Source organism: Pseudomonas migulae, from assembly GCF_024169315.1.
Taxonomy (GTDB): domain Bacteria; phylum Pseudomonadota; class Gammaproteobacteria; order Pseudomonadales; family Pseudomonadaceae; genus Aquipseudomonas; species Aquipseudomonas migulae_B.
Genome location: NZ_JALJWR010000001.1, coordinates 3704128 through 3816272, shown reverse-complemented (window position 1 = coordinate 3816272; position 112145 = coordinate 3704128). Strand labels below are relative to the sequence as shown.

Sequence of the window (112145 nt, the reverse complement as noted above, 5' to 3'; positions counted from 1 at the left end):
CGCATGGGTTTGGGCCTCGTTACCGACGACCGCTCACGCGAAGAGGGGCGGCACTATACCGATGAGTGTGCCGTCCGTCTGCACGGTTGTGGTGCATTCGGGGAAACGAAGCTTTGAAACACCCGGCGTTACCGGCGCCGGGCTTATGCGGGGTCTGCTTTTCTGTGGGAGCGGGCTTGCTCGCGAAGGGGGTGTGTCAGTCACCATAAATAGTGGATGTCAGACCGTATTCGCGAGCAAGCCCGCTCCCACATATCTCAGCTCCCAGACATTCTGATTGGCTGCCAAATCGTTAAAAAAAAGGGCTTGGGGAATAAATCCCCAAGCCCTCAAAAGGTGAGAGGTGTCTAGTCCCTCGACCTGGTGAGCGGTGCTATCAATAACGCGTCGGGTCAGGCTTTAAGCGGAACCAGACGTGGAGCAATCATGTTTTCCGGGCGCAGGATGTCGGCGAGCATTTCTTCGTCGAGCAAGCCTTCTTCGCGCACCAGTTCCAGCACGCCGCGGCCGCTTTCGAGGGCGATACGGGCGATGCGGGTGGCGTTTTCATAGCCGATGTACGGGTTCAGCGCGGTCACCAGGCCGATCGAGTGCTCGACCAGTTCGCGGCAGCGGGCTTCGTTGGCGGTGATGCCGGTGATGCAGTGCTCGCGCAGCATGTCCATGGCGCGTTGCAGCAGACGGATCGAGTCGAAGATCTTGAAGGCGATCAGCGGCTCCATCACGTTCAGTTGCAGCTGGCCGCCTTCGGCCGCGATGGTCAGGGCCAGGTCGTTGCCGATGATCTGGAACGCCACTTGGTTTACTGCTTCCGGGATTACCGGGTTGACCTTGCCTGGCATGATCGAGCTGCCTGGCTGACGCGCTGGCAGGTTGATTTCGTTGATGCCGGTACGTGGGCCGCTGGACAGCAGGCGCAGGTCGTTGCAGATCTTCGACAGCTTGACCGCGGTGCGCTTGAGCATGCCGGAGAACAGCACGAAGGCGCCCATGTCGGAGGTGGCCTCGATCAGGTCGGCCGCCGGAACCAGCGGTTGACCGCTGATCAGTGCCAGACGCTGAACAGCCAGGGCCTGGTAGCGCGGGTCGGCGTTGATGCCGGTGCCGATTGCAGTACCGCCCAGGTTCACTTCGGTCAGCAGTTCCGGTGCCAGTGTTTTCAGGCGTGCCAGGTCTTCGCTCAACGTGGTGGCGAAGGCGCGGAATTCCTGGCCGAGGGTCATCGGCACGGCGTCTTGCAGCTGGGTACGGCCCATCTTCAGGACGTGGCTGAATTCTTCACCTTTGGCGGCGAACGACTGGATCAGGCTGTCGAGGCTGGCCAGCAATGCGTCGTGACCCAGCAGCAGACCCAGGCGGATCGCGGTCGGGTAGGCGTCGTTGGTCGACTGCGCCATGTTCACGTCGTTGTTCGGGTGCAGGTATTGGTATTCGCCCTTCTGGTGACCCATGGCCTCCAGCGCGATGTTGGCGATGACTTCGTTGGCATTCATGTTGGTCGAAGTGCCAGCGCCGCCTTGAATCATGTCCACCACGAACTCTTCGTGGAAGTCGCCGCGGATCAATCGTGCACAGGCTTCGCTGATGGCAGCGTGCTTGGCTTCGCTCAGGTGACCCAACTCGCGGTTGGCGTCAGCGGCGGCCTGTTTGACCATGGCCAGGCCGACAACCAGCTTCGGGTAATGCGAAATCGGAACGCCGGAGAGACGGAAGTTGTTCACCGCTCGCAGGGTCTGGATGCCGTAATACGCTTGAGCCGGTACTTCGAGTACGCCAAGCAGGTCTTTTTCTGTGCGGAAAGATGCAGCGGAGGACATGATGGAAATCATCTCGATATGGACCCGGTCTGTGCCGGAACACTGCAAATGCTAGGCTTGTAGAGAATTTTCGGCCAATGCTGTTAAACACTGGCCTATGCACATTCGGCATAATGCCCATGTGACGCCGCATCTGTGGCGAGCGTGTGACCTAAATTGGTGCGTGTCCGGGAGGACGTGATGAATCTGGAAAGTAAATGGCTCGAGGACTTCAGTGCTCTGGCCGCCACCCGCAGCTTCTCCCAGGCTGCGGAACGCCGTTTCGTGACCCAGCCGGCATTCAGTCGACGGATCCGCAGCCTCGAAGCCGCGTTGGGGCTGCAACTGGTCAACCGTTCGCGCACGCCCGTCGAGCTGACGGCGGCGGGGCAGTTGTTCCTGGTCACCGCGCGGACGGTGGTCGAACAGCTTGGCGAGGTGCTGCGCCATCTTCATCACCTGGAAGGCGGGCAGGGCGAGGTGATGCAAGTCGCTGCCGCTCACTCCCTGGCCTTGGGCTTCTTTCCACGCTGGATCGCGCAGTTGCGCAATGAAGGTTTGAACATCGCGACGCGGTTGGTGGCCACCAACGTGGGCGACGCGGTGCATGCATTACGCGAAGGCGGGTGCGATCTGATGCTGGCGTTCTATGACCCTGACGCCGCCATGCAGATGGACCCGGAGATCTTTCCGTCGCTGCACCTGGGGCATACGGAAATGCTCCCGGTGTGCGCGGCGGATGCCAATGGCCAGCCGCTGTTCGATCTGGAAGGCGAGGCCAGCGTGCCGTTGCTGGCCTACAGCGCCGGAGCGTTTCTCGGGCGTTCGGTAAACGGCTTGCTGCGCCAGCGTGCGCTGCGGTTTACCACGGTGTATGAAACCGCCATGGCCGACAGCCTGAAAAGCATGGCGCTGGAAGGGCTGGGGATTGCCTGGGTGCCGCAGCTCAGCGTGCGTGCCGAACTGGCGCGCGGTGAACTGGTGGTTTGCGGTGGCCCGCAATGGCATGTGCCGCTGGAGATTCGCCTGTATCGCTGCGCGCTGGTGCGCAAGGCGAATGTGCGGTTGCTGTGGCGCAAGCTTGAAGGCGGCGCCGCCCAAGGCACGACGGGTATCTGAGACCAATGAAGATCCAATGTGGGAGCGGCGGTGCGACGATTCGACTTGCTCGCGAATGCGGTGTGTCAGTCGAGATCAATGTTGCCTGACCCAGCGCATTCGCGAGCAAGCCCGCCCCCACAGGGGGATTTGTGTTGATCTTTCGCTGACCTCGGAGTCAATAAAACCGGCACTTTGCGCCGTATGACAGATGGTCGCATCGGGGGCTGTTTATCTGCTTCATTGAGGTATACTGCGCGGCCTTCGGCCGGTTCGTCCGGCCATTTTTCGTACAATCAAGCCACGCATTTTGCGTGGCTTGTTGTTTTTTGACGCGCCTGCGGGCGCCCAGAGAGAAGAGGCACGACGATGAGTGCACTGGTTGGCGTGATCATGGGCTCCAAGTCCGATTGGTCCACCCTTAGCCACACCGCCGATATGCTGGAAAAGCTCGGCATCCCTTACGAGGTGAAAGTGGTCTCTGCCCACCGCACCCCGGACCTGCTGTTCCAGTACGCCGAAGAGGCCGAGGCGCGTGGCATCGAGGTGATCATCGCCGGTGCCGGTGGCGCCGCTCACCTGCCTGGCATGTGTGCGGCCAAGACCCACCTGCCGGTACTGGGCGTGCCGGTGCAGTCGGCGATGCTGTCGGGCGTCGACTCGCTGCTCTCTATCGTGCAGATGCCTGCGGGCATTCCGGTCGCCACCCTGGCCATCGGCAAAGCTGGCGCCATCAACGCAGCGCTGCTGTCGGCGAGTATCCTTGGCGCCAAGCACCCGCAGTTCCACGCGGTGCTGAAAACCTTCCGTGCTGAGCAGACAGACAGCGTCCTGGAAAATCCAGACCCACGCATCGCCTGAGGTTGTTGACGATGAAGATCGGTGTAATCGGTGGCGGCCAGTTGGGTCGCATGTTGGCGCTGGCGGGCACTCCGCTGGGCATGAACTTCGCTTTCCTGGACCCCGCGCCGGATGCTTGCGCAGCCGCGTTGGGCGAACATCTGCGGGCCGATTACGGCGATCAGGATCACCTGCGTCAGTTGGCCGATGAAGTCGATCTGGTGACCTTCGAGTTCGAAAGCGTCCCGGCCGAAACCGTGGCCTTCCTGTCGCAGTTCGTCCCGGTCTACCCGAGCGCCGAAGCCCTGCGCATCGCCCGCGATCGCTGGTTCGAGAAGAGCATGTTCAAGGACCTGGGGATTCCCACCCCCGCGTTCGCCGACATCCAGTCGCAAGCCGATCTGGACGCCGCCGTGGCCTCCATCGGTCTGCCGGCCGTGTTGAAAACCCGCACCCTGGGTTACGACGGCAAGGGCCAGAAAGTCCTGCGCACGGCTGAAGACGTGGTCGGCACCTTTGCCGAACTGGGCAGCGTTGCCTGCCTGCTGGAAGGCTTCGTGCCGTTCACAGGCGAAGTGTCGCTGATCGCCGTGCGTGCCCGCGATGGCGAAACGAAGTTTTACCCGCTGGTTCACAACACCCACGACAGCGGCATTCTCAAACTGTCCGTGGCCAGCACCGACCACCCGTTGCAAGCCTTGGCCGAAGACTACTCCAGCCGCGTGCTCAAGCAGTTGAATTACGTTGGCGTGATGGCGTTCGAGTTCTTTGAAGTCGACGGTGGCCTGAAGGCCAACGAGATTGCCCCGCGTGTGCACAACTCCGGGCACTGGACCACTGAAGGCGCCGAATGCAGCCAGTTCGAAAACCACCTGCGGGCCGTTGCCGGTCTGCCGCTGGGGTCGACGGCCAAAGTGGGCGAGAGCGCGATGCTCAACTTCATCGGTAAAGTGCCGGAGACCGAAAAAGTCCTGGCCATCGCCGATTGCCATCTGCATCACTATGGCAAGGCGTTCAAGGTCGGCCGCAAGGTCGGTCACGCCAACCTGCGTTGTGCAGACCGCGAGACGCTGGCAGCACAGATCCTCAAGGTCGAAGCGCTGATCGCCGAATAGTTTCATGTGGCAGCGGCGGAACCATTCAGGGGCCGCCGTTCTCTCATGGCAGGATGCGAAAGTCTGACTAGGCTTTCGCAAGGTGTCCTGTCTCACCAATACTGTTCCTTTTTGACGGCGTCTGTTGCCGTCATGCTGCGTTGCCGCTCCTCGCCATAGCGCGCTATGACTCTTTGCGGCGCCTTGCCTGACGACAACAGTCACTCGTCAAAAGAGGAACATTATTGGTGAGACAGGACACAGCCATTCACTCAGAGGGAAATGCCATGGGAATTATCGGAACCATCTTTATCGGCTTGATCGTCGGCCTGCTGGCACGGTTCCTGAAACCGGGCGATGACAGCATGGGCTGGATCATGACCATCCTGCTCGGTATCGGCGGTTCGCTGGCGGCCACTTACGGCGGTCAGGCCCTGGGCTTCTATCAGGCCGGCCAAGGCGCAGGCTTCCTGGGTGCACTGGTTGGCGCCGTGATATTGCTGGTGATCTACGGCTTGATCAAAAAGAACTGATCCAGGCGACAAAGCCCTCTCTGCCAAACGTGCGGGGAGGGCTAGAATGCTCGGCGTTGCACAGTCCTCTCCTTTGCCGAGCACCTTCATGCGCCGTCTTCTGTTGACTCTTCTTCTACTGGGTTCGGGCCTTGCCCATGCCGGCGACTTGCCGGAAACCGACTGGCTCGAACTGATGCCCAAGTCGGACCAGAAAGCCCTCGAGGCCATGCCCGAAATCGACCATGACTCCCCCGAAGCCACTGGCACCTTTACCGAAAAGGGTGGCATGAAGCAGAGCAAGGGCTTGCCGGCGGTGATGTATTCCACCAAAACCGTGCCGTCGATGAACGACAAGAACATCCGTCTCGGCGGTTATCCGGTGCCGCTGGAATCCGACGCCAAGGGCCGCAGCACGCTGTTCTTCCTCGTGCCGTACCCGGGCGCCTGCATCCACGTGCCGCCCCCGCCGCCTAACCAGTTGGTGCTGGTGCGCTATCCGAAAGGGTTGAAGCTGGATGATATCTACACGCCGCTGTGGGTAACGGGCACGTTGAAGGTCGAGAAGGTCAGTAATGATTTGGCTGATGCGGCGTATGCGCTGGATGCGGCGAAGGTGCGGGTGGTGCAGGAGTCGGATTTGTAGCGCGTCAGTCAGCCTGGCACAGATCGAATGTGGGAGCGGGCTTGCTCGCGATGAGACCATAACATTCAGCATCTATGTTGACTGTTATACCGCCATCGCGAGCAAGCCCGCTCCCACATTGGTTTTGTGGTGTTAGAGAGATTTGCTGCCGATGCTGACGCCAAGCGTATGGCTCGCACCCGGCGCCAACGTCACCACGTCATCCATCACGTTCGCCGTTTCAATGCACAGCATCCGCTGCCAGCCATCGTCTGCCATATCACTGAACGCCGCCGCGCGATCAATCCACGGGTTCCAGATCACCGCCGAACGCGAACCGCTGCTGGTCAGCTCGATGCGCCGTTCCCACGCCGGATCGACAATGCTCAGCGTCGCCGGGGTGTTCAGGTAGATGCGATCAGTCTCGCCGGTAAAACGCAGGTCGCCGGTCTGGGTCTTGGTTTTCCAGTCTTCCAGCGTCTCGATGTAATTCAAGCCATCCAGTCCATCAACATGCACATTGCGCACATCGCTGACCGCGAAATAGCTGTGCAGCGCCTGGCTGATGGTGACGGGATCGGTGCCCTGGTTGTGGCTGGTCAGGCTGATGTGCAGCTGTTCATCCAGTCGAATGCTCAACTTCAAATCCACCTGATGCGGCCAGCCGGGGAACCCACCTTCAGGGTACGGCAGGATGAATTCCACCTTCAGGCTTTCACCTTCGGTTTCGATACCACCCAGTTCCCAATCCATCGCCCGTACAAAACCGTGGGCGGTTGGCGGTTCGTTGCTGACGCGCATCGCCTGAACGCTCTGCGGATTGCGCGAAAAATTGCCGAACCACGGCCAGCACACCGGCACACCGGCGCGGATGCTCTTGCCGGTCTTGAACACAGCCTCGTCGTTGAGCCAGATCAGCGGCGGTTGCCCGGCCAGTTGATAACTGAGGATGTGCGCGCCTTGCTGGGCCACCAGCAATTCGGCCTGACCGTGGCGGATGCGCCAGCAGTTCAGGTCATCCAGTTTCACGGCTTCAACGTTGGGCGTGCTCATGGGGCAACTCTCGATCGGTAACAGGACTGCAATGGACCGCAAAACGGTCGCCGTGTTTAACGCGCGCGCGGCGGAACCGAACGGGTGCGACCGCTGCCATCGATGGCGACGAACACAAACACGGCTTCAGTCACTTTACGCCACTCGCTCGACAATGGATCGTCGCTCCAGACCTCGACCATCATCTGGATCGAGCTGCGACCGATTTCCAGGGCCTGGGTATAGAAGGAGAGCTGAGCGCCCACCGCGACCGGAACCAGGAACGCCATGCGATCGATCGCCACGGTAGCCACCCGGCCGCCAGCGACTTTGCTGGCCATTGCGGTGCCGGCCAAATCCATCTGCGCCACCAGCCAGCCACCGAAAATATCGCCGAAACCGTTGGTTTCACGGGGAAGCGCAGTGATTTGCAGGGCCAGGTCGCCTTGCGGGATTGGATCTTCTTGTTCGAGCTCTATCATGCCGGGGGTGCCTCTGACCCGTGACTCTTCATTGGTACTTCAGGTGAATAGCCGTCTCAAGGAAAACGATTCAGCCCCGAACATACTACGTTCGTCACGTTTTTCGTAAGGCGCCTAAAGGGAAACTCTGCGAAATCGACTGGCAGGCCAGCAGCGTCTTCGCACAGCAACCCTTTCAAACTGTTGCAAGATCGCGAGTATATCGGTCGGTAGACTCCGAGACGACCGTCCGGTTCTCATTTTGACCGTCAAATACGCACCTCTATGTGCTTTTTCGAACAATTTGCTATCGTGCCGGTCCTGCCCAAGCCTCCGCCAGCGTTGTTGGGGTTGCAGATCCGCCTATAAGAGAAGCCCTTGCCATGACCACAGCGCCCTCGAGCATCGCGCAGCCGAACCAGCCCGCACGTCCGTTGACCCGCAATGACTACAAGACTTTGTCGCTGTCGGCCCTTGGCGGCGCGCTGGAGTTCTACGACTTCATCATTTTCGTGTTCTTCGCCACGGTGGTGGGCAAGCTGTTCTTCCCGGCCGACATGCCCGAGTGGCTGCGGCTGATGCAGACCTTCGGCATCTTCGCTGCCGGCTACCTGGCGCGTCCGCTGGGCGGCATTGTGATGGCGCACTTCGGCGACCTGCTGGGTCGCAAGAAGATGTTCACCTTGAGCATTTTCATGATGGCGGTGCCGACCTTGATCATGGGCCTGCTGCCGACATACGCGCAGATCGGCATGTGGGCACCGATCCTGTTGCTGCTGATGCGCGTGATTCAAGGCGCGGCGATTGGCGGTGAAGTGCCCGGCGCCTGGGTCTTCGTTTCCGAACACGTGCCGCAGCGGCACATCGGCTACGCCTGCGGCACCCTGACCAGCGGTCTGACGGCGGGCATCCTCCTCGGTTCGTTGGTTGCCACGGCGATCAACAGCTTCTACACCCCGGTGGAGGTGGCGGATTACGCCTGGCGAATCCCGTTCCTGCTCGGTGGCGTGTTCGGCCTGTTCTCGGTGTATCTGCGCCGTTGGTTGCACGAAACCCCTGTTTTCGCTGAGCTGCAACTGCGCAAGGCCCTGGCTGAAGAAGTGCCGTTGCGTGCTGTATTGCGCGACCATCGCGGGGCGATTCTGATTTCCATGTTGCTGACCTGGTTGCTGTCTGCCGCTATCGTGGTGTTGATTTTGATGACCCCGACCGTGTTGCAGACGGTCCACCACTTCTCGCCGACCACCGCCCTGCAGTCCAACAGCGTGGCGATCGTGTTCCTGAGCGTTGGCTGCATCATTGCCGGCGCCCTCGCGGATCGCTTCGGCGCGGGCCGAGTGTTCGTGTTCGGCTGTGCCGCGTTGCTGGCCAGTTCCTGGACCTTCTACCACAGCCTGGCCGAGCATCCGGACTGGCTGTTCCCGATGTACGCCCTGACTGGCCTGCTGGTGGGCACCATCGGCGCAGTTCCATACGTCATGGTCAAGGCATTCCCGCCGGTGGTGCGCTTCAGCGGCCTGTCGTTCTCCTACAACGTCGCCTATGCCATTTTCGGTGGCCTGACGCCAATGATCGTCAGCCTGCTGCTCAAGGAAAGCCCGATGGGGCCGGCGTACTACGTGGCGGTTCTGTGTGGGGTCGGGATTCTGGTGGGGGCGTATCTCTGGAAAAAAGGGCGCTAACCCGACTGACGCCTTCGCGGACAAGCCTCGCTCCTACAGGTCGTGCACCCATTTCAACATGGCACATATCCTGTAGGCGCGAGGCTTGCCCGCGAAGAACGATAACGCGGAATCACTTCGAAACACTGAATACTGGCCTTTCATCCAATTGTCATATTTCAGCCATAGAGTGTTCACACGGCCTGCTGATACTTGGCCCCGAATAACACACCCTATCTGCTAGGAGTAAGGCATGAAACTGAAGCGTTTGATGGCGGCAATGACTTTTGTCGCTGCTGGCGTTGCGACTGCCAACGCGGTTGCCGCTGTTGACCCTGCTATCCCGAGCTACACCAAGACCACTGGTGTGTCGGGCAACCTGTCCAGCGTCGGCTCCGATACCCTGGCCAACCTCATGACCCTGTGGGCTGAGAACTACAAAAAAGAATACCCGAACGTAAACATCCAGATTCAGGCCGCTGGCTCCGCCACTGCGCCACCTGCGCTGACTGAAGGCACCTCCAACCTGGGCCCGATGAGCCGCAAGATGAAGGACACCGAACTGGCTGCCTTCGAGCAGAAGTACGGCTACAAGCCAACCGCTATCCCGGTTGCCGTGGACGCCCTGGCTGTTTTCGTACACAAAGACAACCCGATCCAGCACCTGACCATGGAACAAGTCGACGCGATCTTCTCGTCCACTCGTCTGTGCGGCGCTAAAGCCGACGTGAAAACCTGGGGCGACCTGGGTGTGACCGGCGACCTGGCCAACAAGCCGGTTCAGCTGTTCGGTCGTAACTCGGTATCCGGCACCTACGGCTACTTCAAAGAAGAAGCCCTGTGCAAAGGCGACTACAAGCCAAACGTCAACGAACAACCAGGCTCGGCTTCGGTCGTGCAGTCGATCAGCTCCTCGCTGAACGGCATCGGTTACTCGGGCATCGGCTACAAAACCGCTAGCGTGAAGACGGTTGCACTGGCCAAGAAAGGCAGCACTGACTTCATCGAAGACAGCGAAGAAAACGCCCTGAACGGCAAGTATCCGCTGTCGCGCTTCCTCTACGTTTACGTCAACAAAGCCCCGAACAAGCCTCTGGCCCCGCTGGAAGCCGAGTTCGTGAAACTGATTCTGTCCAAACAGGGCCAGGAAGTTGTAGTGAAAGACGGCTACATCCCACTGCCGGCCAAGGTTGCTGCAAAAGCACTGGCTGACCTGGGTCTGCAGGAAGGCGGCGCTGAAGTCGCAAAAAAGTAAAACCCTAGGTCCGAGGTAAACCCGGACCTGTTGTAGGAGCGAGGCTTGCCCGCGAAAGCGGTGGTTCAATCAACATTGATGTTAAATGTGATGACGCCTTCGCGAGCAAGCTTCGCTCCTACAAATGCCGGTACGCCGGCCCCCAAATTTTCCGATCCACTGCCAGTTCCCGCTGGCGGCGGATTTGCTGCGTCACTGCATTGTCATCTTTCTGTCATACAGGATCGCTAGGGTGTGCGCATGAATGATCTGGCCAATTCCACCATGACTACAAATCCCCCCAAGCGAATTGATTTCAATACGCCTGAGTTGCAACGCAAGCGCCGCATCCGCGCGCTCAAGGATCGTCTGACCCGCTGGTACGTCCTCGTGGGCGGCCTCGCCGTTCTCGGCGCGATCACGTTGATCTTCTTCTTCCTCGCCTACGTCGTCTTCCCCCTGTTCCAGGGTGCCGACCTGACCGCCAAGGACTCCATCACGCCCGCCTGGATGCAAGACGCTGGCAAGCCGCTGATGATCTCCCTGGAAGAGCAGAACCAGGTCGCCATGCGGGTTTCCGACAAAGGGCAGGCATTGTTCTTTGATATCGACAGTGGCGCTGAACTCAAGCGCGTCGATCTGCCGGTTCCGGCCGGGGCCAGCGTCACGTCCATCGGCGAAGACCAGCCCGGTCATCCGCTGGTCGCGGTTGGCTTCTCCAACGGTCAGGCCCTGGTGTTCCGTCACACCTATAAAGTCAGCTACCCGAATGGCAAGAAGACCATCTCGCCGGCGATCGAATACCCGTACGGCGAAACTCCGATCGCGCTGAACGAAGCGGGTGGTGCCCTGGAGCACGTCAGCCTCAACGCCACCGATTCGACCCTGATGCTGGTCGGTTCCACCGGTTCGCAACTCAATGTGCTCTCGCTGACCAGCGAAGAAAACATGATGACCGGCGAAATCACCAGCGAACAGAAACGCATCGAGCTGCCGCAAATGACCGAACCGGTGAAGAACATCTTCGTCGACCCGCGTCAGCAGTGGCTGTATGTGATTAACGGTCGTGCTCAGGCCGACGTGTTCAGCCTCCGCGACAAGAGCCTCAACGGTCGCTACAAATTGCTCGAAAACGGCGACGCCGAAATTACCGCCAGCACCCAACTGGTGGGCGGTATCTCGCTGATCCTCGGCGATTCCAAAGGTGGTCTGGCCCAATGGTTCATGGCCCGCGACCCGGATGGTGAGCTGCGCCTGAAGCAGATCCGCACCTTCCAGATGGGCACCACGCCGATCGTTGAAATCACCGCCGAAGAACGTCGCAAAGGGTTCATCGCCCTCGACGCCTCCGGCAAGCTCGGCGTGTTCCACAGCACCGCGCACCGTACCCTGCTGGTGGATCAGGTCGTCGAAGGCCAGGGCATCTTCGGCCTGTCGCCACGGGCCAACCGCGTGATCGTCGAAGCCGGTGGCAAGATTCAACCGCTGCTGCTCGACAACCCGCACCCGGAAGTGTCCTGGAGCGCGCTGTGGAGCAAGGTCTGGTACGAGAACTACGACGAGCCTAAATACGTCTGGCAATCGACCGCCGCCAACACCGATTTCGAACCGAAGCTGAGCTTGTCTCCGCTGACCTTCGGCACCCTGAAAGCCGCGTTCTACGCCATGCTGCTGGCCGCTCCACTGGCCGTTGCCGCGGCGATCTACACCGCGTACTTCATGGCCCCGGGCATGCGCCGCAAGGTCAAGCCGGTGATCGAGCTGATGGAAGCGATGCCGACGGTGATCCTCGGTTTCTTCGCCGGTCTGTTCCTCGCGCCGTATGTAGAAGGGCATTTGCCGGGCATCTTCAGCCTGCTGATGCTCTTGCCGATCGGCATCCTGGTAGCCGGTTTCGTTTTCAGTCGCCTGCCTGAGTCCATCCGCCTGAAAGTGCCGGACGGCTGGGAAAGCGCGATCCTGATTCCGGTGATCCTGTTCGTGGGCTGGCTCTCGCTGTACATGAGCCCGTTCATGGAGAACTGGTTCTTCGGCGGCGACATGCGCATGTGGATCTCCCACGATCTGGGCATCACCTACGACCAGCGCAACGCACTGGTGGTCGGTCTGGCCATGGGCTTCGCGGTGATCCCGAACATCTACTCCATCGCCGAAGACGCCGTGTTCAGCGTGCCGCGTGGCCTGACCCTCGGTTCCCTGGCCCTCGGTGCCACGCCATGGCAGACCATGACGCGGGTGGTGATCCTCACCGCCAGCCCGGGCATCTTCTCGGCGCTGATGATCGGCATGGGCCGCGCGGTCGGTGAAACGATGATCGTGCTGATGGCCACCGGCAACACCCCGGTCATGGAAATGAACCTGTTCGAAGGTCTGCGAACGCTGGCCGCCAACGTCGCGGTGGAAATGCCCGAATCGGAAGTCGGCGGCAGCCACTACCGCGTGCTGTTCCTCTCGGCGCTGGTGCTGCTGTTGTTCACCTTCGTCATGAACACCCTCGCGGAACTGATTCGTCAGCGTCTGCGCAAGAAATACTCGTCGCTTTAAGAAAGGTAGAAGTCTGTGAAACAGAACTCCCTGAATGGATGGTTCAAGAGCGGCGCCCCCGGCGTCTGGATCAGCGGTGGCGCGGTGTCCATCGCGGTCATCATGACCATTGGCCTGCTGGCGGTGATTGCCGTGCGCGGTCTGGGTCACTTCTGGCCGGCGGACTTGATTCACGCCAGCTACGACGTGCCGGGCCAGGCCAATCACCTGGTCATCGGCGAAGTGGTGCAGAAAGAAGAAGTGCCGCGCGCGCGCCTGAAAAGCGCCGGGCTGCCGGTGCCTGACGAAGGCCCGGAGTTCATGACCCGCGAGCTGATCAAGGTCGGCAACCGTGACTTGAACGGCAACGACTTCACCTGGATCGTCGGCGAGTGGCTGACCAACCAGAAAACCCCGCCTGAGCTGATGGCCATCGAGCGTCGCGAGTGGGGCAACTTCTACGGCTACCTGGTCAACGTCAAACAGGACGGCAAAGTCATCGCCGAAGGCGAGGCGGCGTGGCCTGAGTTGCAGGCCCGTGTTGCCCGCGTCAACCAGCTTGCTGCGCAGCTTAAGACTCTGGAAAAAGTCGACATCGGCGCGATCAACGCCGGTCTCGAACGCATCCGTCTGCACGGTCGCAAACTGGAACTGGCCGGCAAGCTCGATGCCACCGCGCAAGCGGACATGGAGTCCGAGCGCGCCGAGCTGAACGCACGTTATCAGGACATCGAAGCCCGTCTTGCCGACCTGCACGCCCAGTTCAACCGCGACAGCCTGACGGCCCGCGATGCCAACGGCAAAGAGATCGTGATCGACATCGGCAAGGTGGTTCACGCCTATCAGCCGAACGCCATGGGCACGATGACCAAGATCGGTTTCTACTTCAGCAAGGTCTGGGAATTCCTCAGCGACGACCCGCGTGAAGCGAACACCGAAGGCGGGATCTTCCCGGCCATCTTCGGCACAGTGATGATGACCCTGATCATGGCGATGATCGTGACCCCGTTCGGCGTGCTGGCAGCGGTTTACCTGCGTGAATACGCCAAGCAGAACGCGCTGACCCGGATCATCCGTATCGCCGTGAACAACCTGGCGGGCGTTCCGGCCATCGTTTACGGCGTGTTCGGTCTGGGCTTCTTCGTTTATGTGCTGGGCGGCTCGGTCGACCGGTTGTTCTTCCCTGAAGCGCTGCCGGCACCGACCTTCGGTACGCCGGGTCTGCTCTGGGCGTCGCTGACCCTGGCGCTGCTGGCGGTGCCGGTGGTGATCGTGGCCACCGAAGAAGGTCTGGCGCGGATTCCTCGCACCGTGCGTGAAGGCTCGTTGGCCCTCGGCGCAACCAAGGCGGAAACCTTGTGGAAGATCGTGCTGCCGATGGCCAGCCCGGCGATGATGACCGGCATGATTCTCGCCGTGGCTCGCGCCGCTGGCGAAGTGGCGCCGCTGATGCTGGTGGGTGTGGTGAAACTGGCGCCATCGCTGCCGCTGGATGGCAACTACCCGTACCTTCACCTTGATCAGAAGATCATGCACCTGGGCTTCCATATTTATGACGTCGGCTTCCAGAGCCCGAACGTCGAAGCCGCACGACCGCTGGTGTACGCCACGGCGCTGTTGCTGGTACTGGTGATCGCGACATTGAACCTGTCGGCCGTTTATATCCGGAACCATCTGCGCGAGAAATACAAAGCGCTGGATAGCTAATCACTGCCGACCCTGTAGGAGCCAGGCTTGCCGGCGAAGGCGATTTCAAGGACGCCTTCGCCGGCAAGCCTGGCTCCTACAGAAGGCAACACCGCTGGCCCATTTCTGTGAGGCCAGCGGTCAACCGAACCGAATTTGTCAGCACAGGGAGCCTCCCATGCAGCACGAAGCACATACCCACGGCATCAACATGTCTGCCCTGGGCCGCGACAAACAGAGCCTGAGCCTGGCGCAGGAAACCGTGGCCATCGAAGTGCCGGGCCTGAGCCTGTTCTACGGCGACAAACAAGCGCTGTTCGACGTCAGCATGAACATCCCGAAACAGCGCGTGACCGCCTTCATCGGTCCGTCCGGCTGCGGCAAGTCCACGCTGCTGCGTACCTTCAACCGCATGAACGACCTGGTCGACGGTTGCCGCGTGGAAGGTGAAATCAACCTCTACGGCAACAACATCTACCGCAAGGGCGAAGACGTGGCCGAGCTGCGCCGTCGCGTCGGCATGGTGTTCCAGAAGCCGAACCCGTTCCCGAAAACCATCTACGAGAACGTGGTTTACGGTCTGCGTATCCAGGGCATCAACAAGAAGCGCATCCTCGACGAAGCCGTCGAGTGGGCGTTGAAAGGCGCGGCGCTGTGGGACGAAGTGAAGGATCGTCTGCACGAGTCGGCACTCGGCCTGTCCGGTGGTCAGCAACAACGTCTGGTGATCGCGCGCACTATCGCCGTGGAACCGGAAGTGCTGCTGCTCGACGAACCGTGCTCGGCACTCGACCCGATCTCGACGTTGAAAGTCGAAGAGCTGATCTACGAACTGAAATCGAAGTTCACCATCGTCATCGTGACCCACAACATGCAACAGGCCGCGCGGGTTTCCGACTACACGGCGTTCATGTACATGGGCAAACTGGTGGAATTCGGCGACACCGATACCCTGTTCACCAATCCGGCGAAGAAGCAGACCGAAGACTACATCACTGGTCGCTACGGCTAGGAAGCTGTTGTTGCTCACTGAACTGACGCTGCGGTCCACCGCACCTTACCGGACGCTCCAAGGACGCCAACATGATTAGTAAAGAAGGCCTTACCCATCACATCTCCGCGCAGTTCAACGCTGAGCTCGAGGAAGTGCGCAGCCACCTCCTGGCCATGGGCGGGCTGGTCGAGAAGCAGGTCAACGACGCGGTGACCGCGCTGATCGAGGCCGACTCCGGCCTGGCTCAGCAGGTTCGCGAGATCGATGACCAGATCAACCAGATGGAACGCAACATCGACGAAGAATGCCTGCGCATTCTGGCCCGTCGTCAGCCAGCAGCGTCCGACTTGCGTCTGATCATCAGCATCTCCAAGTCGGTGATCGACCTTGAGCGCATCGGCGACGAATCGACCAAGATCGCCCGTCGCGCCATCCAGTTGTGCGAGGAAGGCGAAGCGCCGCGCGGTTACGTCGAGGTTCGCCACATCGGTGACCAGGTGCGCAACATGGTGCGTGACGCCCTGGACGCGTTTGCCCGCTTCGACGCCGACCTGGCGTTGTCGGTGGCGCAGTACGACAAGATCATCGACCGCGAATACAAGACGGCCCTGCGTGAACTCGCCACCTACATGATGGAAGACCCGCGCTCTATCTCGCGGGTTCTGAGCATTATCTGGGTGCTGCGTTCGCTGGAGCGCATCGGCGACCACGCGCGCAATATCTCCGAGCTGGTGATTTACCTGGTGCGCGGCACCGATGTGCGTCACCTGGGCCTCAAGCGCATGAAGGAAGAAGTTGAAGGCACAAGTGGTGAAACCGCTAATGTTCCGGGCGAAGTTGACGATAAGTAAGATTGCCCAAGTAAAGCGCCCGGCCTTTTGGCCGGGCGTTTTTGTTTAGGGGTTTACGAATTCGAAGCAGCACCCGCGAACGAAAAGTCCCGGCGTGACTGAAGGTTTTTGGCAATGTGCCATCAGCAAAGCGGTATGCTTGCCGGGATTTTTTAAAGGGGTGATGGATGAGTAAGGTCAGTGTGTTGGTCGTGGACGATGCGTCGTTCATTCGTGACCTGGTGAAGAAGTGCCTGCGCAACTACTTCCCGGGCATCCGGATCGAAGACGCGGTCAACGGCAAGAAGGCTCAGGCCTTGCTGGCCCGGGAAGCGTTCGACCTGGTCCTGTGCGACTGGGAGATGCCGGAAATGTCCGGCCTGGAATTGCTGACCTGGTGCCGCGAGCAGGACAACCTCAAGACCATGCCCTTCGTCATGGTGACCAGCCGTGGCGACAAAGAGAACGTCGTCCAGGCGATCCAGGCCGGTGTTTCCGGCTACGTCAGCAAGCCGTTCACCAACGAGCAACTGCTGACCAAGGTCAAGCAGGCGCTGAACAAGGTCGGCAAGCTCGACACCTTGATGAACAGCGCGCCGACCAAAATGAACTCGGCCTTTGGTAACGATTCGTTGAGCGCATTGACCGGCGGCAAGGCTCCGGTGGTCGCGCCTGCGGCGGCACCGGCAGCGGTCAACCCGTTTGCCAAACCTGTCGCCGCCGCACCGGCTCCGGCTGCTGCGCCGTCCCGTGGCTTGCTCAACAGCCCACCGGTGAAGGCGCCGGCTGCCTCTGCCGCGCCAACCGGCGGCCGTGGCCAGGGCCAATTGCGCCTGCCGAACGGCATTCAGCAATGCGTCATCAAAGCCTTGAGCCTCAAGGAAGCGCTGCTGGTGGTCAAACGCACCGAAGCCCTGCCGCAAGTGCTCGACAGCGCCGTGCTCGATCTGGAGCAGGGCGACAACGCTGAAGTCGCTCGCCTGAACGGTTACCTGCACGCCATCGTCGCCCACGAGCAGAAACCCGACAGCGAATGGCTGCAACTGACGTTCCGCTTTGTCGACCAGGACGCGCAGAAACTGGATTACATCTCCCGGTTGATCGCACGCGGTACAGCGCAGAAGCATTTCGTTCCAGGCGCGTAATCTTCGTCGCCTGACCGTCCGCCATCGCGGGCAAGCCTCGCTCCCACAGGATTTGGGTTGTCGTCGATGATATGACCGACACGAAACCTGTGGGAGCGGGCTTGCCCGCGAAGGGGCCATCAGATTCACCACACATCCGCTGACCTGCCCATTTTGAAACATCTGCCGACTACCCGGGTCCATTGCAGCTGCTAGGCTCAATCCCAGGCCTTACTCGACAGAATCCTGCCCATGCTCGCGCGCCTGCTGTTTTTCTGTGGTCTGTTCATGGCGTCCACCTTGGCCATGGCCATGACCATCTACAAATCCACCGATGCCAATGGCGTGGTCTCCTACAGCGACCGCCCCACGAAGGGATCCCGGGTGTTCACTTTTCGCGATCGCATGGTCGAGCACCTTGAGCGTCAGGTGTACCTCGTCATCACGAAGAAGCAGGGCGTGGACAGCGTCTACGTGCGCAATGACCTGTATGCGCCTGTTGAGATCGAGTTGAGTTTCGCCGGGCTGCAGAACGTCAGCGGTGCGCCGAGCCGGCCGATCCGTCGGGTCATGCCGGCCCGCAGCAGCATTCGTCTGGCGCTGCTCACGGCCACGAAAGCGGAGATGCCGCTCGCGTATACCCCCAAGTTTGAATACTCCCTGGGTGACCCCTCAGGGGCTGCCATGGCCTATCGATACCCGTTCCCCTGGGGTGGCGGACCGTTTCGGCTCAGTCAGGGCGCCAATGGACAGTACAGCCACTTCGGCCCAAGGAATCGCTACGCCATGGACATCGCCATGCCCGTCGGCACGCCGATCATCGCGGCGCGAGGCGGGGTGGTGGTGAAAACCGAGAATGCCCAGACCGGGCGCGGCAACGATCCGTCGGGCAATTTCGTGCGCGTGCTGCACGATGACGGGACGATGGGCGTGTACCTGCACCTCAAGCAAGGCTCAGTCAGCGTTCGCGAAGGGCAACGGGTGTCAGTGGGGAGTCCGCTGGCGCTGTCGGGCAATACCGGCAACAGCAGCGGGCCGCACCTGCATTTCGTGGTGCAGCGCAATACAGGGTTGGGGCTGGTGTCGATTCCGTACCAGTTCAATCAACCGGTGGGAGCGTTGCCCAACTTTGCGTTGGGCAAGCAATAATGGGTTGCCTGACCTGACGCAATCGCGGGCAAGCCCGCTCCCACAGGTCCCGCGCTAGTCCTTGTGGGAGCGGGCTTGCCCGCGATGGGATCGACTCGGTTCCGGATCTGCCTATTTAGTCGAGCATCAACACCTTGGCCAGAATGATCTTCGGCCCTTTCATCTTTTTGATGATGATCCGCAGGCCTTCGACTTCCAGCACTTCTTCCTCTTCCGGCACCCGTTTCAGGGTTTCGTAGACCAGCCCGGCGAGGGTTTCGGCTTCGATGTGGTCAAGGTCAATGCCCAGCAGGCGTTCAACCTTGAACAGCGGCGTATCACCGCGAACGAGCAGCTTGCCCGGTTGATACGCGAGAATCCCGCGCTCGGCCTTGCGGTGTTCGTCCTGAATGTCGCCGACCAGCACTTCCAGCACGTCTTCCATGGTCAGGTAGCCGATGATGTTGCCGTCGGCTTCTTCAACCACGGCGAAGTGCGAGCCGCCCTTGCGGAACTGCTCCAGCAACTGCGACAGCGGCATGTGCCGCGACACGCGCTCCAGCGGCCGGGTCAGTTCGGCCAGGTTGAACGACTCGGGGATGTGGTCCAGCGCCGCCAGTTCCAGCAACAGGTCCTTGATGTGCAGCAGGCCGACGAACTCCTGGCGATCACTGTCGTACACCGGATAACGGCTGAACTTGTGGCGACGGAACATCGCCAGGATTTCCTTGAGCGGCGCGTTGAACTCCAGCGTCACCAGGTCTTCGCGGGAGTTGGCCCAGTCGACCACTTCCAGCTCGCCCATCTCCACGGCCGAGGCGAGTACGCGCATGCCTTGGTCGCTCGGGTCCTGGCCACGGCTGGAGTGCAGGATCAGTTTCAGTTCTTCACGGCTGTAATGGTGCTCGTGATGGGGGCCGGGCTCACCCTGGCCGGCGATCCGCAGAATCGTGTTGGCACTGGCGTTGAGCAAATAAATCGCCGGGTACATCGCCCAATAGAACAGGTACAACGGCACGGCGGTCCACAGCGACAGCAGCTCGGGTTTGCGGATGGCCCAGGATTTCGGGGCCAGCTCGCCGACCACGATGTGCAGGTACGAAATCACGAAGAACGCAGCGAAGAACGATACGCCTTTGATCACTTCGGCCGACTGCACGCCGACGGCCTCCAGCAGCGGTTCGAGGATGTGCGCGAACGCCGGTTCACCGACCCAGCCGAGGCCGAGGGAGGCGAGGGTGATACCCAGTTGGCACGCCGACAGGTAGGCATCGAGCTGACTGTGAACGGTGCGCAGGATGTGTCCGCGCCAGCCGTTTTTCTCAGCGATGGCCTCGACCCGGGTCGAGCGCAATTTGACCATGGCAAATTCCGCCGCAACGAAAAAGCCGTTGAGCAAAACCAGGATCAGAGCAAAAAGAATCATGCCGAAATCGGCGAAGAGTGTCGCGAGGGTCAAGCCAGGGGAAGGGTCCATGATGGAGTTTTGCGGGTTCCGTGTATTCGAAAGGAAAGAAAAAAGTGCACCTGAAAGGCAGGCACAAGTCAGCCAATGTAGCGGCTGACTTGTCGATTGCCTAGTGGCGAGTGCTGGCCGGTATCAATCCGCGGTGCTGATAACCCGGGTTTTCGTCACCTGAGCCGGCGCGAAATGGCAGGTAAACGTACTGCCGTGGCCCGGCACGCTGCTGATTTCCATCCGTGCGCGGTGGCGCAGCAACACATGTTTGACGATCGCCAACCCGAGCCCGGTGCCACCGGTGTTGGAGTTGCGGCTGGAGTCGACGCGATAGAAACGTTCGGTCAGGCGCGGCAGGTGTTTGCTGTCGATGCCGATGCCGGAGTCCTGCACGCTCAGGTGCGCGCCTTGCTCGTCGCCCCACCAGCGGATGCGGATATTGCCTTCGGCCGGGGTGTACTTCACCGCGTTGAACACCAGGTTGGAAAACGCGCTGCGCAGTTCCGCTTCGCTACCCTTGAGCTGAATCGTCGGGTCGGCTTCGAGGGTGATGCGCTGGTTTTTCTGCCCGGACAGTTGCTGGGCGTCGCCCTTGATCGATTGCAACAAGCCGTCGATGGGCACGGGCTGGTTGTCCGACGGGTAATCGGTGGCTTCCAGTTTGGCCAGCAGCAGCAAGTCGTTGAGCAGCGTCTGCATGCGCCCGCCTTGTTGCTGCATTTGCTGCAAGGCGCGGCTCCAGCGCGGGTTCACGTCCTCGACATTGTCGAGCAAGGTTTCCAGGTAGCCGCAGATCACCGTCAGCGGCGTGCGAAGTTCGTGGGAGACGTTGGCGATAAAGTCTTTGCGCATCTGCTCCAGCTGATGGATGCGCGTCACGTCGCGCACCAGCATCAAGTGTTCGTTGTTGCCGTAGCGGGTGATGTACAGCTGAATGCGCAGGCGATCGTTGATCGGCGAAGGGATTTCCAGCGGCTCGGCGTAGCTGTCCTGCTCGAAGTATTCCTTGAAGCGCGGATGGCGCACCAGGTTGGTCACTGGCTGGCCGCTGTCCTGCGGCGTCTTGAGACCGAGCAGGGTTTCCGCCGCGCGGTTCCACCATTCGAGGTTGCCGTCGGTGTCGAGCATGATCACCGCGTCTTTCAGCGCGGCGGTGGATTCCTGGACCCGGTCGATCACCGCTTGCAGGCGCCCGCGCACGCGTTGGTCGCGGCGTTGCAGGTGGTAGATGCTGTCGAACACTTCGCCCCACAGGCCATAGCCATCGGGCGGTGCTTCATCGGGTTTGTGCAGGCGCAGCCACTCGTGCAGACGCAGCAATTGCTTGAGGGTCCAGGCCAGGTAGAGGCCCAGGCCCGCGGCGAGGCTCCAGCCGTAGTAGCCGGTGATCAGGCCGATCACCAGGCAGGCGGTGACCAGTAGCAGCATGTGGCGAATCAGGGTGCCATGCCAGTTTTGGTTCACTTGAACGCGCGTCCTTGTCAGCTTGTCGGGCGGGAAAGGTCCGGATCAGGCTTTGGTAGAAAAGCGGTAGCCGGTGCCGCGCACGGTTTGTACCAGATTTTCGTAGGCATCGCCGAGGGCTTTGCGCAGACGACGGATGTGCACATCGACGGTGCGTTCTTCGACATACACGTTGCCGCCCCAGACCTGATCCAGCAACTGGCCACGGGTGTAGGCGCGTTCCTGGTGGGTCATGAAGAATTGCAGCAAGCGGTATTCGGTCGGGCCCATCTCGGCCGGTTTGCCGTCGATGGTCACGCGGTGGCTGATCGGGTCCAGCAGCAGGCCGCCGACTTCGATCGGTGCCTCGCCATCGGTCGGGCCGGCACGGCGCAGCACAGCCTTCAGGCGCGCCACCAGTTCGCGTGGGGAAAAGGGTTTGGTGATGTAGTCGTCGGCGCCGACTTCCAGGCCCTGGATCTTGTTGTCCTCTTCGCCCTTGGCGGTGAGCATGATGATCGGGATGTCCCCGGTCAGCTCATCGCGCTTCAAGCGGCGGGCCAATTCGATGCCGGAGGTGCCGGGCAGCATCCAGTCGAGCAGGATCAGGTCCGGTTTGCGGTCGACAATGATGGCGTGGGCCTGCTGCGAGTTCTCGGCCTCCAGGCAGTCATAGCCGGCCATTTCCAACGCAACGGCGATCATTTCGCGAATGGGCGCTTCGTCGTCGACGATCAGAATGCTCCTGCCAACCATGCCATTAATCCTCTTGTCATTTAACTGTCTTGCGCCGCATTAGATAACGGAATTATTGCAGTCGTGTGACAGTATTTTAGTCGCCCGGCGATTGTCATGATCCTGAACTAAGCTCTAAGTCCGAATCCTGACAACCGCAAAAGGAAGGTTTCCATGAAGCACATCGCTCAATCCTGGAAGGCGCTGCTGGTCACTGCTGCGCTAACGCTGCCGACAATGGCCTTCGCCGCAGATCCGGGCATGGTGAAAGACGGCATGTTGGTCGACCACAAGGGCATGACGTTGTACACCTTTGACAACGACACGGGCGGCAAGTCGGCGTGCACCGGCAAGTGCGCAGAAAACTGGCCGCCGCTCAAAGCCACCGCGGCCGATAAGGATGAAGGCAAGTGGACCGTCATCAAGCGTGACGATGGCACGATGCAGTGGGCGTTCGATGGCAAGCCGCTGTACTACTTCGTTCAAGACAAGAAGCCAGGAGACATGACAGGCGACAAGAAAATGGACAAGTGGCACATCCTCCAAGGGCCGAAGATGTAACGAGTTCAATCTCCGCAGCCTCGCTCTCCCCTTGTAGGAGCGAGGCTTGCCCGCGAAGATGTCAGCCGCCTCAACGCAATCCGTAATCCAGCACGATCCCGACAAAAATTGCCAACCCCGCCCAGTGGTTGTGCAAAAACGCCTTGAAGCAACGCATCCGGTCCTTGCCGCGTGTGTACCAGAACTCCCACGCAAAACAGCCCGCCGCCGCCAGCAAGCCCAAGTGGAACCAGCCACCGAGCTCGAATTTCGACCCGGCCAGCAACAGGCAACCCAGTGCCAACCCTTGCAGGGTCAGAATGATCACTCGGTCCGCCTCGCCAAACAGAATCGCCGTGGATTTCACACCGATCTTCAAGTCGTCGTCGCGATCCGTCATCGCGTAATACGTGTCGTAGCCCACCGTCCACATCAGATTAGCGATCCACAGCAACCACGCCGCCGCCGGCAGTTCACCGGTTTCGGCGGTGAACGCCATCGGCATCCCCCAGGAAAACGCCGCGCCCAGCACCACTTGCGGGTAATAGGTGTAGCGCTTCATGAACGGGTAAGTGAAGGCCAGCGCCAAGCCGCCGAACGACAGCCAGACTGTCGCCGCGTTGGTGCACAACACCAGCAGGAAGCTCACGCCCATCAGCAATGCAAAGAACACCAGAGCTTCTTTGGAGCTGATCTTGCCGCTCGGCAGCGGGCGCTGTTCGGTACGCTTCACATGGCCATCGACCTTGCGGTCCGCCCAGTCGTTGATCACGCAGCCGCCGGCGCGGGTGAGCACCACGCCCAGGACAAAAATCACCACGTTGGCCAGCGACGGCGAACCTTTACCGGCAATCCATAGCGCCCACAGCGTCGGCCACAGCAGCAGGTAAATGCCGATCGGCTTGTCCATGCGCGTCAACTGAATGAAATCCCAGGCCCGAGGGTTCAAGCGGTTCAGGGACTTGAGCAGGCTCTGGTACATCAGCAGTTCTCCGGGTGGGCGCGAGTGGCGAGCCACAAGGTCGGCAGGAAGATCTCGGCCACCAGCACGCTCAAGGCGTCACGGTCGAAGCGCGAGCGACGGCCCCACAGTTCGGGTGCCCGGCACTCCATCGGCAGCCATTCCTGAGGATAGTGACAAACCTCGATGGCGCGACGCTGAAATGCCTGATCGCAAAACAGCAACTCGCCCAGCGAGCGGCTACCCAGTTCGTCCATGTGCAACCCGTCGCCCTGCAACGCGCTACGCGCCGCCACACTGCGGGCAAACACCCAAGCTTCGCCGTGGCCGCGCAAATACACCTCGCGCACCCAGCCTTCGCTGCCTTCGGCCAGATCCAGCGCCGCACATTCGTCGGCGCGCAGCGGTTGCCAGCCTTCGAACAATGGCGTGACGCTGAAACCGTCATTCGACAGACGGATCAGCCGGCGGGTCAGCGAGCCTTCGTCGAACAGCCAGTCGAGGGTAGTAGCGTCGGGGAGGGGCGCGAGTCGGCTTTGGGGAAGCCAGAAGGGAGGTTTTGAGTGCGGCACAGTGAGTCATTATTGGCAGCAAATGAGGCGGCGAGCTTACCATGTCACTCGGCGATTTTGATTGAGCCGGCGCGCCATTGCGCCGAACAGGCTTGCATCTGCCGGGCCCGATCAGTACAAAACGCCCTGAGCCGGACGGCAACGCTGCAACCATCGACCGTTCGCGCCGGCAATAAGCCTGAATCCTGAGGAAGTAACTGAATGAAAAAGTGGCAATGTGTGGTCTGCGGCCTGATCTATAACGAAGCCGACGGCTGGCCGGATGACGGCATTGCGCCGGGCACTCTGTGGCAAGACGTGCCGGAAGACTGGCTGTGCCCGGACTGCGGTGTCGGCAAGATGGATTTCGAAATGATCGAAATCAACTAAGACTTTTAGAGGAGTAAGGAATGAACGCACCTGTCGTGATCGTCGGCACCGGGCTGGCTGGCTATAACCTGGCCCGGGAGTTTCGCAAACTCGATAGCGAAACCCCGCTGCTGCTGATTACCGCCGATGACGGGCGCTCTTACTCCAAACCGATGCTCTCCACCGGTTTCGGCAAAAACAAAGACGCCGACGGCCTGAGCATGGCCGAACCGGGTGCGATGGCCGAGCAACTGAAGGCCGAAGTGCGCACCCATACGCGCATCAGCGGCATCGACCCTGGCCACAAGCGCCTGTGGATCGGCGAAGAATCGGTGATCTACCGCGACCTGATCCTGGCGTGGGGCGCTGAAACCGTGCGCGTGCCCATCGAAGGCGATGCGGCCGATGCCGTGTTCCCAATCAACGACCTCGAAGACTACGCACGTTTTCGCGCGGCAGCGGCCGGCAAGCGTCGGGTGTTGTTGCTCGGTGCGGGCTTGATCGGCTGTGAATTCGCCAACGATCTGATCCTCGGCGGTTACGAGGTGCAACTGGTTGCACCGTGCGAACAGGTCATGCCGACCTTGTTGCACCCGGCGGCTGCCGCTGCGGTCCAGGCCGGGCTGGAAAGCCTGGGTGCACGTTTCCACCTCGGGCCGGTGCTCAACCGCTTGCAGCGTGTTGAGGATGGATTGGAAGCGCATCTGTCGGATGGTCAGGTCATCCCGTGCGACGTGGTGGTGTCAGCCATCGGTCTGCGTCCGCGCATCGACCTGGCGGCTGCGGCCGGCGTCCAGGTCAATCGCGGCGTGGTGGTCGACCGTCACCTGAAAACCTCTCACGCCAATATCTACGCATTGGGCGACTGCGCCGAAGTCGATGGGCTGAATCTGTTGTACGTCATGCCCCTCATGAGCTGTGCGAGAGCGCTGGCACAGACCCTCGCCGGAAACCCGACAGCGGTGAGCTACGGCGCGATGCCGATCACCGTCAAAACGCCGGTTTGCCCGTTGGTGGTTTCGCCGCCGCCACGAGGTCTGGAGGGTGTCTGGACCGTGGAAGGGCAGGGCGCTGACCTCAAGGTTTTATGCCGCGATGCCGGCGGAAAACTGCTCGGTTATGCCCTGACAGGCACGGCGGTGATGGAAAAACTCGCACTGAACAAAGAGCTTCCACCGCTGCTGGCGTAAATACCGGTCGTTCTGTCGGAATCACCCCGCTTTTGCCCCTACAAACGTCGCGCCGAGACTGGCGCGGCTCTTCCGTGCGTGCCATTCTCACTCCCGTCTGCCGCAGAGTAGAGCACCTGCGGCGCTTTGGGCGCTGTTCCAACGAGAACAGCACGGACATAACAACAAAAAACCGTCAAAGGGGCTTCACTAATGCGTAAACCAGAACTCGCCGCCGCCATCGCGGAAAAAGCAGATCTCACCAAAGAGCAGGCCAACCGCGTACTCAACGCCGTTCTCGAAGAAATCACCGGCGCTCTGCACCGCAAGGACAGCGTGACGCTGGTAGGCTTCGGCACCTTCCTGCAACGCCACCGCGGAGCCCGCACCGGCAAAAACCCGCAAACCGGTGAGCCAGTGAAAATCAAGGCCAGCAACACCGTTGCATTCAAGCCAGGCAAATCGTTGAAAGACAGTGTCAATCCGTAACACCGACCGACTTCCCGCGTAGCGCGGGAGCGGAATAAGAAATGGGCACGCCAACTGGGTTGGGTGCCCATTTTTTTGTGGGTGCGGTTTAGCTGATGCGGCTTTGTTGCTGGGCGAAAATTGCTGCCATCTCGGGTTCATCCAGATGATCCAACGCTCGCTCCACCAACAAATGGACGCCGTCGGCCATGCGGCTGAGCGCCAGGGCTACGGAGCGGCGTGAGCCGTCCACATCGTCTGCGAGGTCGGCGGCGATGGCGCTGATGGACAGCAGGTCTTCCGAGGCGTTGGCGAGGAGGGATTCGGTGTTGATGCCGGGGCAGACAGCGAAGAGCTGGCCGTTGCGCTTTGGTGGTTTGGGTTCGGTTCGCGGGAAGTGATGGTCGAGGGCGCGTTCGGCGGCTTCGTTGAGTTTGTTTGAGTCGAGGCTTGCGTAGGGGGAGATTGGGTCGGTGTCTGGCGGGTTGGGTGTGACTTTGAACATGGTCTTCAATTCCTTGAGTGATGCTGACAACACTTCGCCGACTAAACGAAGGGGTGGCAGCTGTACGCAGGTTAGTCGGACCGGGGAATTGAAGAAGCCGGCGCACCCGAAGGTGCCCTACGCACAGCCACCATCAAATGCAGGTAGGAAATACCTGTCTGACAGAAGCTTGTGCAACTTCAATTACCAGCGAGCGACTAAACCCGATCACTGATGAGCAGTGACACGAACCAAGTTACCGACCGCCCCCAAGGCGCACAAGCCGGCGGATTCTGGCGTAGCCGTAGGCAACGACGCAAGGTGTTGTAGCTTGCAGGACGTAACCTTGAGGCGGTTTAAACAAGCGCTGCTGGGCGGTGTTTAACCAGCAAAAATCTTGGCGCTTCTTACCAACTTCCAAAGGTGATTGTGCGGCATTGGCAGGTGCCGACATGCGCTTATCCTTTTGCTTTTTTAGCTCGTTGAGGTGAACGAACTCGTTTACTTCAACTGGTGACCCTCTCCGTAATCACCAGCCTTTGGCGTCAGTCTTCCAGAGCTCAGGAAAGCCCATGCGCTGGAAGTGCGCGGAGCCATACCTTTGTTCCATTGAGGCAAGCCTCGCTTTGAAGGTGCCGTTAAATCCTATGGAACTCAGCAAGACATGAATCACTGTCAACGAGGCGTAGACCGTCTTGTTATTGGTGAATTTGATGCCTTTGAGCTTCAGGTTGGTTGGGGAAACCCCAATTTTTACATCGATGAATCGGTCGTGGTGGGCTGCCATGTTCCGAAGCACTGTTAATGCATGCAACCAGCTTTCAAAAACCTCTACCTGTGTAATACCGAATTTTGACGAGATGACTTTCCGATCAACCGGATCTCTTAGCATTGCGAAAATTTTCGACCAGGTGCCCAAGGTCACGCATTCGCTCATGGCCCAACTGGGGGGAAGGTAGGGGTCGTCGTAACTGTCGTAGTAAGCCTTTATGTACAGTCGCGATGATGCACGTTCAACCTCCCCCTCGATTTTCGACAGCATTTGCCCGATGCCAACACGTCCTTTCGGGGCAAAAATCTCGTTTTTCAGATACCAATGTGGAGAGTACTTGAGGCTCAGCAGATTGCAGATCACAGTGCGTACCGCAACCTCTAGCCTTTCCGCCGACTCCATAATAATGGCGCGGATTTCCCGATCGCACTCATAGCCTCAGCGATATGTTCGAACGTTGTGTTCGGCAGGAAGCTTTTGGTCGCTGGATCTTGCAGCTGAAACCAATATCCCTTCAGACGGAAATGACCTACATACGCAATGTATTTAAGGGCCATGGCCTCATCGTTGACGATCAGACCTTGCATTTTCAGCTTGGCGAGCAATGCCTGGGGGGTAAACGCGGTCTTCGCATAGGGGAGCTTTGCTGCGATAGCCGGCTTGGCCATGGTCAAACTCCAGGCAAAAAAAACTCGCCTTTTGCACGCCTGCTTTGAGGCAGGACCCTACCCGTTGGGCAGGACGTGTGGCGAGTGTGTTAATTCAAGGTTATTCGTGTTTGACGACAGGGTCAATCGGAATGGAAAAGCAATGATAACGGCAGCTAAACGGTAGGTGAAACGAGCGTGCAACATTTTGCTAACTCCTGAAATGGAGCCGTTCACACGTCGCTGCTGAACGAAGGGTGGCGGCTGTGCGCGGGTTAGCAGACCGGGGAGCTAGCAAACCGGCGCGCCCGGGGGGGGGCGCCCCAGGCACAGCCACCATCAAGTGCAGGGATATGAATACTGACTGAAGGAAACGCTATGCACCTCACTAACAACCGCGGGCTGCTAAACCCGGCCACTGACGATCAGTGACACGAATAAAGTTACCGACCGCCCCCAAGGCGCACAAGCCGGCGGATTCTGGCGTAGCCGTAAGCAACGACGCAAAGTGTTGTAGTTCTCCGGAAGTAACCTTGAAGTGTTTTAAACAAACGCTATCTAGCGGTGTTTAACCATCGTAAATGTAGGTATTTCTTAAAACCGGTATGAAATTTCCACGATACCGAAAGTTCCATTGTGGAACTTCGTTATGTGATTGAGCTGCCATCATTTTGATGGCACTTTTCAGGCAGGCTGTTGTCGCGTCCATTTTGCTGAAATATGACAGCGCCTTTCGGAAGCCTCCTACATTTAATAATTTTTTTTGTTGTCATGATTCAGACGCGTGGCTGCGATTCAATCGGTAGCAACCGTGGGTGATTGGCGGAGAAGGCTCTAAGTCGGTGCTTTCCGCTCGATACGCCAGGTGATGAAATATTAAACTGATATCAGGGAATCCCTTGCGATATATAAGGAATTCTCCTACGCGTAATAGAGACACTTCGTCTTATTGTTTAATCGGATGCTTGCTAGTGGCCATCATCGTGAGTACGATGCGCCCACTTTGTAAGAGCACGATCTCAATTGGATGAGACTCATCGCAGCTCTTTGATTCTGTCTCACGACATTGGAACTCCAATGGGCGTATGACCGTAATCCAAACTAAAGGCCATGGATGTCCTACTCAAGCAAACTTTCTGCTCATTACCTCGAACTCGCAAAAGCCTCTGTTTCCAAAGAGAATTTCGCGGGCGAGGATGTTCGCTTTTCGAGCGAATATGAGTCATTGGAAAGCGAGCTGGCCAAAGCCTCGTCCATGCACGAAAGCGGTCAGATCGACTGGCTTAAAATCCGTGAAAGCAGCGAAAATCTGCTGCGCACCCAATCCAAGGATTTGCGCGTCGGCGCCTGGCTGACCTGGGCCCTGTACCAGCGCGAATCGTTTCAAGGCCTGCTCGCCGGCCTCGGTTTGCTGCACTACCTGTGCGAAAGCCACTGGGCCGAAGTCCACCCGAACAAGGCCCGTACCCGCTCCGCTGCGATCAGTTGGCTGGTGCCGCGTCTTGAGCAGGTGCTGACCGAAAACATCGCGATCAAAGAGCAGTTGCCGATGTTCCGTCGGCTGGTCGAACACCTTGAAGGCCTCGATGCCGCGTGCACCGAGCACCTGGGTGACGATGCACCGTTGCTGCTGCCGATCTCCCGCCGCCTGAAAAACATGGTGCAACGCGCCGCCGACAACCAGCCGGAACCCGGCGTGGTCGGTGCTGCGGTCGCGCAGGTCAAACAAGTCGCGACACAACTGCTAACGCCCGGCGCGCCGATCGACAACGAAAAAGAAGCGCACAAGGCCCTGCGTGCCCAGCAGGAAAACGCCCGTCCGTTGTGCGCCTGGTGGCTAAAGCAGAAAGCCACCGACCTGCGCGCCTTGCGCCTCAATCGCACCTTGCTGTGGTTGCCCATCGACGCCGTCCCGGAGCGCAACGCCGAACAGATCACCGTGCTGCGCGGCTTGCCCGCCGACAAGCTCAAGGCCTACCAGGACCGTTACGATCAGGGCAAATACGCCGACCTGTTGGTAGAACTGGAGGCGAGCCTGGCGAAGGCGCCGTTCTGGTTCGATGGCCAGCGAATGGTCTGGGAATGTCTCCAGGCATTGAACGCCGACATGGCAATGCGCGAAGTGGAAATCCACTTCGCGCTTTTGGTTCAGCGCCTGCCTGGCATCGTCGAATTGCGTTTCCACGACGGCGCGCCGTTTGCCGATCCGGCCACCCGCGCCTGGATCAGCGCCAACGTCATGCCACACCTGCAAAGCGCCAGTGCGCCGCGCAAGGTCGAAGTCGCCGACACCCAGCCGGCCTGGGAACTGGCGCTCGAAGAAGTCTTGCCGATTCTGCGCAAGGACGGCCTCAAGGCCGCCGTGCAAATCCTCAAGCAGGGCCTGCAAAGTGCCCACGGCGGACGCGTGCGTTTCTTCTGGCAGTTCGCACTCGCGCGGCTGTGCTTCATGGCCAAGAAATACGAACTGGCCAAGACCCAACTTGAAACCCTCGACCAAACATTACAGGACTCAGGCCTGAACGCCTGGGAGCCCGATCTTGCGCTGGAAGTGCTGCATTTACTGCATAGCTGCTGCGAGTTGTTGCCGCAGAACCATGCCGTACGTGAACGCAAGGAAGAGATTTATCGCAGGCTGTGCCACCTCGATCTCGAAGTGGTACTCGAATAGGCCCCAGGGCCACAACCGCAAGGAGAAAAGCCATGGCCAAAGAAGGCTCGGTAGCCCCCAAGGAACGCATCAACGTCACTTTCAAACCTGCCACCGGCGGTGCCCAGGAAGAGATCGAACTGCCGTTGAAACTACTGGCAATCGGTGACTACACCCACCGCAAGGACGAACGCAAAGTCGAAGATCGCAAGCCGATCAGCATCGACAAAATGACCTTCGACGAAGTGCTGGCCAAGCAAGAGCTGAGCCTGACACTGAGCGTACCGAACCGTCTTCAGGAAGAAGGTGACACTGAAGAACTGGCCGTGAAACTGCGCGTCAACTCGATGAAGGACTTCAACCCGGCCTCGCTGGTCGAGCAAGTGCCGGAGCTGAAAAAACTGATGGAACTGCGCGACGCGCTGGTGGCCCTCAAAGGCCCGCTGGGTAACGCGCCTGCGTTCCGCAAAGCCATCGAAGGCGTTCTCGCCGACGACGAATCCCGCGGTCGCGTACTGGGTGAGCTGGGCCTGAACGCCGCCGCCCAGGACGCCTGAGTCTCCATCAGCCAAGGAAGCCAACATGAGCACGAGTGCAGCGCAGCAAAAAAGTAACGAGAACGGCGAATACAGCATTCTCGACAGCATCATCGCCGAAACCCGCCTGACGCCGGACGACGAGGCCTACGACATCGCCAAGCGCGGTGTGTCGGCCTTCATCGAAGAGCTGCTCAAGCCGCAGAACAATGGTGAGCCGGTCAAGAAAGCCATGGTTGACCGCATGATTGCCGAGATCGATGCCAAGCTCAGCCGTCAGATGGACGAAATCCTTCACCACCCGGACTTCCAGTCCCTGGAATCGTCGTGGCGTGGCCTGCAGTTGCTGGTCGACCGCACCAACTTCCGCGAAAACATCAAGATCGAAATCCTCAACGTCTCCAAAGAAGACCTGCTGGACGATTTCGAAGATTCGCCGGAAGTGATGCAGGCTGGCCTGTACAAGCACATCTACACCGCTGAATACGGCCAGTTCGGTGGTCAGCCTGTGGGCGCGATCATCGCCAACTACTTCATGTCCCCAAGCTCGCCGGACGTGAAACTGATGCAGTACGTGTCCAGCGTCGCCTGCATGTCCCACGCGCCGTTCATTGCCGCGGCCGGCCCGAAATTCTTCGGCCTGGAAAGCTTCACCGGCCTGCCGGACCTGAAGGATCTGAAAGATCACTTCGAAGGCCCGCAATTCGCCAAATGGCAGAGCTTCCGCCAGTCGGAAGACTCCCGCTACGTTGGCCTGACTGTGCCGCGTTTCCTGCTGCGTAACCCGTACGACCCGGAAGAAAACCCGGTCAAATCGTTCGTGTACAAGGAAACCGTCGCCAACAGCCACGAGCACTACCTGTGGGGCAACACGGCCTACGCGTTCGGCACCAAGCTGACCGACAGCTTCGCCAAATTCCGCTGGTGCCCGAACATCATCGGCCCGCAAAGCGGTGGCGCGGTTGAAGACCTGCCGTTGCACCACTTCGAAAGCATGGGCGAAATCGAAACCAAGATTCCTACCGAGGTTCTGGTTTCCGACCGTCGTGAATACGAACTGGCCGAGGAAGGTTTCATCTCCCTGACCATGCGCAAAGGCTCCGACAACGCGGCGTTCTTCTCCGCCAGCTCGGTGCAGAAGCCGAAGTTCTTCGGCATCAGCGCAGAAGGCAAGGCGGCAGAGCTGAACTACAAGCTCGGCACCCAACTGCCGTACATGATGATCGTCAACCGCCTGGCTCACTACTTGAAAGTGCTGCAGCGCGAGCAACTCGGTTCGTGGAAAGAACGCACCGACCTCGAGCTGGAACTGAACAAGTGGATCCGCCAGTACGTGGCCGACCAGGAAAACCCGAGCGCTGAAGTCCGTGGCCGTCGTCCGCTGCGCGCTGCCCAGATCATCGTCAGCGATGTTGAAGGCGAGCCTGGCTGGTACCGCGTCAGCCTGAACGTGCGCCCGCACTTCAAGTACATGGGTGCCGATTTCACCCTGTCGCTGGTTGGCAAGCTGGACAAAGAGTAAGCGGAGCCTAACTCATGACTGGATACGGCAGCCTTTTCGAACGCCTGGGTGGCGACGCGGACAAACGCGTCGGCTGGAGCCGCGAGGTCTCCGCCATGGCGTCCGTGGCTGCCCATCTGGCCAAGATGCTCAGCACCCGTGCGGGCAGCGTGCAAACGCTGTCCGACTACGGGCTACCCGATCTCAATGACATGCGTCTGAGCCTGCACGACTCCCTGAGTCAGGCCCGTCTGGCCATCGAAAATTTCATCGAAGCCTACGAGCCACGCCTGAGCGACGTGCGTGTCATCTCCCTGCCGCGTGACCACGATCAGCTTCGCCTGTCCTTCAGCATCGAAGGCCTGCTGGAAGTTGATGGTTTCAAACGTCAGGTCAGTTTCGCCGCGCGCCTGGATGGCAGCGGTCAAGTGAAGGTCAACTAAGGAGATTCGTATGTCCGGCAAACCCGCAGCACGCGTCACCGACCCCACCGCTTGCCCGCTCCCCGGCCACGGCACCAACCCGATCGCCGCCGGTTCCGGCGATGTGTTCTTCGACGGCCTCGCGGCCGCCCGCCAAGGCGATGCCTCGGCGTGTGGTGGTGCGATGTCGGGCGGGTTGGCGACGACGGTTTTGATTAACGGCAAACCTGCCGCCACGGTTGATTCGGTGGGTACCCATGGCAACAAAGTTACTGCCGGTTCGGGGACGGTGATTATCGGGAATTCGCATTCGCCGGTGCCGTTTGTTCCGCCGTTGCCTGTGATTATCCCCGGAATATTCAATCGTGTTTTTGCCTTTAAAGCTGCCAGTGGGAAAACGGTCGAGGGACTGAATTACAAAATAGTTTCCGAAAGTGGAATCGAGAAGTTTGGTACCGCGGTAGCTGGAACGTCTGCCTGTTTCTCTACGGGGCAGAAACCTGAGTCCGTCTCGATTTTTGTGACTTCGGAGTAATATATCTTGGAAACGATTGTTGAAATTGGCAGCGTGCCTTATACCTTTGTTACCGAAGACGGTGCTACCGCATTAAGGCTTGATGATAAGACGACCGCCAGCAACGATACGGATCTGGGGACTTTGAATCTCCCTGAAGTTTGGTTGGTGACTAGCTCTAATGGCGTACCTCTATTCGCTGTAAAACCAGATATCTGTGATAAGCCTTTTCGAATCCTAAGCGCTGAAAAGTTATACGCCGAGAAGATTCAATGGTTTGAACCATTGGCCGGCTTCTATCGCGAGCGTTTATGGGTAAACCCCGAAAGTAATGTAGAAGGGTCGGAAGTGTATGGAGCTTATCGACAGCATACATGGCAATCGATTATTGATTTTGCAATCGTGGACAGGCCATCGCTTGTTTACTATAGAAATCTTCCCGGAGATTGGAAAAAACAACCTGAAGGTGGTGCCAAGTATCTTCTTTGTCTCGTTGAAGGGGATCCTTACTGGACAGATGGACTGGGGCAAATTCCATTCGCAGTGGATACCTTCCGAAAGTATTGGGAGGAAACCCACGAGGTTGATTCCGCGATCAGGCAGACTGGCCAAACCGGCCTGGACTGGGCAGACGGAACGCTCGGCGGCAGCGACGATGGCAGTAAGAATGTCTATGACAACTTCATAATCATCAGGGCCTGTTTGTGGACTTCTGAGAACTTTGAACTGGTGCTCGAGAAAAGAGCCATGAGCGGTCAAAGATTCGGGATCGGCGGTGCGACAGTCGCAAGTACAGTGTTCAAACCAGCCTCTAATGTAAGGCTCAAGACGTCGATTGACGCAGGCCTGTTGGCGAAATACAAAACATGGGAAGCGTGATTTTGAAAGTTCTCGTTGGTGCCGTTATTTACCTGCTTGTCGGCGTCTTGTATTTCTATGTGCACGATATTGGTGTTGTTTATTACAAGTCGCATGTGGGCTTTACAGACAGGGGGGCTGCAATAGGTGGCACCGCAGAGCTGACATTTTATTTTTTTATTTTTGCCAACCTTATAGTTTTCTTTATGCCAAAGGTCATGTTGAAGTTGCTGGTGATAGCAGTAATGCTGAGTGTTGTGTTGTTTTATTTCCTGCCAGACAACCCGGTGCGAGCATTTGCCTATGGTGGTCTCACTACCAGTATGAGCGTATTGGCGTTTGTGCTGCGTTTGACAATCAACCGATGGCTCTCTCGAAACTCTTACGGAAGAGTCACGAGATGACACGTCTCTTGCGTCCCCAGCCGTTCGCCCGGACTGTGTCGAAATGATCTGGTTACAGCGATTCCTCATGGCAATGGGTGTGCTCGCCAGCGTGGTATTGGTGGTGATCGTTTCCTATATGGACTTTTCGAAAGATGAGCCTCGCGTTTTGAGCGAGTACCCGAATGCGAAATGGCGTGGTGGTGCCGATGGTGGCCAGTTCGTAGAAATCAGCAAATCTGAACCGCCCTATTATTTCGTGCAGGTCCGCAATGATGACGGGTCATTGTGGGATCAGGGTTGGCTGAAGTTCGGAGATCAAAACAGCCAGCCATTGACTGCCGACAGTGTGATGTTCTTCGCCGGCGAAGGCGTTATTTACCTTCAGCAAAGCCAGGTCCTGAGCGCCGATAAAGCCTGGGCCGGAGTTGCACATGAATAGCCGTCGCGTCATTGGTCTGGCCGTGCATGCACTGGTCTGTGTGATTTATATCGTCATGAATGGCTATGCCGTTCCCGCCTATAAACAACTGGTCGGCGGACTGACCTCGCGCGGTGTTGCCATCGGCATGGCGATGTACCTGATTTTCTATTTTTTCGTTTCCCTGAATTTGGTTCTGGTCTTTATCCAGCGCCAGGCCATCCAGTTTGGCCTGGTGATTTTGATGATGCTGGCGATTCTGTTTTATCTGCTGCCGCAGTATCCCATCCGTGGTTTGGCCTATTGCGCACTTACGGGTGGCTTGACGGTTTGCGCCATCCTGCTGACCAACGCCATCGACACTGCCTACACCCGCTGGCGCAGGCACACGGAGGTGAAAACGTTGGTGGTTCACAACCGTCGAGCAACGCCGCGTCTGCTGCTGATTACGGCGCTGATCAGCGTGTGCGTTTGCACCGTTGTGCTTGGGTTGAAAATTTTCGGTGGCGTAACGGCGCAGGCCTTGGCGCGACACTCGAGCGAGTCGGGCGAGTGCTATCTCGTCACATACGCGCCCGGCTATCACAAGCTGGGATTGATCGGACAAGTGTTCGGGTTGTTCAGCAGCGAGTACTTTTTTCGGGTGTACACCACGGACGGAGCGCTGCTCGAATCGTCCGAATGGGATTTTCGGGTGACTGAAGTTTTTGCGGTTGCTCCCGAGTTCAACGGCTCGACAGTGTTGTATCCCGGTACGCAAGGCTACGAAGACTGGTGGGTGCCGGAATGCGCCTGATCGCCAGAAGTCCTCGCATAAAAAACGCACATGGTGCGCGCCATGACGCAATTGATGCGCGTGTCTTCGAGGAGGGGGGGTTGCCCGTGATCGGCGTATCGAACGAGATGCCCATTCTTAGCCGCGCGCAACTGTGTTTCTTCATGGCTGCCTTGTGGTGGCCATTGCTGGCGGTACTGGCGATTTCTTCCTATGACCTGTGGATTGGCGAGTATTCGACGTTCGATTCATCCCACATCTATTGGGATTATTTGTTGTGGTGGGGCGTTCCTGGGTTGTTGGGGTTTTCGTTGTGGATGTCCCGGGGGGCCAAGAACCGAAACGAGCAACAAGCGCTTCGGATGGTTTGGCTCGCGCCTTTGAAATTCATCCCCTTTTACGCCGTGCCATGGATGGTTTATGGCCTGGGGTGTGTGGTCGCCGGGCCGTGTACTGAGGCTTACATGGCGTACGGCTGGACCATGCTGGTGCCGTTCCTCCTGATTGCCGGTTATGTCTGTGCCGGTCTGACAGTCGCGCTCTACAGGACAGTTTTTTCATGAGTTCCACTACCAGGAAGGTACCCCGTGTCCTTTAACCACTACTACCAAAGCGAACTCACCGCACTTCGCCAGTTAGGTCGTCGATTCGCCGAGCGTAGTCCGGCGTTGGCGCCTTTCCTCGGGCAGGCCGGGCGGGATCCGGACGTGGAGCGGTTGCTGGAAGGTTTCGCGTTCCTGACCGGCCGCCTGCGTCAGAAGCTTGATGACGAACTGCCGGAGCTCAGCCATTCCCTGATGCACCTGCTGTGGCCCAACTACATGCGCCCGCTGCCGGCGTTCAGCATTTTGCAGTTCGACCCGTTGAAGCGTTCGGGTCCTGCATTGATGGTCGAGCGCGATACGCCGGTCGAGAGTGTGCCGATCGATGACGTGCGTTGCCGCTTCCGCACCTGCTACCCGACCGAAGTTCTGCCGCTGGATCTGGCCGCGCTGAATTATTCGGTGAAGGGCGACGGTTCGCTGTTGAGCCTGCGTCTGGAGATGAGCGCTGACGGCCACCTCGGTGAGTTGGAGTTGAGCCGTCTGCGTCTGCACTTCGCCGGTGAGCGCTACATCAGCCAGATGCTTTACCTGAGCCTGTTGCGCAACCTGGAAGGCATCGAGCTGATCCCGCTGGACGGCGCCGGCAAGCCCATCAACGGCGTCAACGGCACGCCGATGGCGTTCAAGATGCCCGGCGACCGTGTGCAGCCGGTGGGTTTTGCCGAAGAAGAAGCGTTGATCCCGTATCCGCTGAACACCTTCCGCGGCTATCGCTACTTGCAGGAATACTTCGCCTTCCAGGACAAATTCCTCTTCGTTGATATCAACGGTCTGGACCTGCTCAAAGCCTTGCCGGAAGACACGCTCAAGCAAATGCGCGGCCTCGAATTGCGCTTCGATATTCGCAAGAGCGGCATCATGCGCATGCGTCCGACGCTGGACAACGTGAAGCTCTACTGCACGCCGATCGTCAACCTGTTCAAGCACGACGCCTTGCCGATTCGCCTCGATGGCAAGCAAGACGAATACCTGCTGCTGCCCGCCGAATTCGATCTGCAAAACTGCGGCGTGTTTTCGGTGGAGACCGTGACGGGATGGAAGCCCGGCGGCCTCGGTTATCAGGAATACGTGCCGTTCGAGTCCTTCGAGCACGACCCGAGTTTCGACGTGCCCAACAGCCGTCCGCATTACAGCATTCGCCAGCGTTCGTCCCTGCTGCACGACGGCCTCGACACCTACCTGAGCTTCGGCATCCGCCACACCGAAGCCCACGAAACCCTGTCGATCGAGCTGATGTGCACCAACCAGAACCTGCCGCGCAAGCTCAAGCTCGGCGACATCAGCATGGCCTGCGAGGACACGCCGGAGTTCCTGAGTTTCCGCAACATCACCCCCGCTACGTCGAGCTTTGCGCCGCCGCTGAACCGCGACTTCCTCTGGAAGTTGATCAGCAACATGTCGCTTAACTATCTGTCGCTGGCCGACGTCAATGCGTTGAAGGTGATTCTCGAAACCTACGACCTGCCGCGTTATTACGACCAGCACGCGGAGAAAGTCAGCAAACGCCTGCTCGGCGGGCTCAAGTCGATCAAGCATCAGCATGTCGACCGACTGCACCGAGGGTTGCCGGTTCGCGGGTTGCGTACCGAGCTGACCATCGACCCGGAAGGGTATATCGGCGAGGGCGACCTGTTCGTTTTCGCCTCGGTTCTCAACGAGTTTTTCGCGCTTTACGCCAGTCTCAATTCGTACCACGAGCTGCGGGTAAAAAGCACACAGGGAGAGGTGTACCAATGGACACCACGTATGGGCCTTCAGCCGCTTCTTTAAGCGGACTGACCCGAGGAATACGCGAGTACTCGCTGTTTCAGGCCGTGCTGCTGGTGGTGGACCGGCTGCGCGAGGCCCACCCGCACCTGAGCCAGGATGACCTGTACGACCAGCTCGAATTCCAGGCCAACCCGAGCCTGGGTTTCCCTGGCAGCGACGTCGATCGCGTGGAGTTTTTCCAAGAGCACGGGCAAATGCGCGCGCGCCTGCGGTTCAACCTCATCGGCCTGGTGGGTTCCGGTTCGCCGCTGCCGGCGTTCTACGGCGAACAGGCGCTGGGCGACAGCGAGGACGGCAACCCGACGCGCAACTTCCTCGACCTGTTTCACCATCGTTTGCAGCGGCTGATGCTGCCGATCTGGCGCAAGTACCGCTACCGCGCCAGTTTCGAAAGTGGCGCCCTAGACCCGTTTTCGTCGCAGTTGTTTGCGCTGATCGGCCTCGGCGGCGAAGAGATCCGCAAGGCCCAGGAATTGAACTGGAAACGCCTGCTGCCGTACCTCGGTTTGCTCAGCTTGCGGGCGCACTCGGCGGCGCTGATCGAAGCGGTGCTGCGTTACTACTTCAAGCACGCCGAACTGACCATCGAGCAATGCATCGAGCGCCGCGTGGAAATTCTCGACGAGCAGCGCAATCGTCTGGGCCGTGCCAACAGCCTGCTCGGTGAAGACCTGGTGCTGGGCGAACACGTGCGCGACCGCAGCGGCAAATTCCGCATCCACATCCGCGAGCTCGACTGGCAACGCTTTCACGAATTCCTGCCGATCGGTTTCGGCTACCAGCCGCTGTGCGCGCTGGTGCGGTTCACCCTGCGTGACCCGCTCGACTACGACATTCGCCTGGTGTTGCGCCAGGAAGAAATCCGCGAACTGCGCATCGGTGAGCAGAACGCCTGTCGCCTGGGATGGACCAGTTGGCTGGGCCGCGAAAAAGCGGACGGCGTGGTGACCCTGGGCAGCAAAATTCATTAAGGACAGATGACCAATGATCAACGTAGACCTGCAACAGCTTATCCAGGCGCTGGACGCCGAAACCCGCCGTGATCTGGAAAGTTCTGCCGAGCGCTGCGTCGCCCGTGGCGGCAGCAAGATCCTCGTCGAAGACTTGCTGCTGGGCCTGCTGGAGCGCCCGCAGGGCCTGCTCGCACGCGCGCTGCAAGACGCCGAAGTGGATGCCGGCGAGCTGAGCGCCGCGTTGCAATCGCGGGTCGAGCACAGCGCCTCGCGCAATCCGGTGTTCGCCCCGGAACTGGTGCAGTGGCTGCAGGATGCGTTGCTGGTGGCCAACCTTGAACTGGGCCAGAGCCAGGTCGAGCAAGCCGCGTTGATCCTCGCGCTGCTGCGCAACCCGATGCGCTACGCCGGCAGCCGCTACCAGTCGTTGCTGGCCAAGCTGAACATCGAGCGCCTGAAAGAATTCGCCCTGTCGCAGAAAGAACAACCGGCCACCGGTAAGCCTGCCGTGCCCGGCGAATCGTTGCTGGAGCGCTTCACCCACAACCTCACCCAACAGGCCCGCGACGGCAAACTCGACCCGGTGCTGTGCCGCGATGGCGCGATCCGCCAGATGGTCGACATCCTCGCCCGTCGCCGCAAGAACAACCCGATTGTGGTCGGTGAAGCCGGTGTCGGTAAGACCGCGATCGTCGAAGGCCTGGCGTCGCGCATTGCCGCCGGTGAAGTGCCGCAAGTGTTGAAAGGCGTGGAGCTGCTGTCGCTGGACATGGGCCTGTTGCAGGCCGGCGCCAGCGTCAAAGGTGAGTTCGAACGTCGTCTCAAAGGCGTGATCGACGAAGTCAAAGCCTCGCCGAAACCGATCATCCTGTTCATCGACGAAGCCCACACACTGATCGGCGCGGGCGGCAACGCCGGTGGTTCCGATGCGGCCAACCTGCTCAAACCAGCCTTGGCCCGTGGCGAGTTGCGCACTATCGCCGCTACCACCTGGGCGGAGTACAAGAAGTACTTCGAAAAAGACCCGGCCCTGGCCCGTCGTTTCCAACCGGTGCAACTGCACGAACCGACCGTCAGCGAAGCGGTGACCATCCTCCGTGGCCTGGCCCAGGTTTACGAGAAGAGCCACGGCATCTACCTGCGCGATGACGCGGTGGTGGCGGCGGCCGAGTTGTCCGCCCGCTACCTCGCAGGTCGTCAGCTGCCGGACAAAGCCGTCGACGTCCTCGACACCGCGTGCGCTCGCGTACGCATCAGCCTCGCTGCTGCACCGGAAAGCCTTGAACGCCTGCGTGGTGAGCTGGCCGAAGGGGGCCGTCAACGTCAGGCGCTGCGCCGTGATGCTGAAGCCGGTTTGCTGATCGATCACGAAGCGCTGGACGCTTTGGAAGATCGCCTGGACGCCGCCGAGGACGAAATGGTCGCCCTCGAAGCGCTGTGGACCGAGCAGAAGGAACTCGCCGAGCGCTTGCTGGATCTGCGTCAGCAACTGGCCAAGGCACGCGAAGCAGCTGCTGTCGAACCGACCGTCACGGTTGAGGAAGACGCCGAAGGCACTGTCATCGAAACACTACCGGTGGACGAAGCGCAAAGCGTCGAAACCCTGGAAGCCGCACTCAACGAAACCCACAAAGCCTTGACCGAGCTTCAGGTCAAAGAACGCCTGGTGAGCTTCGAAGTCTGCCCGCGTCTGGTCGCCGAAGTGATCAGCGCCTGGACCGGCGTACCCCTCGCGCAACTGGCCCGGGAACACAACGCAAAAGTCGCCAGTTTCGCCACCGACCTGCGCTCCCGCATCCGTGGTCAGGAACAAGCCGTTCACGCACTGGACCGCTCGATGCGCGCCACCGCTGCCGGCCTGAACAAACCCGATGCACCGGTCGGCGTGTTCCTGCTGGTCGGCCCGAGCGGCGTCGGCAAGACCGAAACCGCGCTGGCCCTCGCCGATTTGCTGTACGGCGGTGATCGTTTCATCACCACCATCAACATGTCCGAGTTCCAGGAGAAGCACACCGTATCGCGCCTGATCGGTGCGCCACCGGGCTACGTCGGTTACGGCGAGGGCGGCATGCTCACCGAAGCCGTGCGCCAGAAACCGTACTCGGTCGTGCTGCTCGATGAAGTCGAGAAAGCCGATCCGGACGTGCTCAACCTGTTCTACCAAATCTTCGACAAAGGCGTGGCCAACGACGGCGAAGGGCGCGAGATCGACTTCCGCAACACGCTGATCCTGATGACCTCGAACCTGGGCAGCGACCGCATCAGCGAACTCTGCGAAAACGGCGCGCGGCCGACCGCCGAAGTGCTCGAAGAAACCATTCGCCCGGTGCTGAGCAAGCACTTCAAACCGGCGCTGCTGGCGCGTATGCGCGTCGTGCCGTACTACCCGGTCGGCGGCCCGGTGCTGCGCGAGCTGATCGAAATCAAACTCGGTCGTTTGGGCGAGCGCCTGAACCGTCGTCAGCTGGACTTCACCTACTCGCAAGACCTCGTCGATCACCTGGCCGACCGTTGCACCCAAAGCGACAGCGGCGCGCGGTTGATCGATCACTTGCTGGACCTGCACGTGCTGCCGCTGGTGGCCGACCGCTTGCTCGACGCGATGGCCACCGGAGAAAGCCTCAAGCGTGTCCACGCGACGCTCGACGGCGGCGCCAGCGTGACCTGCGAGTTCGCCTGAGGTGGGTGTGATGTTCACTCAAGTGCCGCAGCCGCTGGTGTATGCCGAAGCCTTGCTGGCGCAGTTCGCCAGCCTGTCGCGGGCGGCGGACGGCGCTGCGCTGCTGGGTGACTTCGTGCGCGGGGCGGCGGAACTCAGCGGGTGCGAGTTGACGCAGTTGTACTTGCTGGATGCGACCCACACCTGTCTGGGGATGAACGCCGAGTGCCTCAACGGCATTCTGCAACCGCGCGAGTCGGCGAGCCTGCCGGCGGATTACAACGGTGAACAACTGCTGCAATTTGCCCTTTGCCAGAACCGCGTGGTGAGCCTCGGCGAACTGAGCGGCAGCCTGCACGAGACCAGTTTCCTGCCACCGCAGGCCACGCCTTGGCAGTCGCTGTTGTGCGTGCCGCTGGTCAATCAGCAGAAGGCGGTCGAAGGCTTGCTGCTGTGCGCCAGTCGCCGGCACATCGACCTGCAAGGCTTCGCCGATTCCCTCGGTCAACTGGGTTCGTTTGTGCTCGGTCAGTTGCATTTGCTGCAACGCTTGCGTCAGCCGACCGGTGATGCACGGCCAATGAAAGTCAGCGTCCCGAGTGCCAGTGGGTACGGCCTGATCGGCAAGAGCAAGGCCATGCGCGAGACGTATTCGCTGATCAGCAAAGTCCTGCACAGCCCGTACACCGTGCTGCTGCGCGGTGAAACCGGCACCGGCAAGGAAGTGGTCGCCCGCGCCATTCACGACTGCGGCCCGCGTCGGTCCCAAGCGTTCATCGTGCAGAACTGCGCGGCGTTCCCCGAGAACCTGCTGGAAAGCGAGCTGTTCGGCTACCGCAAAGGCGCGTTCACCGGTGCTGATCGCGACCGCGCCGGGCTGTTCGACGCGGCCAATGGCGGCACCTTGTTGCTCGATGAAATCGGTGACATGCCGTTGTCGCTGCAAGCCAAGTTGTTGCGTGTGTTGCAGGAAGGCGAGATCCGCCCGCTGGGTTCCAACGACACCCACAAGATCGACGTGCGCATCATCGCTGCGACACACCGGGATTTGTCGGTGCTGGTGAGTGAAGGCAAATTCCGCGAGGACTTGTACTACCGCCTCGCGCAATTCCCGATCGAACTGCCGGCGCTGCGTCAGCGTGAAGGCGACATTCTGGATCTGGCCCGGCACTTCGCCGACAAGGCTTGCTCGTTTTTGCAGCGCGACGCGGTGCGTTGGTCCGATGCGGCGCTGGATCACCTGTCCGGTTATGCCTTCCCCGGCAACGTGCGCGAACTCAAAGGCCTGGTCGAACGCGCGGTGTTGCTGTGCGAGGGCGGCGAGTTGCTGGCCGAGCACTTCTCCCTGCGCATGGAAGCCATGCCGGAAGACAACAGCCTGAACCTGCGCGAACGCCTGGAGCAGGTCGAACGCAGCCTGCTGCTCGATTGCCTGCGCAAAAACGACGGCAACCAGACCCTCGCCGCCCGCGAACTCGGCTTGCCGCGTCGCACGCTGCTGTACCGCCTCGGGCGCCTGAATATCAACCTGGGTGACTTCGATGGCTGATCAGGATTTCTGTAACCCGGTCGCTCAGGTTGGAATGCTCCCTGGGGCCAGCGAATTCCCTGTGGCGAGGGGATTTATCCCCGTTCGGCTGCGCAGCAGCCGCAATCCAGCCCACGCGGTCTACCTGAATAAACGGGTTAGCCAATTTTGGGGCCGCTTCGCGACCCAACGGGGTGGTGCGGCATTCCGACAAGTCCCCTCGCCACAGGTGTTCACCATTCCCCTTTTGATTGGCTCTGATCCACGGATTAGAGCCATCCAATCAACCTCATTCGCTTCTGATAGCGCCGCCCAAACAGGCCGGCGCTTTGTGCTTTGTCTACCCCTGGAGACCCTCTGATGTCTGTTCGTCACTGGCAAGCCGTCCTGCTGACCCTCGTCGTTCTATGCGGCCTTGGCGGCTGCAGCGGCAATTACAAATTCAACGACAACACCTATCGCCCATTGGGTGATCCGCAGGCGGTCAATCGCGGCAAGTGACCGCAAGGAGTATCACCATGGAACTGGTTTTCGAAATGCTCAACACCAAGCAGTTCGTGCCCACCGAGCTGTGCCAGAAGACCTTCAAGCAGGCCGGTGGCGTGATTGGCCGGGGCGAGGATTGCGACTGGATCATTCCGGACCGCAAGCGTCATCTGTCCAATCACCATGTGGACATCAGCTTTCGCGAAGGGGCGTTCTTCCTGACCGACACCAGCAGCAACGGTGTCCAGGATGGCGAAAGCGGCGCGCGCTTGCGCAAGGGCGAACCGATGCGCATCGAGCATGGCAGCACCTACGTGCTGGGTGATTTCGAGATCCGCGCGCGGCTGGTGCGCGACCCGGCGACGTTCGACGTGGAAGTCGGTCGCCCGCAAGCGGCGGGCAGCATCATTCCGGACGACGCGTTCCTCGACCTCGATCCGCTGAATGCCCTCGATCAGCAAGAGCGCGTGTACTCGGAAATCGAAGAACTGATCACCCCGAGCACCAATATCGAGGACACCCGTCAGCGCGCCGACTACGCGCGCATCGACATGGAAAGCCTGATGGTGCCGCAGCTGATCGACGCCCCGGCCGAACCTGCGCCAGCCCCGGTGCCGAAAGCGCGTGAGCGTCAGAGCGAAGGTTTCTGGGAGCACTTCGGCGCCGCGCTGGGCGTGGACCTCAAAGGCCTCGACCACGACGCCCGCGAAGCCCTGGCGTTGAACGCTGCACGCCTGCTCAAGCAAAGCGTCGGCGGTTTGCAGCAGAGCCTGCGCACCCGCAGCGAACTGAAAAACGAACTGCGTCTGGCCCAGACCACCGTGCAAGGCACCCACAAGAACCCGCTGAAGTTCGCCGTCGATGCCGGTGAAGCACTGGGCATTCTGTTGCAGCCGAACAAGCCGGGCCAGTTGCCGGCGGAGCAGTCGATCTCCCGCGCGTTCCGCGATTTGCAGGCGCATCAAGTGGCCTTGCTGACCGCCAGCCGCGCCGCCGTTCGCGGCACGCTGGAGCACTTCTCGCCGCAGCAATTGACCCTGCGTTTCGAACGCGACAACAAGCCGCTGCTGGCCACGTCCGGCAGTCGCTGGAGAGCCTACGGTCGTTATCACCAGGCCTTGCGTCAGGACGATGACTGGAGCGAGCGCCTGCTGGCCCGCGACTTCGCTCAGGCGTACGAAGAACAGATCCGCCTGATTTCCACCCTTCACACCGACCACCAAGGATGATGCGCATGTCTCGCTGCTCGACCGCTTTTTTCAAGACGCTGACGGCGCTCATGGCCGTGGCTCTGCTGGCCGGCTGCTCGTCGCTGTCGCCGTATTCCAAAGTGACCAAAGTCAACCTGAAGCTCACCGGCAGCGATCAGCTGAACCCGGACCTCAACGGGCGTCCGTCGCCAATCGTCGTGCGTCTGTTCGAGCTCAAGCACCCAGTGACCTTCGAAAACGCCGACTTCTTCAGCCTCTACGAGCGTGCCAAGGAATCCCTGGCCCCGGACCTGGTGGCCAGCGAAGAACTCGAATTGCGCCCGGGTGAAACCATCGAGCTCAAGCTCAGCGTGGAAGAGGGCAGCCGTTATGTCGGGATCCTCGCGGCGTATCGCGACCTGCCGGAAACCAAATGGCGCTACACGGTGCAAGTCACGCCCGTGGAAGTCACCGAGGCTGATCTGACCCTCGATCAGGCCGGTATTCGCAACAGCAACGAAACGCTCGCCAAGGCGGATGACTGATCATGAATTCCCATAAAGTCATTTGGCAGGAAGGCATGCTGCTGCGGCCGCAGCACTTCCAGCACAACGATCGCTACTACGACCACCAGATGAAGACCCGCACCCAGTTGCTGGGCAGTTACACCTGGGGCTTCCTCAACCTGGACATCGATTTGCAGTTCCTCAACATGGGCAAACTGGTGATCAGCCAGGCCTCGGGGATCCTGCCGGACGGCAGCCTGTTCGAACTGGGCGGCAACACCGAGCCGCTGGCGCTGGACGTGCCGCCGAACACTGGCAACACGCCGATTTACCTGGCGCTGCCACTGGTCACCGGTAACCACATCGAGTCGCGCCGTCCGGAGCAATCCGACGTGCTGGCGCGCTACACCGCGTACGAAGCCGAAGTGGCCGACTCCAACGCCGGCGACGATTCCGCCAGCCAGGTCAGCTGCGGTCGTCCGGACTTCAAACTGTTGCTCGGCGAGCAGCAGAGCGATCAGGCCTACGTGAAGCTGAAGATCTGCGACGTGCTCGACACCACGCCCGACGGCGTGATCAGCCTCGATCCGGACTTCGTGCCGACCTACATTCAGGCGCATTCCTCCAGCTACCTGCTGTCGTGCCTGAAAGAAGTGATCAGCATGCTCGGTCACCGGGGCGACACCATTGCCGAGCGCATTCGCTCCAACGGCAAGGTCGGTGGCGCGGAAGTCGGCGACTTCATGATGCTGCAACTGATCAACCGCACTGAACTGCTGCTGCGTCATTACCTCGGTCTGGAGCAGGTTCACCCGGAAGAGTTGTACCGCACGCTGCTGACCATGCTCGGTGATCTGGCGACCTTCTCCAGCGACAGCAAGCGCCCGCGCCTGGACAGCCGTTACCAGCACAGCGACCAGGGCGCGAGCTTCCGCAAACTGATGGAAGCGATTCGTCAGGTGCTGTCGATGGTGCTCGAACAGCACGCTATCGAACTGGTCCTGCAAGCGCGTCAGTACGGGATCATCGTCTCGCCGTTGCACGACCACAAACTGCTGGGCTCGGCGTCGTTCGTGCTTGCGGCCAGTGCCAACTGCGACTCCGAAGAACTGCGCCACCGCTTGCCGGCGCACCTCAAGGTCGGCCCGGTGGAGCGCATCCGCCAACTGGTCAACCTGCATCTGCCGGGCATCAAGGTCAAACCGTTGCCGGTGGCCCCGCGGCAGATCGCGTTCCACTCCAACAAAACCTATTTCATCCTCGAACTCAGTTCCGAAGACCTGGCGCAACTCGAGCGCTCCGGCGGCTTCGCGTTCCACGTGTCCGGCGAATTCGCCGAGCTTGAACTGAAATTCTGGGCCATCAGGAACTGACCGACATGATCAAGGACATGGAACACCATCAGGACGATAAAACCGTCTTGCTCGACCGCCAGGGCCACGGCCCGGCGCAAAGTCCGCTGACTGACTTCGCTGCACCGCCGCGTTTTGAACAGCTCGAAGAACGGATGATTTACGCCGCACGCCTGCGTCCGGCGGAGTCGTTCAACATCAGCCTCAATTCGCTGGTGGCCGCCGGTTCCGACCTGTTGTCGGAAGTGGTGCGACTCAAGCACAGCGACACCCGCGAAGACATGTACGCGCTCAACGAGCGCCTGACCGCCGGGCTGAAACTGTTTGAAGTGCGCGCACTGCACAACGGCGCCGAAAGCAGTCAGGTGATGGCCGCGCGTTACGTGCTCTGCACCGTGGTCGACGAAGCCGTCGTGACCACGCCGTGGGGCAACGAAAGCGAGTGGTCGCAGATGAGCCTGCTCAGCAGCTTCCACAACGAAACCTTCGGTGGCGAGAAGTTCTTCCAGCTGCTGGATCGTCTGTCGAAAAACCCGGTCAAGCACCTGCCGATGCTGGAGCTGATGTACCTGTGCCTGTCCCTCGGTTTTGAAGGCAAGTACCGCGTGCAAGCGCGCGGCATGCTCGAGCTCGAAGGCATCCGCGATGCCTTGTATCGGCAGATTCGTCAGCTGCGCGGCGACGTGCCTCGCGAATTGTCGCCGCATTGGGAAGGCTTGAATGATCAGCGCCGCAGCCTGGTGCGCATCGTGCCTGCGTGGATGGTGGTGTTGTTCACCGTGGTCTGCCTGGTGGTGATGTATTCGGGTTTCGCCTGGGTCTTGGGCGAACAACGCGACACCGTTCTGCAACCATATCAGCCGCTGGATTCCACCGCGGTCCAGCCGCAGTCGCAGCCGTAAACAGGGACGTGTGATGAAAAAGTTTTTCAAGAAAGTCGGCGCGTTCGTGCGCCAGACCTGGGTCTGGACCTTGGTGCTGGTGCTGTTCGTCGCACTGCTGGTGTGGTTCGTCGGGCCGCTGCTGGCGGTCAATGACTACAAGTTCTGGGAAGGTTCGACCGCCCGCCTGCTGACCATCAGTGTGCTGTTTCTGATCTGGGGCCTGACCATGGTCTTCGTCAGCTGGCGCGCCGGTGTGCGCAAGAAAGCGGTCGAAGACACTGAAGACGGTCAGGACCGTATCCGCCGCGAAGAGAAGATCGACGAAGAGCAGAAGGAGTTGAAGGAGCGTTTCAAGGACGCCCTGAAAACCCTGAAGACCTCGAGCCTGTATCGCGGCCGCAGCGAACGCTGGCGCAGTGATTTGCCGTGGTACTTGCTGATCGGCCCGCAGGGCAGCGGCAAGACCAGCCTGCTGGACTTCTCGGGCCTTGAATTTCCGATCAACAAGATCGACCGCAAACTCACCCGCGACACCCTCGGCACCCGTCATTGCGACTGGTATTTCGCCGACCACGGTGTGCTGATCGACACCGCCGGGCGTTACCTGACCCAGCCGGATGCCGAAGTCGACGGCAGCGCCTGGAGCACGTTGCTCGACCTGCTGCGCAAGCGTCGCCGCAACCGTCCGTTGAACGGCGTGCTGGTGACCATTCCGGTGGAAATGCTGCTGGGCGATACCGAGCAGGATCTGGACACCTTGGCTCGCCAAGTGCGTGCGCGCCTGCAAGACGTGCATCAGAAACTGCACGTCGATGTGCCGATTTATCTGGTGCTGAGCAAGGCTGACCAGTTGCTCGGTTTCGACGAGTTCTTCGATCAGCTGACCCGCGAAGAAAGCGATCAGGTGCTCGGCACCAGCTTCCGCAAAGAGCAGAGCGGCACCGACGTCACCGTCCTGCGCGCCGAGTTCGAAGAGCTGCTGCGTCGCCTGAACAGTCAGGTGATCATGCGCATGCACCAGGAGCGCGACACCCAGCGCCGTGGCCGCATCCTCGATTTCCCGCATCAGTTGGGGCAGATCGGCGAGCGCCTGTGCCTGTTCGTCGACATGGCGTTCACCGGCAACCGTTACCAGCGTGTCAGCCAGTTGCGCGGTTTCTACCTGACCAGCGCACCGCACTTGACCCAAGAGATGGACCAGACCACCGCCGGCATCGGCGCCAATCTGGGGATCAACTCCGGCGTATTGCCAACCCTGCGCAGTGGCCGCTCGCGGTTCATTCATCACTTGCTCAGCCGGGTGATTTTCCCCGAGGCCGATCTGGCCGGTCTGGACAAGCGCGAACGCAGCCGCATCCATTGGGGCCAGCGTGCGTTGTACGTCGGCGCATTGGCGGCGTTGGGCCTGTTTGGGCTGCTGTGGGCGGGCGGTTTCTCCGCTAACTACGAGCGTCTGGAAAACCTGCGCAACCTGGCGCAAGCCTGGACGCAACAACGCTCGGCGCTGACCGCGCGTGATGATTCCATGGCGGTACTGAAGCCCCTCGACACCAGCTACGCGGCGACTCAGGTTTTCCCGAAAAAGGGCGACGTGTCGTACCACGAGCGCGGCGGCCTGTATCAAGGCGAAGACGTCAATCCGGTGGTCAAGGCAGCTTACGAGCGCGAGCTCGAAACGCAGTTGCTGCCGAAGGTCGCGACCCTGCTGGAAGGACAGATCCGCGCCAACATGAAGGACCGCGAACGCCTGCTCAACAGCCTGCGCGCGTACCTGATGCTGAACATGGAAGACCGTCGCGACGGCCCATGGCTCAAGGATTGGGTCGCTACCGAATGGTCCCAGCGTTATGCCGGCAACACCGCGGTGCAGAACGGTCTGAACACGCACTTCGAGCGTTTGCTGAAGCAGCCGTTTATCTACCCGCTGAACGATCAACTGGTGGCGCAAGCGCGTCAGGTCTTGCGCAGTGAGTCGCTGGCCAACGTGGTTTACCGGATGCTGCGCGAGCAGGCTCGCAACCTGCCGGAATACCGTTTGAGCCAACACCTGGGTCCACAGGGTGCGCTGTTTGTCGGCACCGAATACGTGATCCCGGGCTTCTACACCCAACAGGGTTATCAGCAGTATTTCTCGGTTCAGGGCTCCGCGCTGGTCACCGACATCCTGCGTGACAACTGGGTGCTGGGCGAAGGCTCGGGCATCAGCGGCATGGACTTGCGTCGCCTGATGGTCGAACTGGAGCAGCTGTATTTCCGCGACTACGCCAACTTCTGGAGCGAAGCTGTGGGTCAGGTTGCACTGCCCGCGATCACCGACTTCAGCGAGGGTGCCGAGCAACTGGCGGGCCTGACTTCGGCCAACTCGCCGGTGCTGCAATTGCTGGTGGAAGTGCGCGACAACACCCGCTTCCCGGCAGAAGCCGATCCGGCTGATCAAGCGGCTGATGCCGCTGCCGCACTGGGCGAGCAGAAAGGCAAGTTGGGCAAGCTGGGCAAACTGGCGTCTGCCGCAGCGGACAAGGCCTCGGACATGGCCGCGACCAAAAACCTGCCGGACACCGCGAAGAAATCCCTGCAGCGCCGCTTCGAACCGCTGCACCGTTTGCTGGATGACAACAACGGCCCGGCCGCTGATCTGACCCCGGCACTGAACGCGCTCAACGACCTGCAAATGCAACTGGCGAGCCTCGCGCGTGCCAGTGCGCCGGAGCAGGCCGCGTTCGAAATGGCCAAGACCCGCATGAGCGGCCAGCGTGATGCGCTGAGCAACTTGCGCAATGCGTCGAACCGCCTGCCGCGTCCGGTCAGCGTGTGGTTCAACGTGCTGGCCGAAGACACCTGGCGTCTGGTGCTCAACGATTCCTACCAGTACCTGAACCAGCGTTATCAGAGCGAGCTGTACAGCTTCTACGGCAAGGCGATCAACAAGCGTTACCCGTTCAGCGCCCACAGCACCAGCGACGTGGCGATCAGCGACTTCCGCGAGTTCTTCAAGGCGCAGGGCATTGCCGATCGTTTCTTCGATACCTACATGCGTCCGTTCGTGAGTGGCGATCCGGGCAACTACCGTCTGCGCAGCATCGACGGTCACAGCATGCCGATCTCCAAGCTCTACCTCGACCAGATGGCCGCGGCACAAGTGATTCGCCAGAGCTTCTTCTCGATCAACCCCGCCGAGCCGCAAGTGCAGTTCAAACTGGAGCCGTACACCCTCGACCCGGCCGTCAGCCGTTCCGAGTTCAAGTTCGGCGACAAGACCATCGAATACCGCCACGGCCCGATCGTGCCGGTGTCGTTCAAATGGCCGACCGATGCTGAAGACGGACGCACCAGCCTGGTCCTCGACAAAATGGCCGGCCGCCCGATCGGCATCGAGAAGAACACCGGTCCGTGGTCGCTGTTCCGCCTGTTCGACCTGATGCAGACCGAGTACCTGAGCGGTCGTGATGTGCTGGTACTGAAAGCTGACGTGGGTGGCCTGCGCGCCAACTACTTGCTGTCGAGCCAGCGCACGCCGAACCCGTTCGACATGGGCGTGCTGCGCACCTTCCGTATGCCGGTGCAGCTCTGATGCTGGTTGCCAGTCCCTGGCGCAGCGCTGCGCGTACCGATGCCGGCAAGGTTCGGGCGCGCAACGAAGATGCTTTTCTCGACAGTCCACAGCAGGGGCTGTGGGTGGTCGCGGACGGCATGGGCGGTCATCAGGGGGGCGACGTCGCCAGCCAGTTGATCGTCGCCAGCCTGGCGGAATTGCCGGTGCAGGATGACTTCGACGAACGACTCAAAGGCATTCGCCAGTGCCTGCACTGGCTTAACCGCCGCTTGGGTCAGGAGTTGACCGTCACCGCCGGGCGCCACGACAGCATCATGGGCAGCACCGTCGTGGCGCTGCTGGTGGACGGCAATCGCGCGGCTTGCATCTGGGCCGGCGACAGCCGTTGCTACCTGTGGCGCGGCCAGCGTTTGTATCAGCTGTCCAAGGACCATTCGCTGCAACAGCAACTCATCGACGAGCAACAAATGAGCCTCGAAGACGCCCGTGCGCATCCTTCCGCCCACGCCTTGACCCGTGCGGTCGGGGCGGCCGAGCAGTTGACGCTGGACGTGCTCGAACTGGAGGTCTACCCCGGCGATGCGTTTCTGTTGTGCAGCGATGGTTTGTACAACGGGCTGAGCACTGATGCCTTGGGCAACGCCCTGAGCCTGACCGCGCCGCATGTCGCGCTGGAGCGCCTGTTCGACGGCGCGCTGCGTGGCTCGGCCCGGGACAACCTGACTGCCGTGGTGATCCGCCAATGAATCAACCCATGCCGCCGCTCGACGACCTGCTGATGAGCGAAGAGCAAGACAGTAACCTGACTTACTTTGCGTTCGCCCCGTCTCTGAACGGAAAGCCGCACAAGGCAGAACCCGCGCTGGCGCCGACCAAGGCCAGTGTCGGCGAAATGCCCGACGTGCTGGCAGGCCGTTACCGCATCGAGCGCCTGCTCGGTGCCGGCGGCATGGGCGCGGTTTACCGCGCACGGGACTTGCTGAGCGAACAGTTCGGCGATCCCGACCCTTACATCGCGCTGAAAATCCTCAGCGAAGAATTTGCCGAATCGCCGGACGCCAGCGCCTTGCTCTACAGCGAGTTCGCGCTGACCCGACGACTGCGCCACGACAACGTACTGCGACCGCACACCTTTGAAGTGGACACCGATTGCCAGCGCGCCTTCATCACCATGGAACTCATGCGTGGGCTGACCCTGGACAAACTGCTCTGCGAGCGGCCACTTGGCCTGCCGTGGAAAGAACTGCGCGATATCGCGTTGCCGCTACTCGACGCGCTGGCCTACGCCCACGCTCGTGGCGTGCTGCACGGCGACATGAAGCCGAGCAACGTGATGCTCAGCGAAGAAGGCGTGCGCCTGTTCGACTTCGGCCTTGGCCAAGCAGAAGAGGGCATCTTGCCCGGCCTGCCACACCTGAGCCGAGACCGCTTCAACGCCTGGACCCCAGGCTACGCCGCCCCCGAACTGCTCGAAGGCCAGCCGCTGTCAGCCAGCGCCGACGTCTATGGCGTGGCGTGCGTGCTCTACGAACTGGCGGGCGGCAAACACCCGTTCCGCCGCTTGCCTTCGACCGAGGCCCGCGACGCGCACCTCGACCGCGAACTGCACGCGCCCCGGAATCTACCGAAACACTGCTGGCCAGCCCTGCGAACGGCGCTGGCATTCGACGCGGCCGATCGAACGATCACTGCCGCCCAATTGCGTGACGCCATGGGCGCCACTTCGTCTTTGCTGCAACGTCTGCGACTTCGGGCGTAACGGATGACTACCGAACAGGGAGCAAGCAATGTTCAACTCAGCTAACGAAACCCACTTCAGCCTGACTGTCGAAGACTATGTGGGCGACCTGCAAGTGCTGTCGTTCACCGGCACCGAAGGCATCAGCCAGCCGTATCGCTTCGACATTGAACTGGTCAGCGAAAACCCCGATCTGGACCTGGAAAAACTCCTGCACAAGCAGGCGTTCCTGGCATTCGATCCGCAGGGTTTCGGCATCCACGGCCAGATCTACCGCGTCGCCCAAGGTGATGCCGGCAAACGCCTGACCCGCTACAAAATCTCCCTGGTGCCGCACCTGCAATACCTGCAACACCGCACCAACCAGCGCATCTACCAGCAGATGTCCGCGCCGAAAATCATCGCGCTGATCCTCGAAGAACACGGCATCAAAGGCAACGCCTACAACTTCCAGCTCAGCCAGCCGTGCCCGGACCGCGACTACTGCGTGCAGTACGACGAAACCGACCTGCACTTCGTCCAGCGCCTATGTGAAGAGGAAGGCATTCACTACCACTTCCAGCACAGCGCAAAAGCTCACTTGTTGGTGTTCGGTGACGATCAGACCGTGTTCCCGAAACTCGGCCAGCCAACCGCTTATGTGCAAGGCAGTGGCATGGTCGCCGACGAACCGGTGATCAAAGGCTTCAAACTGCGTCTGGAAACCCGCACCAGCCGCACCACGCGCCGCGATTACGACTTTGAAAAACCACGCCTGCAACTCGAGGCCGCCTACAAGCCGGATGTGCAGAGCGACGAACCCGACCTCGAAGACTACGACTACCCCGGCCGCTTCCTCGACCGCGCGCGCGGCAAATTCCTCAGCCAGCGCGCCCTCGAACGCCACCGCGCCGACTACCAGCAAGCCGAAGGCAAGGGCGACCAGACTCGCTTGATCAGCGGCCACTTCCTCGAAATGTCCGACCACCCGCGCACCGAGTGGAACGACCTCTGGCTGCTCACCGAAATCGTCCACGAAGGCAAACAACCGCAAGTCCTCGAAGAGTCGGTGACCAGCGACACCACCGACAAAAAGGACGACTTCCACCAGGGCTACCGCAACCGCTTCCTCGCCACCCCGTGGGACGTGTTCTACCGTCCGGCCCTGGAACACCCGAAACCGCGTGTGCTCGGCAGCCAGACCGCCATGGTCACCGGCCCCAAAGGCGAAGAAATCCACTGCGACCAATACGGCCGCATTAAGGTGCAATTCCACTGGGACCGCGAAGGCCAGGCCGACGACAAAACCAGCTGCTGGATGCGCGTCTCCAGCAGTTGGGCCGGCGATCGCTACGGCGCCATCGCCATCCCGCGCATCGGCATGGAAGTGCTGGTGACCTTCCTTGAAGGGGATCCTGATCAGCCGTTGGTGACCGGGTGCCTGTACCACAAGGAAAACCAGGTCCCCTACGAATTGCCGGCCAACAAAACCCGCACTGTATTCAAAACCCTCAGCTCACCGGGGGGCGGTGGGTTCAATGAACTGCGGATTGAAGACAAGAAAGGTGCGGAGCAGATCTTTATTCATGCCCAGCGGGATTGGGATGAAAACATTGAGCATGATCAGAAGATTCGCGTGGGGAATGAACGCCACGACACGGTGGTGAAGAACACCTATACCGAGCTGAAGGCCGAGGAACACCGCACCACTGTGTCCGACCGTAAGGTTGAGGCGCGGATGGATGATCACCTGACGATTGGGCAGAACCAGCATGTGAAGTTGGGGACTGCGCAGCTGACTAGCGTTGGGAAAGAGATACACCTGAAGGCTGGGGCGAAGATTGTTATCGAGGCTGGGTCGGAGCTGACCATTTTGGGTGGTGGCAGCTTTATCAAACTTGATGCCGGCGGGATTACCGTGGTTGGGCCGGTGATCAAAATCAATGCTGGCGGTTCGTCGGGGAGTGGGGCCGGGATCGGTATTGTGTTACCAGGATTGCCGTTGATTGCGGATCAAGCTCGGGCGGGGAATACGCTTAAATTCGGTGCGGCAAACAGCGAAAAATTCGATGAGCAGATTCGGTTTGTGACGGGGACGGGTAAACCAATCAAGTCTGTAAAAGCAGCGATTATTGTGCCGTCCTCGGTAGCACCAAAAATTTCCAGAAGTAATGCAGACGGTCTCCATCCGCGCATCGAAACGGAAACTGCCGAGACTGCAGAAGTTCATCTGATGTGGGACGAACTGATTGTGCCGCCAGGTTCTGATGATTACGAAGCGAGTAGAAATAAATGAGCGCACCCGTAGCCACTTTTAAAACCAACACTCAGAGTTGCTCAATTCAAGAGATCCCGTTCAAGTGCGACAAGCTGTGGACGATTGGGCAGCAAGAAGCGATTAGACGTCTAAGTGTTCCTGAAAAGAGTTTATTTTCTAAGTCGACAAAAATGGTCCTTGTTTCGGATTTTGGTGCTAGAGCTGCGCGGATTGCTGCTGCTTATGCTGAGTTTTATCTAGAGCGCGGTGAGGATGGTAATCCAGATTTAAAAGGTCGTTTTTATTGGATGGGTTTGGCAGCTTTTGCCAGTAAACAAGTTAAATGTGGTTTGGACTTTATTCCGGCAGAACCTTATCTGACAATTGGAGTGCCGCCTATTGGCCAGCCACCTTTGAGAATTGGAAAAAAAGGATTAGGAAAAGGTAATTTCTGGTTGTTTCAAGATATTTTTGTCTGGCATTGGTTTTATAAGAAGTATCCAGAGCAATTTGAGGATTGTGCGCCCGTTCGCAATGCGAAAAGCTGTGATGCACAAGTGCAGATGAACATAGACAGTTTGCCTTGGGCAGAGGAGGCTCTGCCTGTATTAAAAAATCTTTCTTTAACGCCTGATGTAAAGAAGGGATTTGACCGTATTCGTGAATCTGAAACCATAGCCAGTGGCTCAGCTAGAAGGGCTGTGCAACTGAAATCATTGCTTGCTATTGCGGATCATGAGCAGCGCAGAATACTGCAGCCACTAATCTATAAAGACTATTTTTTCCAGACGACATTGAAGGTCCAGGCCGCGTTTGAATGGGCACCTTTTGTGCCTGTCCGCGCTGCCGCTTTTAGTACGGCTTGTGATGTTGAAGACCCGGAGCTGCGAGTGCAGATGAAAGATGGCAACTTATACAATGAACGCGAGCGAATGGTATTTATTGCTGCTATTGCGGCCCAGTATCACGAGTTGATGGATAAAAAACCAACTTATATGGAAGGCGAGATTGAAACAATCGCCAGCTGGAAAGATCAAAAATGAAGATAATTATTGTTTTATTCTTTTTTCTGCTTAGCGCATGCGGCGATGCAAAAGATACCAGGAGTAATAATATGGCCGGCACGACTGCTGTAATAGGAATTCAATTGTCAGAAGCGATGACAAAAGTATTGTCCGAGAGCCCTGTGGGGTTTCGCAAAGAGTGCCTGTCGCAAGTCAATATGTGCTGGTATAAAATTAGTAAGTCGGCTGCAGATGCGGACCTTCCTGCTGTGCTTGTTAATAAGTCGTTAAAAATTGAACACGTCACAGATGTGAAAATGTCGATTGATGGAGATGTTGGGGGTGATATAGAAAATCTTGAATTGATGATTCGAGGTCTTCCAGACAACAGTCGGCATGAAGAAAATCAGGCGCTTTTATATAGCCTGATAAAAGAAATTAAAGCATCGGGTTGGAAGCATTACTTTGCACCATACGATCCGCGCATCTCAGGCTCGCAAGCGGAAAAAATAGTGAATCCTGGAAATGTATTTGGCGTTTATGTAAAAAGCCATCCATGGCTTGATCCAGACTTCAAGATGAATATGGACCAATGGTTAAAGGTCGACGACTTTTATGATTGGAATTTTTATAGTGATGGCAATTATTTGACCCTGAAGGCGTGGCGTCGTAACTCTGATTCGGATCCGACGGAGCGAGGCACTTATTTGATATCTTTGAAATTCATGACCGAGCGTGAGTATTGGGTGTCTGAGTTTAGTAAGGAGTCTGAAAAGGCGCGCTGGACAGAGTTGTTACCTGATCTGCTTTTAAAATATAAAAAACAGCGGGATGAGCTTGAGGCAAAAGCAAGGGATGCAGGAATCGACGTTGATTCAAGTTATAAAGAACCTTCGATAAAAGCACTTAATTAAAGTCTTGCGAGTGGAGTGCGGACTTACCTGTATCGCCGGCGGCATTGATATCGAGTCGGCCTTACAGGCTTTCTATATAAAAGTTAAGGATAAAGTAGCACTCACTATGAAGTATTTTTTTTGGTTCTTCACTTTCCTTCTACTCGGCGCCTGCGGGGACACGGGTAGCGATAACAACGGCACAAGCGTTGTCGCGGCAGTCGACTCTTCCAAAGCACAGACTGCGCTGGTATCCCAGGAGATTCCCAATTTTTCTGATCAGGAACCCATCATGTCTCTACGTGCGGGTGGCGACGATTGGGATTTGGTGAATCTCAGTCTGCTTGCTCCAGTTCTTCCGGGCATCGTAGATCTTGGACAAGTTGATGACCTTTGGATGTCGGTGTTTCCTCCGACTTCGGTGGTCCAGGTTAGGTTTCTCGCTGGCCCAGACTCGCCCGTGACTTACGTGAACGCGGCGATGGTATTTTCAGATAATCCGCTTCCTGCCTATTTCGAAACGGATGCGCGGGGTGAATCGCCCAAGTACTACGTAAAGAAAGGTGTCGCTGCGAATGTTTACTTTGTGTGGGATGAGTTGGTCGTTCCGGAGGGCGCGGATGATTACGAAAAAAGTCGGAACAAGGGGTTGTTGCCGACCCTGCGTGATTGGAGTCCCGGCGAGACGTTGGTGCACCGGCTTTTGAAGTTGGCGAATTAGGACAAAAGGGGACGGGTTTATTTAATTGACTTCACCGTTTTGTGGGGCGTTCATCAGTAAACAAATGCGCCTCCTTTTTGCAATTAAGAGGCAGAAACAGTGATTAAGGTCGCGGCTTTGTATTTGTTGTCCTCGTTTTTGCTGGCGTACGCTGGAGAGGATCTAATTGTTGAAAGCAATGGTTGTGTGATGAAGGTAAAAGATTTCGCTGGTTTCTCATCTGGGAAAACTAGTGAAGGCGAGACCCTTGTTAAATACAAATATAAAGACGGTAGGGTGCGGGATATCAAGGTCGGCTGCGAAGATATGACTCTGGCGGATGCAATAGCTGGCGATTATGTGCAAGAGAAAGTTGGATTGAAAGTTGGAACTGGATCGCATCCGCTATCAAAAGCAAGACTGTACTCTGGTAGCAATTGGTCTGGAGTAGAGGGCGTGTATTTTTTAGGTGCCGTCTGTTTTACCACATCATTTGAGGCGGGCAAGAATCATGTTTTTTTTATAGAGACATGTGGCGAGGAAAAGGACACGAATGAGGTGAGGAGAAGCTTTCTGTCGTTGCTTAAACACGCTGAGACTTATTACGTTGAACCTGGTAATAAATAACAGTTAGACAGAGGGGTAAATTTGTTTTTGTAGTTGGGGATAAAATAAGTCTGTGGCCTTTGTTTCTGGAAATGCGGCACACCTGAATCAAACTGAAAAAATTGTAGGCGCAAGTCTTTTAAGAATGATCCGTTCGTGGATCAACAGGGAAGTAAATGGAAGTGGCCAGATTTTTTAGTTGTGTGTGCGTAGTTGTATCAATCATCGGTTTTTCGTCACAACCAGCGTTAGCCAAAGACCTGCAAACCATCGAGCAGATGCACCCGCCGGTGGTGGCTTCAGTGGGTGAGCAGAAGATCACGGTATTGTTCTTGAAGAACACACTTAAAGGCCAGACGAAAGGCGCGTACGTGCCCGATGGTGAGGTTTTCTACGCGACGATGAGTGCTACGAAGCCAAAACTCACTTATGTGGCGCCCGTCAATGGCGAACAGATAGCTTCGGTGTTCTTCTTCGAGCGCAAATTCCCTGAGCGAGCGGGGAAGTCCTTGTATGTGCTGACGAAAAACAAAGAGTCGAACAGTGGGTTCGAAGGCTATTCCTATTCGACGCTGGAGTTGGCGCTCATCAAGGACGGCGATGAGTTGTCTTTGAGGTTCTTTCGCGGTGACCTGCCAGATTCTGAATTGCAGAACTGCCGCGATGGGCGAAACCTGGAAGCGGGCGTAGATGTTGAATGTGCTTACAAGGATGCGGCGAGTATTAAAAAGCGTCTGGCAGACTTGGATGCAAAGATTATTGCGGATTCAAAACTGGAACATAGCATCAGCCAGAAGCCGCGCAAAACCGGTGGTAACGCGGCCAATGTTGCTTGTCCCTCGAACGAGTTTTCAGCGTTCCTAGCAGTCTTTCCCGAGCGCGCAGACGTGCAAAAAATGTTCGTTCAACAGCCACTGCAATTAGCCACGACCGTAGCAGGAGATCCCGAACCTGAGCTGGAAAAACGCAGCGTGAGCGGCGATCAGATCAAGTTTCCGCTCATCCCGGATCGCGTGAAAAGAGAGGCTGATGGCCTGACGTTGACCGTCAAGGAGCAGCAGGGCGATAACGCTACGGCGATACTGCAAAAACCTGATACCGACTATGTGATCGAGTACCGCTTTGTGCGGGGGCAGTGTTGGATGCTTAGTCAGGTGTCGGACTTTTCGCTTTAGAAAAACGAGACATTATCAACTGCTACTTCTCGTTTTACGCCCGTAAGAATATGGGTTCCCTTAACCGCTAAAGGAATGATCGGTTTGAAGTCTTTGTCTTCTTTTTTTATTGCGTTGTTGCTCCTTTGTCCGCTGGCGGCTCACAGCGAAGTCACAACTGAGGTCTATTGCTTCCGTTCGCAGGAAGGCAAAAGCACCAATTTTGAGTTTAGAACCTATTACGACTCGGTCGCCAAGTGGGGCGGGGCGGGGGTTAAGTACAGCAAGTCGAAGAAGACCATTGCTCTTGTCCATCGGAACACTGAGCATGAAGTCATGACTGAAGATGGGCCCTATCAGTTCACGACGACGTGGATAGAAGTGGCTGACGGTGCGCTGACGGGGGAGTATGAAATGGTCAGTCAGGGTGCCCGGATTTATGGAATGACTTATATGAACTATAAATCCGGAAAGAAGTATTCGTTTGAGCAAGATATCAGTATGGATTCGCCACCAGAGACTGGTTGTCAGTGGTGAGTCAGGGATCATCAAGAAAGGGGACTTAACGTCCCCTTTTTCTATTCGCGGTTCCGCTACACCTTCGCCCGATGCTCCGCCGGATCCGGCGAATCAATATGGTCCAGAGCTCGCTCCACTAACAGATGCACACCGACCGCCATTCTGCTGAGTGCCAGTGCGACGGAGCGGCGTGAGCCTTCTACACTGTCGGCCAGGTCGGCGGCGATGGCGCTGATGGACAGCAGGTCTTCTGAGGCGTTGGCCAGGATGGTTTCGGTGTGGAGGTCGGGAGCGACAATGAAGAGGTCGCCATTGCGACGTTTAGGTTTTTTATCCGCAGGGGTGCCGAGGTGAAGATCGAGGGCGCGCTCGGCGGCTTCGTGGAGTTTTTTCGAATCGAAGGATTCGTAGGGGGATGTGTCTTCGTGTTCTGGAGGATTGGGTGTTGGCTTGATCATTGGTATGTCCCGATATGTGTTTTGGATGTGGCTGTGTCCTCTTCGCTTGCATTCGAATGAGGGTGGCAGCCGTGCGCAGGTGTGCAAGACCGGGCATATCGGACCCCGGCAGACCCCAAAGGGACCTCCCACGCACAGCCGCCATAAATCGTTTACAGCGAGCATGAAAACGCTCGATGTTCGGATCGGCGATTGTGCGGCGATATGTACCGGACTTGCACGTCCGTGTCACCGTTTTTGCGGTAACGAACAAAGACTATCGGTGAAGCCCAGGGCTGCCTAGTTCACGAACAGCACCGCGTGTTGAAGGAAATATCCGATGGACTCGAGCGTAGAAAGATCAAAATATCTTCGCTTTTAAACAGTTGGTTTCGTCAATGACTTGGTAGTCATCAGCGTCAAAAAGACCTGCATCTTCTTCTAACGCAACCAGATGGTGGCGTTCTCGCATGAAGCCGCTACACTGCGCCGGCCGTTCATTTTTCTCTTGAGGCTGCACGCATGAAATTTCGTTTTCTTTTGTGGATGCTGGGTTTGTTGATGGGTAAAGCCAGTCGGACTAATCCTGCGTTTCAGCAGCAGTTGGGTGACAAGGAGCTGGTATTCCAGCTACAGACCCTGGACGGGAAAGTGGCGCGGCATTTCTTTGTGAAGGATCAGCGCATTACCAGCAAGTCGGGTGTGTACGCCGAGCCGGCGTTTGCGATTGCGTTTAAAGATGCGGCGTATGGCTTTGCCACGATGCAGGCGAAGAACAAGCAGTTGGCGTTTATGACGGGGATTCAGGACAAGTCGATTCAGATCAAGGGCAACCCGGCGTTGGTGATCTGGTTTCAGGGGTTGACCAAGTATTTGAAGCCGCGGAAGGCGAAGGCTAAAGCCAAGGCTTGAGGTTGATGATTGGCCCTGTGGTGAGGGGATTTAGCGAAACGTCGCACCGCCCCGTTGGGCTGCGAAGCGGCCCTGAAGCCTGAGATACCGGTTTTATCTGGCACACCACTTTGAATGGTTTTGCGACTGCTGCGCAGTCGAACGGGGACAAGTCCCCTCGCCACAGGGGTGTGGTGGTTCAGTTGGATTGGGGGGGATTCTTCGCGGGCAAGCCTCGCTCCTACAGGGATCACCAAAATCCTGTAGGAGCGAGGCTTGCCCGCGAAGCTTTTAGGCTTGGCTGAATTGCGACGCGAGTTCGCGCAGCAGCACTTCAGCTTCGAGGACTTTGCTGACGACGTCGTTGGCTTTGTCGCGGGTCAGGCCGACGCGCTCCAGCAGGGCGTCAGGGATGTCTTCATCCGGGCCGGAGCCGATGCCGCGGCTGCGCAGCAGGCGTACGGCCAGGCACACGAGGTTTGGGTATTCAGCGTAGGCACCGTCATAGCTCGGGTCGTGCTGGAAGCGCAGCGCGGTGGCCAGTTCGTCGGGCATGTCCCAGTAGCGCATCAGCCATGAACCGATCTGTTCACGACTGATACCCAGCAGGTGTTGCTCCACAAAGCTGTGGCACAGGTGCGGGTTGACCTCCAGGTGGCGGCAGATCAGCGAGAAGTGTGGCGGGAAGACGTGGGCCAGCAGCAAGTAGCCGAAGTTGTGCAGCAGGCCGGCGAGATAGGTCAGGCCGGCTTCCGGGCGCTGGGCGCGGGGCATGGCGCGGGTCAGGCCTTCGATGACGGCGGCGGTGTAGATCGATTGCTGCCAGTACGGCGTGGTGTGTTGCGGGTGGTCTTTGGGCAGGCTGAGGGTTTTGCCCAGGGCCAGTCCCAGCGCCAGGTTGATCACCAGGTCGAAACCCAGCACGCGAACGATCGCGTCTTCCACGGAGCGAATCTTGCCCGGCGACGCGTAGTACGGCGACGCTGCCCAGCTCACAACTTGTGCGGCCAACGCCGGGTCGGTTTCGACGACTCCGGTGATGTCGTCGATGGTGGCATTGGGGTCGACGCGCAACTTGATGATTTTCTGCGCGGTCTCGGCCAGCGGCGGAATTTCGATGGTGGCTTCCAGGCGTTGCTGGATGCGCCGAGCGGTGAACGCCTGGACGGCCTGGGTGATTTCCTCGCGGTCATCGTCGGGGCGGTCGAGGTTCGGGCGGATGCTGGTCAGGTTTTCGCCGAAGTTGGCGGCGCTGGCCTTGGTCAGCATGGTCTTGAAGTCTTCGCTGGTGATTTCCAGCAGCACACCTGGCTCGCCCGAGTTGATCAGCAACTTCGGTTCGCGCAGCAGGCTTTCTTCGTACAGGCACGGCGAGCTGGTCAGCGCCGGCAGGCCGGGCAGCAGGCTCAGGCTGTGTTTGCCGAGCATTTTTTCCAGGCGCTCGGTCGACACGGCCGCGAGGCGGCGGCCGGTGAGTTCGGCGAGACGATTGAGGTCGAGCAACTGGCTTTGCGGAAACAGCACCATCAGCGCGCCGACGGCGTCGTCGAGCAATACCGCCTGCACTTTGCGCGAGGCGTTCAGGCCGTGGTGGTCGAGGACTTCTTCGTAGGCGATGCCCAGTTTGGCGAGCAGCAGCCGAATAACAGACGGAGCGTGCGGGGTTTCGGGGACGAGGGCAGCTTCAGTCATGGTCTGTATCCGTATTCAAACAATTGCAGGAGTATAACCAGCTTGTCTAAAGGCATCGTCCAGAATCTGCGACGGTGCTCACACTTGGCCGTATTGCTGCCCATGGCGCAGCCAGCGGTCGAGCAGCGGGCTGACGTGATCCGGCCAGCGCTCCAGCAATGCCTGGGCGGCGTCGCGCACGGCGGGTAGAAGATCGGCGTCGCGCATCAGGTCGGCGACCTTGAATTGCAGCAGGCCGGTCTGGCGCGTGCCGAGCATTTCGCCGGGGCCGCGCAGTTCGAGGTCTTTTTCGGCGATGACAAAACCGTCGTTGGTCTCGCGCATGATGCCCAAACGCTGACGGCCAATCTGTGACAGCGGCGGATGGTAGAGCAGCACGCAATGGCTGGCGGCACTGCCTCGCCCGACACGCCCGCGCAATTGGTGCAACTGCGCGAGGCCGAGGCGCTCGGGGTTTTCGATGATCATCAGGCTGGCGTTCGGCACGTCCACGCCCACTTCGATGACGGTGGTGGCGACCAGCAGTTGCAGGTTGCCGGCCTTGAATTCGGCCATCACGGCCGCTTTCTCGACAGGCTTCATGCGGCCGTGGATCAGCCCGACCTTCAATTCGCCGAGGGCGGCGGTGAGGTCCTCAAAGGTGGTTTCCGCCGCTTGGCAGGTCAACTCTTCCGACTCTTCGATCAGCGTGCACACCCAATAGGCCTGACGCCCTTCGGCGCAGGCGCCGCGCACCCGTTCGATGACTTCGACGCGCCGGGTGTCGGTGACCAGCACTGTGTTGACCGGTGTTCGGCCGGGCGGCAGTTCGTCGAGGATCGAGGTGTCGAGGTCGGCGTAGGCACTCATGGCCAGCGTTCGCGGGATCGGTGTGGCGGTCATGATCAGTTGATGGGGACACATCCGCCCGCCGACACCTTTTTGCCGTAATGCCAAACGCTGTTGGACGCCGAAACGGTGCTGTTCGTCGATGATCACCAGCGCGAGGTTCTTGAACTTCACTTCGTCCTGAAACAGCGCGTGAGTGCCGACCACCATCGGTGTGCCGCTGGCGATTTGCTCGAGCGCAGCCACGCGGTTCTTTCCTTTGAGCTTGCCAGCCAGCCACGCGACTTCAATGCCCAGCGGTTCGAGCCAGCGCTTGAAGGTGATGAAGTGCTGCTCGGCGAGGATCTCGGTGGGCGCCATCAACGCGACTTGATAACCCGCTTCCAGTGCCTGGAGCGCGGCGAGGGCGGCGACCACGGTTTTACCGGCGCCGACGTCGCCCTGAATCAAGCGCAGCATCGGTTCGTGCTGACTGAGGTCGTAGGCGATTTCGTTGCCGACGCGCTGTTGCGCGCCAGTCGGTGCGAAACCCAGATTGGCCAGATACTTGGCCGGAAGCGTCGTGGCTTTCGGCATGGCTGGCGCGCGCAGGGAGCGCATGCTCTCGCGCAGGCGTTGCTGCGACAGTTGATGGGTCAACAGCTCTTCGAAGGCCAGACGGTGCTGGGCCCAGTGATGGCCGAGGGCGAGTTCGTCGACGTCGGCATCGGCCGGCGGGTGATGCAGGTAGCGAATCGCATCGGCCAGCGGCGCCAGTTGATAGTCCCGCGCCAGTTCGGTCGGCAGCCAGTCGGGCAGGCTGGTCGGGCCGAGCATCGTCAGGGTTTGCATGCACAACTGGCGCAAGCGCTGCTGGGTCAGGCCTTCGGTGAGCGGGTAGACCGGCGTCAGGGTTTCATCCACCGGCGGCGGCTCGTCGCCGGTGATGGCGCGGTATTCCGGGTGGTAGATTTCCAGCCCCGACGCACCGGGCCGCGCTTCGCCGTAGCAGCGAATCCGCGTGCCGCGTTTGAGGCCTTCTTTCTGGGCGTTGCTGAAATGGTAGAAGCGCAGGCTGAGCCCGCCAGTGCCGTCCTGCAAGCGCACGACCAGGCTGCGGCGACGGCCCATGACCACGTCGGCGCCGCTGACGGTGCCTTCGATCACGGCGTCCTGTCCGGGTCGTAAATGGCCGATCGGGACCACTCGGGTGCGGTCCTGATAGCGCAGCGGCAGGTGGAACAGCACGTCCTGAAGATTCTCCAGGCCGACCTTGGCCAGTTTCTCGGCCATGGCCTCGCCGACACCCTTGAGTGCCGTGACCGACACTTGCGACAACTCGGTCATGACAGCGACTTAAGCCGCAACCACCGGCGCGGGCGGTTTGGCCACCGAGCACAGGCGAATGGAGTCAGCGAGAATTTCAATCGCCTTCGGCCGCGGGAAGCTCGCGCGCCAGGCGATGGCCACGGTGCGGAACGGCACCGGCGGTGTCAGTGGGCGCACTTCGATCACGCCGGGGGCGTAGTGGTGGCTGTCGACTGCCGAGAGCGGCAGGATCGAAATCCCGAGCCCCGACGCGACCATGTGGCGAATGGTTTCCAGTGAGCTGGATTCCACCGTGGTGTGCTTGGCGCCGTCGTTGCCTTTGGTCAGCGTCGGGCAAGCTTCCAGCACTTGGTCGCGGAAGCAGTGGCCTTCGCCGAGCAGCAGCAGACTCTTGTCGTTGAGCAGGGCGGCGTCGATGGATTCTTTTTGCGTCCACGGGTGCTGGGCCGGCATCAGAACGTAGAACGGCTCGTCGTAGAGCTGCAGGGTCAGCACGTCGGCTTCGTTGAACGGCAGGGCGATGATGATCGCGTCGAGCTCGCCGTTGCGCAGTTTGTCGCGCAGCACGTGGGTGAAGTTTTCTTCGATGTACAACGGCATCTGCGGGGCGACCCGGTGCAGTTGCGGGATCAGGTGCGGAAACAGGTACGGGCCGACGGTGTAGATCGCGCCGACTTTCAGCGGGGCGGTCAGCTGGTTCTTGCCGGCCTGGGCCAGTTCGCGGATGCCTTGGGCCTGTTCCAGGACTTTCTGTGCCTGGGCGACGATGCCTTCGCCGACCGGGGTCAGGCGCACGGCGCTCTTGCTGCGCTCGAAGATCAGCACACCGAGTTCGTCTTCAAGCTTTTTCACGCCCACCGACAGGGTCGGCTGACTGACGTGGCAACGCTCGGCGGCGTGGCCGAAGTGCTGCTCTTGGGCGAGGGTAACGATGTAGCGTAATTCTGTAAGAGTCATAGCAAGCGTCCATGAAGTTGCGGGCCAAGCATACCGGCTGCAATCGATAGACGCACGTTATCAGAGAGAGTGTGTCGAGTGACACCGGGCAATGCGGGTTTGCCGCTGGCGGATATGCGAAAGGCACCTTTCGGTGCCTTTTTGGCTGGATCGTGCAGCTGGCGGATAACCTTGTGGGAGCGGGCTTGCTCGCGAAAGCGGTGTGTCATTCCGCGTAGATGTCGTCTGACACGGCCTCTTCGCGAGCAAGCCCGCTCCCACAGGGGGTGTGTATTGCGGCCTAGCGGCGACGTTCCAGCGAGTAAACAAACGGTGCAACGATTTCGATCGAGCCGTTGTTCAGCATGTCGGCCGGCGGCTTGGGCAGCGGTTGAGCGCGGCGGATCATTTCCAGGGTCGCCCGATCCAGATCGGCGTTGCCGGAGCGGCCCACCAGTTCGAACGACAACACGTTGCCTTCAGCATCCACCACGAAGCGCAGTCGGTTCAAACCTTCCTTGCCCCGCGCCTGAGCACTGGCCGGGTACTTTTTGTACTTGGCCAGGTGAGCGAGCAGCGTCCCTTGCCAGCTGGCCTTGGCGGCCTGCTGCGCGGGCGATGGGCCCGGTGCCGGTTGTGCGGATTTCTCCGTCGGTGCCTGGGTCGGTTGAGTGTCGGCCGGTTTTTCCTCGGACGGTTTTTCCTTCGGCGGCTCCGGCTTTTTCTCCACAGGCTTGGGCGGCTGAGGCTTCGGCTTGGGTTTGACCGGTTTCGGTACGGTAATCTCGGCCTTCGGCACTTCGGCCAGTTTCGGGATCGGCAGTTCTTCCACCGGAGCAGGTGGTTGTGGCGGCGTTATCACCTTCGGCGGTGCCGGCGGTGGCGGGGCCGGAACCGGCGCCAGTTCGACCATCATCGCCTGCGGCGGCAGCTCGATGGGTGGCCGTGCGGTCCAGTTCATCGCCAGCGCAATGGCCAGCGCATGGACGCCCAGCACCACGGCCAGGCTCCCGCTGTAACGCGTCAGCTTATGGCGCGTCGTGATCATTTCTTGACTGCCGTCTCGAGTCCGACCAGACCCACCTTCAGGTAGCCCGCGGAACGCAGGTTATCCATCACGCTCATCAGGTCGCCATAGTCCACGCCTTTATCGGCCTGGAAGAAGATCGTCGTGTCTTTCTTGCCCTTGGTCCTGGCGTCGAGCGTGGCGCCGAGGGCTTCGGCCTTCACTTCGTCTTCGCCGAGGAACAGGCGCTGGTCAGCCTTGACGCTGAGGAACACCGGTTTCTCCGGACGCGGCGCCGGTTTGGCGCTGGAGGCGGGCAGGTCGACCTTGATGTCCACGGTGGCCAACGGGGCGGCCACCATGAAGATGATCAACAGCACCAGCATCACGTCGATGAACGGCGTGACGTTGATTTCGTGGTTCTCGGCCAGATCGTCGTCTGCGCCTTCTTTCAAATGCAGGCCCATGGCCGATTACCCCACTTTCACCATGTGCGGTTGCGAGCTGCGCTCAGGCTGGTGGTCGAGGTCGCGGCTGACCAGCAGCAGGACTTCTGCCGAGGCGTCGGACACTTGTGCCTTGTAACCGGCGATGGAGCGGGCAAACACGTTGTAGATCACAACGGCTGGAATCGCAGCGACCAGGCCCAGCGCCGTGGCCAGCAGGGCTTCGGCGATGCCGGGAGCGACGACGGCGAGGTTGGTGGTCTGGGTTTTGGCGATGCCGATGAAGCTGTTCATGATGCCCCACACGGTGCCGAACAGACCCACGAACGGCGCGGTGGAACCGATGGTGGCGAGTACGCCGGTGCCGCTGCTCATGTTGCGACCGCAGGCGGCAACCAGACGTTCGAGGCGGAAGGCGACACGTTCCTTGATGCCTTCTTTTTCGCGGCTGTTGGTCGACAGGCGCATTTCTTCCAGCGCGTCATGCACCAGCAGGTTGGCGAGAGTGCCGGCCTTGGTGGCGGACGCGCTGGCTTCCTTGAGGGTGGTGGCTTTTTTCAGGTGGACGATTTCGGTGCGCAGACGACGCTTGGCGCCCATCAGCTCGAAACCCTTGGCGATCCAGATGGTCCAGGTGATGATCGACGCGATGGCCAGGCCGATCATCACGATTTTCACGATGATGTCGGCGTTCTGGTACATGCCCCACGGCGACAGGTCATGGGCCATGCCCAGGGTATTGTCGGCTTCGAGGACTTCAGGAGCGTCTTCGGCGGTGGTGTCTACGGCCTGGGCCGGGTCGGTGGCAACCGGTGCAGCGTGATCGGCTGGAGCAGGTGCGGCAGCAGCAGCCGGGCTGGTTGGGGTAGCTGGCGCTTGTGCGTCAGCGAAGGCGGCGGTTGGCGCCAGCATCAGGCTGAGCAGCAGGGCGGCCACCGCGCTCCAGGCGCGAGGTCGTTTGGTTGGCGAAGCGGGGAATTGATTGCGTGTCATGCTGGCCGGACCTGAGAGAAAAAGACGGTAAATGTTCTTCCAGGCCTCGAAGGCCGAGAACAAAAGTGGCGGGCATTATTGCAAGTAATTCTTGTTAACAGAAGTAATAGAGTATCTTTTTTTCCTGCATTACTAGCCGCTCGTCCATTGCCGGCGCTAGTCTGTGGCTTTCCGATAGGAGTTTTTTGATGTCCGCGCCATCTGTTTTGATCGCCGGCTGCGGTGATGTCGGCAGCCGACTGGCCACCCAATTGCTGGCTGCAGGGTGGGAGGTCCATGGCCTGCGACGCGACATTTCGCGCCTGCCCGAGGGCGTGATCGGTGTTGCCGGCGATTTGTTCAACAAGGACTGTCCGGAAACCTGGCCGGTCGGCGCGGTGGATTACCTGGTGTATTGCGCCGCCGCCACCGATCACGATGAAGCCGGTTACCGCGCCGCTTATGTCGAGGGCTTGCAGCATGTGCTTGAGTGGCTGGACGACTACGGGCAGGTGCCCAATCGCCTGCTGTTCGTTTCCAGCAGTAGCGTTTACGGCCAGCAGGACGGCGAGTGGGTCGACGAAACATCGCCGACCATCGCTACCGGCTATTCGGGTCGACTGATGCTGGAAGCTGAGCAGGTGGCGCTCAACAGTGGCATCCCGGCGAGCATCGTGCGCTTGACCGGTATTTATGGCCCGGGCCGTGAATGGCTGCTGATTCAGGTGCGTCGCGGCTATCGCGTGGCGATCGATCCGCCGTTGTACGGCAACCGCATTCACGCGGATGACGCGGCGGGGTTGATGGCGTTTTTGCTTGAGGCGGATCGGCGTGGTGTGGCGCTGGATAACGTCTATATCGGTGTCGACGATGCGCCGGCGCCGCTGGCCGAAGTGGTGGACTGGCTGCGTGAATATCTGGGCGTGACTGAATGGTCCGAGGATGCGAGCGTGCGGCGTACGGGCAGTAAGCAGTGCAGCAATGCGCGGGCGAAGGCCTTGGGCTGGACGCCGAAGTACTCAAGCTATCGCGAAGGTTACGCCGCGATTCTCGAAGGCCGCTGCTGACTTCCAGTCGCCGCAAACCACTGTGGGAGCGGGCTTGCTCGCGATGGGGCCATAACATTCAACATCTATGTTGACTGTCGCACCGCCATCGCGGGCAAGCTGAACTGGTCAAGTAATCTTGGACACCAATTAAGGTTTACGCCGCCAGTCTCTCCATCGTGACTGGCGGCCGGTAGTCGTTGTAACTGTGAGGCCTGGCGATGTTGTAGCGCGAGACATAGCGCTGCACATCCGCTCGGGCCTCATGTTCCGATCCGTAGCCTGTTTCGGGCACCCACTCTGATTTCAAACTGCCAAAGAAGCGCTCCATCGGAGCGTTGTCCCAGCACTCGCCCTTACGGCTCATGCTTTGCCGGAGCCCGTGTGCCAGCAGCTCATTCCTGAACTTATGGCTGGTGTACTGACAACCTTGGTCTGAGTGAAACAGTACGTCTTTTGGGCGACTGCGCAACTCAACCGCCATCCGCAAGGCTTCGCAGGTCAGGGTGGCATCGGAGATCATCGAAAACGACCAGCCCACGATCCGGCGGGCGTACAAATCCAGAACCGCCGCGAAATACAGCCACCGCTTACCGACCTTGATATACGTCACGTCCCCGCACCACACCTGATTGACCGCCGTGACATCAAACTTGCGCTTGAGGACGTGCGGCGCCACCAACGCCTCAACGCCGGGCGATTTGTACTTATGGCGCCGGCGCTGACGGCTGGCGATACCAGCTTCGCGCATCAAGCTGCGGGCCATGTACCGCCCGACACGATGTCCATCAGCTTGCAGCTCTTTGGCCAAGGTGCGTGCGCCCGCAGACTCCCTCGACGCCCTGTGATGCTTAACCAGCACGGCCTTGAGCTTCTCCCGCTCAGGGTTCACTTTGCCTTGGCGCTGACGCCAGGCGTAAAAGCTGCTGCGGTTGACACCAAAAACCCGACAGCAATTGTTAACGCCGTACTGCTCGTCCAGCTCATCGATCAACGAGAATGATCTTTGGCGTCCAAAAGCAGGAGAGCACTGGCCTTTTTTAGGATTTCGATATCCAGGTCTTTTTGCCTGAGCAAGGCTTTGAGTTTCTGGATCTCTCGCTGATCCGCGGTAATCGCCTTGGCGCCCACCGGAGTCGAGCCCAAGCGCTCCTTGCGAACTTGATCGACCCAGCGGCGCAAGGCCGTAGGACCGATATCCAGATTGGCACAGACCTCGGGAACCGACTGCCCCTCATCCAGCACCAGGCTGGCAGCCTTGAGTTTGAACTCACTCGAATAGGATTTACGCATATCCAAACACCTCAGATTTGGGCGCCATCATAGCGCCCGATTGAGATGTCCAAAATCATTAGGCCAGTTCAAGCCCGCTCCCACAGGGTTACTCTGTTGGCTTCAGATCCGGGTCACTGTTTTTCCAGCAACCACTTGCGCTGACCCGGCGTGAACTGCGGCATTTCATCCGCCTGCGCGGTGTTCACCGCCTGAAGGATCTCCAGTTCCTTGCCCTTGCGCGCAAAGATCCAGGTGTTGCCCTGGCCGTTCAACTGCAGCCACATGTTGTCGTCGCCACCGCTCATCGACGCGCAATCGCCAGCCAGACACAGTGCATAGCGATCCGCACCCGGCAGGCCGGTCACCTGGCCGTCGGCCTGGAATTGCACAGTGCCGCCTTCACCGGGGCCGCTGACGACTTTCCAGCTACCGCCCATGTAGGCCGAATACAGCGCGCGTTCGAAGCTGGCACCCATCGGTGCGCCATCCGGCACCGGGATCAGGGCGCGATCAAAGACCTGTGCAGGTTCATTGTCGCTGGCGACCTGGCTCAGTTGCTTGCCGTCACGCTTCAGTTCGCTGGCGGAGCTGCCATAGAAGTCGACTTTCCAGGCGCCGGACTCTTCGCCCAGCAACTTGCCTTCGACGTTTTCAAAACCGTTGGTGTAGCGGGCCTGGCCGGCCTTGGTGTTGACGTCCCATTCCAGGTTCGGGCCGTAAGCCTGGAGCGCTTCACGCAGGGGGCCGCCTTTGGACGCAGCGTCGATCGCCACCTGATTGATCCAGGTGCCGCTGATGTCACGGTCGGCAGGGTTGCTGGCACAACCGCCCAAGAACAGGGCGATCAGCGAGAGAGCTAGCGCTTGGCGCATGGTGGAATCCTTTCAAAACAGAATCGACGCAGCCCTTGGGGCTGCGCCGGACGCATTACTCGATGACCAGAATGGCATCCATTTCAACCTGCGAACCCTTCGGCAGGGCGGCTACGCCGATGGCGGCGCGGGCAGGGTAGGGCTGGTCAAAGTACTTGCCCATGATCTCGTTGACCTTGGCGAAGTGGCTCAGGTCGGTGAGGAAGATGTTCAGTTTGACGATGTCCTTGAACGAACCGCCAGCCGCTTCGGCCACGGCTTTCAGGTTTTCGAACACCTGTACGGTCTGGGCTTCGAAGCCTTCAACCAGTTCCATGGTTTTTGGGTCCAGAGGAATCTGACCCGACATGTAGACGGTGTTGCCAGCCTTGATCGCCTGGGAGTAAGTACCGATAGCGGCCGGGGCCTTGTCGCTGGTGATAACTGTCTTGGTCATGAATGACTCCTTGTAATAGGTTGGCTTAGGCACGCATGCGGGTGATGCGAATCACCCCGGTCAGTGCGCGCAGTTTCTTGATCACGCGGGCCAGGTGCACGCGGTCGTGCACGCTGACCACCAGTTGGACCACGCTGATGCGACCATCGCGTTCGTCCATGCTGATTTTTTCGATATTGCCGTCCGCCGCGTTGACGCTGCTGGCCAGCAGGGCGATCAGGCCACGCTGGTGTTCCAGCTCGACGCGCAGCTCGACGTTGAATTCGCCGGTGACATCCTTGGCCCACGAGAGCTGGATGCATTTTTCCGGGTTGTGGCGGATTTCGCTGATGTTGCGGCAGTTGTCCAGGTGCACGACCATGCCTTTGCCGGCGGACAGGTGACCGACAATCGGGTCGCCCGGGATCGGCGTGCAGCACTTGGCGTAGCTGAGGACCAGGCCTTCGGTGCCGCGAATCGCCAGCGGACCTTCCGGGCTTGGCAGCTGTTCGCCTTCGCCGAGCAGGCGGCGGGCGACCACGTAAGCCATGCGATTGCCCAGGCCGATGTCTTCGAGCAGGTCTTCGATCAGTTCGAGACGGTACTCGGTGAGCATCGCCTTGACGCGCTCGGCCGCGACTTTTTCCAGCGAGCTGTCGAAGCCATTCAACACTTTGTTCAGCAGGCGTTCGCCCAGGCTGATGGACTCGGAGCGACGTTGCAGCTTCAGCGCGTGGCGGATATGCGTCCGCGCCTTGCCGGTCACTACGAAGTTGAGCCACGCCGGGTTCGGCCGCGCACCGGGAGCACTGACGATCTCGACCGTGGAGCCGCTTTGCAGCGGTTCGGACAGCGGCGCGAGACGACGATTGATCCGGCAGGCAATGCAGCTGTTGCCCACGTCGGTGTGCACCGCGTAAGCGAAGTCGACGGCCGTGGAGCCTTTGGGCAGCTCCATGATCCGGCCTTTGGGCGTGAACACGTAGACCTCGTCCGGGAACAGGTCGATCTTCACGCTTTCGATGAATTCCAGCGAGTTGCCCGCACGTTGCTGCATTTCCAGCACGCCTTTGACCCACTGGCGGGCACGGGCATGAGTGCCTTTGGGCTGCTCGTCGCCGCTGGATTTGTACAGCCAATGGGCGGCGATGCCGTTGTTGGCCATCTCTTCCATTTCACGGGTGCGGATCTGAATCTCGATCGGAACACCGTGCATACCGAACAACGTGGTGTGCAGTGACTGATAGCCGTTGGCCTTGGGGATCGCGATGTAATCCTTGAAGCGCCCCGGCAATGGTTTGTACAAATTATGCACAGCGCCCAGCACGCGATAGCAGGTATCGACCTTATCGACGATGATCCGGAACGCGTAGACGTCCATGATCTCGTTGAAGGCCCGACGCTTGCCGCGCATTTTCTTGTAGATGCCGTAGAGGTGTTTCTGGCGACCGCTGACCTCGCCCTGAATGCCGTCGACGGCCAAGCAGTGGCTGAGGGATTCTTCGATCTTGTTGACGATTTCCTTGCGGTTGCCCCGGGCGCGCTTGACGGCCTGGTTGATTCGCGCGGAACGCATCGGGTGCATCGCCTTGAAGCCGAGGTCTTCGAATTCTATGCGGATAGCGTGCATGCCCAGCCGGTTGGCGATGGGCGCATAGATTTCCAGGGTTTCCTTGGCGATCCGCCGGCGTTTTTCGCCAGACAGGACTTCCAGCGTGCGCATGTTGTGCAGGCGGTCGGCGAGCTTGACCAGGATCACGCGAATGTCGCGCGCCATGGCCATGGCCATTTTCTGGAAGTTTTCGGCCTGGGCTTCGGCCTTGGTCTCGAAGTTCATCTGGGTCAGCTTGCTGACGCCATCGACCAGTTCGGCCACGGTTTCGCCGAACTGCGCTTGCAGCGCTTCCTTGGCAATACCGGTGTCTTCGATCACGTCATGCAGCATCGCGGCCATCAAACTCTGATGGTCCATGTGCATGTCGGCAAGAATGTTCGCCACCGCAAGAGGATGCGTGACGTATGCCTCACCGCTGCGGCGGCGTTGGCCGTCGTGGGCTTGTTCGGCGTAGAAGTACGCTCGGCGGACCAGGTTGACCTGGTCCTTGCCGAGGTAGGTCGATAAGCGATCGGCGAGGGCGTCTATGCTCGGCATGATAACTCCTGCCGTTCGCTGTGACCCCGCGCCGTGCTACGTCGACCAGGCATAGGCTTAGACGGCCTCGTTGGACTCGTCCTCGAACGCTGCGAACAGCGGTTCGTCTTCGACGATTTCAGCGTTGGCGATGAACTCGTAGCTCATCAGGCCTTCGGCGATTTCACGCAGGGCTACAACGGTAGGCTTGTCGTTTTCCCACTGAACCAGGGGCTCTTTGCCGCCGGTGGCCAGTTGACGGGCACGCTTGGTAGAGAGCATGACCAGCTCAAAGCGGTTTTCCACGTGTTCTAGGCAGTCTTCAACGGTTACGCGGGCCATGGTATTCCTCGGAGCGAATGCAATATGCGCGCTGCCCGGTTGGGCGAGCGGACTCAACAGTTTAAAAAATCACCAGCGATTAGGGAAGCGCTGATTTTTTGACCAAGCCCTTCAACGCGCTGCAAGTGCCAATGTAAAGCCCTTGCAGCGGTTTTGGGAAGAGCTGTTTAGCCGAGCAATTCAGCCAAAAGTTTGCCGTTGCGCTGCTGCTGACGCTTCTGATGCAGCTGATTGGCGCGGAAAATCGCCTGCAAATCGCGCAATGCATGGGCGAAATCGTCGTTGATAATCAAGTAGTCGTAGTCGACGTAATGGCTCATCTCGCTGACGGCTTCACGCATGCGCCCATCAATGATTTCGTCGCTGTCCTGGCCGCGATTGGTCAGGCGCTGGTGCAAGGCTTGCAGGGACGGCGGCAGAATGAAGATCGAGCGGGCCTGCGGCATCAACTTGCGCACTTGCTCGGCGCCCTGCCAGTCAATCTCCAGGATCAGGTCGTGGCCTGCATCCAGGGTCTGTTGCAGATGGCTTTGCGAAGTGCCGTAGAGATTGCCGAACACTTCGGCGCGCTCCAGGAAATCACCATGTTCGCCCATCTTCACAAACGCTTCACGCGAGACGAAGTGATAGTTCACGCCGTTCACTTCACCGGGGCGCATGGCGCGGGTGGTGTGGGAGACCGAGACGCGGATCTCCGGATCAGCGTCGGTCAGGGCCTTGACCAGGCTGCTCTTGCCCGCCCCCGAAGGGGCGGAAATGATGTACAGGGTGCCGGTGCTGTGGGTCATGTCGGGTTTGCCTTACTCAATATTCTGCACTTGTTCGCGCATCTGCTCGATCAACACTTTGAGGTTGACCGCCGCCTGGGTGCTGCGCGGGTCGAAGGCTTTGGAGCCCAGTGTGTTGGCTTCGCGGTTGAGCTCCTGCATCAGGAAGTCGAGGCGCCGGCCGGCCGCGCCGCCGGACTTGAGCACCCGGCGAACTTCAATGATGTGAGTGCTCAGGCGATCCAGTTCTTCGGCCACGTCGCTCTTCTGAGCGAGCATGACCATTTCCTGTTCCAGGCGCTGCGGGTCCATCTCGGCTTTCATGTCGGCGAAGCGGTCGAGGACTTTCTGGCGCTGGGTGGCGAGCATCTGCGGGACCAGCTCACGCAGGGTCACCACGTCTTCTTCAATGGAGGTCAGGCGATCGTTGATCAGGCGCGCCAGCTCTGCGCCTTCGCGCTCGCGGCCGGCCTTGAGTTCTTTCAGGCCTTCGTTGAACAGCGCCAGTGCTTCGGCATTCAAGGCTTGCGGGTCGCTGGCGTCGCCGACCAGAACGCCGGGCCAGGCCAGCACTTCAAGCGGGTTCAGCGCCGCCGGATTCTTGATCAGGCCGGCGATGGTCTCGGCGGCGGCAACCAATTGAGCGGCGCGCTCGCGGTCCACTTGCAGAGGTTTGTCAGTGTTTTCTTCGGTGAAGCGCAGGGTGCATTCGAGCTTGCCCCGGGAGATGCCCTGGCGTAGCGCTTCGCGGACCGCGCCTTCGAGGTCGCGAAACGACTCCGGCAGGCGCAGGTGGGGTTCCAGGTAGCGGCTGTTGACCGAGCGCAGTTCCCAGCTCAGGGTGCCCTGGGCGCCGGCTTTTTCGACGCGGGCGAAGGCGGTCATGCTGTGCACCATGGAGGTACCTCGCAATGCAGGTCGACGCTAACCCGAGGTTTCGCGGACCCGCTATCTGTGAATTAAAGCCGACAGGCAGCAAAGGCGCAGGATTGTAGCGCAGTGGGGCGGATGCGCCCAAACACACGGTGTGACAAAGGACTGCAGGCCGTCGGTAAAGCGCTGTTCTAAGCTCTGAACAGAGCCTTCAATCGTCGGGCGGTTTTTTTAGAAGTGCCCAGGCTCGACGTGCGGCTCTATAATGCTCGGCAGTTTTCCGTCCTCCGTACAGGTATTCCCTATGAAACGTCCAAGTGGTCGCGCTGCCGATCAGCTCCGCTCGATCCGCATTACCCGCAACTACACCAAACACGCCGAGGGATCTGTACTGGTCGAGTTCGGTGATACCAAAGTCATCTGCACCGTCAGCGTCGAAAACGGCGTGCCGCGGTTCCTCAAAGGCCAGGGCCAGGGTTGGTTGACTGCTGAATACGGCATGCTGCCGCGCGCCACCGGCGAGCGTAACCAGCGTGAAGCGAGCCGCGGCAAACAAGGCGGCCGCACCCTGGAAATCCAGCGTCTGATCGGTCGTTCCCTGCGCGCATCGCTGGACATGTCCAAGCTGGGCGACGTCACCTTGTACGTCGACTGCGACGTGATCCAGGCTGACGGCGGCACCCGCACCGCGTCCATCACTGGCGCCATGGTTGCACTGGTCGATGCCTTGAAAGTGATCAAGAAGCGTGGCGGCCTGAAAGGCGGCGACCCACTCAAGCAAATGATCGCTGCCGTTTCGGTGGGCATGTACCAGGGCGAGCCTGTGCTCGACCTCGACTACCTGGAAGACTCGGCTGCCGAGACTGACCTGAACGTGGTGATGACCAGCACCGGCGGCTTCATCGAAGTCCAGGGCACTGCCGAAGGCGCGCCGTTCCAGCCTGAAGAACTGACGGCCATGCTGGAGCTGGCGAAGAAGGGCATGAGCGAAATCTTCGAATTGCAAAAGGCTGCACTGGCTGACTGACCGAAACCATTCCAGGCAAGGAGGACATCATGAGTGACGAGCAAGAGCTGCTTCCCCTACCGAGCAAAGAGGTTCGGCAGTGGGCGATGTTTTGTCACCTGTCCGCCTTGCTGGGAATCTGGATTCCGTTCGGTACGCTGATCGGTCCGCTGATTCTCTGGCAGATGAAGCGCGAGATGGACCCGTTTGTCGATGCTCAGGGCAAGGAGGCGCTGAACTTTCAGATCACTGTCGCCATTGCCTCCGCCATCTGCTTCTTGCTGATGGTAGTAATTATCGGGTTCTTCCTGTTTGGACTGCTGGCGATTGGTGCGTTGGTGTTGACGATCATTGCTGGCGTGAAAGCCAATGAAGGCGTGCCGTACCGGTATCCGTTCACTTGGCGGTTGATCAAGTAGCCAGTAGTACGTAATTCGTGTGGGAGCGGGCTTGCTCGCGAAGCGGTGTATCAGTCAACTCAAGTGTTGAATGATAAGTCGCTTTCGCGAGCAAGCCCGCTCCCACATTTAAACTTCATCTGTAAAACGCAGTGCACCTGAACTTGAAATTAATTACCCTGCTGTGTAGGACTTTTCTTTTTTAAAGTTAAAGCTTTATTTCGTTGTAAAAGATGCATGCCTGACAGACTAAGCCTCTGCCCAGATTTCCACTTGTAATCACTATCTCCCCTACACTTTTAGTCACAACTGTAAAGCCTCAGTGCCGTGTATGCGCTTGGCAATCCGACTTGGTGGTTGATAAAGTTGTGCCAAGTGATATTTATCAAGAAATATTTCGATATATTCTGACCATTGACGGTCCTTGAATCCAACACTAACCAGCGTTGAGAGATCAACCTGTTCAAGAGGCGTGTCCAGGTAAAAAGTTCGCCCCTGAATATATATCAAAGAATAATCCCAATGGTTCAACTCGATTTTTATGGAACACTTGTGGCCGCCTCTTTAGTGCTGTTACTGGGACGCGGACTCGTCACACGAATCGGTTTTTTACGCAGTTACAATATCCCTGAGCCTGTAGCAGGCGGCCTGGTGGTGGCTCTGCTTCTCCTGGCTTTGCGGGTATTTGATATTGAGGTCCGATTTGACACCTCACTACAAACGCCCTTGATGTTGGCTTTTTTTGCCACCATCGGCTTGAGTGCAGACTTTGCCAGCCTGAAGAAAGGGGGGCGCGTAGTCGGGATCTTTCTGCTGGCGGTGATCGGGCTTCTGGTGGTCCAGAATGCCATGGGCATCGGCCTCGCAAAGGCCTTGGGGCTCGATCCGTTGATGGGCTTGTTGACGGGCTCGATTACGTTGTCTGGCGGTCATGGTACCGGCGCTGCATGGGGAGCGACGTTCAGCGAGAAGTTTGGTCTGGCTTCCGCCTCTGAACTCGCGATGGCCTCTGCGACGTTTGGCCTGGTGCTGGGTGGGTTGATTGGTGGCCCGGTTGCTCGCCTGCTCATCAAGCGTGTTCAGACACCCGGTTGCGAGAAAGATAAGCCGCGTCTGCCGAAGGGCTTTGAGCAGCCAAACAAAGAGCGTTCGATCACGCCATTTTCGTTTATCGAGACGCTCGCCCTGATCTCCGTCAGTCTGATGGCAGGCTCCCTCTTGAATGGTCTGCTCCACGGAACGGCATTTGAGTTACCAACGTTCGTATGTGTCTTGTTCGTGGGCGTGGTCTTGCGCAATGGCCTTTCCGCACTTGGCCTGTATCAGGTGTTTGAACGTGAAGTTTCCGTATTGGGGAATGTCAGCCTGTCGCTGTTTCTGGCGATCGCTCTGATGTCGCTCAAACTATGGGACCTGGCCGCATTGGCGTTGCCGATCTTTATCATCCTGGCTGCGCAAGCATTGGTCATGGCACTGTTTGCGATTTTCGTGACTTTCAGAATGATGGGCAGCAACTACGATGCGGCAGTTCTGGCGGCAGGGCATTGCGGTTTCGGGCTGGGAGCAACGCCAACGGCCATCGCTAACATGCAAGCGGTGACACAACGTTACGGTCCTTCGCAGATAGCGTTTCTGGTGGTGCCAATGGTGGGGGCTTTCTTCATCGACATCATTAACGTCATCGTGATCAAGTTGTACCTGGCACTGCCGTTTTTCGCTGCAGCCTGAAGGTATAACGCATAAGAAAAATGCCCGTATCTTGCGATACGGGCATTTTCGTCAACCTGTCAGCGAAACTAGATAGTCAGCGTCCAGTCGTAGTCCACGATCAGCGGCGCATGCTGCGAGAACCGTGGCTGACGTGGCAGGCGCGCACTGCGTACGAAGCGGCGCAGGCCCGGCGTCAGTATCTGGTAATCGAAGCGCCAGCCCAGGTTGAGCATTTCCGCCTGTTCGTTATCCGGCCACCAGCTGTACTGGTCGCCTTCACGGCTGACTTCGCGCAGGGCGTCGACATAACCCATGTTGCCGACAATCTCGTCCATCCAGGCACGCTCAGGTGCCAGGAAGCCCGGGGATTGCTGGCTGTCGCGCCAGTTCTTGATATCCAGCTTCTGTTGCGCCACGTACAGCGAGCCACAGTAAATGTACTCGCGACGTTTGCGCCGCTGTTTATCCAGATAACGGGCGAAATCGTCCATTAGCTTGAACTTCTGGTTCAAGTCTTCATCGCCGTTCTGCCCCGAAGGGAGCAGCAAGGTCGCGATGCTGACCTTGTCGAAATCGGCTTGCAGGTAGCGCCCGTAGCGGTCGGCCGTCTCGAAGCCGAGACCGCTGATGACAGCCTTCGGTTGCAACCGCGAATACAAAGCCACGCCACCCTGGGCGGGAACTTCGGCTTCGCAGGCATAAAGGAAGTAGCCATCCAGTTGGAAGGCTGGATCGTCCAGTTCAAAGGCGGAGGCGCGGGTGTCCTGCAGGCAGATGACGTCGGCATTCTGTGCTTGCAGCCAACTGAGCAAACCTCGCTCCACTGCAGCCTGAATACCATTGACGTTCACACTGATGATCCGCATAAATGGCCCCAAAAATCGCGTGCGTGTATGATACACGGCGTCAACCTAATTAGCTAAATCCGTGGTATTTGGGGTTTTTTTCATGCAAGCGTATCAACGCGATTTCATTCGTTTTGCCATCGATCGCGGCGTTTTGCGCTTCGGTGAGTTCACCCTGAAGTCCGGGCGCACCAGTCCTTACTTCTTCAATGCCGGTCTGTTCAACTCCGGTTCGGCCCTGGCGCAACTGGGTCGTTTTTACGCGGCAGCCATCGTCGAAAGCGGTATTCCGTTCGACGTATTGTTTGGCCCGGCGTACAAAGGCATCCCTTTGGCGGCGACTACTGCAGTGGCTTTGGCTGAACATCATGAGCGTGACTTGCCATGGTGCTTCAATCGCAAAGAGGCCAAGGCTCACGGCGAAGGCGGCAGCCTGGTTGGCGCACCGTTGACCGGTGACGTGCTGATCATCGACGACGTGATCACCGCGGGCACTGCCATTCGCGAAGTGATGCAGATCATCGCTTCCCAGGACGGCGCCAAGGCTGCTGGTGTACTGATCGCCCTGAATCGTCAGGAGCGTGGCAACGGTGAGTTGTCGGCGATCCAGGAAGTGGAGCGTGACTTCGGCATTCCGGTGATCAGCATTGTGTCGCTGAACCAGGTGCTGGAATTCCTGGCGGACGATCCGCAGCTCAAGCAACACCTGCCAGCGGTTGAAGCCTACCGCGCCCAATTCGGCGTCTGACCACAACCTTTTTTGTGGGGTGAGCTTTTGTGGCGAGGGAGCTTGCTCCCGCTTGAGTGCGAAGCGCTCACAACATACTTGGGTCTGCTATGCAGCCCAGCGGGAGCAAGCTCCCTCGCCACAAAAGGCGGTATGCCACAGGAATCGCAGGCAAAAAAAGACCCCGCTCAGCCAGGCTGAGCGGGGTCTTTTTGTGTGTGCTGCTTAAGGACGCTTGCGATTGCTGATCAAGGTACCCACACCCGTATCGGTGAAGATCTCCAGCAAAATCGCGTTCGGCACCCGACCATCAATGATCAACGAACTGCCCACTCCACCCTGAACCGCTTCCAGTGCGCAACGGATCTTCGGCAGCATGCCGCCGTAGATGGTGCCGTCGGCGATCAGCTCGTCGACCTGTTGAGTCGTCAGGCCAGTCAGGACCGTCCCGGACTTGTCCATCAGGCCGGCGATGTTGGTCAGCAGCATCAGCTTTTCAGCCTTCAGTGCTTCCGCGACTTTACCGGCCACCAGATCAGCGTTGATGTTGTACGACTCGCCGTTGGCACCCACGCCGATCGGCGCGATCACCGGGATGAAATCGCCTTTTACCAACAGGTTCAGCAGGTCGGTGTTGATCCCGACCACTTCGCCCACCTGACCGATGTCGATGATTTCCGGCTGGGTCATCTCCGGGGTCTGGCGGGTGACGGTGAGCTTTTTCGCGCGAATCAGCTCGGCGTCTTTACCGGTCAGGCCGATGGCGCTTCCGCCATGACGGTTGATCAGGTTGACGATGTCCTTGTTCACCTGGCCGCCGAGGACCATTTCCACCACGTCCATGGTCTGCGCATCCGTCACGCGCATGCCATCAATGAAGTGGCTCTCGATCGACAAGCGCTTGAGCAAATCGCCGATTTGCGGGCCGCCGCCGTGAACCACCACCGGGTTGATGCCCACAGCTTTCATCAGCACGATGTCGCGGGCGAAGCCGGTTTTCAGCTCCTCGCTTTCCATCGCGTTGCCGCCGTATTTGATCACCAGCGTCTTGCCGACATAGCGGCGGATGTAAGGCAGCGCTTCGGACAGGACCTTGGCGGTGTTGGCGGCGGCTTCGCGTTCGAGGGTCATTCAGGGCTCCGGGTGCATCAAAAAATCAGAACGGTAGTTGGAGATCAGGGGCAACACGCTTCAACTGGACTTTGAAAACATCCTTGATGCGCTGCAATTCAGCCTCGTCATCGGCCTCGAAGCGCAGCACCAGCACCGGTGTGGTGTTGGAGGCGCGAACCAGGCCCCAGCCTTTGGCGTAGTCGACTCGCACGCCGTCGATGGTGGTCAGGTCGGCGCCTTCGCCCCACTTCGCGTCGTGCAATGCATCAATGATGCTGAATTTGCTCTCTTCGGTCACATGGATATTGATTTCCGGCGTAGAAATATCGTTCGGGAAGGTCGCAAACAGCTCCTCCGCGGTGGATTTTTCCTTGCTGAGGATCTCCAGCAGCCGCGCGGCGCTGTAAATGCCGTCGTCGAAACCGAACCAGCGTTCCTTGAAGAAGATGTGCCCACTCATTTCGCCGGCCAACAGCGCGCCGGTCTGTTTCATTTTCTTTTTGATCAACGAGTGACCGGTCTTCCACATTAGCGGCCGACCGCCGTATTCCTTGATCAGCGGTGTCAGGCGGCGAGTGCATTTGACGTCGAAGATAATTTCCGCGTCCGGGTTGCGCGCCACCACGTCACGGGCGAACAGCATCAGCAGGCGGTCCGGGTAAACGATGCTGCCCGTGTTGGTCACCACGCCGACACGATCGCCGTCGCCGTCGAAGGCCAGGCCGATGTCGGCGTTGGTTTCCTTGACCTTGGCAATCAGGTCGACGAGGTTTTCAGGCTTGCCCGGGTCCGGGTGATGGTTCGGGAAGTTACCGTCGACGTCACAGAACAACGGGATGACTTCGCAGTTCAGCGCTTCGATCAGCTGCGGGGCGATCACGCCAGCCGCGCCATTGCCGCAGTCGACCACAACTTTGAGACGACGAGCGAGTTTGATGTCTTCGACGATTTCAGTGTTGTAGCGGTCAAGGATCTCGACCTGGGTGATGCTGCCCTTGCCGCTGCTCAGGTTGTTGGTCTTGAGGCGATCGTGCAGGGCCTGGATCTGTTCGTTGGCCAAGGTATCGCCAGCGATGACGATCTTGAAGCCGTTGTAGTTCGACGGGTTGTGGCTGCCGGTCAGCATCACGCCCGATTTGCCGGCCAGTACGTTGGCGGCGTAGTACAGCGCCGGTGTTGGCACCAGGCCCACGTCACTGACGTGGCAACCGGCGTCGGCCAGGCCTTTGATCAGTTGCTCGACCAGTTCCGGGCCGGACAGGCGACCATCACGGCCAACGGAAACGTTAGGTTCGCCCTGGGACAGGCTCTGAGCGCCGATGGCACGGCCGAGCCAGTACGCGGTTTCAGCGTTCAGGAATTCCGGGACGGTGCCGCGAATGTCGTAGGCGCGGAAAATGCTGTCGGGGAACTTGGGTGCGACTTGGGCTGGGGTGTTCATCTGTAGGAATGCTCCATCTCGAAAGTGGCTGGACCTGCACGCGAAGAACGCTTCGGCGGGTTCGAACTGAAGGGTATGACGGCGTTTTCCACAGAGAGTTCGTGGTGCGAAAAGGCCATGACACCGGTTTCAGTCAACATCTGGCGGGCCAATGCCTTGATTTCCAGTGTTAAACCTTCCAGATGACGGCTGTGCGATTTCAGCATCCGCCACACCTGTGGCGAGGGAGCTTGCTCCCGCTTGGGTGCGCGGCACCCACAAAATCTTGGGGCCGCTTCGCTGCCCAGCGGGGGCGAGCCCCCTCGCCACAGGGTTCTCTATCCGATCAATGGCTGCCGGAGTGACCGAAACCGCCCGTACCGCGCTGGGTTTCAACGAACTCTTCGACCATCTCGAAGTGCGCTTGAACCACCGGCACCAACACCAATTGGGCCAAACGCTCACCCACCACCATGTTGAAATCAGTCTGGCCGCGGTTCCAGCACGACACCATCAGCGGACCCTGGTAATCGGAGTCGATCAAACCGACCAGATTGCCCAGGACGATGCCGTGCTTATGGCCCAGGCCGGAGCGCGGCAGAATCAGCGCGGCCAAACCTGGATCGCCGATGTAGACGGACAGGCCGGTCGGGATCAGCACGGTTTCGCCCGGCTTGATCACGGTGTCTTTTTCCAGCATGGCGCGCAGGTCGAGGCCGGCGGAGCCGGGTGTGGCGTACTGCGGCAGCGGGAATTCGGTGCCGATGCGTGGGTCGAGGATCTTGGCTTGCAAAGCGTGCATGTAAATTAAACCTGGTTCAGACGTTCGGCGATAAAAGTGATCAGCTGGCGAGCGATTTTGCTCTTGCTGGTCTGGGCGAAAAGCGTGGCGTGCAGCTCACGGTCGATCACGCTGCAGGCGTTTTCTTCGCTGTTGAAGCCAATGCTCGGGTTGGCGACGTCGTTGGCGACGATCAAATCGAGGTTCTTGTCTTTCAACTTGCGCGCAGCGTAATCGAGCAGGTGTTCGGTTTCGGCGGCGAAACCGACACTGAACGGACGGTCGGGGCGCGTGGCGATGGTGGCCAGGATGTCTGGATTGCGCACCATTTGTAGCAACAAGCCGTCGCCGTTCGTAGGGTCTTTCTTGAGTTTCTGTGGGGCGACGACTTCGGGGCGGTAATCCGCGACCGCTGCCGAGGCGATAAACAGGTCACAAGGGATCGCGGCTTCGCAGGCGGCGAGCATGTCGCGGGCGCTGACCACATCGATACGGGTGACGCGATCCGGGGTCGGCAGGTGCACCGGGCCGGTGATCAGCGTGACGCGGGCGCCAGCTTCAACCGCCGCTTCGGCCAGGGCAAAGCCCATTTTCCCGGAGCTGTGGTTGGTGATGTAGCGCACCGGATCGATGTTTTCCTGGGTCGGGCCGGCGGTAATCAGCACGTGTTTGCCGGTCAACGCCTGACGCTGGAAGCAGTCCGCTGCGCACTGCGCGAGTTCGACGGCTTCGAGCATACGACCGAGGCCGACGTCGCCACAGGCCTGGCTGCCGGAGGCCGGGCCGAAGGCTTTGATAGCGCGGCTTTCGAGGGTTTGCAGGTTGGCCTGGGTGGCCGGGTCGCGCCACATCGCCTGGTTCATCGCCGGGGCGACGGCGACCACGGCGTCGGTGGCCAGCACCAGCGTGGTCAGCAGATCGTCGGCAATGCCCTGGGCCAGACGGGCGATCAGGTCTGCCGTCGCCGGAGCGATCAGCACCATGTCGGCCCACTTGGCCAGTTCGATATGGCCCATGGCAGCTTCAGCCGCCGGGTCCAGAAGATCCAGATGAACCGGGTGGCCGGACAGGGCCTGCATGGTCAGCGGGGTGATGAACTCGCTGCCGCCACGGGTCATGACCACGCGCACTTCGGCGCCCTGGTCGATCAGGCGGCGAACCAGGTCAGCGCTCTTGTAGGCAGCAATGCCGCCGCCGACGCCCAGAACGATGCGTTTTCGATACAGCCGCTGCATAGGTCTGCCTTTCATTTCGTTGATGACTGCGTGGCGATACCCCCTCCCCAGGAGTGAAATCGCTCGCAAAAAAGATGGGCTACGATATCACAGCGACCGCTACGGAACAGCGGCGCCCACAGACCAGGGAGGTGCTATGAGTATTCGCGATTGGCCGGCGGCCGAGCGGCCGCGGGAGAGGTTACTGGAGTTGGGCTCGGCCAGCCTTTCGGATGCCGAACTGCTGGCGATTTTTTTACGCACCGGGGTGGCCGGCAAAAGCGCGGTGGATCTGGCGCGACACTTGTTGAGCCAATTTGGCAGCCTGCGTTCGCTGTTGGAGGCCGATCAACAAACATTCAGCAAACAGTTAGGGCTCGGGCCAGCGAAATTCGCGCAGTTGCAGGCGATCCTTGAAATGGGGCGACGGCATTTGGCCGAGCGCGCGCGTCAGAAGCCCGCGTTGGAAAATCCCCAGGCCGTTCGTGATTACTTGAAGTCGATGCTCCGGCATGAGCCTCACGAGGTGTTTGGCTGCCTGTTTCTGGATTCGAAGCATCAGGTGCTGACCTTCGAGGCGTTGTTTCGCGGCTCGATCGACAGCACGAGCGTTCATCCAAGGCAGGTGGTCAAGCGCGCCCTGGCTCACAACGCCGCGGCGCTGATCCTCTGCCACAACCATCCCTCGGGCAACACCAACCCCAGCCAGGCTGACCGTACATTGACCAAACGCCTGCAAGAGGCGCTGGACTTGATTGATGTGCGGGTGCTCGACCATTTCATCATTGGTGACGGCGAACCGCTGTCGATGGCGGAGTATGGGTGGATGTAGGAGGGGCTTTCAGTTAACCGAAAACACTGTGGGAGCGGGCTTGCCCGCGATGGCGTCGGCACAGTCAGTACCTATGTTGGATCTGCCGGCCTCATCGCGGGCAAGCCCGCTCCCACAGGTTTAGTGTTGTTGAGACTACTTGAGGTTGACCTTGGAGTAGTCCTGACGACCAAACGGGCTCACCGAATACCCCTCGACCTCCTTGCGCATCAGCGCAAAAGCCGTCGGATGAGCCAGCGGCAGCCATAGCGCCTGCTGCTGGATCTGCGCCTGTGCCTGTTCATAAAGCTTGGTGCGCACGCCTTGCTCGGAAGTGGTCTTGCCAGCGCTGATCAGCTTGTCCAGGTCCTGATTGCAGTAGCGGGCGAAGTTGGTGCCCGACTTGACCGCCGCGCAGGAAAACTGCGGCGTGAGGAAGTTGTCCGGGTCGCCGTTGTCGCCAGCCCAGCCCATGAACAGCAGGTCGTGTTCGCCAGCCTTGGCGCGGCGGATCACTTCGCCCCATTCAATCACCCGGATTTCGGCCTGAATGCCGATTTCTGCCAGGTCCGACTGCAACATCTGCGCGCCGAGGCTCGGGTTGGGATTCAGCAGGCTGCCGGAAGGGCGAGTCCAGATGGTGGTCTGGAAGCCGTCCTTGAGCCCGGCTTTCGCCATCAGTGCCTTGGCTTTTTCCACATCGTGCGGGTAGCCCGGCAAGCCTTTGGCATAGCTCCAGGTGTTGGGCGGGTACGGGCCGTTGGCAGGCTCGGCGGTGTCTTCAAAGACAGCTTTAACGTAGCTGGCCTTGTCGAACGCGAGATTGATGGCCTGGCGCACTTCCGGCTTGTCCAGCGGTGGATGCTGGCTGTTGATGGCGACGAACGCGGTCATGAAGGCGTCAGTCTTTTCGATCTTCAGCGTCGGTTCTTTCAGCGCGGCTTGTACGTCCAACGGCTTGGGCGACAGGGCGATCTGGCATTCGTTGCGGCGCAATTTCTGCAGGCGCACGTTGGCGTCCGGCGTGATGGCGAAGATCAGCGGGTCCACGGAAGGCTTGCCACGGAAGTAATCCGGGTTGGCTTTGTAGCGAATCGAGGCATCTTTCTGGAATCGGTTGAACACGAACGGGCCGCTGCCGATCGGCTGGCTGTTGAGCTTCTCCGGGGTGCCGGCCTTCAGCAGCTTGTCGGCGTATTCGGCGGAGTAGATCGAAGCGAAGCCCATGCTCAGGGTCGGCAGGAAGGTAGAATCCGGATGATCGAGGGTGAAGCGCACGGTCAGAGGATCGAGCGCGTCGATCTTCTTGATCAGCGCTGGCAACTGCATCGATTGCGCGTGCGGGAAGCCGCTCTGCGCCACTTTGTGCCAAGGGTTTGCCGGGTCGAGCATGCGATCGAAACTGAATTTCACGTCTTCGGCGCTCAGGTCCCGCGTCGGGCTGAAGTACTCGGTTCGGTGGAATTTCACCTGCGGATGCAGTTTGAAGACGTAGGTCAGGCCGTCGGGGGTGACTTCCCAGCTGTCCGCGAGCCCGGCGACCACTTTGCCGCTGGCCGTGTCGAAGTCCACCAGACGGTTCATCAGCACGTCGGCAGAGGCGTTGGTGGTGGTCAGCGAGTTGTATTGCACCACGTCGAACCCTTCCGGGCTGGCCTCGGTGCAGACGCTCAGGGCGGCGGCCTGGGCCAATGGGCTCAGCAAAAGCGGGGCAAGCAACAGCGGTAGGGCAGCAAGGCGCATGGTCGGATTCCTTTACAGATCGAAGGCCCATCTGCAAGTGCAGTCTGGAAAAGTCTTACCCTAGTGGGCTCTTTTGCAAATGACTATCCCCTTTTTCATTTTAAGAGGACTATGTGCGATCGTTTTCGGTGAATGCCGGCTGAGGAAACCCTGAATTGGCCGGTTGGCCGATTTTCTGCGACGAGCGGTCTTTATCGACGACAGCCTTTATCCAAGGCGCTCGGAGCCAGAAAAACGGGGTTTTTATCAAGTCCGCGCACACGGAATGTTGTTGCTCTCCAGTCTTTCTGGTATAAAGCAGCGCTCTTTTCTAGGGGCCCGGTTCCTTCACTGTAGGTGTAGCCGGTAAGACCTCTAAAGAAACGCGGCGCCTGGCGCCAAATGACTGAGAGATTAAGCGGCCAACCCATGCCGGGTTGGGCATGTGGTTTTAGAGGGCTGAGGCATGTCGAGAGTATGTCAAGTTACCGGTAAGGGTCCGGTGACTGGGAATAACATTTCCCACGCAAACAACAAAACCCGTCGTCGTTTCCTGCCGAACCTGCAGCATCACCGCTTCTGGGTTGAAGAAGAGAAACGTTTCGTGCGTCTGCGCGTATCTGCCAAAGGCATGCGTATCATCGACAAGCGTGGCATCACTGTCGTGCTGGCCGAAATCCGCAAAGCCGGCAAGATCTAAGGGAGCTAATCATGCGTGAATTGATTCGTTTGATTTCGAGCGCCGGTACTGGTCACTTCTACACTACCGACAAGAACAAGCGTACTACTCCGGACAAAATTGAGATCAAGAAATTTGATCCGGTTGTTCGCAAGCACGTGATCTACAAGGAAGGCAAAATCAAGTAATTGATTTTTCCCTCTTACGAAAAAGGCCCGTATCGCGAGATACGGGCCTTTTTTGTTGCTTTTTCGAACCTGATGCCCTTAACGGTCCAGGAAGTCCTCAGCGACGATCGATCAACTGATTAGCCGCATTTGAAGTGGCTGTAGTAATTTTCTGCATCGCTGAACACTCGCAGGCGATCACTTCTGTGTTCCAGGGAATAGCTCTTGCCGGGTTGTTCATGGCGTACGATTGCCGCCCCTGACAACTGGCGCAGCAGTTCTAAAAGGCGGGGAGTGACCTGAGCCGGCACGAAGGTGTTGTATCCAAAGTTGTCATTGCATAAGCCGGGCTGATCGGTGTTCTCGGATGCCGAGGCTTCCAGCATTCCCATGCTCAGTGCGAGCAGGGCGGTCAGGGTTGTACGTTGCAGATAAGTGATTCCAGGCATGTTTGCTTCCTTGCGTGATTGATTTCAAAGCGCCTCGTTTTTCGGGGTGCAGTGACATAGTCATGCGAGACAGCACTAGCGAGTGCGGTACATATGTATCGCTCGGTGTAAGCATTTGCGTCAAACAGGCGCGCTACTCCGGACAAAATCGAGATCAAGAAAGTTGTTCCACAAAAAAGGCCCGTATTGCGAGATACGAGCCTTTTCTGTTGCTTGAGCTTGGCAGCGCCTGTCAGGGCCTCATCGCGGGCAAGCCCGCTCCCACAGGTCTTGTGATCGACACATAACCCTGTGGGAGTGAGCTTGCTCGCGATGGGACCAGCCGGGGCAACATAGATCCTCAGGCCTTCTGTTCAAACGCCACATAGATCTTGCGGCACGGCTCCAGCACTTCCCAGGTGCCCCTGAACCCTGCCGGAATCACGAAGCGATCACCCGCGCGCACGGTCTTGCTGTTGCCATCGTTATCGCGCAGCACCGAAACGCCCTGAACGATTTCGCAGTATTCATGCTCGGTGAAGTTCACATGCCACTGGCCGACTGCGCCTTCCCAAACGCCTGCGTTCAACTGGCCGCAAGGACTGTTGTAGTGGTTGTAAACCACTTGCTCGGGGTCGCCCTTCAGGATTTTCGCCTGATCCGGCCTGTAGCGTTCAGGCTCGGTGGTGGCCTGGCTGAAGTCGACGATGTTCTGGATGCTCATTGTTGTAATCCCCCGTGATTGCGGCGCGAGTGGCTGGAAAGCCCAAAGTCTATGTTTATTAAAATGAACACCGCAAGGCCGTTTGCCGACCTTATGTCAAATATATTGAAACAACCCCGGCCACTGGTTTAGGGTGGCGGTTGCCTTCGGCCGAATTGCAGGCTGGCCGGGCAGAATTCCTGGGGACGTCCGCGAAAGAACGCGGGGCGCTCGTATTCAATAAGAGGAGGACACTCGAATGACCACCCTGACTCGTGCCGATTGGGAACAACGGGCTCGCGATCTGAAGATCGAAGGCCGTGCCTACATCAATGGCGAATACACCGATGCCGTCTCCAGCGAGACCTTCGAGTGCATCAGCCCGGTCGATGGCCGTCTGCTGGGCAAAGTCGCCAGCTGTGACGCCGCCGACGCCCAGTGCGCTGTTGAAAACGCTCGCGCCACGTTCAATTCCGGCGTCTGGTCGCGCCTGGCGCCGACCAAGCGCAAAGCCACCATGATTCGTTTCGCCGGCTTGCTGAAGCAGCACGCCGAAGAGCTGGCCCTGCTTGAAACCCTGGACATGGGCAAGCCGATCAGCGATTCCCTGTACATCGACGTTCCCGGCGCGGCGCAAGCCCTGAGCTGGAGCGGCGAAGCCATCGACAAGATCTACGACGAAGTCGCCGCCACCCCGCACGATCAGCTGGGTCTGGTGACCCGCGAGCCGGTCGGCGTCGTTGGCGCCATCGTGCCGTGGAACTTCCCGTTGATGATGGCCTGCTGGAAACTCGGCCCGGCGCTGTCCACCGGCAACTCGGTGATCCTCAAGCCGTCGGAAAAATCGCCGCTGACCGCCATCCGCATCGCTGCGCTGGCCGTTGAAGCCGGCATCCCGAAAGGCGTGCTGAACGTACTGCCGGGCTACGGTCACACCGTCGGCAAGGCCTTGGCCCTGCACAACGATGTCGACACATTGGTGTTCACCGGTTCGACCAAGATCGCCAAGCAACTGCTGATCTACTCCGGCGAATCGAACATGAAACGCGTCTGGCTCGAAGCCGGCGGCAAGAGCCCGAACATCGTGTTCGCCGATGCGCCGGACCTGCAAGCTGCCGCTGAAGCCGCTGCTGGCGCCATCGCCTTCAACCAGGGCGAAGTCTGCACCGCCGGTTCGCGTCTGCTGGTCGAGCGTTCGATCAAGGACACTTTCCTGCCGCTGGTGATCGAGGCCTTGAAAACCTGGAAGCCGGGCAACCCCCTGGACCCGGCGACCAACGTCGGCGCGCTGGTCGATACCCAGCAGATGAACACCGTGCTGTCCTACATCGAATCGGGTCACGCCGATGGCGCCAAGCTGGTCGCCGGTGGCAAGCGTACGCTTCAGGAAACCGGCGGCACTTACGTTGAGCCGACTATTTTCGACGGTGTGAGCAACGCGATGAAAATCGCTCAGGAAGAAATCTTTGGCCCGGTCCTGTCGGTCATCGCTTTCGACACTGCAGAAGAAGCCGTTGCGATTGCCAACGACACGCCTTACGGCCTGGCCGCCGCCGTGTGGACCAAGGACATCTCGAAGGCTCACCTCACCGCCCGAGCGCTGCGTGCCGGTAGCGTGTGGGTGAATCAGTACGATGGCGGCGACATGACCGCACCGTTTGGTGGCTTCAAACAGTCGGGCAACGGTCGCGACAAGTCGCTGCATGCGTTCGATAAGTACACCGAGCTGAAGGCGACCTGGATCAAGTTGTAAGCCAGTGAAGGAGCCCGTTGGTAATCCGGGCTCCTGAACGACGCAGATCCTTTGTGGGAGCGGGCTTGCTCGCGAAGGCGCCGTAACAGCCAACGATGATGTTGGATGTGATGGCCTCTTCGCGAGCAAGCCCGCTCCCACATTTGTTTTGTATTGTCTGAAAAATAATATCCACAGGAGCGTGGAACATGCGTTGGGCGACTTATTTCGCCGTGTTGGCGTCTGTCTTGAGCGTCGGCCTGGCCTTGGGCGTCAGCATGCCGCTGGTTTCGTTTCGCCTGGAAGGCTGGGGTTACGGCTCGTTTGCCATTGGCGTAATGGCGGCCATGCCAGCGATTGGCGTATTGCTGGGCGCGAAGATTTCCAGTCATCTGGCGGCGCGACTCGGCACGGCCAATCTGATGCGCCTGTGCCTGTGGGCTGGCGCGGTGTCCATCGGGTTGCTGGCGCTGTTGCCGAGCTATCCGGTATGGCTGGTGCTGCGATTGATGATCGGCGTGATCCTGACCCTGGTGTTCATACTCGGCGAAAGCTGGATCAACCAACTGGTGGTCGAGCAATGGCGCGGCCGACTGGTGGCGCTGTATGGCAGCAGCTATGCGCTAAGTCAGCTCGCCGGGCCGCTGCTGTTGGGCGTCCTGGGTACTGACCACGATTACGGATTCTGGGTCGGCGTCGGGCTGCTCACAGCGGCGCCGTTCCTGTTGCTGGGCCGTAGCGGCGCACCGACCAGTGAAGCCTGTAGCGTGACCTTCAGCGACTTGTGGGGCTTCTGCCGAGGTCTGCCGGCGATTGCCTGGGGTGTAGCGCTGTTCGCGGCGTTCGAAGCGATGATCCTGACGTTGCTGCCGGTCTATTGCCTGCGTCAGGGCTTCACCACGGAAATCGCTTTGGCGATGGTCAGCACTGTGGTGGTCGGTGATGCGTTGCTGCAACTGCCGATTGGCGCGCTGGCGGATCGTTTGTCGCGACGCACGCTGTTCACCGGCTGCGCTGTGGTGCTGATGCTTTCGAGCCTGGCGATTCCGTTGCTGATCGACACGTTGCTGATCTGGCCGTTGTGGGTGCTGTTTGGTGCCAGTGCCGGGGGCTTGTTCACCTTGTCGTTGATCCTGATCGGCGAGCGTTACCGCGACGATGCGCTGGTACGCGCCAATGCGCATATTGCGCAGTTGTGGGGCATTGGTTGCCTGGTCGGGCCGTTGGCTGCCGGGGCCGGCAGTCAGTGGATCAGCGGGCACGCGTTGCCGTTGTTGATGGCGGCGGGTGCGTTTGGGTTGGTGATTTTGCTGATGCGACAAGGTGCGTTTGGCGCGGTGGCTGAGCCTGCCTGACGCCAAACTGCAGCCAACCACATTTACCTGTGGGAGCGGGCTTGCTCGCGAAAGCGGTGTGTCAGTCGACATCATCGTCGGATGACACACCGCTTTCGCGAGCAAACCCGCTCCCACAGGGATGTTTGTCGTCTGTCAGAGCATGCGCTCCAGGCCCACGGCGGTGCTCATCCATGCATTGAACTGGCGCCACCAACTGCCCGGCTCCTTGGTCAGCGTGTGCATTTTGCCGTCGTCCTCGGTCACCCAGACGATCCGGTCATTTTCCAGCTTCACCTGATAACTCAAGGGCGGCGCCATACCCTCCATGGCCGCTTTGCGCACATGGGCGGCGAGTTCGGGGCTGTCCACCAACACGCCGACTTCGGTATTCCACAGCACTGAGCGCGGGTCGAAGTTGAACGAGCCGATGAAGGATTTCTGCTGGTCGAAGATCATCGCCTTGCTGTGCAGGCTCGAATCGGAACCACGGTAGGACTTGCTGTAGAAAATGTGCGGCCCGCTGCCGCCACCTTCACCGGGCTGGCGGCGCAATTCATACAGCTTCACGCCATGTTCCAGCAGCGCCCGGCGATAGGGCGCATAGCCGCCGTGCACCGCCGGCACGTCGGTGGCTTCCAGCGAATTGGTCAGCAGGCTGACGGAGACCCCGGCATCGGCGCGGCCGGTGAGGTAAACCAGCCCCGGTTGCCCTGGTACGAAATAAGCCGAAATCATGATCAGCTCTTTGCTGACCCCGGTGAGCTCAGGCGCCAACTGCGTGGTGAGCAGCAATTGCGGATCTGGCTCGCCGTCTGACAAGACCTTGCTCGGTGCGTCCCACAACGCCTGATTCCAGGCCCAGATCAACTCCCGGCGCCAGATATCCATGCGCGGATTTGTGGTGTAGGTCATCAATTGTTGATACAGCGCGTGGTTCTGTTTGCGCGTCTCTTCAAGCGATTCTTCCAGGCGTGTGCGGGTGTTTTGCAGGTCCTTTTGCGTCGGTTTGCTCGACAGGAATTCATCGATCGGCTTGCTCAGCGCACTGTTCCAGTATTGGTCGAAACTGTGGCCGAGCTGTTCGGCAACCGGGCCGACGCCGAGCATGTCGATGTCGGTGAAGTTCAGGTTGGGCTCGGCATCGAAATACTCATCCCCCAGATTGCGGCCGCCGACGATGGATGCGCTGTTGTCTGCCAGCCACAATTTGTTGTGCATGCGCCGATGTTGCAGCGACAGGTTCAACAGCCGGCCGATGTTTCGCGTCACGCCCGTGGCCCGGCCCAGGTGCAACGGGTTGAACAGGCGAATCTGGATCTGCGGATGCGCCGCCAGGGTCGCGATGATCCAGTCGAGGCCATCGCTGGTAGTGTCGTCGAGCAGGATTCTCACGCGCACGCCACGGTCGGCGGCCTTGAGCAGCTCGTCCACCAGCATGCGCGTGCTGATGCCGTCGTGGACGATGTAGTACTGCAAGTCGAGGCTGCTTTGGGCGTTGCGGATCAACTCGGCACGGGCCATGAAGGCTTCGCCGCTATTGGACAGCAGGCGAAAACCGGACTTCCCCTCATGGGGCGCAGCCTGGGCCTGGATCGATCGACCGAACGCCGAACCGCTGGCGGGCAGCGCCTGGCTCGGTTCGCGTTGAACGTCGAAGCTGGCGCAACCGCCCAGGAGCGAGGCGAGTAGCAGAAGAGCGAGCAGGGGCTGTCTGACTCTCACGTAGGATCGTTCCGATTGGCGGCAGGTGTCGGCATATGGACGCTGAAATCCCGTTAAAAGTCAGTCAGTGAAGCTGTCATTTTCCGCCAGCAGTTTGATTGCCGCGGCGCCGACCTTGCGCACCGCGTCTTCGATCTGTGGTGTTGGCTTGGCAGCGTAGTTCATTCGCAGGCAATTGCGGTACTTGCCCGAGGCAGAAAAGATGCTGCCGACGGCAATCTGTACGCCCTGGTCGTGCAAGGCGCGATTCAGTTTCAAGGTGTCGAAGCCGTCAGGCAATTCGACCCAGAGCATGAAACTGCCTTGCGGACGACTGGCGCGGGTGCCGGCGGGGAAATAACGGGTGACCCAATCGATCATCATGTCGCGATTACGCTGGTATTGCATGCGCATCCGCCGCAAATGCGGTTCGAAGTGACCGGCCTTGAGGAATTCGGCGATGGCAATCTGCGGTTGCGGCGCCGTGGAGCCGGTGCTGATGTATTTCATGTGCAGCACCCGCTCCAGATAGCGGCCCGGTGCAACCCAGCCGATCCGTAATCCGGGCGCCAGTGTTTTGGAGAACGAACTGCAGAGCAGGACGCGTCCGTCTTCGTCGAAGGATTTGATCGTGCGCGGTCGCGGGTAGTTGTAGGCTAGTTCGCCATACACATCGTCCTCGATGATCGCCACGTCGAAACGCTGTGCGAGCGTCAACAACGCGCGTTTGCGCGATTCCGGCATGATGTAGCCCAGCGGGTTGTTGCAGTTGGGCGTCAACTGTATGGCCTTGATCGGCCATTGTTCCAGGGCCAGTTCCAGCGCATCGAGGCTGATCCCGGTCAGCGGGTCGGTGGGGATTTCCAGGGCCTTCATGTTCAGGCCCTTCAGCGTCTGCATCGCGCCGTGAAAGCTTGGCGAGTCCACGGCGACGATGTCGCCCGGCTCGCAGATGGAGCGAATGCTGGTGGACAGCGCTTCGTGGCAGCCGGTGGTGATCACCAGATCGTTGGCCGTCAGTTGGCATCCGGAATCCAGCATCAGGCGCGCAATCTGCTCGCGCAGTTCGAGGGTGCCGTGAATGTTGTCGTAATACAGACCGGGCATGTCCTGCCGCCGACTGATGCGGGCGAGGTTGCGCAGCAACGGTTTCATGGTCGGCGTGGTGATGTCCGGCATGCCGCGGCCCAGTTGCACCACGTCCTTGCGCGGCACCGCGCGGATCAGTTCCAGCACTTGATCCCACTGCGAAATATCCACCGGGCGCTGGGCGGGGCGGCCAATCGCCGGTAGCTCCGGCAATTCTCGGCTCACCGGGACGAAGTAGCCGGACTTGGGTTTCGGCATCGCCAGGCCGCTGTCTTCCAGCACCCGATAGGCTTGTTGAACCGTGCTCAGACTGACGCCGTGCTCGACGCTCAATGCCCGCACCGACGGCAGCCGGTCACCGGGGCGATAAAAGCCCTGTTCGATACGCGTGCCGAGCAATTCAGCGAGGTTGACGTAAAGGGTCATGGCGCAGTCTCGGTGTGGGTGATTCGGTTAACCAGTACAGATCAGGTAAAAAATCAAGATTCAGAGGCAGAAGCGCCGAATCTGTATGGAGTTAATACTGTTAAGTTGAATCTGTAATGCTTTTTGCCGTCCACGCATCATGAAAGCTCTGGCTACCCAAGTAAACAGGAGCAATCAAAATGAACGGCTTGAGCGATGTGCGGCTGACGTTACGCAGTCAGGAACTGGCGGCAGGGCAAAAAAACGGTGCGCGCGAGGCGCTCATGCGCAACGCACCGTCCGGCCTGAGTCGCTGGGCTCTGTTCTGGCATCGTCTGCACACGCGCAAGGCGTTGCTGGATCTGACGCCGGAGCAGTTGAAGGATGTCGGGTTGAGTCTTGAGCAGGCGCGGGAGGAGGGGCTTAAGCCTTTCTGGCGGATCTGAGTTTTGTGGTGTTCTTTAGATCCATTCGCGAGCAAGCCCGATCCCACATTTGATCGTTGTCGAACACCCAATCTGTGTTCGCTGAAGACCTAATGTGGGAGCGGGCTTGCTCGCGAAGGCGTCCGCAAGAACGCCAGAAATTCTTCAGACCAACTCTTTAAGCCGATGCCACAACATCCCCAACGCCAACAACGGCGAGCGCAAATGCTTCCCGCCGGGGAAGGTGATATGCGGCACCTTGGCAAACAGATCGAACCCGCCCCCCTGCTGCCCACTGATCGCCTCGGCCAGCAACTTGCCCGCCAGGTGCGTGGCATTCACCCCGTGACCTGAATAGGCCTGGGCGCAATACACATTCGGTTGATCCTTGAGCCGCCCGATCTGCGGCAGGCGGTTGGCGCCGATGCCGATCATCCCGCCCCATTGATAATCGATTTTCACCCCGCCCAGTTGCGGGAAAACCTCCAGCATCTTCGGCCGCATGTACGCGGCGATGTCCTTCGGGTCGCGACCTGAATAATGGCAGGCGCCACCGAAGAGCAAGCGTCGATCCGCCGAGAGCCGATAGTAATCGAGCGCCACTCGCTGATCGCAGACCGCCATGTTCTGCGGCAGCAATTCGTGAGCCTGTTCTTCACTCAAGGGTTCGGTGGCGATGATGTAGCTGCCCGCGGGCAACACCTTGCCGCTGAGTTCAGGGTTGAGCTGGTTGAGATAGGCATTGCAGCCGAGCACCAAAGTCTTCGCGCGAACCGAGCCTTGAGCCGTATGGACCTTCACCTCCGGACCGTAGTCGATGCGGGTCACCGCCGATTGTTCGAACAGTCTGGCGCCCAGTTGCTGCGCGGCGGCGGCTTCACCCAGTGCCAGATTCAGTGGATGCAAGTGGCCCGAACCCATATCAATCAGGCCGCCGACGTAGCGGTCGGAACCCACCACCGAATGCATTTCATGGGCTTGCAGCAATCGGGTTTCGTAACGGTAGCCAAGACTGCGCAGTTCTTCGGCATCTTCGGCGAAGCCTTCCAGGTCGCGGGGTTTGTTGGCGAGATCGCAGTAACCCCACGTCAGGTCGCAAGGGATCTGAAAACGCTCGACGCGCTGTCGGACGATTTCCACCGCCTCCAGCCCCATGAGTTTCATCTGACGCACGCCGTCCGCTCCGATCACGCCGGCGAACTGATCGAGACCATGGCCGACGCCACGAATCAGCTGCCCGCCATTACGGCCGCTGGCACCCCAGCCGATCTTTTGAGCTTCGAGCAACACCACACTGAAACCGCGTTCCGCCAGCTCAAGTGCAGTGTTCAGCCCGGAAAACCCGCCGCCGACCACGCACACATCGGCCACCAGATCCTCTGTAAGCACCGGGTGATCGGGCTGCGGCAGGCTGCTGGCGGCGTAATAAGAGGCAATGTGCTGGGCGCGGGCATTCATGCGCGTCATCCTGATTTTTGTGTCTAGAAAAATTGACGGAGCATAAGCCGGACCTTCCGGCGCGGGCAACACTGGTCGGTTGTGGCTGTCTGGATCGGCGTTTTTGCTGCAGAATCCCGCTCTATTCCGCTTTTGGTCACCGCTTCGATGAGCTGCAACAGTCAGAAAATTCGCACGCTGCGACAGCAGATTCCCTCGTTCGAGTGTGTGCCCGGCTGCCATGACTGCTGTGGTCCGGTGACCACCTCGCCGGAAGAAATGTCCCGCCTGCCGCGCAAGACCCGCGCCGAGCAGGATGCGGCGATGGATGAGCTCAACTGTGTGCACCTGGGGCCGAACGGCTGCACGGTGTATGACGAGCGACCGTTGATTTGTCGGTTGTTCGGGACCACCAAGACGCTGCCGTGCCCGAATGGGCGGGGGCCGGTGGAGCTGATTCATCCGCGGGTGGAGAAGCAGATTCATGAGTACATGGCGTCGACCCGGCAGGTACTAGTTTGAGTTTCTTCAGGTAGACCGAGTCGCCTGCATTCGCGAGCAAGCCCGCTCCCACATTGGACTTGAGCCGTTCACAGATCCAATGTGGGAGCGGGCTTGCTCGCGAAGAGGCCCACACAGGCGACGAATATCTCAATCCGGAATCGGCAGACTCAAACTCTCCTTCACCTCTTCCATCACGATATAGCTCTTGGATTCGCGCACATGCGGCAGCTTCAGCAGAATGTCGCCCAGCAACTTGCGGTACGAGGCCATCTCGGAAATCCGCGCCTTCACCAGGTAGTCGAAATCCCCTGACACCAAATGGCACTCCAGTACATGGGGCAACTTCAGCACCGCACGTCGGAACTCTTCGAAAGTATCGCCGGATTTGTAGTCGAGGCTGATCTCGACGAACACCAGCAGACTACCCTTGAGGTGCTGCGGATTCAGCCGGGCGTTGTAGCCCATGATGATGCCCTCGCGCTCCAGACGCCGAACCCGCTCGGTGCAGGGCGTGGTCGAGAGCCCGACCTTTTCTCCGAGCTCCGTGAAGGAAATACGCCCGTCCGCTTGCAGGATCCGCAGGATGTTGCGGTCGATCTTGTCCAGCTCACGTTTGGTCTGAGTGTTGGTACGCATAGGGGATGCGCCTCCGTGAAAAGCGTTTTTGCCGAGAATTGTCGCCAAATATAGGTGCTTATATAGTGAAAAGCACTGGCTAATCTTTTTTAAACTGCCCACATCTACGGTCTGAACTACAAACGTCAGCGGCATGCCGCGATGAGGGATATGAAAATGCGCGTTATGGTCTTGGGTAGCGGCGTCATCGGCACCACCAGTGCTTATTATCTGGCGCGTGCCGGGTTCGAAGTGGTGGTGGTGGACCGTCAGCCGGCTGCGGCCATGGAGACCAGTTTCGCCAACGCCGGGCAGGTATCGCCGGGTTATGCCTCGCCGTGGGCCGCGCCGGGTGTGCCGCTCAAGGCCATCAAGTGGCTGCTGCAGCGCCACGCACCGCTGGCGCTCAAGGCCACTGCCGACATCGACCAGTACCTGTGGATGGCGCAGATGCTGCGCAACTGCACCGCCAGCCGTTACGCGGTGAACAAGGAGCGCATGGTCCGGCTGTCCGAGTACAGCCGTGACTGCCTTGACGAATTGCGTGCTGAAACCGGCATTGCCTACGAAGGCCGCAGCCTCGGTACGACTCAATTGTTCCGCACCCAGGCTCAGCTCGACGGCGCCGCGAAAGACATCGCCGTACTCAAAGAGTCCGGCGTACCGTTCGAACTGCTCGACCGCGAAGGCATTGCCCGCGTTGAACCGGCCCTGGCCTGCGTCACCGACATTCTCGCCGGCGCCTTGCGCCTGCCGAACGACCAGACCGGCGACTGCCAGATGTTCACCACCAAGCTCGCAGAGATGTGTACGAACCTCGGTGTGGAATTCCGCTTCGGCCAAGACATTCAGAAGCTCGACTTTGCCGGTGATCGCATCAACGGTGTATGGATCGACGGCAAACTGGAAACCGCTGACCGCTATGTATTGGCTCTCGGCAGCTACTCGCCGCAGTTGCTCAAGCCGCTGGGCATCCGCGCCCCGGTGTATCCGCTCAAGGGTTACTCGCTGACCGTGCCGATCACCAACCCGGCGATGGCCCCGACTTCGACTATCCTCGACGAGACCTACAAAGTCGCGATCACCCGTTTCGACAATCGCATCCGCGTCGGCGGCATGGCTGAAATAGCCGGTTTTGACCTGTCGCTGAACCCGCGTCGGCGCGAAACTCTGGAGATGATCGTCAACGACCTTTATCCTCAGGGCGGCAACCTGGCCGAGGCCAGTTTCTGGACCGGTCTGCGTCCGACCACCCCGGATGGCACGCCAATCGTCGGTGCCACGCCGTTCAAGAATCTGTTCCTGAACACCGGTCACGGCACGCTCGGCTGGACCATGGCGTGCGGTTCCGGACGTTTGCTGGCTGACCTGATGGCGAAGAAAACGCCGCAGATCAGCGCCGAAGGCCTCGATATTTCTCGTTATGGAAGTAAAACCCAGGAGTCCGAAAAACATGTCAATCCAGCGCCAGCTCACCAATGAGCGCATGAGCCAGATCGTTGCCCATAACGGCACCGTTTATCTGGCAGGGCAAGTCGGCGACGACATGAGTGCCGGGATTGAACAGCAGACCCGTGAGACCCTTGCCAACATCGAGCGTTTGCTTGATTTGGCAGGGACCGACAAGCACCACTTGCTGTCGGTGACGATTTATTTGAAAGACATCGACGCGCACTTCGAAGGCATGAACGCGGTGTGGGACACGTGGCTGCCAAAAGGCGTCGCCCCGGCCCGTGCGACGGTTGAGTCGAAGCTGTGCGAACCGGAAATCCTGGTAGAGCTGTCGGTTGTAGCTGCTCTGCCATAAGCCTGTCAGAAAGATCCCTCTCCCGGTGCTGTTGGCGGTTAACGCCGTCAGCCAGCGCCGGTTTTTATTCCCACGACCGCCTAGAAGCCTGCCGCCATGCGTCCAGCCCGTGCCCTGATCGACCTTCAAGCCCTGCGTCACAACTACCAGATCGCCCGTGAACTCACGGGGGCCAAGGCCCTCGCGGTGATCAAGGCCGATGCCTACGGCCATGGCTCGGTGCGTTGCGCCCAGGCGCTGGAAGCCGAGGCGGACGGGTTTGCCGTGGCGTGCATCGAAGAAGCGCTGGAACTGCGCGCCGCGGGCATTCGCGCACCGGTGTTGTTGCTGGAAGGCTTCTTCGAAGCCGATGAGCTGGCGCTGATCGTCGAGCATGATTTCTGGTGCGTGGTGCATTCGTTGTGGCAGCTCGAAGCCATCGAGAAAGCCACGCTGAGCAAGCCGATCACGGTCTGGCTGAAGCTCGATTCGGGCATGCACCGGGTCGGCCTGCATCCGAAGGATTACCAGGCGGGCTACCAACGTCTGCTGGCGAGCGGCAAGGTCGCGAAGATCGTGCTGATGAGCCACTTCGCCCGCGCCGATGAGCTGCACAGCCAGGCCAGCGCCGAGCAAGTGGCCGTGTTTGAAGCGGCGCGTCAGGGTTTGTCCGCCGAGATCAGCCTGCGCAACTCACCGGCGGTGCTCGGTTGGCCGCAGATCCAAAGCGACTGGGTTCGTCCGGGCATCATGCTCTACGGCGCCACGCCGTTCGAAGAAGCCAACGCCGTCGCTTCTCGCCTGCAACCGGTGATGACGCTGGAATCGAAAGTGATTTGCGTGCGTGAGCTGCCGGCCGGCGAGCCGATCGGTTACGGGGCCAAATTCATTACCCAGAAGCCAATGCGCGTTGGTGTGGTGGCCATGGGGTACGCCGATGGCTATCCGCGCCATGCACCGACCGGTACGCCAGTGATGGTTGCCGGGCAGCGCAGCCAGCTGATCGGCCGGGTGTCGATGGACATGCTCTGCATCGATTTGACCGATGTACCGCAAGCCGGCCTCGGCTCGACCGTCGAATTGTGGGGCAAAAATGTGCTTGCCAGCACCGTGGCGGAAGCGGCAGACACGATTCCTTACCAGATCTTCTGCAACCTGCGTCGAGTGCCGCTGCTCTATTCCGGGGCTTGAGGCACAACGCGCCTGACCGAAAGTCGTGTCACCGAACGGGATTCAGGCCAAAGTGTTGTAAATACTGAACGCTGTCGCCATGATAACGCTCAATATTCCTACAACCTGAATCCCTGGAGGCTCCAGCATTGGACGTCGGTGAACGACTGCAATCCATCCGTAAGCTCAAAGGTCTTTCGCAGCGTGAACTCGCCAAACGCGCGGGCGTCACCAACAGCACCATTTCGATGATCGAGAAGAACAGTGTCAGTCCCTCGATCAGTTCGCTGCGCAAGGTATTGGGCGGGATTCCCATGTCCATGGTCGAGTTCTTTTCCGAAGAGATCCTGCAGGAAAAACCGACTCAGATCGTCTACAAGGCCAACGAACTGATCGATATTTCCGATGGTGCCGTGACCATGAAGCTGGTCGGCCGGGCGCACCCGAGCCGCGCCATCGCCTTCCTCAATGAAATCTACCCGCCAGGCGCCGACACCGGTGACGAGATGCTCACCCATGAGGGCGAGGAAACCGGGATTCTGGTGGAAGGTCGGCTGGAACTGGTGGTCGGGCTGGAAACTTTTGTGCTCGAAGCTGGCGACAGCTACTACTTTGAAAGTACCAAGCCACACCGTTTCCGTAATCCGTTCGACGCGCCGGCGCGACTAATCAGCGCAGCCACGCCAGCGAATTTCTAAGAGAAGAGGCGTCCTGCCAGCATGGCATCGACACCCGAAGGGGTTTTCCGCCGCGCAACAAGACCCCTTCGACTTTGGGGTTGTTTCAGTGCGGCGGGCTTACCGCTATACTTGCGCCCGCCTGCGAACCGTGGCCGTAGGCGTGACTAGCCACCATTGAGGGTGAACGCGTGAACCTAATTATGAAAATGCTGGCTGCACCAGCAACCGTATTGGCCCTATGGGCTGTCAGCGCACAAGCTGCGACGAATGACGATATTGCCAAACGCCTTGAGCCGGTTGGCCAGGTCTGTGTGACGGGTCAAGAGTGTAAGGGGATGGAAGTCGCTGCTTCGGCGGGCGGCGGTGATGCCAAAACTCCTGACTCAGTGATTGCAAAACATTGCAACGCTTGCCACGGCACTGGCCTGTTGGGCGCACCGAAAATCGGTGATGCCGCCGCTTGGGGCGAACGCGCCAAGAAAGAAGGCGGACTTGACGGTCTGCTCGCGAAAGCGATCTCCGGCGTCAATGCAATGCCTCCGAAAGGCACCTGCGCCGATTGCGCTGACGCCGACCTGAAGGGCGCAATCCAGAAGATGTCCGGCTTGAAATAAGCGTTCATCTCCAGCAAAAAAGCCGCTTTTGAGCGGTTTTTTTGTGCCTGCGATTTATCCTCTGAGACTGTTCAATGCAGCAAAGACCCGGCAAGCTCGGTCCAACCCCAATTCATGGACTGTTAGGGAGGATCTGATGGTGCAGCTGTGTTCTATCGAACAGGCGGTCGATGATGTGCTCGCGCGGTTGCCGGCGCACATCCACATGGGCCTGCCCCTTGGCCTGGGCAAACCCAACCACTTCGTCAACGCGCTGTACCAACGCGTGGCGCAACTGCCCGAGCGGCAGCTGACGATCTACACCGCGCTGTGCCTCGGCCGTCCTGCATTGGGCGACGGTTTGCAAAAGCGCTTCCTTGAGCCCTTCATCGAGCGGGTGTTCGGCGACTATCCCGAACTGGATTTCCTCGCGGGCCTGCACAAGGACAACCTGCCGTCGAACATCCACATTCAGCAGTTCTTCATGCAACCCGGCAGCCTGCTCCACAGCGAATCCGCCCAGCAGGATTACGTCAGCAGCAACTACAGCCACGCCGCTCGGGACATCAATGCCTCCGGTTTGAACCTGGTCGCGCAACTGGTGGCCAGCCACAACGAACATCCCGATCGCCTCAGTCTGAGCTGTAACCCGGACATCACCCTCGACCTGCTCCCGATGATCGAGAAACGCCGGGCGGCGGGGGAGACGATCCTGCTCGTGGGGCAGGTCCACAACGACTTGCCATACATGCCCGGCGACGCCGAAGTCGGCATCGATACCTTCGATCTGCTGGTCGACGAGAAAGACAACACCACGTTGTTCTCCACCCCGAACATGCCCGTGGGTTTCCAGGATCACTTCATCGGCCTGCACGCCAGCACGCTGGTGCGCGATGGCGGCACTTTGCAGATTGGCATCGGCGCCATGGGCGACGCGCTGACGGCGGCGTTGCTGGCGCGGCAGGCTGACAACGAGGGTTACAAAGCGCTGCTGGCGGACGTGAATCTCAGCCAGTGGGCGCAGTTGATCGATCGTGAAGGGGGCGTCGAACCATTCGCCAAAGGCCTTTACGGTTGCAGCGAAATGTTTGTCAACGGCCTGCTGGTATTGGCCGACGCCGGGATCGTGCGGCGCAAGGTCTACCCGGATGTGCCGACTCAGCAACAGGCGAATGCCGGCACCCTGGACGAGTCTGCGCAGACTGACGGCATCTCGATACATGGCGGCTTCTTCCTCGGACCGCGCAGTTTCTACGAACGTTTGCGCGAGTTGCCGCAATGCAAGCGCCTCGAATTCAACATGACCCGCATCAGCTACATCAATGAGCTGTACGGCCAGGAAGAACTCAAACGCTTGCAGCGCCTCGATGCGCGGTTCATCAACACCGTGTTCGCCATGACATTGCTCGGTGCCGGCGTGGCCGATCAGCTCGAAGACGGGCGGGTGCTCAGCGGTGTTGGCGGGCAGTACAACTTCGTTGCGCAAGGCCATGCACTGGAAGGCGCGCGTTCTATTCTGCTGCTACGCAGCTGGCGCGAGGCGGGCGGGGAGGTCAGTTCCAACATCGTCTGGGAATACGGCCATTGCACGATCCCGCGGCATTTGCGCGACATCGTCGTCACCGAGTACGGCATCGCCGACTTGCGCGGCAAGACCGATGCAGCGGTGATCGAGGCATTGCTGAACATCAGCGATTCACGCTTCCAGCCGGGGCTGATCGAGCAGGCGCAGAACGTTGGCAAGTTGCCGAAGAATTTCCGCCTCGATCCGCGTTTCGCCGACAACAGCCCGCAGCGATTGCAGACGATTCAGGCGCGGCATCCGCAGTTGTTTCCGGAGTATCCGCTGGGGTGTGATTTCACGGCCGAGGAGCGGGATCTGTTGCGGGCGCTGAACTGGTTGAAGAGCAAGTTCAAGCTCACGGAAATTCTGGAGTTGGGCAAGGCTGCGCTGGACGCGCCGGAGGCTTCATCATTTCCCGAGCATCTGGAGAGAATGCAGCTGACCAACCCTGAGGGATTGAAAGAGGACCTGTTTCAGCGATTGCTGCTCACCGGCCTGAAGGCCACCGCGCAGTAACAGCCAACAAAAAAACCTGTGGGAGCGGGCTTGCCCGCGATGAGGCCATAACATCCAACATTGATGTTGGCTGATCCACCGCCATCGCGGGCAAGCCCGCTCCCACAGGTACATCGGTCCTGCTGGTTTATTCGATGAAGGTAACCACGCCATCCTTCAGCGATTGAACCCGCGCCAGCGACTCAACCCGATAACCCTGCGCATCCAGCTCCGCACGCCCACCCTGGAACGACTTCTCAATCACAATCCCCAAACCGGCCACGGTTGCGCCGGCCTGTTTGATGATCGAGATCAGCGCTTGCGACGCCTTACCGTTGGCCAAAAAGTCATCGATGATCAGCACGCGGTCGCTGCTGGTCAGGTGGCGCGGGGAGATGGCGACGGTGCTTTCGGTCTTTTTGGTGAACGAGTAAACGGTCGCCGACAGCAGGTTTTCAGTCAGGGTCAGGGACTGCTGCTTGCGGGCGAAGATCACCGGAACACCGAGGTTCAGGCCGGTCATGATCGCCGGGGCGATGCCCGAGGCTTCGATGGTGACGATCTTGGTGATGCCCGAGTCCTTGAACAGCTCAGCGAACTCGTCGCCGATCAGCTTCATCAGCGCCGGGTCGATCTGGTGGTTCAAAAAGGCGTCGACCTTCAGGACCTGATCGGAAAGCACGATGCCTTGTTCGCGAATTTTCTGGTGCAGTGCTTCCATGAAGCGTTCCTCTACTGGCGCCGCGTGCGCCTGGCTTGTCAAAAAGTGTTTGGTTGGAAAGTGCTCAATTCTAGCGCTTTAACATCGCCCGTATATCCGCCAATGCGGTATTGCCGCGAACGGCTTTGACTTCAACAGGTGTGTCGTCGGTGCCTTCCCAGGCCAGGTCGTCCGGCGGCAATTCATCGAGGAAGCGGCTGGGTGCGCAGTCGATGATCTCGCCGTATTGCTTACGCTTGGCGGCGAAGGTGAAGGCCAGTGTCTGACGCGCGCGGGTAATCCCGACGTAGGCCAGGCGCCGTTCTTCTTCGATGGTGTCGGCTTCGATGCTGGAACGGTGCGGGAGGATTTCCTCTTCCATGCCCATGATGAACACGTAAGGAAATTCCAGACCCTTGGAGGCGTGCAAGGTCATCATCTGCACGCCTTCGGCGCCGTCTTCCTCTTCCTGCTGACGTTCCAGCATGTCGCGCAGGACGAGTTTGCCGATGGCGTCCTCGACGGTCATCTCGCCTTCTTCGTCTTTCTCCAGGGTGTTTTTCAACGCCTCGATCAGGAACCAGACGTTACCCATGCGGTAGTCGGCGGCCTTGTCGCTGGAGCTGTTGGTGCGCAGCCAGTTCTCGTAGTCGATGTCCATGACCATGCTGCGCAGCGCCGAGATCGGGTCTTCGCCGGCGCATTGCTCGCGGACCTTGTCCATGAAACGCTTGAAGCGCGACAGGCGATCGGTGAAGCGCGTGTCCAGATGCTCGCCCAGGCCGATTTCGTCGGTGGCGGCGTACATCGAGATTTTGCGTTCGGTGGCGTAGTTGCCGAGCTTTTCCAGGGTGGTAGAACCGATTTCCCGGCGCGGGACGTTGATCACTCGCAGGAAGGCGTTGTCGTCGTCCGGGTTCACGATCAGGCGGAAGTAGGCCATCAGGTCTTTCACTTCCTGGCGTCCGAAGAAGCTGTTGCCGCCGGACAACCGATACGGAATCTGGTGATGCTGCAGCTTCAGCTCGATCAGCTTGGCCTGGTAGTTGCCGCGGTACAGGATGGCGAAATCGCTGTAGGGCCGGTCCGTGCGCAAGTGCAGGGTCAGCAGTTCCACCGCCACGCGCTCGGCTTCGGCGTCTTCGTTGCGGCAGCGGATCACGCGGATCTCGTCGCCGTGGCCCATCTCGCTCCACAGTTGCTTTTCGAATTCATGCGGGTTGTTCGAGATCAGCACGTTGGCGCAACGCAGGATGCGGCTGGTGGAGCGATAGTTTTGCTCGAGCATGACCACTTTCAGGGACGGGTAATCGTCCTTGAGCAGCATCAGGTTTTCCGGACGGGCGCCGCGCCAGGCGTAGATCGACTGGTCATCGTCGCCGACCACGGTGAACTGGTTGCGCGTGCCGATCAGCAACTTCACCAGCAAATACTGGCTGGCGTTAGTGTCCTGGTATTCGTCCACCAGCAGGTAGCGGACTTTGTTCTGCCACTTTTCGAGGATGTCGGCGTGTTCCTGGAACAGCTTCACCGGCAGCAGGATCAGGTCGTCGAAGTCCACCGCGTTGAACGCCTTGAGCGTGCGCTGATAGTGGGTGTAGACGATGGCGGCGGTCTGTTCCTTGGGGTTGCGTGCGTTTTCCAGGGCTTCGGCCGGCAGGATCAGGTCGTTTTTCCATGAGCCGATCATGTTCTTGATCTCGTCGACGCCATCGTCGCCCGAGTATTCCTTCTGCATGATGTCGGTCATCAGGGCTTTGACATCGGTCTCGTCGAAAATCGAGAAGCCCGGTTTGTAGCCCAGCCGCACGTGTTCCTTGCGGATGATGTTCAGGCCCAGGTTGTGGAAGGTGCACACTGTCAGGCCACGGCCTTCGCCGCCCTTGAGCAGGGTGCCGACCCGTTCCTTCATCTCGCGCGCGGCCTTGTTGGTAAAGGTCATGGCGACGATGTACTGGGCACGGATGCCGCAGTTCTGGATCAGGTGCGCGATCTTGCGCGTGATCACGCTGGTCTTGCCGGAGCCTGCGCCGGCGAGCACCAAAAGAGGGCCGCCGACGTAGCTCACGGCTTCTTGCTGCCGGGGATTGAGTCGGGACATACGTAAATTCAGGAGTCAGTCACGAAATGGGCCGGCATTTTAACAGGCTCAGCGAATTGTGCTGCTCTCTCCGACTTGTGACGCAACACGCTATCTATATTTGCCGGTTTTGTTACTTTCACGCAGGATACGCGGTGAATTTGCGTCTAATGTTCGTAATTCCGGATACAAAGGCCTCGTTTGATAACTGATGTCATTTGGTCATTGGTTATCGGCACGGCATAATGCCCGCCGCCTACATCATTGCAGAGTCTAGGGAGCTAGCTTGTCTACGCCTGTCGAACCCTTGCGTTTGCTGCTACTGGCCGAAGAGCCAGCGTGGGCAGCGTTGTTGCGCGAGTGTCTGGCTCCGATGGGGAGCTCGGCCGTGCTCATCAGCGCTCCAAGCTGGGAATCGGTCAGCACTCTGTTCGATGACAACCGCAGCGCGGTGTTGTTGACGATCCCGGCCCTTCAGCCGGCGCCGGGCCGTTGCAATTTGCCGACGGTGTTGCTGCTCGAGCACGAGCCGCTGTTGCCGCCCGATGGCGTGAGCGACTGGTTGGTGCGCGATCATCTCGACCCCGGCATGCTGCGCCGTTGCCTGCGCCATGTGCGTGAGCGCGGCGTGCTGGAAAACACCCTGCAACGGCTGGCCGAACAAGACCCGCTGACCGGTATCGCCAACCGCCAGGGTTTCCAGACCCTGCTGGCCGCGCGACTGGCGGAAAACGAGGGCCGCGGCCTGGCCTTAGGTCACCTCGACCTCGACAACTTCCGCCACGCCAACGACGCCCTCGGCCACCAGGCCGGCGACCGGTTGATTCTGCAAGTGGTCGCACGGCTGAAAAGCCAGCTCGAGGCAGGCGATCAATTGGCGCGGCTGGGCAGCGATGAGTTCGCCCTGCTGATCGACACCCGCCGTGCGCCGCAACGCGCCGAGTGGATGGCCGAGCGCATCACCGAGGCGTTGGCCGAACCCTATTGGGTCGATGGCGAAAGCCTGTTGATCGGTTCCAGCCTGGGCATCGCCCATGCCCGCGCCCAGGCGGGTGCCGACCCGCTGATGTGGCACGCGCACATCGCCATGCAGCAGGCCAAGAGCACTCAAGGCTGCACCTTTCACATCTTCAACGAACGCATCAACCGCAATGCCCGCAGCATGGCCGACCTCGAAAGCGAGCTGCGCCGGGCGTTGCGTCGCGATGAGCTGGAACTGCATTACCAGCCACGCCTGAACCTGGAAGACGGCCAGATTGTCGGTCTCGAAGCCCTGGTGCGCTGGCGTCACGCTGAACGTGGCCTGCTGCCGCCGAGCGAGTTCGTGCCACTGGCCGAGCAAAGCGGTTTGATCGTGCCGCTCGGTTACTGGGTGATTTCGCGCGCGTTGCGCGACATGCAGGCGCTGCGCGAGCTGGGTATACCGGCGTTGCACATGGCGATCAACCTGTCGTTCCGGCAGTTTCAGGACAGCCAGTTGCTCTCGACCCTGAGTCGGCTGATTGCCGAACGTGGCGTCGAGGCGCAATGGCTGGAATTCGAGCTGACCGAAACCGCCGTCATGCGCCGCAGCGATCTGGTGAAGCAGACCATGGATGCCCTTGGGCGTCTGGGCGTGCGCTTCTCGCTCGACGACTTTGGCACCGGTTTCTCGTCGTTCGTGCACCTCAACAGCCTGCCGATTGCCTTGCTGAAGGTCGACAAGAGTTTCGTGGGCGGGATGGAGGGGCGGGAAGAGAATCGCAAGCTGGTTCACGCGATGATCAATCTGGCGCACAACCTCAATCTTGAAGTGGTCGCCGAGGGCGTGGAAACGCCCGAGCAGTTGGATCTGTTGCGTGGGTTTGGTTGTGATCAGGTGCAAGGGTATCTGATCAGCAAGCCGTTGCCGTTGGCGGAGCTGGTGGATTACTTGAGCTTCGGCAGCAATCAGCAGCCGGCGCTGGAAGTCGTAAGCTAAACACAAACCAAATGTGGGATCGGGCTTGCTCGCGAAGAGGCCGTGTCAGTCGACAATAAAGTTGAATGACACACCGCATTCGCGAGCAAGCCCGCTCCCACAAGGTCTTCATTCGGTCTGGATGGCCTCGAAACGTTGTGACGACGGCTCCCGCCGAATCATCCGCTTCATCTTCCACTCGAACGCCAGCGTCAGGCTCACCGCCGCGCACGCCAGTCCCAGCGCCAATCCCCACCAGACGCCCGTCGGCCCCCAGTTCAAATGGAAGGCCATCCACCACGCGGCGGGCGCGCCAATCAGCCAATAGCAACCCAGCCCGACCAGGAACGTGGTCTTGGCGTCCTTGAGCCCGCGTATGCAGCCCATGGCGATGGTTTGCGTGCCGTCGAACAGCTCGAACCACGCTGCCACCGCCAGCAGGCTCACAGCCAGTTCGATGACGGGGCGGAAGGCCGGGTCGTTGTGGTCCAGGAACAGGCCTATCAACTGATTCGGCAACAGCCAGAACACCATCGCGAAGCCGAGCATCGCCGCCGCGCCGAACGCGATCCCGACCCGTCCGGCCAGTCGCGCGTCCAACAGTTGCCCGGCGCCGTAATGCTGGCCGATGCGCATGGTGATCGCATAGGAAAGCCCCGCCGGAATCATGAACGCCACCGAGACGATCTGCAGCGCGATCTGGTGCGCGCCCAGTTGCGTACTGCCCATGGTGCCCATGCACAGCGCCGCGAAGGCAAACAGCCCGACTTCAACCGCGTAGGTGCCGCCAATCGGCAGGCCCAGACGCCACAACTCTTTCAGATACTGCCGGTTAGGCCGCGACAAACCCTGGCACAACGGATACGCGTCGTACGCCGGATGCCGCCGAATGTGCAGCGCCAACGCCACGGCCATCAGGTTGGCGACAATCGCCGTGACCAGACCGATACCCACCAGACCCATTTTCGGCAGGCCGAACATCCCGGTGATCAGCGCATAGTTGAGCACGAAGTTGGCCACCGTACCGCCGAGGCTAATGACCATCACCGGCGTCGCCCGGCCGATGGCGCTGGTGAAACCGCGCAGGGCCATGAAGCTCAGGTAGCCGGGCAGGGCGAATGGCAGGATCAACAGGAACTGCCCGGCCGCCTGGACGTTGGTCTCGGTCTGGCCGAACAACAGCAACACCGGCTTGAGATTCCACAGCAGCAAACCGGCGACCAAGGCCATCAGCCACGCCAGCCACAAACCGGCCTGGGTCAGTCGCGCGGCGCCGACGATATCGCCCGCGCCCTGACGG

At 59.5% G+C, this 112145-nt stretch carries 107 protein-coding genes and 1 pseudogene (1 of these 108 running past the window's edge); 66 read left to right on the top strand and 42 right to left on the bottom strand.

Features of this window, described 5'->3' with window-relative positions:
* Positions 1–392: 392 nt before the first annotated feature.
* Complete coding sequence (aspA, locus tag J2Y86_RS17560) at positions 393–1817, bottom strand: aspartate ammonia-lyase (RefSeq protein WP_253433949.1); 1425 nt, start codon at positions 1815–1817, stop codon at positions 393–395.
* A 180-nt stretch (positions 1818–1997) separates the two neighbouring features.
* Here aspA and J2Y86_RS17555 point away from each other — a divergent pair, with 180 nt between their 5' ends.
* The 5 genes from J2Y86_RS17555 (at position 1998) to J2Y86_RS17535 (ending at position 5986) form a co-directional block, all read left to right on the top strand.
* Positions 1998–2915, top strand: a complete 918-nt coding sequence (locus tag J2Y86_RS17555) for a LysR substrate-binding domain-containing protein (RefSeq protein WP_253433946.1) — start codon at positions 1998–2000, stop codon at positions 2913–2915.
* Between the two features lie 348 nt (positions 2916–3263).
* Positions 3264–3755, top strand: a complete 492-nt coding sequence (gene purE / locus J2Y86_RS17550) for a 5-(carboxyamino)imidazole ribonucleotide mutase (RefSeq protein WP_007971731.1) — start codon at positions 3264–3266, stop codon at positions 3753–3755.
* An 11-nt stretch (positions 3756–3766) separates the two neighbouring features.
* Positions 3767–4849, top strand: a complete 1083-nt coding sequence (locus J2Y86_RS17545; protein ID WP_214379907.1) for a 5-(carboxyamino)imidazole ribonucleotide synthase — start codon at positions 3767–3769, stop codon at positions 4847–4849.
* Positions 4850–5115: 266 nt separating this feature from the next.
* The gene (locus tag J2Y86_RS17540) at positions 5116–5361 is read left to right on the top strand and encodes a GlsB/YeaQ/YmgE family stress response membrane protein (RefSeq protein WP_033059272.1); all 246 of its coding nucleotides are present in this window, start codon (positions 5116–5118) and stop codon (positions 5359–5361) included.
* An 88-nt stretch (positions 5362–5449) separates the two neighbouring features.
* Positions 5450–5986 carry a DUF3299 domain-containing protein gene (locus J2Y86_RS17535; RefSeq protein WP_253433943.1) on the top strand — a complete coding sequence of 179 codons (537 nt, stop codon included), beginning with the start codon at positions 5450–5452 and terminating at the stop codon, positions 5984–5986.
* A 132-nt stretch (positions 5987–6118) separates the two neighbouring features.
* Here J2Y86_RS17535 and J2Y86_RS17530 read toward each other — a convergent pair whose 3' ends face one another.
* Positions 6119–7018, bottom strand: a complete 900-nt coding sequence (locus tag J2Y86_RS17530; protein ID WP_253433940.1) for a D-hexose-6-phosphate mutarotase — start codon at positions 7016–7018, stop codon at positions 6119–6121.
* A gap of 56 nt (positions 7019–7074) precedes the next feature.
* Positions 7075–7479 carry an acyl-CoA thioesterase gene (locus J2Y86_RS17525; RefSeq protein ID WP_007896491.1) on the bottom strand — a complete coding sequence of 135 codons (405 nt, stop codon included), beginning with the start codon at positions 7477–7479 and terminating at the stop codon, positions 7075–7077.
* A 362-nt stretch (positions 7480–7841) separates the two neighbouring features.
* On the opposite strand from J2Y86_RS17525, the gene J2Y86_RS17520 reads away from it, so the two are divergent.
* The 8 genes from J2Y86_RS17520 (at position 7842) to J2Y86_RS17485 (ending at position 18659) form a co-directional block, all read left to right on the top strand.
* Positions 7842–9140 carry an MFS transporter gene (locus J2Y86_RS17520; RefSeq protein ID WP_253433937.1) on the top strand — a complete coding sequence of 433 codons (1299 nt, stop codon included), beginning with the start codon at positions 7842–7844 and terminating at the stop codon, positions 9138–9140.
* A gap of 232 nt (positions 9141–9372) precedes the next feature.
* Positions 9373–10374 (top strand): phosphate ABC transporter substrate-binding protein PstS, encoded by a 1002-nt coding sequence (locus J2Y86_RS17515; protein ID WP_253433934.1) that lies wholly within the window; start codon positions 9373–9375, stop codon positions 10372–10374.
* A 489-nt stretch (positions 10375–10863) separates the two neighbouring features.
* On the top strand, positions 10864–12897 hold the full coding sequence (locus J2Y86_RS17510; RefSeq protein WP_253440353.1) for an ABC transporter permease subunit: 2034 nt from the start codon (positions 10864–10866) through the stop codon (positions 12895–12897).
* A 15-nt stretch (positions 12898–12912) separates the two neighbouring features.
* Positions 12913–14583, top strand: coding sequence for a phosphate ABC transporter permease PstA (gene pstA, locus J2Y86_RS17505; protein ID WP_253433932.1), 1671 nt, complete (start codon positions 12913–12915; stop codon positions 14581–14583).
* Between the two features lie 157 nt (positions 14584–14740).
* The gene (gene pstB, locus J2Y86_RS17500) at positions 14741–15574 is read left to right on the top strand and encodes a phosphate ABC transporter ATP-binding protein PstB (protein ID WP_017341556.1); all 834 of its coding nucleotides are present in this window, start codon (positions 14741–14743) and stop codon (positions 15572–15574) included.
* Positions 15575–15645: 71 nt separating this feature from the next.
* Complete coding sequence (gene phoU, locus J2Y86_RS17495) at positions 15646–16407, top strand: phosphate signaling complex protein PhoU (RefSeq protein ID WP_253433929.1); 762 nt, start codon at positions 15646–15648, stop codon at positions 16405–16407.
* Between the two features lie 167 nt (positions 16408–16574).
* On the top strand, positions 16575–17531 hold the full coding sequence (locus J2Y86_RS17490) for a response regulator (RefSeq protein WP_253433926.1): 957 nt from the start codon (positions 16575–16577) through the stop codon (positions 17529–17531).
* Positions 17532–17762: 231 nt separating this feature from the next.
* Entirely contained in the window at positions 17763–18659 is an 897-nt protein-coding gene (locus J2Y86_RS17485) for a peptidoglycan DD-metalloendopeptidase family protein (RefSeq protein WP_253433923.1), read from the top strand.
* 115 nt (positions 18660–18774) lie between these two features.
* On the opposite strand, the gene J2Y86_RS17480 is transcribed toward J2Y86_RS17485, so the two are convergent.
* The 3 genes from J2Y86_RS17480 to phoB all read right to left on the bottom strand — a co-directional run bounded on the left by J2Y86_RS17480 (position 18775) and on the right by phoB (position 22296).
* Positions 18775–20115 (bottom strand): hemolysin family protein, encoded by a 1341-nt coding sequence (locus tag J2Y86_RS17480; protein WP_253433921.1) that lies wholly within the window; start codon positions 20113–20115, stop codon positions 18775–18777.
* A 123-nt stretch (positions 20116–20238) separates the two neighbouring features.
* Entirely contained in the window at positions 20239–21561 is a 1323-nt protein-coding gene (gene phoR / locus J2Y86_RS17475; RefSeq protein WP_437180665.1) for a phosphate regulon sensor histidine kinase PhoR, read from the bottom strand.
* A gap of 45 nt (positions 21562–21606) precedes the next feature.
* Entirely contained in the window at positions 21607–22296 is a 690-nt protein-coding gene (gene phoB, locus J2Y86_RS17470; RefSeq protein ID WP_007896474.1) for a phosphate regulon transcriptional regulator PhoB, read from the bottom strand.
* A gap of 153 nt (positions 22297–22449) precedes the next feature.
* On the opposite strand from phoB, the gene J2Y86_RS17465 reads away from it, so the two are divergent.
* Complete coding sequence (locus tag J2Y86_RS17465) at positions 22450–22836, top strand: COG4315 family predicted lipoprotein (RefSeq protein WP_253433918.1); 387 nt, start codon at positions 22450–22452, stop codon at positions 22834–22836.
* 70 nt (positions 22837–22906) lie between these two features.
* Here J2Y86_RS17465 and ubiA read toward each other — a convergent pair whose 3' ends face one another.
* Positions 22907–23797, bottom strand: a complete 891-nt coding sequence (gene ubiA, locus J2Y86_RS17460) for a 4-hydroxybenzoate octaprenyltransferase (RefSeq protein ID WP_253433915.1) — start codon at positions 23795–23797, stop codon at positions 22907–22909.
* Positions 23797–24348, bottom strand: a complete 552-nt coding sequence (locus J2Y86_RS17455) for a chorismate--pyruvate lyase family protein (protein ID WP_253433912.1) — start codon at positions 24346–24348, stop codon at positions 23797–23799. Before J2Y86_RS17455 ends, ubiA begins: the two co-directional genes overlap by 1 nt.
* A 201-nt stretch (positions 24349–24549) precedes the next feature.
* Between J2Y86_RS17455 and J2Y86_RS17450 the strand changes: the two genes are divergently transcribed.
* From J2Y86_RS17450 to J2Y86_RS17440, 3 genes are all read left to right on the top strand, one after another.
* Positions 24550–24717 (top strand): rubredoxin, encoded by a 168-nt coding sequence (locus J2Y86_RS17450; RefSeq protein WP_007954349.1) that lies wholly within the window; start codon positions 24550–24552, stop codon positions 24715–24717.
* A gap of 20 nt (positions 24718–24737) precedes the next feature.
* Positions 24738–25886 (top strand): NAD(P)/FAD-dependent oxidoreductase, encoded by a 1149-nt coding sequence (locus J2Y86_RS17445; protein WP_253433909.1) that lies wholly within the window; start codon positions 24738–24740, stop codon positions 25884–25886.
* Between the two features lie 192 nt (positions 25887–26078).
* Positions 26079–26354: an HU family DNA-binding protein gene (locus J2Y86_RS17440; protein ID WP_003213368.1), complete on the top strand. Its 276-nt coding sequence runs from the start codon at positions 26079–26081 to the stop codon at positions 26352–26354.
* 88 nt (positions 26355–26442) lie between these two features.
* On the opposite strand, the gene J2Y86_RS17435 is transcribed toward J2Y86_RS17440, so the two are convergent.
* From J2Y86_RS17435 to J2Y86_RS17425, 3 genes are all read right to left on the bottom strand, one after another.
* Positions 26443–26838, bottom strand: a complete 396-nt coding sequence (locus J2Y86_RS17435) for a DUF6124 family protein (RefSeq protein ID WP_253433906.1) — start codon at positions 26836–26838, stop codon at positions 26443–26445.
* A 508-nt stretch (positions 26839–27346) separates the two neighbouring features.
* Complete coding sequence (locus J2Y86_RS17430) at positions 27347–27991, bottom strand: Abi family protein (RefSeq protein ID WP_253433902.1); 645 nt, start codon at positions 27989–27991, stop codon at positions 27347–27349.
* Positions 27970–28257, bottom strand: coding sequence for a hypothetical protein (locus tag J2Y86_RS17425; protein WP_253433899.1), 288 nt, complete (start codon positions 28255–28257; stop codon positions 27970–27972). Before J2Y86_RS17425 ends, J2Y86_RS17430 begins: the two co-directional genes overlap by 22 nt.
* A 1093-nt stretch (positions 28258–29350) precedes the next feature.
* On the opposite strand from J2Y86_RS17425, the gene tssA reads away from it, so the two are divergent.
* The 29 genes from tssA to J2Y86_RS17280 all read left to right on the top strand — a co-directional run bounded on the left by tssA (position 29351) and on the right by J2Y86_RS17280 (position 60650).
* Positions 29351–30907 (top strand): type VI secretion system protein TssA, encoded by a 1557-nt coding sequence (gene tssA, locus J2Y86_RS17420; RefSeq protein WP_253433896.1) that lies wholly within the window; start codon positions 29351–29353, stop codon positions 30905–30907.
* 32 nt (positions 30908–30939) lie between these two features.
* Complete coding sequence (gene tssB / locus J2Y86_RS17415; RefSeq protein WP_010465292.1) at positions 30940–31443, top strand: type VI secretion system contractile sheath small subunit; 504 nt, start codon at positions 30940–30942, stop codon at positions 31441–31443.
* A gap of 25 nt (positions 31444–31468) precedes the next feature.
* Complete coding sequence (gene tssC / locus J2Y86_RS17410) at positions 31469–32944, top strand: type VI secretion system contractile sheath large subunit (protein ID WP_017341541.1); 1476 nt, start codon at positions 31469–31471, stop codon at positions 32942–32944.
* A 14-nt stretch (positions 32945–32958) separates the two neighbouring features.
* On the top strand, positions 32959–33366 hold the full coding sequence (tssE, locus tag J2Y86_RS17405) for a type VI secretion system baseplate subunit TssE (protein WP_214379859.1): 408 nt from the start codon (positions 32959–32961) through the stop codon (positions 33364–33366).
* A 10-nt stretch (positions 33367–33376) separates the two neighbouring features.
* Complete coding sequence (locus J2Y86_RS17400) at positions 33377–33880, top strand: PAAR domain-containing protein (RefSeq protein ID WP_253433881.1); 504 nt, start codon at positions 33377–33379, stop codon at positions 33878–33880.
* 6 nt (positions 33881–33886) lie between these two features.
* Entirely contained in the window at positions 33887–34738 is an 852-nt protein-coding gene (locus J2Y86_RS17395; RefSeq protein ID WP_253433878.1) for a hypothetical protein, read from the top strand.
* Positions 34735–35121, top strand: a complete 387-nt coding sequence (locus tag J2Y86_RS17390) for a hypothetical protein (protein ID WP_253440347.1) — start codon at positions 34735–34737, stop codon at positions 35119–35121. The genes J2Y86_RS17395 and J2Y86_RS17390 overlap by 4 nt, the downstream gene beginning before the upstream one ends.
* Positions 35122–35164: 43 nt before the next feature.
* Positions 35165–35542, top strand: a complete 378-nt coding sequence (locus J2Y86_RS17385; protein WP_253433875.1) for a hypothetical protein — start codon at positions 35165–35167, stop codon at positions 35540–35542.
* On the top strand, positions 35535–36317 hold the full coding sequence (locus J2Y86_RS17380; RefSeq protein WP_253433873.1) for a hypothetical protein: 783 nt from the start codon (positions 35535–35537) through the stop codon (positions 36315–36317). Before J2Y86_RS17385 ends, J2Y86_RS17380 begins: the two co-directional genes overlap by 8 nt.
* A gap of 107 nt (positions 36318–36424) precedes the next feature.
* Positions 36425–36859, top strand: coding sequence for a hypothetical protein (locus tag J2Y86_RS17375; protein ID WP_301308944.1), 435 nt, complete (start codon positions 36425–36427; stop codon positions 36857–36859).
* Positions 36860–36883: 24 nt separating this feature from the next.
* Positions 36884–38671 (top strand): type VI secretion system baseplate subunit TssF, encoded by a 1788-nt coding sequence (gene tssF / locus J2Y86_RS17370; protein WP_253433870.1) that lies wholly within the window; start codon positions 36884–36886, stop codon positions 38669–38671.
* Positions 38635–39642, top strand: coding sequence for a type VI secretion system baseplate subunit TssG (tssG, locus tag J2Y86_RS17365; RefSeq protein WP_253433867.1), 1008 nt, complete (start codon positions 38635–38637; stop codon positions 39640–39642). The genes tssF and tssG overlap by 37 nt, the downstream gene beginning before the upstream one ends.
* A gap of 13 nt (positions 39643–39655) precedes the next feature.
* A complete protein-coding gene (gene tssH / locus J2Y86_RS17360; RefSeq protein WP_253433864.1) occupies positions 39656–42304 on the top strand; it encodes a type VI secretion system ATPase TssH in 2649 nt (882 codons plus the stop codon).
* 10 nt (positions 42305–42314) lie between these two features.
* Positions 42315–43832, top strand: a complete 1518-nt coding sequence (locus tag J2Y86_RS17355; RefSeq protein ID WP_253433860.1) for a sigma-54 interaction domain-containing protein — start codon at positions 42315–42317, stop codon at positions 43830–43832.
* Between the two features lie 339 nt (positions 43833–44171).
* Positions 44172–44312 (top strand): hypothetical protein, encoded by a 141-nt coding sequence (locus J2Y86_RS17350; RefSeq protein WP_008030659.1) that lies wholly within the window; start codon positions 44172–44174, stop codon positions 44310–44312.
* Positions 44313–44329: 17 nt separating this feature from the next.
* Positions 44330–45526, top strand: coding sequence for a type VI secretion system-associated FHA domain protein TagH (tagH, locus tag J2Y86_RS17345; RefSeq protein ID WP_253433857.1), 1197 nt, complete (start codon positions 44330–44332; stop codon positions 45524–45526).
* Between the two features lie 5 nt (positions 45527–45531).
* Entirely contained in the window at positions 45532–46032 is a 501-nt protein-coding gene (gene tssJ / locus J2Y86_RS17340) for a type VI secretion system lipoprotein TssJ (protein ID WP_253433853.1), read from the top strand.
* 2 nt (positions 46033–46034) lie between these two features.
* Complete coding sequence (tssK, locus tag J2Y86_RS17335; protein WP_008030656.1) at positions 46035–47366, top strand: type VI secretion system baseplate subunit TssK; 1332 nt, start codon at positions 46035–46037, stop codon at positions 47364–47366.
* A 5-nt stretch (positions 47367–47371) separates the two neighbouring features.
* Positions 47372–48247, top strand: coding sequence for a type IVB secretion system protein IcmH/DotU (icmH, locus tag J2Y86_RS17330; protein WP_253433850.1), 876 nt, complete (start codon positions 47372–47374; stop codon positions 48245–48247).
* A gap of 13 nt (positions 48248–48260) precedes the next feature.
* Positions 48261–51800: a type VI secretion system membrane subunit TssM gene (tssM, locus tag J2Y86_RS17325; protein WP_253433846.1), complete on the top strand. Its 3540-nt coding sequence runs from the start codon at positions 48261–48263 to the stop codon at positions 51798–51800.
* A complete protein-coding gene (locus tag J2Y86_RS17320; RefSeq protein WP_253433843.1) occupies positions 51800–52528 on the top strand; it encodes a PP2C family protein-serine/threonine phosphatase in 729 nt (242 codons plus the stop codon). Before tssM ends, J2Y86_RS17320 begins: the two co-directional genes overlap by 1 nt.
* Positions 52525–53541 carry a serine/threonine-protein kinase gene (locus J2Y86_RS17315; protein WP_253433839.1) on the top strand — a complete coding sequence of 339 codons (1017 nt, stop codon included), beginning with the start codon at positions 52525–52527 and terminating at the stop codon, positions 53539–53541. The genes J2Y86_RS17320 and J2Y86_RS17315 overlap by 4 nt, the downstream gene beginning before the upstream one ends.
* 28 nt (positions 53542–53569) lie before the next feature.
* Entirely contained in the window at positions 53570–55795 is a 2226-nt protein-coding gene (tssI, locus tag J2Y86_RS17310; protein ID WP_253433835.1) for a type VI secretion system Vgr family protein, read from the top strand.
* Complete coding sequence (locus tag J2Y86_RS17305) at positions 55792–56799, top strand: DUF2515 family protein (protein WP_253433832.1); 1008 nt, start codon at positions 55792–55794, stop codon at positions 56797–56799. The genes tssI and J2Y86_RS17305 overlap by 4 nt, the downstream gene beginning before the upstream one ends.
* Positions 56796–57674, top strand: a complete 879-nt coding sequence (locus J2Y86_RS17300) for a hypothetical protein (RefSeq protein ID WP_253433829.1) — start codon at positions 56796–56798, stop codon at positions 57672–57674. The genes J2Y86_RS17305 and J2Y86_RS17300 overlap by 4 nt, the downstream gene beginning before the upstream one ends.
* Before the next feature lie 106 nt (positions 57675–57780).
* The gene (locus tag J2Y86_RS17295; protein WP_253433826.1) at positions 57781–58374 is read left to right on the top strand and encodes a hypothetical protein; all 594 of its coding nucleotides are present in this window, start codon (positions 57781–57783) and stop codon (positions 58372–58374) included.
* A 99-nt stretch (positions 58375–58473) separates the two neighbouring features.
* On the top strand, positions 58474–58980 hold the full coding sequence (locus J2Y86_RS17290) for a hypothetical protein (protein WP_253433823.1): 507 nt from the start codon (positions 58474–58476) through the stop codon (positions 58978–58980).
* Between the two features lie 155 nt (positions 58981–59135).
* Positions 59136–60134 (top strand): hypothetical protein, encoded by a 999-nt coding sequence (locus J2Y86_RS17285; protein WP_253433821.1) that lies wholly within the window; start codon positions 59136–59138, stop codon positions 60132–60134.
* A 75-nt stretch (positions 60135–60209) separates the two neighbouring features.
* Positions 60210–60650 carry a hypothetical protein gene (locus tag J2Y86_RS17280; RefSeq protein WP_253433818.1) on the top strand — a complete coding sequence of 147 codons (441 nt, stop codon included), beginning with the start codon at positions 60210–60212 and terminating at the stop codon, positions 60648–60650.
* A gap of 56 nt (positions 60651–60706) precedes the next feature.
* On the opposite strand, the gene J2Y86_RS17275 is transcribed toward J2Y86_RS17280, so the two are convergent.
* On the bottom strand, positions 60707–61090 hold the full coding sequence (locus J2Y86_RS17275; RefSeq protein ID WP_253433815.1) for a DUF6124 family protein: 384 nt from the start codon (positions 61088–61090) through the stop codon (positions 60707–60709).
* A 501-nt stretch (positions 61091–61591) separates the two neighbouring features.
* Here J2Y86_RS17275 and J2Y86_RS17270 point away from each other — a divergent pair.
* A complete protein-coding gene (locus tag J2Y86_RS17270) occupies positions 61592–61981 on the top strand; it encodes a hypothetical protein (protein ID WP_008150118.1) in 390 nt (129 codons plus the stop codon).
* 270 nt (positions 61982–62251) lie between these two features.
* On the opposite strand, the gene J2Y86_RS17265 is transcribed toward J2Y86_RS17270, so the two are convergent.
* From J2Y86_RS17265 to exbB, 6 genes are all read right to left on the bottom strand, one after another.
* A complete protein-coding gene (locus J2Y86_RS17265) occupies positions 62252–63652 on the bottom strand; it encodes an aminoacyl-tRNA deacylase and HDOD domain-containing protein (protein WP_253433812.1) in 1401 nt (466 codons plus the stop codon).
* Between the two features lie 78 nt (positions 63653–63730).
* Entirely contained in the window at positions 63731–65806 is a 2076-nt protein-coding gene (gene recG / locus J2Y86_RS17260; RefSeq protein ID WP_253433809.1) for an ATP-dependent DNA helicase RecG, read from the bottom strand.
* A gap of 9 nt (positions 65807–65815) precedes the next feature.
* Positions 65816–66745, bottom strand: a complete 930-nt coding sequence (locus tag J2Y86_RS17255; RefSeq protein WP_017341496.1) for a hydrogen peroxide-inducible genes activator — start codon at positions 66743–66745, stop codon at positions 65816–65818.
* A gap of 280 nt (positions 66746–67025) precedes the next feature.
* The gene (locus tag J2Y86_RS17250) at positions 67026–67772 is read right to left on the bottom strand and encodes an energy transducer TonB family protein (protein ID WP_253433806.1); all 747 of its coding nucleotides are present in this window, start codon (positions 67770–67772) and stop codon (positions 67026–67028) included.
* Positions 67769–68197 (bottom strand): TonB system transport protein ExbD, encoded by a 429-nt coding sequence (gene exbD, locus J2Y86_RS17245; RefSeq protein ID WP_008150131.1) that lies wholly within the window; start codon positions 68195–68197, stop codon positions 67769–67771. Before exbD ends, J2Y86_RS17250 begins: the two co-directional genes overlap by 4 nt.
* Before the next feature lie 6 nt (positions 68198–68203).
* Positions 68204–69169 (bottom strand): tonB-system energizer ExbB, encoded by a 966-nt coding sequence (gene exbB, locus J2Y86_RS17240; RefSeq protein WP_253433803.1) that lies wholly within the window; start codon positions 69167–69169, stop codon positions 68204–68206.
* Positions 69170–69357: 188 nt separating this feature from the next.
* Between exbB and J2Y86_RS17235 the strand changes: the two genes are divergently transcribed.
* Entirely contained in the window at positions 69358–70215 is an 858-nt protein-coding gene (locus J2Y86_RS17235) for an SDR family oxidoreductase (protein ID WP_253433800.1), read from the top strand.
* 136 nt (positions 70216–70351) lie between these two features.
* Here J2Y86_RS17235 and J2Y86_RS17230 read toward each other — a convergent pair whose 3' ends face one another.
* The 8 genes from J2Y86_RS17230 to J2Y86_RS17195 all read right to left on the bottom strand — a co-directional run bounded on the left by J2Y86_RS17230 (position 70352) and on the right by J2Y86_RS17195 (position 76893).
* On the bottom strand, positions 70352–71188 hold the full coding sequence (locus tag J2Y86_RS17230) for an IS3 family transposase (RefSeq protein ID WP_253427692.1): 837 nt from the start codon (positions 71186–71188) through the stop codon (positions 70352–70354).
* A complete protein-coding gene (locus J2Y86_RS17225) occupies positions 71185–71487 on the bottom strand; it encodes a transposase (protein ID WP_253427691.1) in 303 nt (100 codons plus the stop codon). The genes J2Y86_RS17230 and J2Y86_RS17225 overlap by 4 nt, the downstream gene beginning before the upstream one ends.
* A 113-nt stretch (positions 71488–71600) precedes the next feature.
* Positions 71601–72341 (bottom strand): hypothetical protein, encoded by a 741-nt coding sequence (locus tag J2Y86_RS17220; protein ID WP_253433798.1) that lies wholly within the window; start codon positions 72339–72341, stop codon positions 71601–71603.
* A gap of 55 nt (positions 72342–72396) precedes the next feature.
* Entirely contained in the window at positions 72397–72777 is a 381-nt protein-coding gene (locus J2Y86_RS17215) for a RidA family protein (protein ID WP_003229509.1), read from the bottom strand.
* A gap of 25 nt (positions 72778–72802) precedes the next feature.
* On the bottom strand, positions 72803–74908 hold the full coding sequence (gene spoT, locus J2Y86_RS17210) for a bifunctional GTP diphosphokinase/guanosine-3',5'-bis pyrophosphate 3'-pyrophosphohydrolase (protein WP_253433794.1): 2106 nt from the start codon (positions 74906–74908) through the stop codon (positions 72803–72805).
* A gap of 57 nt (positions 74909–74965) precedes the next feature.
* Positions 74966–75229 (bottom strand): DNA-directed RNA polymerase subunit omega, encoded by a 264-nt coding sequence (gene rpoZ / locus J2Y86_RS17205; RefSeq protein WP_003177259.1) that lies wholly within the window; start codon positions 75227–75229, stop codon positions 74966–74968.
* Positions 75230–75396: 167 nt separating this feature from the next.
* Positions 75397–76017 (bottom strand): guanylate kinase, encoded by a 621-nt coding sequence (gene gmk, locus J2Y86_RS17200; protein ID WP_253433791.1) that lies wholly within the window; start codon positions 76015–76017, stop codon positions 75397–75399.
* Between the two features lie 12 nt (positions 76018–76029).
* Entirely contained in the window at positions 76030–76893 is an 864-nt protein-coding gene (locus J2Y86_RS17195) for a YicC/YloC family endoribonuclease (protein WP_253433788.1), read from the bottom strand.
* Positions 76894–77173: 280 nt separating this feature from the next.
* On the opposite strand from J2Y86_RS17195, the gene rph reads away from it, so the two are divergent.
* The 3 genes from rph (at position 77174) to gltS (ending at position 80001) form a co-directional block, all read left to right on the top strand.
* Positions 77174–77896, top strand: a complete 723-nt coding sequence (gene rph, locus J2Y86_RS17190) for a ribonuclease PH (protein WP_084317764.1) — start codon at positions 77174–77176, stop codon at positions 77894–77896.
* A 29-nt stretch (positions 77897–77925) separates the two neighbouring features.
* On the top strand, positions 77926–78294 hold the full coding sequence (locus tag J2Y86_RS17185; RefSeq protein ID WP_253433784.1) for a DUF4870 domain-containing protein: 369 nt from the start codon (positions 77926–77928) through the stop codon (positions 78292–78294).
* A 501-nt stretch (positions 78295–78795) separates the two neighbouring features.
* Positions 78796–80001: a sodium/glutamate symporter gene (gene gltS / locus J2Y86_RS17180; RefSeq protein ID WP_253433781.1), complete on the top strand. Its 1206-nt coding sequence runs from the start codon at positions 78796–78798 to the stop codon at positions 79999–80001.
* 68 nt (positions 80002–80069) lie between these two features.
* Here the strand turns inward: gltS and J2Y86_RS17175 are convergent, their stop codons facing one another.
* Positions 80070–80849: an exodeoxyribonuclease III gene (locus J2Y86_RS17175; RefSeq protein WP_008030595.1), complete on the bottom strand. Its 780-nt coding sequence runs from the start codon at positions 80847–80849 to the stop codon at positions 80070–80072.
* A gap of 82 nt (positions 80850–80931) precedes the next feature.
* On the opposite strand from J2Y86_RS17175, the gene pyrE reads away from it, so the two are divergent.
* Positions 80932–81576 (top strand): orotate phosphoribosyltransferase, encoded by a 645-nt coding sequence (gene pyrE, locus J2Y86_RS17170; protein WP_253433763.1) that lies wholly within the window; start codon positions 80932–80934, stop codon positions 81574–81576.
* 204 nt (positions 81577–81780) lie between these two features.
* Here the strand turns inward: pyrE and argB are convergent, their stop codons facing one another.
* From argB to coaBC, 5 genes and pseudogenes are all read right to left on the bottom strand, one after another.
* The gene (argB, locus tag J2Y86_RS17165) at positions 81781–82686 is read right to left on the bottom strand and encodes an acetylglutamate kinase (protein WP_045059191.1); all 906 of its coding nucleotides are present in this window, start codon (positions 82684–82686) and stop codon (positions 81781–81783) included.
* 25 nt (positions 82687–82711) lie between these two features.
* A pseudogene (locus J2Y86_RS17160) lies at positions 82712–84088 on the bottom strand (phosphomannomutase/phosphoglucomutase); the annotation flags it as partial.
* A 17-nt stretch (positions 84089–84105) separates the two neighbouring features.
* Positions 84106–84315, bottom strand: coding sequence for a hypothetical protein (locus J2Y86_RS17155; RefSeq protein WP_253433760.1), 210 nt, complete (start codon positions 84313–84315; stop codon positions 84106–84108).
* A gap of 119 nt (positions 84316–84434) precedes the next feature.
* Positions 84435–84890 (bottom strand): dUTP diphosphatase, encoded by a 456-nt coding sequence (gene dut / locus J2Y86_RS17150; RefSeq protein WP_017341480.1) that lies wholly within the window; start codon positions 84888–84890, stop codon positions 84435–84437.
* Between the two features lie 5 nt (positions 84891–84895).
* Positions 84896–86104, bottom strand: a complete 1209-nt coding sequence (coaBC, locus tag J2Y86_RS17145) for a bifunctional phosphopantothenoylcysteine decarboxylase/phosphopantothenate--cysteine ligase CoaBC (protein WP_253440341.1) — start codon at positions 86102–86104, stop codon at positions 84896–84898.
* A 136-nt stretch (positions 86105–86240) separates the two neighbouring features.
* Here coaBC and radC point away from each other — a divergent pair, with 136 nt between their 5' ends.
* A complete protein-coding gene (radC, locus tag J2Y86_RS17140; RefSeq protein ID WP_253433756.1) occupies positions 86241–86915 on the top strand; it encodes a RadC family protein in 675 nt (224 codons plus the stop codon).
* A 135-nt stretch (positions 86916–87050) separates the two neighbouring features.
* Here the strand turns inward: radC and J2Y86_RS17135 are convergent, their stop codons facing one another.
* Positions 87051–88637 carry an ABC transporter substrate-binding protein gene (locus J2Y86_RS17135; protein WP_253433753.1) on the bottom strand — a complete coding sequence of 529 codons (1587 nt, stop codon included), beginning with the start codon at positions 88635–88637 and terminating at the stop codon, positions 87051–87053.
* 445 nt (positions 88638–89082) lie between these two features.
* Between J2Y86_RS17135 and rpmB the strand changes: the two genes are divergently transcribed.
* Both rpmB and rpmG read left to right on the top strand, forming a co-directional pair.
* Positions 89083–89316 carry a 50S ribosomal protein L28 gene (rpmB, locus tag J2Y86_RS17130; RefSeq protein ID WP_007894701.1) on the top strand — a complete coding sequence of 78 codons (234 nt, stop codon included), beginning with the start codon at positions 89083–89085 and terminating at the stop codon, positions 89314–89316.
* Between the two features lie 11 nt (positions 89317–89327).
* Positions 89328–89483, top strand: a complete 156-nt coding sequence (gene rpmG / locus J2Y86_RS17125) for a 50S ribosomal protein L33 (protein ID WP_007894709.1) — start codon at positions 89328–89330, stop codon at positions 89481–89483.
* 119 nt (positions 89484–89602) lie between these two features.
* Here rpmG and J2Y86_RS17120 read toward each other — a convergent pair whose 3' ends face one another.
* Together J2Y86_RS17120 and J2Y86_RS17115 are read right to left on the bottom strand one after the other, a co-directional pair.
* Entirely contained in the window at positions 89603–89911 is a 309-nt protein-coding gene (locus tag J2Y86_RS17120) for a hypothetical protein (RefSeq protein WP_253433750.1), read from the bottom strand.
* Positions 89912–90251: 340 nt separating this feature from the next.
* The gene (locus tag J2Y86_RS17115) at positions 90252–90614 is read right to left on the bottom strand and encodes a cupin domain-containing protein (RefSeq protein ID WP_253433747.1); all 363 of its coding nucleotides are present in this window, start codon (positions 90612–90614) and stop codon (positions 90252–90254) included.
* A 238-nt stretch (positions 90615–90852) separates the two neighbouring features.
* Here J2Y86_RS17115 and J2Y86_RS17110 point away from each other — a divergent pair, with 238 nt between their 5' ends.
* Positions 90853–92346 carry an aldehyde dehydrogenase gene (locus J2Y86_RS17110; RefSeq protein WP_253433744.1) on the top strand — a complete coding sequence of 498 codons (1494 nt, stop codon included), beginning with the start codon at positions 90853–90855 and terminating at the stop codon, positions 92344–92346.
* Positions 92347–92534: 188 nt separating this feature from the next.
* Complete coding sequence (locus J2Y86_RS17105; protein ID WP_253433741.1) at positions 92535–93680, top strand: MFS transporter; 1146 nt, start codon at positions 92535–92537, stop codon at positions 93678–93680.
* Between the two features lie 135 nt (positions 93681–93815).
* Here the strand turns inward: J2Y86_RS17105 and J2Y86_RS17095 are convergent, their stop codons facing one another.
* Both J2Y86_RS17095 and J2Y86_RS17090 read right to left on the bottom strand, forming a co-directional pair.
* Positions 93816–95384 (bottom strand): phospholipase D family protein, encoded by a 1569-nt coding sequence (locus J2Y86_RS17095; RefSeq protein ID WP_253433738.1) that lies wholly within the window; start codon positions 95382–95384, stop codon positions 93816–93818.
* 60 nt (positions 95385–95444) lie between these two features.
* On the bottom strand, positions 95445–96878 hold the full coding sequence (locus J2Y86_RS17090) for a PLP-dependent aminotransferase family protein (protein WP_253433734.1): 1434 nt from the start codon (positions 96876–96878) through the stop codon (positions 95445–95447).
* A 179-nt stretch (positions 96879–97057) separates the two neighbouring features.
* Between J2Y86_RS17090 and J2Y86_RS17085 the strand changes: the two genes are divergently transcribed.
* A complete protein-coding gene (locus J2Y86_RS17085) occupies positions 97058–97303 on the top strand; it encodes a DUF1127 domain-containing protein (protein WP_253433731.1) in 246 nt (81 codons plus the stop codon).
* Positions 97304–97447: 144 nt separating this feature from the next.
* Here the strand turns inward: J2Y86_RS17085 and J2Y86_RS17080 are convergent, their stop codons facing one another.
* Positions 97448–98740, bottom strand: a complete 1293-nt coding sequence (locus tag J2Y86_RS17080; protein WP_253433728.1) for an NAD(P)/FAD-dependent oxidoreductase — start codon at positions 98738–98740, stop codon at positions 97448–97450.
* Positions 98741–98887: 147 nt separating this feature from the next.
* Here J2Y86_RS17080 and J2Y86_RS17075 point away from each other — a divergent pair, with 147 nt between their 5' ends.
* On the top strand, positions 98888–99241 hold the full coding sequence (locus tag J2Y86_RS17075; protein ID WP_007947437.1) for a YkgJ family cysteine cluster protein: 354 nt from the start codon (positions 98888–98890) through the stop codon (positions 99239–99241).
* A 129-nt stretch (positions 99242–99370) separates the two neighbouring features.
* Here J2Y86_RS17075 and J2Y86_RS17070 read toward each other — a convergent pair whose 3' ends face one another.
* Complete coding sequence (locus J2Y86_RS17070) at positions 99371–99859, bottom strand: Lrp/AsnC ligand binding domain-containing protein (protein ID WP_003177284.1); 489 nt, start codon at positions 99857–99859, stop codon at positions 99371–99373.
* 156 nt (positions 99860–100015) lie between these two features.
* Here J2Y86_RS17070 and dadA point away from each other — a divergent pair, with 156 nt between their 5' ends.
* From dadA to J2Y86_RS17040, 6 genes are all read left to right on the top strand, one after another.
* Positions 100016–101320: a D-amino acid dehydrogenase gene (gene dadA / locus J2Y86_RS17065; protein ID WP_253433725.1), complete on the top strand. Its 1305-nt coding sequence runs from the start codon at positions 100016–100018 to the stop codon at positions 101318–101320.
* Positions 101292–101645 (top strand): RidA family protein, encoded by a 354-nt coding sequence (locus tag J2Y86_RS17060; RefSeq protein WP_253433721.1) that lies wholly within the window; start codon positions 101292–101294, stop codon positions 101643–101645. Before dadA ends, J2Y86_RS17060 begins: the two co-directional genes overlap by 29 nt.
* A 96-nt stretch (positions 101646–101741) precedes the next feature.
* Positions 101742–102815, top strand: coding sequence for an alanine racemase (gene alr, locus J2Y86_RS17055; RefSeq protein WP_253433718.1), 1074 nt, complete (start codon positions 101742–101744; stop codon positions 102813–102815).
* Positions 102816–102943: 128 nt separating this feature from the next.
* Complete coding sequence (locus J2Y86_RS17050; protein WP_007947433.1) at positions 102944–103492, top strand: cupin domain-containing protein; 549 nt, start codon at positions 102944–102946, stop codon at positions 103490–103492.
* A 170-nt stretch (positions 103493–103662) separates the two neighbouring features.
* Positions 103663–104088 carry a c-type cytochrome gene (locus tag J2Y86_RS17045; RefSeq protein ID WP_253433715.1) on the top strand — a complete coding sequence of 142 codons (426 nt, stop codon included), beginning with the start codon at positions 103663–103665 and terminating at the stop codon, positions 104086–104088.
* Between the two features lie 136 nt (positions 104089–104224).
* On the top strand, positions 104225–106147 hold the full coding sequence (locus J2Y86_RS17040; protein ID WP_253433712.1) for an acetyl-CoA hydrolase/transferase C-terminal domain-containing protein: 1923 nt from the start codon (positions 104225–104227) through the stop codon (positions 106145–106147).
* Positions 106148–106274: 127 nt separating this feature from the next.
* Here the strand turns inward: J2Y86_RS17040 and J2Y86_RS17035 are convergent, their stop codons facing one another.
* Positions 106275–106847, bottom strand: coding sequence for a xanthine phosphoribosyltransferase (locus tag J2Y86_RS17035; RefSeq protein WP_253433709.1), 573 nt, complete (start codon positions 106845–106847; stop codon positions 106275–106277).
* Positions 106848–106917: 70 nt separating this feature from the next.
* The gene (rep, locus tag J2Y86_RS17030; RefSeq protein ID WP_253433706.1) at positions 106918–108927 is read right to left on the bottom strand and encodes a DNA helicase Rep; all 2010 of its coding nucleotides are present in this window, start codon (positions 108925–108927) and stop codon (positions 106918–106920) included.
* A 265-nt stretch (positions 108928–109192) separates the two neighbouring features.
* On the opposite strand from rep, the gene J2Y86_RS17025 reads away from it, so the two are divergent.
* Complete coding sequence (locus J2Y86_RS17025) at positions 109193–110866, top strand: putative bifunctional diguanylate cyclase/phosphodiesterase (protein WP_253433703.1); 1674 nt, start codon at positions 109193–109195, stop codon at positions 110864–110866.
* A gap of 108 nt (positions 110867–110974) precedes the next feature.
* Here J2Y86_RS17025 and J2Y86_RS17020 read toward each other — a convergent pair whose 3' ends face one another.
* Positions 110975–112145, bottom strand: partial view of a NorM family multidrug efflux MATE transporter gene (locus tag J2Y86_RS17020; protein ID WP_253433700.1) — the 3' portion only. 224 nt of this gene lie beyond the right edge of the window; only the last 1171 of its 1395 coding nucleotides appear in the window; its start codon lies beyond the right edge, outside the window; its stop codon occupies positions 110975–110977.

What these genes read in the sequence shown, in the direction of transcription:
- aspA (WP_253433949.1), bottom strand. Translation starts at nt 1,817, where the DNA reads ATGTCCTCCGCTGCATCTTTCCGCACAGAAAAAGACCTGCTTGGCGTA.
- J2Y86_RS17555 (WP_253433946.1), top strand. Translation starts at nt 1,998, where the DNA reads ATGAATCTGGAAAGTAAATGGCTCGAGGACTTCAGTGCTCTGGCCGCC.
- purE (WP_007971731.1), top strand. Translation starts at nt 3,264, where the DNA reads ATGAGTGCACTGGTTGGCGTGATCATGGGCTCCAAGTCCGATTGGTCC.
- J2Y86_RS17545 (WP_214379907.1), top strand. Translation starts at nt 3,767, where the DNA reads ATGAAGATCGGTGTAATCGGTGGCGGCCAGTTGGGTCGCATGTTGGCG.
- J2Y86_RS17540 (WP_033059272.1), top strand. Translation starts at nt 5,116, where the DNA reads ATGGGAATTATCGGAACCATCTTTATCGGCTTGATCGTCGGCCTGCTG.
- J2Y86_RS17535 (WP_253433943.1), top strand. Translation starts at nt 5,450, where the DNA reads ATGCGCCGTCTTCTGTTGACTCTTCTTCTACTGGGTTCGGGCCTTGCC.
- J2Y86_RS17530 (WP_253433940.1), bottom strand. Translation starts at nt 7,018, where the DNA reads ATGAGCACGCCCAACGTTGAAGCCGTGAAACTGGATGACCTGAACTGC.
- J2Y86_RS17525 (WP_007896491.1), bottom strand. Translation starts at nt 7,479, where the DNA reads ATGATAGAGCTCGAACAAGAAGATCCAATCCCGCAAGGCGACCTGGCC.
- J2Y86_RS17520 (WP_253433937.1), top strand. Translation starts at nt 7,842, where the DNA reads ATGACCACAGCGCCCTCGAGCATCGCGCAGCCGAACCAGCCCGCACGT.
- J2Y86_RS17515 (WP_253433934.1), top strand. Translation starts at nt 9,373, where the DNA reads ATGAAACTGAAGCGTTTGATGGCGGCAATGACTTTTGTCGCTGCTGGC.
- J2Y86_RS17510 (WP_253440353.1), top strand. Translation starts at nt 10,864, where the DNA reads ATGCAAGACGCTGGCAAGCCGCTGATGATCTCCCTGGAAGAGCAGAAC.
- pstB (WP_017341556.1), top strand. Translation starts at nt 14,741, where the DNA reads ATGCAGCACGAAGCACATACCCACGGCATCAACATGTCTGCCCTGGGC.
- phoU (WP_253433929.1), top strand. Translation starts at nt 15,646, where the DNA reads ATGATTAGTAAAGAAGGCCTTACCCATCACATCTCCGCGCAGTTCAAC.
- J2Y86_RS17490 (WP_253433926.1), top strand. Translation starts at nt 16,575, where the DNA reads ATGAGTAAGGTCAGTGTGTTGGTCGTGGACGATGCGTCGTTCATTCGT.
- J2Y86_RS17485 (WP_253433923.1), top strand. Translation starts at nt 17,763, where the DNA reads ATGCTCGCGCGCCTGCTGTTTTTCTGTGGTCTGTTCATGGCGTCCACC.
- J2Y86_RS17480 (WP_253433921.1), bottom strand. Translation starts at nt 20,115, where the DNA reads ATGGACCCTTCCCCTGGCTTGACCCTCGCGACACTCTTCGCCGATTTC.
- phoB (WP_007896474.1), bottom strand. Translation starts at nt 22,296, where the DNA reads ATGGTTGGCAGGAGCATTCTGATCGTCGACGACGAAGCGCCCATTCGC.
- J2Y86_RS17465 (WP_253433918.1), top strand. Translation starts at nt 22,450, where the DNA reads ATGAAGCACATCGCTCAATCCTGGAAGGCGCTGCTGGTCACTGCTGCG.
- ubiA (WP_253433915.1), bottom strand. Translation starts at nt 23,797, where the DNA reads ATGTACCAGAGCCTGCTCAAGTCCCTGAACCGCTTGAACCCTCGGGCC.
- J2Y86_RS17450 (WP_007954349.1), top strand. Translation starts at nt 24,550, where the DNA reads ATGAAAAAGTGGCAATGTGTGGTCTGCGGCCTGATCTATAACGAAGCC.
- J2Y86_RS17445 (WP_253433909.1), top strand. Translation starts at nt 24,738, where the DNA reads ATGAACGCACCTGTCGTGATCGTCGGCACCGGGCTGGCTGGCTATAAC.
- J2Y86_RS17440 (WP_003213368.1), top strand. Translation starts at nt 26,079, where the DNA reads ATGCGTAAACCAGAACTCGCCGCCGCCATCGCGGAAAAAGCAGATCTC.
- J2Y86_RS17435 (WP_253433906.1), bottom strand. Translation starts at nt 26,838, where the DNA reads ATGTTCAAAGTCACACCCAACCCGCCAGACACCGACCCAATCTCCCCC.
- J2Y86_RS17430 (WP_253433902.1), bottom strand. Translation starts at nt 27,991, where the DNA reads ATGGAGTCGGCGGAAAGGCTAGAGGTTGCGGTACGCACTGTGATCTGC.
- J2Y86_RS17425 (WP_253433899.1), bottom strand. Translation starts at nt 28,257, where the DNA reads ATGGCCAAGCCGGCTATCGCAGCAAAGCTCCCCTATGCGAAGACCGCG.
- tssA (WP_253433896.1), top strand. Translation starts at nt 29,351, where the DNA reads ATGTCCTACTCAAGCAAACTTTCTGCTCATTACCTCGAACTCGCAAAA.
- tssB (WP_010465292.1), top strand. Translation starts at nt 30,940, where the DNA reads ATGGCCAAAGAAGGCTCGGTAGCCCCCAAGGAACGCATCAACGTCACT.
- tssC (WP_017341541.1), top strand. Translation starts at nt 31,469, where the DNA reads ATGAGCACGAGTGCAGCGCAGCAAAAAAGTAACGAGAACGGCGAATAC.
- tssE (WP_214379859.1), top strand. Translation starts at nt 32,959, where the DNA reads ATGACTGGATACGGCAGCCTTTTCGAACGCCTGGGTGGCGACGCGGAC.
- J2Y86_RS17400 (WP_253433881.1), top strand. Translation starts at nt 33,377, where the DNA reads ATGTCCGGCAAACCCGCAGCACGCGTCACCGACCCCACCGCTTGCCCG.
- J2Y86_RS17385 (WP_253433875.1), top strand. Translation starts at nt 35,165, where the DNA reads ATGATCTGGTTACAGCGATTCCTCATGGCAATGGGTGTGCTCGCCAGC.
- J2Y86_RS17380 (WP_253433873.1), top strand. Translation starts at nt 35,535, where the DNA reads ATGAATAGCCGTCGCGTCATTGGTCTGGCCGTGCATGCACTGGTCTGT.
- J2Y86_RS17375 (WP_301308944.1), top strand. Translation starts at nt 36,425, where the DNA reads ATGCCCATTCTTAGCCGCGCGCAACTGTGTTTCTTCATGGCTGCCTTG.
- tssG (WP_253433867.1), top strand. Translation starts at nt 38,635, where the DNA reads ATGGACACCACGTATGGGCCTTCAGCCGCTTCTTTAAGCGGACTGACC.
- tssH (WP_253433864.1), top strand. Translation starts at nt 39,656, where the DNA reads ATGATCAACGTAGACCTGCAACAGCTTATCCAGGCGCTGGACGCCGAA.
- J2Y86_RS17355 (WP_253433860.1), top strand. Translation starts at nt 42,315, where the DNA reads ATGTTCACTCAAGTGCCGCAGCCGCTGGTGTATGCCGAAGCCTTGCTG.
- J2Y86_RS17350 (WP_008030659.1), top strand. Translation starts at nt 44,172, where the DNA reads ATGTCTGTTCGTCACTGGCAAGCCGTCCTGCTGACCCTCGTCGTTCTA.
- tagH (WP_253433857.1), top strand. Translation starts at nt 44,330, where the DNA reads ATGGAACTGGTTTTCGAAATGCTCAACACCAAGCAGTTCGTGCCCACC.
- tssJ (WP_253433853.1), top strand. Translation starts at nt 45,532, where the DNA reads ATGTCTCGCTGCTCGACCGCTTTTTTCAAGACGCTGACGGCGCTCATG.
- tssK (WP_008030656.1), top strand. Translation starts at nt 46,035, where the DNA reads ATGAATTCCCATAAAGTCATTTGGCAGGAAGGCATGCTGCTGCGGCCG.
- icmH (WP_253433850.1), top strand. Translation starts at nt 47,372, where the DNA reads ATGATCAAGGACATGGAACACCATCAGGACGATAAAACCGTCTTGCTC.
- tssM (WP_253433846.1), top strand. Translation starts at nt 48,261, where the DNA reads ATGAAAAAGTTTTTCAAGAAAGTCGGCGCGTTCGTGCGCCAGACCTGG.
- J2Y86_RS17320 (WP_253433843.1), top strand. Translation starts at nt 51,800, where the DNA reads ATGCTGGTTGCCAGTCCCTGGCGCAGCGCTGCGCGTACCGATGCCGGC.
- J2Y86_RS17315 (WP_253433839.1), top strand. Translation starts at nt 52,525, where the DNA reads ATGAATCAACCCATGCCGCCGCTCGACGACCTGCTGATGAGCGAAGAG.
- tssI (WP_253433835.1), top strand. Translation starts at nt 53,570, where the DNA reads ATGTTCAACTCAGCTAACGAAACCCACTTCAGCCTGACTGTCGAAGAC.
- J2Y86_RS17305 (WP_253433832.1), top strand. Translation starts at nt 55,792, where the DNA reads ATGAGCGCACCCGTAGCCACTTTTAAAACCAACACTCAGAGTTGCTCA.
- J2Y86_RS17300 (WP_253433829.1), top strand. Translation starts at nt 56,796, where the DNA reads ATGAAGATAATTATTGTTTTATTCTTTTTTCTGCTTAGCGCATGCGGC.
- J2Y86_RS17295 (WP_253433826.1), top strand. Translation starts at nt 57,781, where the DNA reads ATGAAGTATTTTTTTTGGTTCTTCACTTTCCTTCTACTCGGCGCCTGC.
- J2Y86_RS17285 (WP_253433821.1), top strand. Translation starts at nt 59,136, where the DNA reads ATGGAAGTGGCCAGATTTTTTAGTTGTGTGTGCGTAGTTGTATCAATC.
- J2Y86_RS17280 (WP_253433818.1), top strand. Translation starts at nt 60,210, where the DNA reads ATGATCGGTTTGAAGTCTTTGTCTTCTTTTTTTATTGCGTTGTTGCTC.
- J2Y86_RS17275 (WP_253433815.1), bottom strand. Translation starts at nt 61,090, where the DNA reads ATGATCAAGCCAACACCCAATCCTCCAGAACACGAAGACACATCCCCC.
- J2Y86_RS17270 (WP_008150118.1), top strand. Translation starts at nt 61,592, where the DNA reads ATGAAATTTCGTTTTCTTTTGTGGATGCTGGGTTTGTTGATGGGTAAA.
- J2Y86_RS17265 (WP_253433812.1), bottom strand. Translation starts at nt 63,652, where the DNA reads ATGACTGAAGCTGCCCTCGTCCCCGAAACCCCGCACGCTCCGTCTGTT.
- recG (WP_253433809.1), bottom strand. Translation starts at nt 65,806, where the DNA reads ATGACCGAGTTGTCGCAAGTGTCGGTCACGGCACTCAAGGGTGTCGGC.
- J2Y86_RS17255 (WP_017341496.1), bottom strand. Translation starts at nt 66,745, where the DNA reads ATGACTCTTACAGAATTACGCTACATCGTTACCCTCGCCCAAGAGCAG.
- J2Y86_RS17250 (WP_253433806.1), bottom strand. Translation starts at nt 67,772, where the DNA reads ATGATCACGACGCGCCATAAGCTGACGCGTTACAGCGGGAGCCTGGCC.
- exbD (WP_008150131.1), bottom strand. Translation starts at nt 68,197, where the DNA reads ATGGGCCTGCATTTGAAAGAAGGCGCAGACGACGATCTGGCCGAGAAC.
- exbB (WP_253433803.1), bottom strand. Translation starts at nt 69,169, where the DNA reads ATGACACGCAATCAATTCCCCGCTTCGCCAACCAAACGACCTCGCGCC.
- J2Y86_RS17235 (WP_253433800.1), top strand. Translation starts at nt 69,358, where the DNA reads ATGTCCGCGCCATCTGTTTTGATCGCCGGCTGCGGTGATGTCGGCAGC.
- J2Y86_RS17225 (WP_253427691.1), bottom strand. Translation starts at nt 71,487, where the DNA reads ATGCGTAAATCCTATTCGAGTGAGTTCAAACTCAAGGCTGCCAGCCTG.
- J2Y86_RS17220 (WP_253433798.1), bottom strand. Translation starts at nt 72,341, where the DNA reads ATGCGCCAAGCGCTAGCTCTCTCGCTGATCGCCCTGTTCTTGGGCGGT.
- J2Y86_RS17215 (WP_003229509.1), bottom strand. Translation starts at nt 72,777, where the DNA reads ATGACCAAGACAGTTATCACCAGCGACAAGGCCCCGGCCGCTATCGGT.
- spoT (WP_253433794.1), bottom strand. Translation starts at nt 74,908, where the DNA reads ATGCCGAGCATAGACGCCCTCGCCGATCGCTTATCGACCTACCTCGGC.
- rpoZ (WP_003177259.1), bottom strand. Translation starts at nt 75,229, where the DNA reads ATGGCCCGCGTAACCGTTGAAGACTGCCTAGAACACGTGGAAAACCGC.
- gmk (WP_253433791.1), bottom strand. Translation starts at nt 76,017, where the DNA reads ATGACCCACAGCACCGGCACCCTGTACATCATTTCCGCCCCTTCGGGG.
- J2Y86_RS17195 (WP_253433788.1), bottom strand. Translation starts at nt 76,893, where the DNA reads ATGGTGCACAGCATGACCGCCTTCGCCCGCGTCGAAAAAGCCGGCGCC.
- rph (WP_084317764.1), top strand. Translation starts at nt 77,174, where the DNA reads ATGAAACGTCCAAGTGGTCGCGCTGCCGATCAGCTCCGCTCGATCCGC.
- J2Y86_RS17185 (WP_253433784.1), top strand. Translation starts at nt 77,926, where the DNA reads ATGAGTGACGAGCAAGAGCTGCTTCCCCTACCGAGCAAAGAGGTTCGG.
- gltS (WP_253433781.1), top strand. Translation starts at nt 78,796, where the DNA reads ATGGTTCAACTCGATTTTTATGGAACACTTGTGGCCGCCTCTTTAGTG.
- J2Y86_RS17175 (WP_008030595.1), bottom strand. Translation starts at nt 80,849, where the DNA reads ATGCGGATCATCAGTGTGAACGTCAATGGTATTCAGGCTGCAGTGGAG.
- pyrE (WP_253433763.1), top strand. Translation starts at nt 80,932, where the DNA reads ATGCAAGCGTATCAACGCGATTTCATTCGTTTTGCCATCGATCGCGGC.
- argB (WP_045059191.1), bottom strand. Translation starts at nt 82,686, where the DNA reads ATGACCCTCGAACGCGAAGCCGCCGCCAACACCGCCAAGGTCCTGTCC.
- J2Y86_RS17155 (WP_253433760.1), bottom strand. Translation starts at nt 84,315, where the DNA reads ATGCTGAAATCGCACAGCCGTCATCTGGAAGGTTTAACACTGGAAATC.
- dut (WP_017341480.1), bottom strand. Translation starts at nt 84,890, where the DNA reads ATGCACGCTTTGCAAGCCAAGATCCTCGACCCACGCATCGGCACCGAA.
- coaBC (WP_253440341.1), bottom strand. Translation starts at nt 86,104, where the DNA reads ATGCAGCGGCTGTATCGAAAACGCATCGTTCTGGGCGTCGGCGGCGGC.
- radC (WP_253433756.1), top strand. Translation starts at nt 86,241, where the DNA reads ATGAGTATTCGCGATTGGCCGGCGGCCGAGCGGCCGCGGGAGAGGTTA.
- J2Y86_RS17135 (WP_253433753.1), bottom strand. Translation starts at nt 88,637, where the DNA reads ATGCGCCTTGCTGCCCTACCGCTGTTGCTTGCCCCGCTTTTGCTGAGC.
- rpmB (WP_007894701.1), top strand. Translation starts at nt 89,083, where the DNA reads ATGTCGAGAGTATGTCAAGTTACCGGTAAGGGTCCGGTGACTGGGAAT.
- rpmG (WP_007894709.1), top strand. Translation starts at nt 89,328, where the DNA reads ATGCGTGAATTGATTCGTTTGATTTCGAGCGCCGGTACTGGTCACTTC.
- J2Y86_RS17120 (WP_253433750.1), bottom strand. Translation starts at nt 89,911, where the DNA reads ATGCCTGGAATCACTTATCTGCAACGTACAACCCTGACCGCCCTGCTC.
- J2Y86_RS17115 (WP_253433747.1), bottom strand. Translation starts at nt 90,614, where the DNA reads ATGAGCATCCAGAACATCGTCGACTTCAGCCAGGCCACCACCGAGCCT.
- J2Y86_RS17110 (WP_253433744.1), top strand. Translation starts at nt 90,853, where the DNA reads ATGACCACCCTGACTCGTGCCGATTGGGAACAACGGGCTCGCGATCTG.
- J2Y86_RS17105 (WP_253433741.1), top strand. Translation starts at nt 92,535, where the DNA reads ATGCGTTGGGCGACTTATTTCGCCGTGTTGGCGTCTGTCTTGAGCGTC.
- J2Y86_RS17090 (WP_253433734.1), bottom strand. Translation starts at nt 96,878, where the DNA reads ATGACCCTTTACGTCAACCTCGCTGAATTGCTCGGCACGCGTATCGAA.
- J2Y86_RS17085 (WP_253433731.1), top strand. Translation starts at nt 97,058, where the DNA reads ATGAACGGCTTGAGCGATGTGCGGCTGACGTTACGCAGTCAGGAACTG.
- J2Y86_RS17080 (WP_253433728.1), bottom strand. Translation starts at nt 98,740, where the DNA reads ATGAATGCCCGCGCCCAGCACATTGCCTCTTATTACGCCGCCAGCAGC.
- J2Y86_RS17075 (WP_007947437.1), top strand. Translation starts at nt 98,888, where the DNA reads ATGAGCTGCAACAGTCAGAAAATTCGCACGCTGCGACAGCAGATTCCC.
- J2Y86_RS17070 (WP_003177284.1), bottom strand. Translation starts at nt 99,859, where the DNA reads ATGCGTACCAACACTCAGACCAAACGTGAGCTGGACAAGATCGACCGC.
- dadA (WP_253433725.1), top strand. Translation starts at nt 100,016, where the DNA reads ATGCGCGTTATGGTCTTGGGTAGCGGCGTCATCGGCACCACCAGTGCT.
- J2Y86_RS17060 (WP_253433721.1), top strand. Translation starts at nt 101,292, where the DNA reads ATGTCAATCCAGCGCCAGCTCACCAATGAGCGCATGAGCCAGATCGTT.
- alr (WP_253433718.1), top strand. Translation starts at nt 101,742, where the DNA reads ATGCGTCCAGCCCGTGCCCTGATCGACCTTCAAGCCCTGCGTCACAAC.
- J2Y86_RS17040 (WP_253433712.1), top strand. Translation starts at nt 104,225, where the DNA reads ATGGTGCAGCTGTGTTCTATCGAACAGGCGGTCGATGATGTGCTCGCG.
- J2Y86_RS17035 (WP_253433709.1), bottom strand. Translation starts at nt 106,847, where the DNA reads ATGGAAGCACTGCACCAGAAAATTCGCGAACAAGGCATCGTGCTTTCC.
- rep (WP_253433706.1), bottom strand. Translation starts at nt 108,927, where the DNA reads ATGTCCCGACTCAATCCCCGGCAGCAAGAAGCCGTGAGCTACGTCGGC.